The sequence below is a fragment of the Cellulosimicrobium sp. SL-1 genome, assembly GCF_011033075.1.
GTDB classification, from domain to species: Bacteria; Actinomycetota; Actinomycetes; order Actinomycetales; family Cellulomonadaceae; genus Cellulosimicrobium; species Cellulosimicrobium funkei.
In genome coordinates this window covers 283088-374337 of the sequence record NZ_JAACJC010000006.1, presented here as the reverse complement: position 1 = coordinate 374337, position 91250 = coordinate 283088, and the positions used below count along the sequence as shown (strand labels likewise).

Genomic DNA, 91250 nt, shown 5'->3' with positions numbered 1-91250 from the left:
GGTCGCCGGTCCGGCCGTCCGGGGCGCCGGAGCGGCGTCGCGCGCGTAGCGTCGAGAGGGAAGGGAGGACGCTACACCCCCCTGCAAGCCCTCGTCCTCGGCGTCGACGAGCAGGAGTCCCCCCACCACGACACCCTGCGCGACGCCGACGACCTCGCCCACACCCCCGTCGTCGTCGCCGACCTCCACTCCGCCCTGCCCGCCATCGTCGCCGGCGCCCGCCACGCCGCGGCGCTCGCAGGCCGCCCCACCCCCCGCATCGCCTACGTCATGACCGACGGCGGCGCCCTGCCCGCCGCGTTCTCCCGCACCATCGCCACCCTGCGCGACACCGGCTGGATCGACACCTGCATCACCGTCGGCCAAGCCTTCGGCGGCGACCTCGAAGCCGTCACCGTCCACACCGGCCTCCTCGCCGCCCACCACGTCACCGGCGCCGACCTCGTCGTCGTCGCCCAAGGACCCGGCAACCTCGGCACCGGCACCCGCTGGGGCTTCTCCGGCGTCGCCGCCGGCGAAGCCCTCAACGCCGTCGCCACCCTCCGCGGCCGACCCGTCGCCTCCCTGCGCGTCTCCGGCGCCGACCCCCGCGACCGCCACCTCGGCATCTCCCACCACTCCCTCACCGCCTACGGCCGCGTCGCCCTCGCCCCCAGCGACCTCCCCCTGCCCGTCCCCACCCCCGACATCGAGAACCTCCCCGGCTGGGGCCCCGACCTCACCGCCCGCATCACCCACCAGACCCACACCCTCGCCGCCCCCACCGGCCGCCACCACCCCGTCCACGTCCCCGCCGGACCCGACCTCCTCCACGCCCTGCACGACACCCCCGTCCGCCTGTCCACCATGGGCCGCGGACTCGACACCGACCCCGCCGCCTTCCTCACCGCCGCCGTCGCCGGCGCCCACGCCGAGTCCCTCAGACCCGCATGACCACGACGCAGGGGGACCACGACCACCGCCGGCCCGGCCCGGCCCGCTTCACCGCCGTCACCGCACTGGCGCTCGCGGCCGTCCTCGCCGCCGCGACCAGCGCCCCCTGGAGCTGGGAGGCACCCACCTGGCTCAGCGACCTCGCCCGCGACCCCACCGGCCCGCCGCCCGAGAACGTGCCCCAGGAAGCACCCACCGCACCGCAAGAGCTCGAGACCCCCCTCGACGCGACCGGCATGTCCTTCGACGCCTACCTCCTGTGGTTCCTCGGCGCCGTCGTCCTCGTGGTCCTCGTCGTCCTCGCCCGCCGCCACCTCCCACGGCTCCTCGCCCGACGACGCCACCGCGACCTCCTCCTCGCCCCACCCGGCGACACCGCGCTCCTTGCGCAGGACCAGGTCGTCCCCGAGCTCCGCGACGCCGTCCACCGCGTCCGCGCCCACCTGCGAACCCCCGACGCCGACCCCCACGACGCCGTCGTCGCCGCCTGGGTCGCCCTCGAGCACGCCGCCGCCCGCGCCGGCACCCGACGCGACCCCGCCCAGACCCCCACCGAGTTCACCACCGCCGTCCTCACCAGCACACCGGCCGACCCCCACGCCGTCGCCACCCTGCGCCGCCTCTACCACCGCGCACGCTTCGGCGAGAACCCCCTCGGCACCACCGACCTCGACGCCGCCCGCCACGCCCTCACCCGCATCGCGACCGACCTCGGCGCCCCACCCGACACCGCCGCCCCCACCGACCACCGAGCACGACCGTGAACCCCCGCGCCCGCCGGGCCCGCCTCCGCCCCACCGACCGGACCACCCTGCGCACCGCCGCCACCGTCGTCGGGCTCGGCATCCTCCTCACCACCCTCGGCGCCTCCCCCGCCCACACCCTCACCCTCACCGCCCTCGGGATCGCCGCCACCCTGCTCCGACACCGCACCGGCTACGCCGGCGACACCGTCTGGCCCCACCTCCCCACCCTCCGACGCGACGGCAACCGACGCGACGTCTCCGACCTCGGCTGGTCCGTCCTCGGACGCGACGGACGCGTCACCCCCTCCGCAGCACGCCGCATGCGCCACCTCACCGACCAGACCCTCGACCGGCACGGCACCGGACCCCTCCACGACCCCACGGCAGCACCCGACATCGCCCGCCTCCTCGGCCCCCGCGTCGCCCGCACCACCCACGACCTCACCACCACCGGACGCCTCCCCACCCCCGCCGAGCTGCGCGCCTGGCTCACCGCCCTCGACCGCCTGCCCACCACCCCGGACCGCCCCGACGAAGGGACACCCCGATGACCACCCACCCCGGTACCACGCCGCCCGCGACCCTCGACGTCCCCACCGTCGCCGCGCACGGCCACGCCGTCCTCGACGAGGTCGCCACCGCCGTCGTCGGAGCCCGCGAACCCCTCACCCTGGCGCTCGCGGCCGTCCTCGCCGGGGGCCACGTCCTGTTCGAGGACGTGCCGGGGCTCGGCAAGACCCTCGCAGCGCGCAGCCTCGCGCGCGCCCTCGGTCTCGACTTCACGCGCCTGCAGTGCACGCCCGACCTGCTGCCCTCGGACGTCACCGGCTCCTCCGTGTACGACCCCGCGACCCGGACCTTCGAGTTCCGGCCCGGGCCCGTGTTCACCGGGCTCCTGCTCGCCGACGAGATCAACCGCACCGCGCCCAAGACCCAGTCCGCGCTGCTCGAGTCCATGGCCGAGCATCAGGTCACCGTCGAGGGCACCACGTACCCGCTGCCCCGGCCCTTCCACGTCGTCGCGACGTCGAACCCCGTCGAGCACGAGGGCACCTACCCGCTCCCGGAGGCCCAGCTCGACCGCTTCATGGTCCGGCTGTCCGTCGGGTACCCGGACCGCGACGAGGAGCGCGAGGTCCTCGCCCGCCGCATCGCGCGCCGGCACGACGACCCCGTCGTGCGCCAGGTCGTCGACCGCGGCACCGTCCTCGCCATGCAGGCCGCCGTCGAGCAGGTCGACGTCCACCCCGACGTCCTCGCCTACTGCGTCGACCTCGCCGCCGCGACCCGCACCCACCGCGACCTCGAGGTCGGCGCGTCGCCCCGCGGGTCCCAGAACCTCGCGCTCCTCGCGCGCGGCGTCGCCGTGCTCGACGGGCGCGACGTCGTGCTCCCCGAGGACGTCAAGCGCGTCGCCGTCCCCGTCCTCGCGCACCGCCTCACCCTCACGCCCGGCGCCTGGGCCGCCGACCTGCGCCCCGAGGCGCTCGTCGACGACCTCCTGCGCACCGTCCCCGGACCCGCCACCGTCGGCCGGGCCGCATGACCGGCCCCGGGACGCCGGACCCCGACGCGCCGCCGCCGTGGCGCACCACCGTCCACCTCGGTGCCGGCCTCCTCCTCGGCACCACGCTCCTCGCGCTCGGCGTCCTCGTGCGCCGACCCGACGTGGCGCTCCTCGGCGTCGCGCCCCTCCTCGCCGCGGTCTGGGGCTGGATCCACCGGCCGCGGGGGCCCGTCACGCTCCGCGTCGTCCTCGACCCCGCGGCGGCTCCCGGCACCGTCACCGCGCGCACGCACGCCCACGTCCCTCCGGGCGTCGAGCTGCTGCGCCTGCGCGGCGTCGCCCCGGGCGGCCTCGTCACCGAACGCCTCGTCGACGTCACGCGCGGCTCGCGCGACCTCGCCTGGCACGCCCCGTCGGTCCGCACCGGCCCGACCGACACCCTGCGCGTCGACCTCGCCGCCTACGGGCCCGACGGCGTCGAGGAGCAGCCCCCGCACGTCGCCGCCGGGCCGCGGCGCCTCGTCCTGCCCCGCGCCACGCCGCTCGGCCGCACGCCCCTGTCCTCCCGCCTGCGCGGGCTCTCCGGTCCGCGCACCTCCCGCCGGCCCGGGGACGGCACCGAGCTTCGCGACGTCGACGCGTACCGCCCCGGCGACCGCCTGCGCCGCATCGACTGGCGCGCCACGGCCCGCCGCGCACCCGACCTCGACACCCTGTACGTCCGCCGCACCTACGGCACCGCCGAGGCCACCGTCGTCCTCGTCGTCGACTCCCGGGACGACGTCGCCCCCGACCTCGCCACCTGGAACGGCGTCGGCGAGCAGCGCCCCGACGAGCCCACGTCCCTCGACCTCGCGCGGCACGCCGCCGCGTCCGTCGCGCACGCCGTCCTCGCCGACGGCGACCGCGTCGCCCTGGACGACCTGGGTCGCCTCGCCCGGCCCGTCCGCCCCGGCGGTGGACGGCGCCACCTGCGCCGCATCCTCCACGGGCTCGCCCTGGCCCGGCCCGTCGGCGACCCCACCGCGCGCCACCGACCGCCCCAGGTCCCGGCCGGCGCCGCCGTCTACCTCTTCTCCACCCTCCTCGACGACGAGGCGCCCCGCCTCGCCCACCAGTGGCACGACACGGGCCACGTGGTCGTCGTCGTCGACGTCCTCCCGCCCGTCAGCGTCGCCGACGTCGACGAGCACGTCGCCGTCGCCTGGCGCATCACCCGCCACGAGCGCGACGCCCGCATCCACGAGCTGCGCCGCAGGGGCGTCACCGTCGTCCGCTGGTACGACGGCACCCCTGACGCCGACGGCGCCCGCGGCGCGCTCGAGCTCGCGGCACGACGCCTCGACCGGCACCCCGCGGGCGCGACCCCGGGCGGTCGACCATGAGGATGCCCGCACGTCGCGAGACCGTCACCGCCGGGCCGCCGCCCCTGCTCGTCGTCGAGACGGGCCCCACGTTCCCCGCGTGGGCGGCGCGCGCCGCCCTGCTCCTCCTCGCGACCGGGTTCGCGGCCGCCGCCCTCCAGACGACCGGGCTCGCGCCGTCCTTCGTGTGGGGCGTCGCCGTCGGCCTCGGTGTCCTCACCGCGTACCTCCCCGCCCCGCCCGTGCCCCACCTCCTCGTCCTCGTCGGTGGCGTCGTGCTCCTCGTGGACGGCACCGCGCCCTTCGACCCCGCCGTCCTCGCCCTCCTCCCGCTCGGGCACCTCGTGCTCCGCACCGCGTGGTGGAGCGACCACGTGCCGCCCGGAGCGCGCGCCGAGCTGCGCGCCCTCGCGCCCGACCTGCGCCGTGTCGTCGTGCTCCAGGCCGCGCTGCTCGTCGTCGCGCTCGCCGTGCGGTCGGTCGCGCTGGCCGACGTCTCGTCCGCGGTCGCGGCGGCGCTCGGTGGCCTCGCCGTGCTCGGCGTCGTCCTGCTCGTGCGGCCGCGCGACTGAGCACTCGTCCTGCGAGGACCGCGCCCCGGCACCACGATGGACGCAGACGGCACCCGCGCCGTCGTCCCGCCGCCGTCCCGGCGCGCGTCACCGACCCCGAGGAGGCAACCCATGGCTGCTCGTTCCGACCTGCCGAAGTACACGGTCCCGTCGCTCACCCCTGAGGAAGGGGCCCAGGTCGCCGGGATCCTCCAGGAGCGGCTGCACGCGCTCAACGACCTGCAGCTCACGCTCAAGCACATCCACTGGAACGTCGTCGGCCCGCACTTCATCGCGGTCCACGAGATGATCGACCCCCAGGTCGACGCCGTCCGCGCGATGGTCGACGCGACCGCCGAGCGCATCGCGACCCTCGGCGTCTCCCCGCAGGGCACGCCCGGCGCGCTCGTCGCCGCCCGCACCTGGGAGGACTACTCCCTGGGCCGCGCCTCGACGATCGCGCACCTCGGCGCCCTCGACGAGGTGTACGTCGGCGTCATCACGGCCCACCGCGAGGCGGCGGCCGCGACCGAGGAGCTCGACGACGTCACCAACGACCTGCTCATCGGGCACCTGCACGACCTCGAGCTCTTCCACTGGTTCGTCCGCGCGCACCTCGAGTCGACGGGCGGCGACCTGTCCACCGAGGGTGCGCGCACCGAGGCCGGCGCCGCGCGCAAGGCCGAGGAGGCGGCGGCCGGTCAGCCCTGACCCCGCTCCCCTCCACGGCCGTCGTCCCGACGGCGACCGGGCCCCGTCACGCGAGTCGTGGCGGGGCCCTCGCTTTTCGGGGCTGGTTGGCGAGGTTCCCGCTCGGGGTGCGGGATGCATGGGTGCGCTTGGCACACTATTTATTTCGGGAGGAGCGTAGGGTCTCGGCATGACCGATCCGCACGCCGCACCGCCGCCCGTCCGCCAGCTCCGGCTCGTCGTCGAGGCAGAGGACTACGACGCCGCCCTCGCGTTCTACCGCGACGTCCTGGGCCTCCCCCAGCAGATCGCCTACGGGGACGGCGAGGACGACCGGGTGGCGATCCTCGACGTCGGGCGGGCGACGCTCGAGATCGCCTCCCCCGGGCACGTGCGGGCGATCGACGACCTGGAGGTCGGGCGTCGCGTCGCGGGGCACCTCCGGGTCGCGCTCGAGGTGGACGACGCCGAGGGTGCGACCGACCGGGCCGTCGGCGGCGGGGCGTCGCTCGTCGCCCCGCCGACGCGCACCCCCTGGGGCTCGCTCAACTCACGCCTCGACGCCCCCGCGGGCCTCCACCTCACGCTGTTCCAGGAGCTCGGCGGCGAGGAGGGCGTCCCGTCCGGCGTCGTCGCCGAGACCGGGCCCCGCGACGATCCCGCTCCCCACCGGGGCTGACGCCTCGACCCAGGCCCGCCGGACCTGCTCGAAGCGCGTCGGGAGCGGCGCCCGCACGGCCCCGTAGCGCGCGTTCGTGCGGTGCACGAACCGCCGCCACGACAGCACGAGGCCTTGCTTCGTGATGGGCAGGCCGCTGGACACCGTGACGCCGTTGTCGTGCGTGTGGTGGACCGTGAGCAGCAGCGCGCGCGGCACCGACCCCTCGAGGTCCGCCGCGAGCACCTCCCGCACCGCCATCCAGCGACGCAGCACGACGACGACGCTCGCGCTCAGCACGTGCTCGCGCACCGTGCGGTGCTTGCCGTGCGTGAGCACGACCCTCCCCTCCCCCGCGCGCTCCGTCGCCGGGCCGAGGTCGATCGCGTCGACCGTGCAGCGCAGCAGGTCGCCATAGCGCGCGCCCGTCGCGCGCGTGAGGCCGGCGATCACCGCGAGGCGCACGGTCTCCGGCTTCGCGGCCTCGACCATCGCCTCCGTCGCCAGCAGGCGCCACACCCACTCGGCCTCGTCGAGCGTGACGGTGGGGCGCGGGTAGCGGGACGCGGCACTGGTGCTGGTGCTGGTGCTGGTGGTCGCGCGGCCGGCCGTGTCCGGGCTGGTGGGTGAGGTCGCGTCGTCGGGCATGGGTGGACCCTACCGCTTGGCACACTTTTTGTGCCGAAGTGACTGGCGGGCGTGTCGCCGCCAGGAGCGTCGCGACCCCTGACCGCCGAATTGAATACGTATGCAGAATGCTGCATACTCGTGCCCATGTCCAAGGTTCTCACCTCCCTGCCCGTGGGAGAGCGCGTCGGGATCGCGTTCTCCGGGGGCCTCGACACGTCCGTCGCCGTCGCGTGGATGCGCGACAAGGGCGCGGTGCCGTGCACCTACACCGCCGACATCGGCCAGTACGACGAGCCCGACATCGGCTCCGTGCCCGGTCGCGCGACCGCCTACGGCGCCGAGATCGCGCGCCTCGTGGACTGCCGCGCCGCGCTCGTCGAGGAGGGCTTGGCCGCGCTCGCGTGCGGCGCGTTCCACATCCGCTCCGGCGGCCGCGCGTACTTCAACACCACTCCCCTGGGCCGCGCGGTCACGGGCACGCTCCTCGTCCGCGCGATGCAGGAGGACGACGTCCAGATCTGGGGCGACGGGTCGACCTTCAAGGGCAACGACATCGAGCGGTTCTACCGCTACGGGCTGCTCGCCAACCCGCACCTGCGCATCTACAAGCCCTGGCTCGACGCGGACTTCGTCGCAGAGCTCGGCGGCCGCAAGGAGATGTCCGAGTGGCTGCTCGCGCACGACCTGCCGTACCGGGACAGCACCGAGAAGGCGTACTCCACGGACGCGAACATCTGGGGCGCGACGCACGAGGCGAAGACGCTCGAGCACCTCGACACGGGCATCGAGACCGTCGACCCGATCATGGGCGTGCGGTTCTGGGACCCCGCGGTCGAGATCGCGACCGAGGACGTGACGATCGGCTTCGTCCAGGGCCGTCCGGTGACGATCAACGGGGAGGAGTTCGAGTCGGCCGTCGCGCTGGTCCAGGAGGCCAACGCGATCGGCGGCCGCCACGGGCTCGGCATGTCCGACCAGATCGAGAACCGCATCATCGAGGCCAAGAGCCGCGGCATCTACGAGGCCCCCGGCATGGCGCTCCTGCACGCCGCGTACGAGCGCCTCGTCAACGCGATCCACAACGAGGACACCCTCGCGCAGTACCACGCGGAGGGCCGCCGCCTCGGCCGCCTCATGTACGAGGGCCGGTGGCTCGACCCGCAGGCGCTCATGATCCGCGAGTCGCTCCAGCGCTGGGTCAGCACGGCCGTCACCGGTGAGGTCACGCTGCGCCTGCGCCGCGGCGAGGACTACTCGATCCTCGACACCACCGGGCCCGCGTTCAGCTACCACCCGGACAAGCTGTCGATGGAGCGCACCGAGGACTCCGCGTTCGGCCCGATGGACCGGATCGGTCAGCTCACCATGCGCAACCTCGACATCGCCGACTCGCGGGCCAAGCTCGAGCAGTACGCCGGCATCGGGATCGTCGGCACCACGCACGCGGCGCTCATCGGCGCCGTGCAGGCCTCCACCGAGCTCATCGGCGCGATGCCCGAGGGCGGCGCCGAGGTCATCGCGTCGCGCGGCATGGCCGAGGGCGACGACGCGCTCCTCGACCGCGCCGCGATGGAGTCCGGCACGGACTGACCGCCACGACGCCCGTCGGCGGCGCCCGGGTCGACGACCGACCCGGGCGCCGTCGCGGCTAGGCTCGCAGGGTGAGCGCGGGCACCGGGGAGCTGTGGGGGACGATCGCCGGCCCCGTCGACCACGAGCTGGTCGTCAAGAAGTCCCGCTTCCTCGCGCACCTCTCCCCCGTCCCGTCCGTCGCCGCAGCCGACGCCGTCGTCGCGCGCGTGCGCAAGGAGCACTGGGACGCGCGCCACCACTGCGTCGCGCTCGTCGTCGGCCCGCACGCCGACCAGCAGCGCTCCACCGACGACGGCGAGCCCTCCGGCACCGCGGGCATCCCCATGCTCGAGGTGCTGCGGCACCGGCACGTGACCGACGTCGTCGCCGTCGTCACGCGGTACTTCGGCGGCGTCCTGCTCGGCGCGGGCGGCCTCGTGCGCGCCTACTCGAGCGCGGTGAGCGAGGCGCTCGACCTCGCGCGACCCGTGCGCCGCGCCGTGCTCACCGCGGTGCACGTCGACGTCCCGCACGCCGACGCCGGGCGGCTCCACGGCGTCCTGCGCGACTGGTGCGACCACCACGACGGCACGCTCGAGGGCGTCGACTACGGCACGACGGCCGCGTTCACCGTCCTCGTCCCCCCGGCCGAGCTCGACCGGTTCGACGCCGACCTCGCCGCCGCGTCGTCCGGCGCCCTCGTCGCGCGCCGGGGCGACAACCGCGTCGTCGACGTCCCCGCCTGACCGCGCCCGCACAAGAACCCCGCACACCGCGAGGTAGAGCCGTGGTCGCGCGAGGTAGACCCGTGGTCGCGCGAGGTAGAGCCGTGGTCGCGCGACGTAGAGGCCCGGTCACGCGAAGTAGAGCCGTCGTCGCGTGACGCAGAGCTGCTCGCAGGTCGATGCTTGCTCGCTCGACCCGTCGGTGCAGGCGACCACGACAAGCCGGGCCGCCACCGCCGTCGGGCCGAGAGGCGAGGCGAGGGCAGCGCACCCGCCCGGCGCCTGCAGTGCCCGGCCGACCACGCCTCTACCCGGCGGACCAGGCCTCTACCTCGGCCGACCGGGGCTCTGCCCCGGCGGACCACGCCTCTACCTCGGCCGACCGGGGCTCTGCCCCGGCGGACCACGCCTCTACCTCGGCCGACCGGGGCTCTACCTCGGCCGACCCGGGCTCTGCCTCCGCGTCAGGCGCTGAGGCCGTCCGGGCCGACGACGGCGCCGTCGGGGACGCGAGCGGAGCCGCCCGGGTCGGCGAGCTCGGCCTCGCCGGTGACGGTCACGCCGGAGCCGAAGCTCCAGTCCCCGCGCACCGTGAGCGAGCGGGCTGCGCGCAGGGACGGGGTGCCGTCGTCGAACCGGGCGTCGAACGCGGCGATGGTCTTGTAGTGAGCCGGGTCGAGGTCCACGAACGGCGCGTCGGTGCGCGCGACGAACCGGTATGCGTCGTCGAGGTCGTAGACGTCGGAGCGGAGCACGAGGAGGTCGTTCGTCGTCTTCACCGGCAGGAACCGGTCGCGGCCGACCTCGATCGCGACGGCGCCGTCGAACACCTCGACCGCGGCCCCCATGGCGGACTCGATCTGCACGACCTCGGGCGACGACGGGTCGGTCGGGTCGACCGTCTTGGTGTTCTTGATGAGCGGGAGCTCGAGCACCCCGCCGGTGCGGTCGAGCTCGGCCGACAGCGCCTCGAGGTCGAACCACAGGTTGTTGGTGTTGAAGTACCGGTGCCGGCCGATGTCGGCGGCGGCGTCCTGGTCCTCGGCCGGGGTCTGCGCCGTCTCACGCAGGACGAGGCGCCCGTCGCTGCGGCGCACGACGAGGTGGCCGCCCTTGCGGTCCGCGGGCGTGCGGCGTGCGACCTCGGCGGCGAACGGCGCCCCGCTCGCGGCGAACCAGCCGGCCATCGCGGCGTCGGGCGCGGCGCCGAGGTTGTCGGAGTTCGAGACGCTCGCGTAGCGGTACCCGGCGTCGAGCAAGGCGCGCAGCGCGCCGGACGCGTAGAGGGCGGTGTACAGGTCGCCGTGGCCGGGCGGGCACCACTCCAGCTCCGGGTCGGCGGGCCAGTCGACGGGCGTGAGGTCGCTCGCGAGGAGCTTGGGCTCGCGGTTCTGCAGGAAGTCGAGCGGGAGGTCGCCGACGGCGAGGTCGTCGTGCGGGGCGAGCGCGGCGAGCGTGTCGGCCTGCGTGCGGAACGAGTTCATGAGCAGCAGCGGCAGGGGCGCCCCGGTCGCGCGCCGGGCGGCGCGGACCTGCGCGACGATGACGTCGAGGAAGGTCAGCGGTCCGCCGTCGGGGCGCCGCGGGTCGGCGTCACGCACCGTGAGGAGCGACTTGGCGCGGTCCATGCCCATCGAGGTCCCGAGGCCGCCGTTGAGCTTGATGACCGCGGTGCGGTGCAGCGCCTGGCGGGCGGCGTCCTCGGGCACCTCGAGCTCGTCGCGGTGCGTGACGTCGGTGAGCGGCCCGACGTCGGCCTCGGGGATCATGCCGGTCGCGCCGGACTCGAGGAGCCGGTAGAACCGGGCGAAGACGTCGACGGCGGCGGGCGCGACGCCCGCGTCGCGCATGCGGTCGGTGGACTGGCTCAGGCCCTGGCTGCTCATGCCCCGATGGTAGGGGCGCGACGCGGTCGTGGCCCGGCGCGGGGACGGCCGGACCGCGGGTGAGACAGGGCTCACAGCCCTACCGTGGGCAGATGGCGGACGTCCTGCCCGACGACGTGGCGACCTGGCTCGGGTCGTGGTTCTGGGCGCCCGGCTACGACGTCGCGCGCGAGGTGCTGCAGCGCGGCACGGCAGCGGTCCTCGTCGTCGCGTTCCTCGTCGTCGTGCGGCAGTGGCGCCCGCTGCTGGGCGAGCGCGGGCTGCTGCCCGCCGCGACGTTCGTGGCGCGCACGACGTGGCGCGACGCCCCGAGCCTGCTCCGGTGGCGGTGCTCGGACCGGTTCGTCGGCGCGCTCGCGTGGGGCGGGGCGGGGCTGGCGGCGCTCCTCGTCGTGGGGGTCCCGCAGCGCGGGCCGTGGTGGCTGACGACGCTCGCGTACCTCGTGCTGTGGGCCGTCTACCTGTCGGTGGTGAACGTCGGGCAGCGGTTCTACGGGTTCGGCTGGGAGTCGCTCCTGTGCGAGGTGACGTTCCTCGTGGGGTGGCTGGGCTCGTCCGGCGAGGGCGCCCCTCCCCCGCTGCTCGTCCTGCTCCTCGCCCGCTGGTGCCTGTTCCGGGTCGAGCTCGGCGCGGGACTCATCAAGCTCCGCGGGGACCGCGCGTGGCGCGACCTCACGGCCCTGGAATACCACCACGAGACGCAGCCCCTCCCCGGCCCGTTCTCGTGGCACGCGCACCACCTGCCGCGGTGGTGGCACCGCGTCGAGGTGGCGGGCAACCACGTGACGCAGCTCGTCGTGCCGTTCGCGCTCTTCGCGCCGCAGCCGGTCGCGAGCGTCGCGGGCGGGGTCGTGGTGCTCACGCAGGCGTGGCTGCTCGTGACCGGGAACTTCGCGTGGCTGAACTGGCTGACGATCGTGCTCGGGCTCGGCGTCGTGAGCGACGGCGCGTGGGCCGCCGTCGGGTCGTGGCTCGTACCCGCGCTCGGTCGCGGCGAGGAGCCGATGCCCGACGGCGGGGCCGCCCTGGGCGGCCCGGTCGCCCTCGTCGTGGCGGTGGTCGCGGTGTCGGCGCTCCTGCTCGTCCTCGGCGTGCGCCCGGCGCGCAACCTCGTCGCGCGTCGGCAGCTCATGAACGCGAGCTTCGAGCCGTTCCGGCTCGTCAACGCGTACGGCGCGTTCGGCTCGGTCTCGCGGCGCCGCGACGAGGTCGTCGTGGAGGGGACGACGGCCCGTTCCCCCGGTCCCGACGACTGGGTCGAGTACGCGTTCCGCGGCAAGCCGGGCGACGTGGGCCGCCGCCCGCCGCAGGTCGCGCCCTACCACCTGCGGCTGGACTGGCAGATGTGGTTCCTCGCGCTCGGGTCGCCCGGCACGCGGTGGTTCGAGGTGCTGCTGCTCCGGCTCCTGGAGGCCGACCGCCCGACCCTGCGCCTGCTCGCGACGGACCCGTTCGCCGACGACCCCGACGGCCCCGCCCCGCGGTGGGTGCGGGCCCGCGTCTTCCGTTACCGGTACACGACGCGCGCCGAGCGGCGACGCACCGGCGACTGGTGGGTGCGCGAGGAGCGCGGGGCGCTCGTCGACCCGGTGGACCGCGAGCGGCTGCGGCTGCTCCTGGGCCCGCGGGCCTGAGCGGCCGGCGGGCGCGGCCGATCCCGTCCGGGGTGGCCGCGACGACGGCCCGGCAGTGTCCTACTCGAAGCGGGACGGGTCGCCCGCGCCGACGCGCACGACCTCGGGGGCGCCGTCGGAGAAGTCGACGACCGTCGTCGGCGCGCTGCCCCGCTCGCCGCCGTCGACGACGGCGTCGACGACGTGGTCGAGCTCCTCCTTGATCGCCCAGCCGTCGGTGAGCGCCTCGGTCGAGCCGGGGAGGATGAGCGAGCTCGACAGGATCGGCTCCCCGAGCGCGGCGACGATGGCCTGGGCGACGGTGTCCTCGGGGATGCGGACGCCCACGGTCTTCTTCTTCGGGTGCGCGAGGCGGCGCGGGACCTCCGACGTCGCGCGCAGGATGAACGTGTACGGGCCCGGGGTGGCGGCCTTGATCGACCGGAACGCCGCGTTGTCGACCATGACGAAGTGGCCGAGCTGGGCGAAGTCGGCGCACACGAGCGTGAAGTGGTGCCGGTCGTCGAGGTGGCGGATGCGGCGGATGCGGTCGGCGCCCTCGCGGTCGTCCATGCGGCAGCCGAGCGCGTAGCCGGAGTCGGTCGGGTAGGCCACGAGGCCGCCGTCCTCGAGGAGGGCGACGACCTGCGCGATCGCGCGCGGCTGCGGGTTGTCGGGGTGCACGTCGAGGTAGCGGGCCATGGGGCGAGCCTAGGCCCGGGGCCGCGGTCCGGCCGCCGGGGCCGCCGTCGTCACCCGCCCCGGCTCCGAGGCGGCTACCGGGGCAGGTGCGCGGAGACGCGGCGCAGCTCCGCCGGGCTCGCGTTCCCGCCCGAGCAGACGACGCCGACGCGACGCCCGGCGAACCGGTCGGGGTCGGCGAGGACGGCGGCGAGGGCGCCCGCGCCCGCGCCCTCGGCGACGGTCCGCGCCGCGGTGAGGTAGAGCGCGGCGGCGCGGTCGATCGTGTCGTCGTCGACGAGCACGAAGTCGTCGAGGTGCTCGCGCAGGACGGCCTGGGTGAGCGCGAAGCCGGTGCCGGTGGCGAGGCCCTCGGCGCGCGAGGTGTTGGGCCGGGCGACGAGGTCGCGCGCGCGCCACGAGTCGTGCGCGGCGGGCGAGGCGGCCGACTGGACGGCGACCACCTCGAGCCCGGGGGCGAGCGCCTGGGCGACGAGGCACGCCGCGGCAGCGCCGCTCCCCCCGCCCACGGGGACCACGAGCACGTCGAGGTCCGGCGCGTCGGCGAGGAGCTCGAGGTACGCCGTCGCGACCCCGGCGACGAGGAGCGGCTCGTTCGCCGCGCTGACGAGCCGGGACCCGTCCTCGCCCGCGAGCGCCGTGGCGTGCTCGCGGGCGTCGTCGAAGGTGGTGCCGGTGAGGACGAGGCGGGCGCCGAGGTCGCGGACGGCGTCGGCCTTGGTGGGGTTGGGGTGGGTGGGCATGACGATGGTGCAGGGGGTGGCGGTGGTGCGGGCTGCGTGGGCGACGGCCTGGGCGTGGTTGCCGGTGGAGAAGGCGGTGACGCCGTGGGTGCGCTCGTCGGGGGTGAGGCGCAGGAGGAGGTTGAGGGCGCCGCGAACCTTGAAGGCTCCGGTGGGCTGGTGGTTCTCGTGCTTGACGACGACGTGGGTGCCGGTGGCGCGGTCGAGCGCGGGGTAGCTGCGGGTGGGGGTGGGCTGGAGGTGGGTGGCGAGGAGGCGGCGGGCGTCGAGGACGTCGCGCATCGTGGGCGGGGCGAGGTCTGCGGGGGGCACGGGTCCACGGTGCCGCGAGGCGTCTCATCGGTCCAATGCCTGTTCTGTGGCGACTGATCGACGGGATCTATGCTTCGCGCAGGAGGGTGTGGACGTGGACCTGACGCGGTTGCGGGTGCTGGCGGCGGTGGCGCGCGAGGGCTCGGTGACGGGGGCGGCGCGTGCGCTGCACTATGCGCAGCCGTCGGTGAGCCATCATCTGGCGCGCCTGGAGGCGGAGGTGGGGGTGCCGCTGACGGAGCGGCACGGCCGGGGCGTGCGGCTGACGGCGGCGGGTCGGCTGCTCGCGGCGCGGGCGGAGGAGATCCTGGGGCGCGTGGGCGCGGCGCGCGAGGAGCTGGACGCCCTGGTGTCGTTGTCGGCGGGTCGGGTGCGTCTGGCCGCGTTCCCGTCGGCGCTGGCGACGCTGGTGCCCGACGTCGTGGGTCGCCTGGCGCGCGAGCACCCGGGTCTGGGCGTGGGGCTGGTGGAGGCGGAGCCGCCGGAGGCGCTGGACGCGCTGCGGCGCGGTGCGGTGGACGTGGCGCTGGTGTTCGAGCACGACCGGTCGCCGCTGGACGTGGAGGGGCTGCGCGCGGTGCCGGTGCTCGCGGAGGAGCTGTTCCTCGTGCGGGCGGGGTCCGGTCCGCAGCCGGGGACGGACCCCGGGAGGGACTCCGCCACGGACGAGGCCGCGGCGTCGTCAGGGGAGGTGGACCTCGCGCCGCTCGCGGACGCGGCGTGGATCGCGGGCTGCGAGCGGTGCCGGGCGGACCTGGTGGGCCGGTGCGAGCGGGCGGGGTTCACGCCGCGCGTCGCGTTCGAGACGGACGACTACGTCGCGGTGCAGGCGCTCGTGGCGTCGGGTGTGGGGGTGTCGCTGCTGCCCGCGCTGGCGCTGCGGGCGCACCGGGACCCGCGGGTGACGGTGCGGGCGCTGCCGGGGGCGGCGCGGCGCGTGCTCGTGGTCACGTACGGGGAGCGTCGGTCCCCGGGTGCGGCGGCCGTGGTCGAGGGTCTGGTGCGCGCGGCCGGCTGACCGTCATGCGGGCTGACCGTCAGCCGGGCACGACGACGGCGGGCGCCGCGAGGACGAGCAGCACGACGCACACGCCCGCGACGGCCATGGAGAGCGCGAACGGGGCGCGGCTGCGCGGGCGCACGACCCCGACGGCGCCGGCGGCGAGCGCGAGCACGACGGCGACGGCGCCCAGGGCCCACGTCACGGGGCCGGGGGCCGTGGGCGGTGCGGTCACGACGAGCGCGGACGCCGCGGCGAGCAGCACGGGCGCGAGCACGGAGCTCGCGCGGCGCCCGAGCCGGTGCGGCAGGCCGCGCACGCCCGTGGCGGCGTCGTCCTCGAGGTCGGGCAGCGTGTTCGCGACGTGCGCGCCGACGCCGAGCAGCGCGGCGGCCGCGACGGCCCACGGGGCGGGGCGGCCCTCCCCGGGGGCGGCGAGCACGACGAACACGGCGAGCAGCCCGAAGGAGACGGCGTACGGGGCCCAGGACCACCACGTGGCCTTGAGCAGCGCGTTGTACGACCACGCGACCCCGACGGCGACGACGTGCACCACCCCGGGCAGCGGCCCGGTCGCGAGGGACAGCACGACGCACGCGCCGAGCGCCACGAGCGCCGCGGCACGCAGGGTGGCCGCCGTGACGAGGCCCGTGACCACGGGCTTGTCGGCGCGACCGACGGCGACGTCGCGGCGCGCGTCGAGCCAGTCGTTCGACCAGCCGACGGAGAGCTGGCCGGTGAGGACGGCGAGCGCGACGAGCGTCGTCGTGCGGGCGCCGGCGCCGATGCCCGCGGAGAGCGCGAGGGCGAACGCGGTGACCATCACGGTGGGCGGGAAGTGGCTCGCGACCACGAGGCCGCGCACGAGCCCTCGCGAGCGACCGGTCACCATGGCGGCAACCTAGCCCGCCGCCGGGTCGCGCGCCCGGCGCCCGGGCTCGTCGCCGCGGCGCACCCCTCCCCCCCGCGCGGGCGGACCGGGCCGGTGGGACGATGCGGGCATGTCGCGCGTCGTCGCCGTCGGGACCTCGCTTCCCGCGCATGCGTACCGCCAGGACGAGATCTCCCGGGTCACGAGCGAGCTGCTCACCGACGACCCGGTGCGCCGTGCGCTCACGCGCCGGCTGCACGCCCACGCGGGCGTCGAGACCCGTCATCTCGCGCTGCCCCTGGAGGACTACGGCGGGCTGTCGTTCGGCTCCGCCAACGACGCCTTCCTCGCGCTCGGGACCGACCTCGCGGAGCAGGCGTGCCGCGCGGCCCTCGACGACGCGGGCCTGCGCCCGGACGAGGTCGACCACGTGGTCCTCACCACCGTCACGGGCGTGGGCGCGCCGACGCTCGACGTGCTCGTCGCGGCCCGGCTCGGCCTGCGACCGGACGTGCGCCGCACGCCGTCGTTCGGGTGGGGCTGCGCCGGGGGCGCGGCGGGCCTGGCGCGGGCGGACGACCTGCTGCGAGGGCGCCCGCGGGACGTCGCGCTCCTCGTCGCCGTCGAGCTGTGCTCCCTGACGCTGCAGCGCACCGACCCGTCGACGGCGAACATCGTGGCGTCGGGCCTGTTCGGCGACGGCGCGGGGGCGGCCGTCCTCGTCGGGGACGAGCACCGCCTCGCCCGCCGCCCGGGCCCGTACGGACGGGCGGGCGCGGGCGTGCACGCCCGGGGCGTGCGCGTCGTCGACTCGCGCTCGCACCTGCACGCGGGCACGACGGGCGACCTGGGGTGGCGCGTCGGCGACACAGGGTTCGAGATCGTGCTGTCGGCGCGTCTGCCCGAGCTCATCGGGGCGCACCTGCTGGGCGACGTCAAGGCCCTGCTCGCCGAGCACGACCTCGAGCCGGGCGACGTCGGGGCGTGGGTCGTGCACGCGGGCGGCCCGCGCGTCCTGGACGCGGTGCGCGAGACCCTGGGACTCGCCGAGGAGGAGCTCGCGCTCAGCCGGGCGTCCCTGCGCGACGTGGGGAACCTGTCGTCGGCGTCGGTGCTGCACGTGCTCGGCGCGACCCTGGCCCGCACGGACGTGCCGCCCGGCGCGCCGGCCGTCCTCATGGCGTTCGGGCCCGGGGTGAGCACCGAGCTCGTCCTGCTGCGGCTCGACGGCCGCGGCCCCCGCCGGGCGCACGGGCCCGGTCACGCGGGCGGGCACGCGGTCGCGCGAGCCGAGGAGGTCCAGGGATGAGCCTCGCCTGGTACGTGGTGCTCGTGGGCGCCACCGCCGTCGAGCGGCTCGCCGAGCTCGTCGTCTCCACCCGCAACGCCCGCTGGTCGTTCGCCCGGGGCGGCGTCGAGTCGGGCCGCGGCCACTTCCCCGCGATGGTCGCCCTGCACACGGGTCTGCTGCTCGCGTGCGTGGCCGAGGCGTGGCTCGCCGACCGCCCGTTCCTGCCGTGGCTCGGCTGGCCCATGCTCGTCCTCGTGCTCGCGAGCCAGGGCCTGCGCTGGTGGTGCATCGCGACCCTCGGGCCGCGGTGGAACACGCGCGTCATCGTCGTGCCGGGCCTGCCGCTCGTCGCACGCGGCCCCTACCGGTGGCTGCGCCACCCCAACTACGTCGCCGTCGTGGTCGAGGGCGTCGCGCTGCCGCTCGTGCACTCGTGCTGGATCACGGCCGTCGCGTTCACGCTGCTCAACGCCGTGCTGCTCGCCCGCTTCCGCATCCCCGCCGAGGAGCGCGCCCTCGCCCGCGCGACCGCGGGCGGCGCCGCCGCGCACCCGGCCGTGCCGTGACCCCTCCCCGGTCGACCGACCGCCGCACGACCGACCGCGACGTCGACGTGCTGGTCGTCGGCGGCGGGCCCGTCGGGCTCGCCGCCGCCCTGCACGCCCGCCGCGCCGGGCACGACGTCCTCGTGGTCGACCGCCGCCCGGGCGTCATCGACAAGGCGTGCGGCGAGGGGCTGCTCCCCGGCGCGCTCGCCGCGGTCCTCGCCCTCGGCGTCGACCCGCCAGGCCACCCGCTCGCCGGCATCAGCTACCGCGACGCCACCCGCCACGCCGACCACCCGTTCGCCGCCGGCCCGGGCCGCGGCGTCCGGCGCACCGCGCTGCACGCCGCCCTGCGCGAGCGCGCGCTCGCCGAGGGCGTCACGATCGAGCACGCCACGCTCCGGGCGCTGCGCCAGGACGCCCGCGGGGTCGACGTCGTGCTCGGCGCGGCGCGAGCACCCGCCGAGGAGGGACCCGGGCCGGACGGCGGCGCGGACGAGGTCGTGCGGGCCGCCCACGTGCTCGGCTGCGACGGGCTGCACTCCACCGTGCGCCGTCTGACCGGCCTCGACGCCCCGCCGCACGGGCGCGCCCGGTTCGGCCTGCGCACCCACTACCGGCTCGCCCCGTGGAGCGACCTCGTCGAGGTGCACTGGGCACCGGACGCCGAGGCGTACGTCACCCCGGTCGCGCCCGACGTCGTCGGCGTCGCCGTCCTCACCCACCGCGACGGCGCCCGCGGCACACCGCAGGACGCGCACCACGGGCTCGACGCGTTCGGCGAGCTCGCGGACCGCGTGCGCGACGCCCCCGTGCTCGGGCGCGTCCGCGGCGCGGGGCCGCTGCGCCAGCGCGCCCGACGCCGCACCGCCGGGCACGTGCGCCTCGTGGGCGACGCGTCCGGGTACGTCGACGCGCTCACCGGCGAGGGCGTGCGCGTCGGGCTCGCCCAGGCCGAGGCCGCCGTGCGCCACCTCGACGACCCGGCCGCGTACGAGCGCGCCTGGTCCCGCGCCACGCGCGACTACCGCGTCCTCACCTCCGGCCTGCTCGCCTGGGCGGGCAGCCCCGCCCGCCGCGCGATCGTGCCCGCCGCGAGCGCCGCGCCGTGGCTGTACGGGGCGGTCGTGGAGCGCCTGGCCCGCTGACGGGCAGCTCCGTGCCGGTCGCGGTACCCGCCCGCCGCCCTCGTCCGCCGAGCAGCCCGTCGTCTCGCCACGCCCCGGTGTGGGCGCCCACCGCTACCGTGCGGCCATGACCTCGCTCGACCTGCACGTCGTCCCCGACCGCTTCCTGCTCGGCCACGTCCCGGGCGCCACGTTCCCCGAGGACGACGAGTGGGTCGCGCTCGTGCGCGCCCCCGAAGGGCTCACGGTCGTACGGCACGCCTCGCCGTTCGACGACGCTGAGCGGTGGGCGGGCTTCTACGGCTCGGCGCACGGGCTGGAGACGTCGGGCGTGCTCGCGTCCGTCGTCGGGCCGCTGGGCGAGGCGGGCGTGCCGGTGTTCGTCGCGTCCACGTTCCACGCGGACCTCGTGCTGGTCCCGGAGGTGCGGCTCGAGCAGGCCACCCGGGTGCTGCGCGACGCCGGTCACGCGGTCGCCGCTCCGCGGTGACCCCGGGTCGCCGCCCGTCGTCGTGCGCGGTCCCCGCACCGGTAGCATGCGCGGATGCGAGCGCGAGGGTGGGTGGCGGCAGCGGCCGTGGTGCTGAGCACGGCGGTCCTGGTCGGGTGCGGGTCCGGCGGTGCGGGCCCGGCGGACGGGACCGAGGAACCGGAGGCGGCGAGCAGCGCTGCGCCGTCGCCCGCCACGGATGCCCCGGCGCAGGACGACGCCCCGGACGACGCCGCGACCTGCGTCGCCTTCAGCGACGTCATGACGATCGTGGAGAACGCCGACCTCGGCCTCGCCGACGGCCGCATGGCGGAGCAGGAGCGGGACGGCTGGTACGAGCTCGCTACCCGCGTGCTCGGCCGCCTGCCGTCCGGCGGGGACAGCGCCGTGCAGACGGCGGTCGGCGACCTCCAGGCGGCCGCGCCGGCCGTCGCGGTCGGGACGTTCGCCGAGTCGACCGGCGTGGGCTCCCCGGAGTGGTCGCAGGCCCAGGCAGACCTCGGCGACGCGTGCGAGGCGCTCAGTGCTCCGCTGACGATCGCCCCGTTCACCGGCGGCTGACCCGACGCCCGGCCCCCGCGCCACCGCGCTCGGGGCCCGCGCCACCGCGCTCGGCGGCGCAGCCGGTCACCCCCGCGCCGCCGCCTTCTCCGCCCGGTCGAGCAGGTCGCGCGCGCGGTCGCGCGGCAGGAACGCGAGGAGCGCGTCCTTCTCCCCCACGCGCACCCGCTCCGCCACCTCGAAGCCGAGGGCCCGCATCCGGGCGTGCGCCCGCTCGTTCGCCGCGTCCGGCTCGACGACGATCCGGTCCACCCGCGGGTCGGCGAGGCAGAACGCGACGACCAGCGGACCGACGGCGGCCCACAGGTCCGCCCCGCGCGGACCGCGCCCGCCGAGCAGGAAGTGCAGCCCGACGTCGCCCGGTGCCACCGCGTACGCCTCGCCCACGGGGTCGTGCTCCGGCTCGTAGGTCTGCAGGAGCGCGACCGGGGCGTCGTCCCACCGCACGAGGAACGCGTGGTGCGTCGGCAACGAGCCGACGTAGGCGTACAGGTCGCGCAGCTCCGTCCGGGACAGGTCCCCGAGTCCCCAGAACCGTGCCCATGGCCGGGTCACCCAGGCGTGCAGGACGTCGAGGTCGGCGTCCGGGTCGAGGGCGCGGAGCGTCAGGCGCCCTCCGCCCGGCGCGCGGTGCGTGAGGAGCAGCTCCCCGGGCGCGCCGGTGCGCAGGCGGCCGGGGGCGGGCGGGTCGGTCGTGGTCATCGGGTCTCCTCGTGGCGCAGCAGGGCCCAGTCGGTCACGACGGGCACGGTCTCGGCGTCGGCCCAGGCGGCGAGCCGGTCGGCGAAGTGGGGCGAGCGCGGGTCGCCGCTCGCGCCGAACGGCACGCCCCAGCGGCTCGCGTCCCGGTCGGCGAGGTCCCACACCCAGCGCGCGACCGACCCGCGCACGCACACGTCGCTGACCCCCGGCACGCTCGCGGTGCAGCGTACGGTGTCCGTGTCGCCCCCGAGCGGAACGCCCGGCACGCGCGGGACCGGCGAGCCCGGCACGTCGAGGAGCACGTGCAGCCCGAGCACGCGGTGGGCGTCGCCCCACACCGGCGCCGGGCCCGGCTCGTCGTCCCGCGCCCGCACGACGTCGGCGAGCGCGGCCCACGCGAGCGCGGCGCCGTCGATCCCGAGCCACGCGGCGCCGAGCAGCGCGGGCAGCGCGTCGGCGACGCGCGCGGTGACCGACAGCCACGGCGCGAAGACCGGGTCGAGGCCGTGGGGCGCGTGCAGCGGCGAGAGCGCGGGGTGCGCCGCGACCCGGCCGACGAGCGCACCGCGCCAGGCCGCGAAGAGCGCCGCGTCGGCGCTGTCCGCGTCCATGCGGCGGTCCCACGCGCGCAGCCGTGCCGCCGCGCGGACCGTCACGGGGTCGGGACGCGCGGTCGTGCTGTCGTCGGCCCCGGCCGCGCCCGGGGCGCGAGTGTCGCGGTCGAGCCACCCGAGCAGGTCGTCCGCGCCGCCGAGCAGCGTGTCCGCGTGGACGCGCGACTGGTCCGCCGCGGTCGCGTCGTCGCCCGCGGCCGCGAGGAGCGCCCGGATCCGGCGAGCGCGGTGCGGCGGGGCGTACGTGCGGCCCAGGTCGAGGTCGGGCCGCGCGGGCCGCTCGTTCGCGTCGACCGCGACGTCGTCGACGACCACGGGCGGGGGCGGCACGACCCACGGGCGGGCGCGTCCGGCGTCGGCCCACCCCGGCAGGGGCAGCGCGCGCTCGGCCGGGTCATGGCGGGGCGCGCGCCCCGCCGTCACCGACAGCACGGTCGCGCGGTCCGCCGCCAGCACGCGGTCGACCGGGTCGACCCACGTCGCGAACGCGTCCGTGACGTCGCGCGCCGACCCGGCCCGCAGGAGCCGTCGCCACGCGGCGACCCCGAGGTCGGCGTCCACGCGAGCGGGCAGACGCACCGCGAACGTCCGGCCCGGGTCGTCGGGGCCGCCCGTGACGACCACCCCACGCGCCGTCTCGATCGTCTCCACGCGGTGCTCGACCGGGCCGCCGGCCGCGCGCACGCGGACCGTGGCGTGGACGACGTCCGCCGGCTCCGGACCGTCCGGCCCTTCCGCGACGACACCGCCGTCCGCGGTGCGGTGCAGCCGCTCCGCGACGACGTCCACGTGGTGCGCCATCGCGTTCGTCACGCCCCACGCCGCCCCGCCCGCGTGCCCGAAGTGCGGGGCACCCGGGACACCGGGGAAGGCGAGGCCGACGACGTCGTACGCGTCGCACGCCAGGCGCACCTGCTGGTAGACGCCCGGCAGCTCCAGGAGGCGGTGCGGGTCGCCCGCGAGCAGCGGCGCCCCGCCGCGCGTGCGGGCGCCCGCGAGCGCCCACGCGTTCGACCCCGAGCCGGGGCCGCCGTCGACGGCGAGCAGGTCGAGCACCGCGGTGGGGGGAACGTCGGGCCGGGACCGCGCGACGGCGGCCCCGAGCGTGCGCGCGACGTGGTCGCGCCACAGCACGTGCGGGAAGCCGGAGAACAGGACGTGGGCGACGAGGAAGACGCCGAGCGGCGCCCACGCGGGCCACGGCTCGTGCGGCGGCAGGTCGCCCCCGCCGGGCCAGGCCGGGTCGGCGAGGGCGTGCATCTCGGGCACGTCGCGCCCGCGCTCGAGACCGTCGTTCACGCCCGCGGTGTACGCGTCGACCCAGGCGCGGTCGTCGTCCGCGAGCGCCGCGTAGGCGCGGCGTGCGGTGTCGGCGAGGCGGACGCGGTGGGCGAACCGGTCCCACGCGAGGCCCGGCTCGCCCAGGCGCTCGGCGAGCCGTCCCTCGGCGCGCCACCGGTCGACCTCGATCTGCCAGCCGCGGTCGAGCGCGGTGACGTACCCCTGGCCGCGCGCGAGCGCGAGCTCGTCGGCGGCCCGCACGTGCGGGACTCCCCACGCGTCGCGGTGCACGGAGAACCCGCCGGGGTTCGCCGTCACGTCAGCCCTCCCGCGCGGCGGGGTTGGCGAGCGTGCCCGCGTACAGCAGGGACGCGGACTGGTCGGCGAGGTCGACCATCTGGAGCGTGTTGCGCAGCTGGAGGCGGTTGAGGCACGAGTGCGCGAACCGCGGGGTGCGCAGGTCGACGCCGCCGCGCAGGTCGGGGTGGTCGGCGCGGTGGGCGTCGAGGCACTCCGCGACGAGGCGCCAGAACCGGTCCTCGGGCAGCACGCCGTCGCCGTGGAGGATCGCGGCGAGGTGGCGCAGGACGCCGTCGAACACGTCGGTGAAGATCGCGAGCGCCTTCTCCTCGTCGTCGACGACGGCGCGCACGCGCTCGACGCCGGGCGGGAGCGGCGCGTCACCGAGGACGGCGATCTCCTCGCCGACGTCCTTCATGACCGCACGGACCACGACGTGGTCGCGGAGCACGAGGATGAGGTTCTCGCCGTGCGGCATGAACGCGAGGTCGTGCGCGAGGAGCGCGTGGGCCAGCGGGCGCAGGTAGGCGTCGAGGTAGGCGCGCACCCAGTCGGCGGGGTCGAGCCCGGAGGCGCGCACGAGCGCGGTCGCGTGCGCGGCGCCGTCGGGGTCGCGGTGCAGGAGCGCGGCCATGGTGGCGAGGCGCTCCCCGGGCGCGGTGCGCGGCACGGGGCTCTCGCGCCACAGGGCGGCGAGCATCTTGCGGTGCGGGGACGGCGTGGCGGTGCGGTGGTAGACGTCGCCGGTGTACCCGATCGAGGCGAGCTCGCGCAGCACGGTGAAGCCGCGGCCGCCGAGCTCCGGGTCGGCGGCGACGAGGTGCGCGACCCAGTCGTTGATCGCGGGGGTGTCACGCATGTACGCGGGCGACAGCCCGCGCAGGAACCCCATGTTCTGGATCGCGAGCGCGACCTTGACGTAGTGGCGGGCGGGCCGCGTGAGGTTGAACAGGGTGCGGATCGACTGCTGCGGCTGGTACTCGTCGGCGCCCGGCCCGAGCGGGACGAGGTCGCCGCGCGCGACGTCGGCCGCGAACGTGATGGGCACGCGGTGCTCCCACTGCCACGGGTGCACGGGCAGGTAGAGGTAGTCGGCCGGGTCGAGGCCGCGCGCGGCGAGCCGCTCGGCGAACGCGGCGCGCTCGTCGGGCGTGAGCTCGGCCCCGTAGTGCGTCTCCTCGTCGAGCCCGGCGCCGAGCGCGAGGTGGGTGTGCTCGCGCCGCGCGGCGAGCCACAGCAGCCGCACGCGACCCCCGTTCTCGGGCGCGTATGCGCGGTACTCCGCGAGGCCGAACCCGATGCGCCCGTTGTTCGCGACGAACCCCGGGTGCCCCTCCGTCATGGCCGCCTCGACCTCCTGGAACGACGCGCCGAGGAGGTCGGTGGCGCTCGGCCCGCCGGTGCGCTCGTACCGCTCGAGCTTCGCCGTCGCGCTCGCGAGCGTGGACGACACCTCCTCGAGGTAGGTGGCGAGCAGGTCGTCCGGGATACGTAGGTCGGGCTGGAGCTCGACGACGAGGTCGAGCGCGTCGACCGGCAGCTCACGCCGCGCGAACGTGCCGCCCGCACCCGCGGGGTCGCCCACGTCGCCGCGCCGGCCCGCCGTGCCGTGCCCGGCCGTCGCGGTGCGCCGGATCGACGCCTCGTCGAGCACCCAGTGCTCGAGCGCGTACCGCCGCGCGACGAACCGGTACTCCACCGAGCCGTCCGCGACGGGCAGCACGTACCGCCCCGGCCCGTCGGCCTCGACCGGCCAGACCTCCGCGCGCGGCGCGAGCAGCCGCTCGTGGGTGAGCTCGGCGATCGTCTTCGCGACGAGGTGTCGGTGCGCGCGCTCGGCGAGGTCGGGGCGCAGGTGCGGCGCGTGGTCGACGCCATCGCCCAGCGGGCTCGCGTCGAGGTCGGCGCGCGTCGCGACGGCGAGGTGCGCCGTCTTGCCGGGCAGCTCCACCTCGCGCAGCACGCGGAACCCGGCCGCGGCGTTCTTCGCCGCGATCGCGGCGTTGCGCACGTCCGGCTCGACGACGACACGGCGGGCGCCACGCCCCGCAGGGTCGAGACAGAACCGCACGACGGCGCCCATCACCGCCGAGGTGAACCCGCCGCGCGCGGGCCCGGCCGGGGGCGCGACGAGCAGGTGCATCCCGACGTCGCCCGGCTCCAGCAGGGCGACGGCCGCGGGGACGTCGGCGAGCGTGACGCGCGCCGGGTCGTACGTCTCCACGAGGAACGCCGGCACGCCGTCGACCCGGCCGAGCCACGCGTCCTGGTGCGGGTCGGCGCGGACCCCCGCGAGGTAGTCCCGCACGCCGTCGACGTCGAGGTGGCCCAGCTGCCAGAACGCCGAGCGGGGGTGCGCGAGCCAGCCCTGCACGAGCGCGGCGTCGCGCACCGGGTCGGCGGGCTCGAACGAGACGTCCGCGCGGCCGTCGCCGAGCCGGACCCGCACCGCGAAGGCGGCGCCCGGGCTCGCGCTCGGCGCCGCGTCGTCCGACGCCGCAGCACCTGACGCCGTCGGGCCCGGCGACGGCACGGCCGACGCCGCCGTCGCCGTGGTGGTGGCGCTCATCGAGCCTCACCTCCCGTGCGCTCGCCCGCCGCGACGCGCGCCGCGGCGTCCGACGTGGCGGGGGTCGTCGCGGGAGTGGTGGCCGGGGACGGGGAAGCCGAAGGAGCCTCGTCGTCGGGCAGGCCGAACGTCTGGAACGCGATGCGCTCCTCCACCGGGTACACCTCGCGGCCCGTGACGGTGCGCAGCACGACGGCGTTGCGCCACGCGGCGAACCCGAGGTCCGGCGCGGTGATGCCGTGCGTGTGCTCCTCGCCGTTGAGCACGTGGACGCGGCGCGCGTCGTCGACCGTGTAGTCGCGCGCGACGTCGAACCGCCCGAGCTCGTCGAACCGGAGCAGGTGGCGAACCGGGTCGAGGAACGCCGGGACCGAGGCGGCGTAGCCCGTCGCGACGACGAGCGCGCGCGTGCGGCGCTCGACCTCCCGCCCGAGCTGCGCGTGCCGCAGCCGCAGCACGTACTCCCCTGCCGACCCCGCCGCGTCGGGCTGCCCGGCAGCGCTCGCCCCGGCACCCCCGCGGGCGGCCGGCTCGTACCGCGCCGCGACGACCTCGGTGTCGGTGAGCAGCGTCGTCGGCACCGGACGGTCGAGGCTCAGGCGGTACAGCGCGTCGTAGATCTCGTCCACGAGGTCGCCGCTGATCCCCTTGTACAAGCCCCGCTGCTCGCGGCCGAGGAGCTGGCGCAGCTCGAGCGGCAGCGCGTGGAAGTGGTCGGTGTACTCCGGCGACGTCATCTCGAGCGTGAGCTTCGTGTACTCCATGGGGAAGAAGCGCGGCGAGCGCGTCACCCAGTCGAGCCGGTAGCCGGGGCGCCGCGCGTCGCCGTGCACGCCGTCGAGCAGGTCGCGGTAGACCTCGGCGGCCGACTGGCCGCTGCCCACGACCGTGACCGAGCCCGCGTCCGCGAGCGCGTCGCGGTGCGGCAGGTACTGCGCGCTGTGCACGAGCGGCCCGGCACCCGGGTGCTCGCCGCGCGCGACCTCGTCCGCGAGCGCCCGCAGCGCGGGCGGCAGCACCGGCGAGGTGCCGACGCCGAGCACGAGGTGGCGACCCCGGTGCTCCTCGGTGCCGGTGACGCTCCCGTCGGGCGCGAGCGTCTCGGCGCGCACGACGAACGCGTCGGCGGCCGGGTCGTGCTCGACGGCGACGACGCGCCGCGACCAGCGCAGCGAGCCCAGGCGGGCCGCGACCCAGCGGCAGTACGCGTCGTACTCGGCGCGCAGCGGGTAGAACGACTCCCGGATGTAGAACGGGTAGAGCCGACCCGTGGCCTTGAGGAACGCGAGGAACGAGTACGGCGACGTCGGGTCCGCCATCGTGACGAGGTCGGCGAGGAACGGGACCTGGATCGTCGCGCCCTCGATCATCATGCCGGGGTGCCAGCGGAACTCGGGGGCAGCGTCGAGGAACACGGCATCGACGTCGTCGAGGGGCGCGGACAGCGCCGCGAGGCCGAGGTTGAACGGCCCGATCCCCACGCCGACGACGTCGCGCACGCGCGCCGGGTCGTGGGGCGCTCGGGCGGGGCCGCTCACCGTGGGAGCAGTCGTGGTCATCGGGTCACCGCCCCGGCGGTCGCGAGGGACGCCACGAGGTCCGCGGCGTGCGTCGCGACGTCGTCGTCGTGCAGCAGCTCGTCGCGCTCGACGAGCGCCTGGGCCGTCGTGCGGACGAGGTCGAGCACGTGGCGCACGTCCGCGAGCGTCACGGTCGGGTTGAGCAGCGTGAGCTTGAGGCACGGGACGCCGTCGAGCACGGTCTTGGCGACCACCGCGCGACCGGACTCGAACAGCACGCGCCGCACGAGCGGCACGAGGCGGTCCGCGTGCGCCGCGGACAGCCCCGGCGGCTCGTAGCGGAACAGGACCGTGGACAGGTCCGTGCGGCCGAGCACGCGCAGCTCGGGGTCGTCCGCGAGGTCGGCGTGCACCTGCGCGGCGAGGTCGCACACGGCGTCGACCATCGCGCCGACCCCGCCGGGCCCGAGCGCGCGCAGCGTCGTCCAGAGCTTGAGCGCGTCGAAGCGGCGCGTCGTCTGGAGCGACACGTCGACCTGGTTCGGCTCGGCGTTCTCGCGCGGGTTGAGGTAGTCCGCGTGGTGCGCGACGCGCTCCAGGTCGGCGCGCTCGCGCACGAGCAGCGCGCTCGCCGACACGGGCTGGAAGAACGCCTTGTGGTAGTCGACGGTCACCGACCGCGAGCGCTCGATGCCGTCGAGCAGGTGCCGGCGCGTCGGGGACACGAGGAGGCCGCACCCGTAGGCGGCGTCGACGTGCAGCCACACGTCGGCCGCGTCGCACACGTCCGCGACCGCGGCGAGCGGGTCGACGCAGCCGCGGTCGGTCGTGCCGGCGGTCGCGACGACCGCCATGACGACCTCGCCCGCGGCGTGCACCGCGGCGACGGCGGCCACGAGCGCCGCGGGCACGACGCGCCCGTCGGCGTCGGCCTCGACCCGCACGACCGCGTCGTCGGCGAGGCCGAGCAGCAGGGCCGAGCGCGTGACGCTGAAGTGGCTGGACCCCGCGGCCAGGACGCGCAGGCGCGGCAGGACGGCCGAGCGTCCGAGCCCGTCGCGGGCCGCGCGCTCGACGGCGCGCTCGCGGGCGAGGAAGAGCGCGTGGAGGTTGGACTGGGTGCCACCCGACGTGAGGACGCCGTCGCCGGCGACGTACCCGACGCGGCCGGCGGTCCAGGCGACGAGGCGGCGCTCCATGAGGGTCGCGACGGTCGACTGGTCGTAGGTGTCGACGGACGTGTTGATCGCGGCGAGCAGCGCTTCGGCGCCGACGGCGGGCAGCGCGACCGGGCAGTTGAGGTGCGCGGCGTAGGCGGGGTGGTGGAACCACACGGCGTGGGTCGCGTAGAGGTCGGCGGCCTCGCGCAGCGCGGCGTCGGTCCCGACGCCGGGGCCGTCGAGGTCGGCGGCGTCGACGAGCGCGGCCAGATACGTGCGGCTCGCGCCGGACCAGGGCTGGTCGACGGCGGCCACGCGCGCGGCGACGTCGTCCACCACGGCGTGCAGGGTGCTCGCGTAGGCGCCCGCGGTCGCGCCGGTGAGCAACGCGGGGGCGGTCGGGGTACCGTGCGCGGGCGCGCCGGATCGTGCTGAGAGCATGCGAGGCTCCAGGACGGGGAGAGGACCGCCGCGGATCGCGGCGGGGCAACCTGAGGTTTGCCTTGCCTAACCTAGCGCAGCGCGGTCCCGCGTCAAGAGTGACCTGCGCCACGTCGCCGTGGACGCGCGGCCACGGCGGGGAGAGGATGGCAGTCGCCCGTCCTGGTGCCCGAGGAGGCCGTGTGGAACCCACCGTCGCGACGACCCGCCCCGCCATCGTCACCGTGGACGACGACCCCGGGGTCTCGCGCGCGGTCGCGCGCGACCTGCGCCGCCGCTACGGCGACCGGTACCGGATCGTGCGCGCCGAGTCCGGTGCCGAGACGCTCGCCGCGCTGCGCGAGCTCGCGCTGCGCGGTGAGGACGTGGCCGTCGTCCTCGCCGACCACCGCATGCCCGGCATGACGGGCGTCGAGCTGCTCGAGCAGGCGATGGACCTCTTCCCCGCGGCGCGCCGCGTCCTGCTCACCGCCTACGCGGACACCGAGGCGGCGATCGAGGCGATCAACGTCGTCGACCTCGACTACTACCTGCTCAAGCCGTGGGACCCGCCCGAGGAGAAGCTCTACCCCGTCGTGGACGCCCAGCTCGAGGCGTGGTCCGCGACCGACCGGCGCCGGCCCGCCGAGACCGTCGTCGTCGGGCACCGGTGGTCGGCACGCTCGTCGCAGGTGCGCGAGTTCCTCGCGCGCAACCGCGTCCCCTACCGGTGGTACCCGTCCGAGTCCGCCGAGGGAGCGCGCCTGCTCACCGCCGCGCAAGCCGACGGCGAGACCCTCCCCCTCGTCGTCACGCCCGAGGGCGAGCCCCTCGTCGCGCCCGACGACGCGACGCTCGCCGAGCGGGTCGGGCTCGCCACGCGCCCCGCGGCCGACTTCTACGACCTCGTCGTCGTGGGCGGCGGGCCCGCGGGGCTCAGCGCGGCGCTGTACGGGGCGTCGGAGGGGCTGCGCACGGTGCTCGTCGAGCGCACCGCGACCGGCGGCCAGGCCGGCCAGAGCTCGCGCATCGACAACTACCTCGGCTTCCCCGACGGGATCTCGGGCGCCCAGCTCGCCGAGCGCGCGCGCCGCCAGGCCGTGCGGTTCGGCGCCGAGATCGTCACGACGCGCGACGCCGTCGAGCTCGACGTCGACGGCCCGGCCCGCTCGGTGCGGTTCCCCGACGGCACGTCGATCGACGCGCACACCGTCATCCTCGCCTCAGGCGTCTCCTACCGGCTGCTCGACGGCCCGGGCCTCGCCGACCTCGTGGGCCGCGGCGTCTTCTACGGCTCGGCGCTCACCGAGGCGTCCGCGTGCCAGGACCAGGAGGTGTACGTCGTCGGGGGCGCGAACTCCGCCGGGCAGGCGGCGCTCTACCTCGCGCGCGAGGCCAAGCAGGTGACGCTCGTCGTGCGCGGCGACTCGCTCGCCCGGTCCATGTCGTCCTACCTCGTCGAGCAGGTCGAGGCCCACCCGCGCGTGCGGGTCCTCACCCGCACGGAGGTGGTCGCGGCGTCGGGCGACGACCACCTGGAGCACCTCGAGCTGCGCGACCTCGACGCCGGCGCGACGTCGCGCGTCGAGTGCGGGTGGGCGTTCGTGTTCATCGGCGCCGCGCCCCGCACCGACTGGCTCGACGGCGTCGTCGCGCGCGACCCCCGGGGGTTCGTGCTCGCGGGACCCGACCTCCTGCACGACGGCGCCCCGCCCGCCGGGTGGACGCTCGACCGCCCGCCCTACCACCTGGAGACGTCCGTGCCCGGCGTGTTCGCCGCCGGGGACGTGCGCGCGGAGTCGGCCAAGCGGGTCGCGTCCGCCGTCGGGGAGGGGGCCATGGCCGTCATGCTCGTCCACCGCTACCTCGAACAGCTCTGACCGCGTCCCGCCACGCTCCCGCCGACACCACCGACACAGCACCACCGACACAGCACCGACGACACAGCCCCGACCGACCCGGAGGCGACACCGTGACCAGCACCGAGGACCCCACCACGACCCCGCCCCCCGCGGGCGTCAGCACCGCGCCCGGCACCGCCGCGGCCGCCGCCGCGCGCGGCTGGCTGCCGTGCGACGTCGACGAGCTGCGCGCCACGTTCCTGTTCGAGCACCTCACCGACGACCAGCTCGCCTGGCTGTGCGCGACCGGCCACGTCGAGCGGCACGACGCGGGCTGGCTGCTGCACGAGGGCGCGCCCGCCGAGGCGTTCTACGTCCTGCTCGACGGCGGCGTCGCGCTCTACCGCCGCGTCGGCGAGGACGAGGTCGAGGTCTCGCGCACCCGTCAGGTCGGGGTCTACCTCGGCGCCTGGAACGCCTACCTCGGCGACCGGCTGCCCCAGACCTACCTGCACTCGGCGCGCGCGCTCGAGCCCTCGCGCTTCTTCGTGCTCGCGGCCCACGACTTCGCCAAGCTCATGACCGAGTGGTTCCCCATGGCGGTGCACCTGCTCGAGGGAGTGTTCTGGGGCACGCGCGACGCGCAGCAGCTCGTCGGGCAGCGCGAGCGGCTGCTCGCGCTCGGGTCCCTGTCCGCGGGCCTCACCCACGAGCTCAACAACCCCGCCGCGGCCGCCGTGCGCGCCACCGGGACCCTGCGCGAGCGCGTCGCGGCCATGCGGCACAAGCTCGCGCTCATCGCCGACGGCCCCTACGACCGCGCCACGCTCGCCGAGCTGATCCGGCTCCAGGAGGAGGCGCTCGAGCGGTACGCGGACACGCGCACCGCGGACGCCGTGGGCGCCCTGGAGACCTCCGACCTCGAGGACCGCCTCACCGACTGGCTCGACGACCACGGCCTGCCCGAGGGGTGGCGGGTCTCCCCCGCGCTCGTCCAGGCCGGCATCGACGAGCCGTGGCTCGACCGCGTCGCCGGACGGGTCGACGCCGGCGCGCTCACCGGCGCGGTGAGCTGGCTCGCGTACACCATCGAGACCGAGCAGCTCATGGCCGAGATCGAGGACGCCACCGTGCGCATCTCCTCCCTCGTCGGCGCCGCCCGCCAGTACTCCCAGCTCGACCGGGCGCCCTTCCGGCCCGTGGACCTGCGGGAGCTGCTCGACTCCACCCTGACGATGCTCGACCACACCCTCGACGGCGTCGACGTCGTGCGCCGCTACGACCCCGACCTGCCCCCCGTGCCCGTGTACGCCGCCGAGCTCAACCAGGTGTGGACCAACCTCGTCGAGAACGCCGCCCAGGCCATGGCTGGCACCGGCACCCTCACCGTGACCACCCGGCGCGTCGACGACCACGCCGAGGTCGAGGTCGCCGACACCGGCCCCGGGATCCCCGACGCCGTGCGCCCGCGCATCTTCGAGCCGTTCTTCACGACGAAGCCCGTCGGGCAGGGCACCGGGCTCGGCCTCGACATCTCGTGGCGCATCGTCGTCAACAAGCACCACGGCGACCTCGCCGTGACGTCCGTGCCGGGCGACACGCGGTTCGTCGTGCGGCTCCCGCTCGAACCCGCGCCCGTCCCCACCTCGCCCACCTCACCCACCTCGACCGACGCGCCCGACGCGCCCGACGGCCGCCCGTGACGGCCGCCCCCGCGGCGGGGACCTCGCCCGTCGGCGAGGAGCGCCACGCCTCCTGGCTCGAGCTGTTCTTCGACCTCGTCGTCGTCGCGGGCATCGGCATGCTCGCCCACCTCCTCCAGGAGGACCACGACGGCGGCGGGCTCGCGCTGTACGTCGTGGCGTACACGGCCTTCTGGCTCGTGTGGGCGTGCTTCACGACGTACGGCAACGTCGCGGGAGAGGGCGCGCGGTCCCTGCCGATCCTCGCCGGGATGGCCGCGCTCGCCGTGATGATCGCCGCCGTCCCCGGCATCCACGACGAGCACGCCCGGGCGTTCGCCGTCGCCTACGTCGTGGGCCGCCTCGTGGCCGCACGCCCGTGGCGGCGCACGACCGTCGTCGTCGACCTGCCCGTCGTGCAGGCGCTCGCCGGCGTCGTGCCGTGGGTCGTGTCGTGGTGGGCCGACGGCCAGACCCGCTACGTGCTGTGGGGCGTCGGCCTCGCGATCGACCTGGTGCTGCTCCTCACGCTCTCGGGCGAGCGGCTCGTGCGGCGCGCGCAGGAACGCCTCGACGAGGTCCGCGAGCGCCGGGGCCGGGGTCGTGCGCTCGGCGGCCGTCGTGCACGACCCGGCGCGCCGGACCGCGGGCGGCGGCGCGACCTGGAGGTCCCGACGACGGTCGACGCCGCCGCGAGCGACGTGCCCCACCTCGGCGAGCGGCTCGGGCTGTTCGTCATCATCGTGCTCGGCGAGGGCCTCATCCAGGCGATCGACGCCGCGAGCGAGGCCGAGTGGGACCGCACCCTGCTCGTGGCGGGCGCGGGGGCGTTCACCCTGCTGGTCGGGCTGTGGGCGCTCACGGTGCGCTCCGGGTACGCGGGCGTGGCGCTCCTGCGCCCGGCCGGCGTGCCGCCCCGGGTCGCGTGGTTCCTGCACCTCGTGACGACGGGGGCCCTCGCCACGCTCGCGGGCGCGCTCGGCGGCGTGCTGGACCGCCCGGCGCGCGCCCTCGAGCCGGCCGAGCTCGCGCTGCTCGTCGGGGCGTTCGCCGTCCACGGCCTGGTGTCCGCGGGCGTGCACGCCGTGCTGCGCGACGTCCGCACCGCGCTGGTCCTCGCCGTGCCCGTCGTGGCGGCGGGGGCGGTCGCCGCGCTCGCGGGCGGGTCGGTCTCGGCCGCCGGGCTCGTCTGGGTCCTGTCGGGCGCGCTGCTCGTCCAGCTCTCCGGTGCCGGGCGCGCGCACCGGCCGGCGTCGGGCGACGCGGCGTCGGGCACGGAGCGCGACCCGGGGCCGGGCGCCGAGCCCGGTGCGACGGCGGCGGGGACGGACGCGGGGGACGACGCCTGACGCCGCCCGGGCGCAAAACCGTGGACGTCGCGCGCTCGCGGGCATAGCCTCGTGGCGTCCGGTCGAGACCCGCCCGGACGCTCGACCATGACGACCGGTGAAGGGCAGGTGGACCCGCGTGACGCACGAGTGGTCCGTCGACCCGTCCCGAAGGGCGCTCCTCAGGTAGACGACGTGCGTCGTCCACCTGCAGAGCCGTCCTGGGGCACCGTCCTGGGGCGGCTCTCGTCGTCCCGGGGCACGGCACGCGAACGCACGACAGGAGGAGCGACGATGAGCGAGGTGGTCATCTACAACCTCGGCGGCAGCCAGGTGCTCGGCCGCGTGTCGTTGCGCCACGCGATCCGCATGCTGCACCGGCAGGTCGCCGAGGTGCTGGAGGCCGTCGAGGGCGAGACGTTCGGGCCCTACCAGCGGCCCCGGTCGGTCGCGCTCGTGCGGTACGTGCACGCGCGCTGGGTGTACGAGCGGCAGGGCCGCGTGCCGTACTCGCGCGCCGCGCTCCTGCGCCGCGACCGCTACCGGTGCGCGTACTGCGGCGGCACCGCGACGACGATGGACCACGTCGTCCCGCGGTGCCAGGGCGGCACGACGACGTGGCTCAACGCCGTCGCCGCGTGCGAGCCGTGCAACGCGGCCAAGGGCGGGCGCACCCCCGAGCAGGCGGGTCTGTCGCTCCTGTCCAGACCGTTCGAGCCCGCGTTCCGCGACATCTACCCGTCGGCGCCCGCCCCGCGCAGACGCTGACGGGTCTCCGGCCGGCGCGCCCGGCCGGTCACGGGCGGCCCGGCCGGTGGCGGTGACACCGGCCGGGCCGGCCGCGTGGTGCGATCCCGCGACCGCGGCGGCGTCCGGGACACCGGCCGCGCCCCTCCCTCCAGGTGGAGCCGGTCCGCGCCGCGCACCCATCTCGGGTCCCGGGCCGCGCGAGGGAGCCCACGATGGCGACGGTCCGGATCGGGACGTTCAACGTCGAGAACCTGTTCGAGCGGCCGCGCGCGATGGCGGGCCCGCTGACCGCGGGCAACGCGGTCCTGGCGGCGCACGCGCGGGTCAACGCCCTGATCGCCGAGGAGCGGTACGACCCCGACGTCCGGGCCGAGATCCTGGAGCACCTGGAGACGCTCGGCCTGCTGCGCGCCGACACCGCCGCGCTCGCGGTGCTGCGCCAGGTGCGCGGGCGGCTCGTGCGCCGCACCGGGTCGCAGGCCGCCGGGACGGCCCGCACCGAGGTGGTCGCGACCGGGCGGGGCGACTGGGTCGGCTGGGTCGACCTCGTCAAGGACCGGGTCGACGAGCTCGCGATGGTGCACACGGCGCGCGTCGTGGCCGACGTCGGCGCCGACGTCCTCGCCGTCGTCGAGGCGGAGAGCCGCGTCGCGCTCAAGCGGTTCACCGACGCGGGCGTCACCCGCTCCGGGCGCACGCTCTACCCGCACGTCATGGTCATCGACGGCAACGACGACCGCGGGATCGACGTCGGGCTGCTCACGCGGCGGCCCTACGAGATCGGGACGGTGCGCTCCCACGTCGACGACCGGGACTCGCGCGGACGCCTCGTCTTCGGTCGTGACTGCCCCGAGTACGTCGTCGCGCTGCCGGGCGGCGGCACGCTCACCGTGCTCGTCAACCACTTCAAGTCCAAGGGGTACGGGACGCAGGCCGAGTCGGACGCGACCCGGCGCCGCCAGGCGACCCGCACCGCGGCGATCTACGCGGGTCTGCGCGCCCGCGGCGAGGAGCACGTCGTGGTCGTCGGCGACCTCAACGACACACCGGGGTCGGTGCCGCTGCGCCCGCTCCTCGAGGGGACCGACCTGCGCGACGTGAGCGTGCACCCGGACTTCCGGGGCGACGGGCGTCCCGGGACGTACGGCAACGGGACCGCGAGCCAGAAGATCGACTACGTCCTGCTCTCCCCCGCGCTGTTCGAGCGCACCGTCGGCGGGTCGGTCTTCCGCCGGGGCGTGTGGGGCGGGAAGGACGGGACCCTGTTCCCGCACTACGACACGATGACCTCGCCCGTGCACGCGGCGTCCGACCACGCCGCCCTGTGGGCCGACGTCGACCTCGCGTGACGGGCCCGACCGGGCGCCCGGGGCGGTGGGCGCCCGGCCGGGGCGTCAGTCCGCGCGGGCGAGGGCGATCGTCGTGGAGCCGCGCTGGCCGGCCTCGTAGAACATGTGCAGGCGGCCGTCGACCTCCACGAACGACGGCGCCGCGGCGCGCCCGTGGTCCGGCGCGGCGGACCCCGAGTCGTACAGGACCCCGAGGTGGTCCTCGCGGTCGAAGCCCGTCCCCACGCGCGCGACGTGGATGTTGCCCGAGCCCGCGTGGTAGACGACGTGGCCCCCGCCGTTGCGCGACCAGTAGTGCGCCCCGGAGACCTGCCCGCCCTCCCCGGCGGCCGGCGTGATGAGCGGCTCCGGCTTGACCTGCCAGCCGGACGTCAGCGACTGCGACCAGCCGACGTAGATCTTCCGCGTCCCGCCGTGGTTGCCCATCAGCAGCATGACGTAGACCCCCGACTGCGTCGGGTGCGGGAAGACGCGCGCGTACGACGTCTCGCTCACGCCCGGGAGCATGTACGTGCCCACGACCCGGTTGTGGTACGTGAAGCTGCGGCCGTCGGCGGAGCTCGCGACCCGGGTCGTGTGGTTCTCGCCGTGGAAGAACAGGTAGATCCGGCGGTCCGCCGGGTTCCAGAACGCGTCGGGGCTCGACACGTGGCTCACGTCGAAGCCCGCCCACGTGCGCGGGATGATCGGGTTGGCGGGGTGCTCGCGCCACGGGCCGGTGACGGAGTCCGCATAGGCCAGGCAGATGCCGCCCGGGGCGTCGTGCGGGGCGTAGTACATGTACCAGCGGCCGAGCGGGTTCTCGACGCGCCCGGCGACGTACCGGACCGAGGGAAAGATCAGCTCGTTCGTCGGGTTGTACCGCAACGTGCTCCGGTCGAGCGGCTGCCCGAGGTAGCGGAAGGTCGGGAAGCCGGGCACCGCCGCGTGCGCGGGCGCCGGGGCGGCGATGCCGCCCACGGTGCCGGCGAGCGTGCCGGTCGCGGTCGCCGCGCCGAGCACGACGGCACCGCGCAGGAGCGCGCGACGGGTCAGGGGACGAGGGACGGGTGGGCGAGGGTCGTCCGGCATGCTGCCTCCACGGTGAGAGAGCGGGTGGGACGGCAGCCACTCTCACGACGGCCCGTGACCAGGGTCAACACGATAATGAGAACTGCCGAACGGCCCGACGGCGGGCGCCGCCCGGGAGCGGGCCGACCCGGAGGCCGCCCGCCGACCGATGAGTCCGCGCACCGCCCCGGGTCTCCCCTTCGACCGCGCAACAGGGACGAGGAGGATCCATGGCCAAGGTGATCGCCGGGGCGACGGTGTCGCTCGACGGGTTCGTGCAGGACGCCGCCGGGAGCAGCGCCGCGCTCTACGCGGACTTCGACACGCTCGTGGGCAGCGACTACATGCGCCGGCTCCAGGACGAGACCGGCGCCGTGCTCATGGGGCGACGCACGTTCGACGGCGCCGAGGACCCCGACAGCTACGCGGAGGACTACGAGTTCCAGGCACCGATCTTCGTCGTGACGCACCACCCGCTGCCCGTCGCGCCGCGCCGCAACGAGCGGCTCTGGATCGAGTTCGTCACCGACGGTGTCGAGGAGGCGGTGCGCCGCGCCGTCGAGGCCGCTGGCGACCGTGACGTGACGTTCGTGGGCGGCGCGGACCTCTTCCGCCAGCTCCTGGCGGCGGACCTCGTCGACGAGCTCGCCGTCGACGTCATGCCGGTGCTGCTCGGCGGCGGCGTCCGGCTGTTCGACGGCGGCGTCCCCGCCACCCTGGAGAAGGTGAGCGTCGACGAGGTGGGCGTCCGCACCGCGCTGCGCTACCGGGTCGTGCGCGACCGCTGATCCGGCTCAGGCGCTCAGCCGCTCGGCGGGGCGAGCCGCCCGGGTCCCGCTTCCCGCGTCCCGCGGCGCGCGGTCGAGGACCGCCAGGGGATCCCGCGCGAGGTCGGCGACCGGCTGCCCGGTCTCCCGGCTGAGGGCGCGCAGCAGGCCGGCCCGCGTGGCGTAGCCGGCGGCGCGCGCCGCCGCGTCCAGCTGCGAGCCGCCCCGCAGCCGCGCGATCGCGACGTTGAGGTGGGCGCGCGTTCGCCAGCGCCCGAACGGGAGCCCCGTCTCCTCGACGAAGAGCCGCTGGACGTGGCGCGCGCTCGCGTGCCGTCGGTCGGCGAGCTCCTCGAGCGTCGCACCCCCGCGCCGGGCGTCCTCGGCCACGGCGCGCGCGACCGGGTGCGACGGGAGCGTCAGCACGAAGTGGTCGCCCGTGACCCCGCGGAGCACCTCCTCGAGGGCCGCGCGGAACGGCGCGACCTGCTCCGGGGTCACCGGGCCCGCGCAGAGCACGGCGGTCAGGACGTCCGTGACGGCCGGCACGACGCCGAGCCGGTGCACCCGGACGGGGGGCTCGACGCCCGGCGAGAGCACCGGCCCCAGGGCCATCGCCCCGCCCGGCAGGCGCACGGAGTGCGGCACGCCGGGGGCGAGCCACACGCTCTCGTGCGTGCGCAGGGTCAGGGGCGCGCCGTCGGCCACGAGCTCCGCGGTGCCCGCGACGACGTGGACCAGGTGCGGCTCGTCGTGCGCGTGGGTGTCGTGGCCGAGGAAGCGGACGGCGTTCTCGGGGACGACGGCGCCCAGCGCGGTCGGGGTCATGCGGCGCTCCTCTCCTCGGCCGGACCCCTCCGGTCCGGCCGTCCTGCGGGACGACTTCGGACGCGTCCCGCGGCGCACGTGCAGACGTATCGTGCCCGGTCGTGTCGCGTCCGGGAGCGTCCGTGTCATGTCCGGACAGGGCACGGCGCGTAGGTGTGGTTAGCCTAACCTCGCGAGGTGCGCCCCGGTCACGCCGTGCGGCCCCCGCGTCCCTGCTCCCGAGTGCGAGGTCCCATGCTGCCGTCCCGCCGTCCCACCCGCCGCCCCCTCACCGCGCTGGCCGCGCTCGTCGCCGCCGCGACGCTCGCGCTCTCCGCGTGCTCGGGCGGCACCACCACGTCCGACGCCGGGGCGGAGGGCTCCGGAGAGCCCACCGGCTCGTCCGCAGCGGAGCGCGTCGTCGCCACGGACCAGGGCGACGTCACCGTCCCGACGGAGCCGCAGTGCGTCGTCGTGCTCAACCACGCGCTCGCCGGCTACCTCTACGCGCTCGACGTCCCGGTCCTCGCCACCGTGCCCGAGGTGACCGACGACCCCGAGCCGGCCTTCTCCCCGCTCTGGGCGCAGGAGGCCGAGGCCGACGGCACGGAGCTCCTGGAGTGGAGCGCCGACGGCTTCAACCTCGAGGCGATCCTCGCGCTCGAGCCCGACCTCATCGTCGGTGGCGGGTGGGGCTTCCCGCTCAAGCAGGCGACGGACGTCTACGACGGCCTGAGCCAGATCGCCCCGACCGTCCTCGTGAGCGGCACGTACACGACCTGGCAGGAGCAGCTCGCGTTCCTCGCGGAGGACGTGTTCGACGACGCGACGACGTCCGAGGAGCTCGCCGCCGGGTACGAGGACCGGCTCGCGGAGGTGCGCGACGCGATCACCGTGCCCGCGGGCGAGACGGCGTTCCTCGCCCGCACGGCGGAGGGCACCACGTACGCCCTCCAGGAGGGCGAGGGGCTGCCCGCGATCTTCGAGCGGCTCGGGTTCGCGGTCCAGCCGATCCAGGAGCAGACCGGCGCCGAGCCGTACACGCCGGGCGGTGACATGTTCGAGGTGTCGGCCGAGCAGGTGACGTCGGTGGTCACGGCGCCGAACGTGTTCGTCATCGGCTTCAACGGCGCGGAGGTCGACCTCGACGCGCTCGCCGCCGACCCGGTGTTCGCCGCGCTGCCGTCGTTCGCTGCCGGGACCGCGCACGAGCTGCCCACGTGGACGATCCGCAGTGACTACCACGAGGCGATGGCCCTGCTCGACGTCGTCGAGGAGCAGTTCTCCTGATGGCCCAGCACCGCCTGCGCACCCACCCCCTCGTCCTGCGGCGCGTCGAGGTCGCGCGCGTCGTCGACGTCACGCCCCGCATGCGCCGCGTGACGCTCGTCGGGCCGGAGCTCGGCGCGTTCGAGCGCGACGGCCTGCCGATGCCGGCGTTCGACGCCCCGGGGTTCGACGATCACGTGAAGCTCGTCCTCGCGTCCGACGGCGACGTCGCGTCCGCGCTGCCCGTGCAGCGCGCGCACGGCATCGACTGGCCGCCCGCGCCGAACCGGCAGGGTCGGGACTACACGCCGCGCCGCTGGGACCCGGTGGCGGGCGAGCTCGACCTCGACCTCGTGCTGCACGGCGACGGGCCCGCCGCCGCGTGGGCCGGGGCGGCGCGCCCCGGCGACGCTCTGTGGTTCGTCGGCCCCAAGGCCTCCACCGTGTGGCCCGACGACGTCGACTGGGCCCTGCTCGCGGGCGACGAGACGGCGCTGCCCGCGATCGGCCGCTTCCTCGACGAGCGTCCTGTCGACGCGCCCGTGCAGGTCGTCGTGACGGTCGGCGACGCGTCGGCGCGCCAGGACCTCGCGCTGCGCGACGGCGACACCGTCCGCTGGGTCGTCGCGCCCGAGGGCGACCGCGGCGCGCTCGGCGAGGCGGTGCGCGCGATCACGTGGTGGCCCGGGCGCGTCTACGCGTGGGCTGCGAGCGAGAGCCGGGCCCTGCTGCCGGTGCGCCGCCACCTCACGCGCGAGCGCGGCGTGCTCCGCACGCACGTCGACGTCACCGGGTACTGGCACGCGCAGCCGGCGCCCTCGGGCGCGAGGCCGGGCGACTCCGCGAGCACCGTCGGCGACACCTCGGGCGGCGTCCCGGGCAGCACCGCGAGCGACGCGCCCGGCAGCATCGCGACCGGCACCGCCCCCGCGGCGCAGCCCGCGGGCGTGCCGTCCCCCGTGCCGTGGTTCGCGACGCGCGCCGCACTCCAGCTCGGGCTGCTCGACGCGCTCGGCGACGGCCCGCGCGACGTCGCGGCGCTCGCCGAGGCGGCCCGCGTCGCGCCCGCGGCGGTCCGGGCCCTGGTGGACGTCCTCACGGCGTCGGAGGTCGTGACCTCGGACGGTGACAAGGTGGCCCTGGCCGACGCCGGCGAGGACCTCCTCGACGACGAGCACGCGCGCGAGGAGTACGAGGGCCTGGAGGCCGACGCGGTCCTCGCGCTCGCCGCGCTCGCCCCGGCGCTGCGCGAGGACGCCCCGGCGTGGGCGCGCTCGCGCGGCCGGACCCTGCGCGCAGAGGTCGAGGCCGACGTCGACTTCGCCGCGGAGGTCGTCGAGGGCGCCGACGTCCTGCCCTACGTGCTCACCGGCCTCCCGACGTGGCCCGTGTGGTCGGGCGCGCGGTCGGTGGCCGTCGGAGGGCCGGGGGCGCTCGTCGTGGCCGACCTGCTCGCGGACGTGCCCGGTGACCGCACGACGACGCTCGTCGAGGACCCCGTGCCGCTCGCCGTCCTGCGCGAGCAGGCCGGCACGGGGTCGCCCCACGCCACGTCCGGCTCCTGGCCCGGCACCGACCTCGCCGTGTGCGCGCTCGGGACCGGGCACCGCACCGACGACGAGGTGGTCGCGCTTCTCGCCGCGATGGGGGCGGCCGCGCGTCGGGCCGTGCTCGTCGAGGACCTCACGCCCGACGGCCTGAGCCCGCACGCGCACGAGCACGCGCTGCTGTCCCTCGCGACGACGGGGTCCGGACCGCGCACGCCCGACGACGTGGCGCGGCTCGCGGCGCGCGCCGGGTGGCGCGTCGTCGGGCACGACGCCCTCGGCTGGGGCGTCGCGCGGGTCGAGCTCGCCCGCTGACCCACGGCACGGCGGGGCGGACCGCGGTCCGCCCCGCCCTCTCAGGACCGGCGTGCCAGGCCCGGCGCGGCCGCCGCGACGAGCAGCGCGGTGGCCGCCGCGAAGACGACGACCATGAGGCGCAGCGGCTCGACCGTGAGCGAGACCCCCAGGAGCAGCACAGGGACGGCGAGCCCCAGGTACGCGACGAGGAAGACCCCCGCGAGGACCTCGCCCCGGCGGCCGGGCTCCGCCAGAGCCCCCGCCGTCGCGAGCGCGCCCCGGAAGAGGATGCCGACGCCCGCGCCCGCGACCACGGCGCTCGCCACGAACCCGGGCAGGCTCGCGGTGCCGACGGAGACGGCGAGCACGGCGAGCCCCGTGAGCGTCAGCGCGACGGCGAGCACGACCTGGCGCCGGCGGGCGAGCCGGCCCGTCGCGAGCTGCGCGACGGCGGCCGCGGCGAAGACCGCGGCCGAGACGAGCCCGGCGACGAGGCGCGACTCCTCGTGCATCACGGTCGCGAGCACGCTCGGGGTGAGGGACGTGAAGAGGCCGAAGACCGCGAACCCCGCGAACGCGGCGGCCGCCGCGGCGACGAAGGTGCCGCGCCCGGCGCGCGGCACGGCGACGCGCTGCGGGCGGTAGCGGTACGGGGCGGCGGCGGGCGGCACGGTCTCGGGCACGAGCGCCGCGGCGAGGACCGCCGCGGCGAGCAGGACGGCGAAGGCGACGTACGGGGTCGTGAGCGGCGCGGGCGCGGCCTGGGCGAGCAGCCCGCCGACGAGCGGTCCGAGCGCGAGGCCGCCGATGTTCGCCAGGCCCGCGACGGCGCTCGTGTCCGCCGGGCCGCCGGGCCGGGCTGCCGCGCGGAGCTCGGCGAGGTGCGCGGTCGCCGTCGCGGTGACGGCCCCGATCCCCACGCCCGAGACGAGCCGCGCGACGACGAGGCCGCCCAGACCGTCCAGCAGCAGGAACAGCACGGCCGCGACGAGCTCGGCCACGAGGCCGAGGACCAGGACGCGGCGGCGCCCGAACCGGTCGCTGAGGTGCCCGACGAGGTAGAGGCTCGCGGCGACCCCGACGGCGTACGCGGCGAAGACGACGGTCACGGCGACGGTCGGCAGGCCGTCGCGCGCCTGGTACAGCGGGTAGAGCGGCGTCGGGACCGTCGAGAACGCCATGGCCGTCGCGAACGCGAGCGCCACCACGAGGAACCCGGACCCGTGCGAGACGAGCGGCCGCGTGCGCCGCGCACGCGGCGGCCGGGAGGGCCGCTGCGCGTCGTCCGGTCGCGCGGGTGCGGGGCGGGTCGGAGGTGCCGAGGTCGTCGTCATGCGTCCACCGTGCGCCTGTGCTCCTGATCGTGTCCAACGACTTGTACCGATCCTCTTGATCGATGTCAGCGATAGGACGTCGTAGGGTGAGCGGCATGGAGACGCGCCAGCTCGAGTACTTCGTCGCGGTGGCCGAGGAGCTGAGCTTCACGCGCGCCGCCGCGCGCGTCTTCGCCGTGCAGTCGAGCGTCTCGGCGGGCGTGCGCGCCCTGGAGGCCGAGCTCGGCGCCCGCCTGTTCGAGCGCACGCGGCGCTCGGTCGCGCTGACCTCGCAGGGCGAGGCGCTGCTCCCCCGGGCCCGGGCGGTGCTCGACGCCGTCGACCAGGCCCGTGCCGCCGTCGCGCCCGGGCCGCACCACGTGCGCGGCACGGTGCGGCTCGGGGTGTTCACGAACCTCGGGTACCTCGGCCTGCCGCGCACCCTCGCCGCGTTCCGGGACCGCCACCCCGGCGTGGTGCTGCGCCTCACCCCGTCGCCCGCCGGGTCGACGGGCCTCGGGGAGGACGTGCGGCGCGGTGTCGTGGACGTCGCGTTCACCGGGCTCGGGCCCGAGGACCACCCCGGTCTGCGGTACACGCGCCTCACGTCGTCGACGTTCGTCGCGGTGCTGCCCGCGGGCCACCCGCTCGCCGGGGCGCGGTCGGTGGCGCCCGGCGACCTGGCCGACGAGCACGTCGTGACGACGCCGCGCGGGTTCGGCAACCGGGTGGTCGCCGAGCGCGCGTTCGCGCACGCGGGCGTCGCGCCGCGCGCGGACACGGAGGTGGCCGACGTCGGCGACCTGCCCGCGTTCGTCGCCGCCGGTTTCGGCGTCGCGGTGGTCCCCGCGGACATGTACGAGCCCGCGCCGGGCGCGGTCGCCGTGCCGCTCGACGCACCGGAGGCGTGGTCCCTCGGGCTCGTGACGCGGCCGCACCCGGGCGCGGCCGCCGCGGCGCTCGTCGCCTCGCTCGTCGCCTCGCTCGCCACGGGTCGGGAGCAGGCTCCGGCGGGGTGACGGGCCCCCGCGCCCGCGGACCCTGCGCCCGCAGACCCCGCCGGGCCGCGCTGCTAGCATCGGCACGTGCTCATCGAGGTCGACAGACTCTAGCCGCCGAGCCGTCGGCGGCCCGTCCCAGCGCACCCCTCGCCCCGCTCCGCCCCGTCGGAGCCCTCGTCGGCGACCCCTGCCCGGCTCGTGCCGCGGCCTCGGCGTGCCTGGGCGACGCCCCACCGCTCCCGCCACCGGCGGCCCGTCCGCGCGCCCGCGCGACGACAGCCGCCCGACCTTCCCGGCACGACCACGCCCGCGGCACCGCGGGCCGAGGAGCACACCCATGTCCACCCTGCACCGGTCCGCGGTGACGCTGACCGACCTCACGTTCGAGTGGCCCGACGGCACCGTCGCGCTCTCCCACCTCTCCGGCACGTTCGGCACCGGCCGCACGGGCCTCGTCGGCGACAACGGCGCCGGCAAGTCGACGCTCCTGCGCCTCGTCGCCGGCCTGCTCACGCCCACCTCCGGGCGCGTGACGACCACCGGCGACGTCGCCTACCTCCCCCAGACGCTCACGCTCGGCCGCGACGCGAGCGTCGCGCGCCTGCTCGGCATCGACGCGACGCTCGACGCCCTGCGCGCGATCGAGTCCGGCGACGTCGACGAGCGGCACTTCGACGCCGTCGGCGACGACTGGGACGTCGAGGCGCGCGCCGCCCAGGCGCTCGCCGAGATCGGGCTCGACGGCGTCGGCCTCGACCGGCGCGTCGGCGAGCTGTCCGGCGGCGAGGCGATGCTCGTCGCGATCAGCGGCCTGCGCGTGCGGCGCAGCGCGATCACGCTGCTCGACGAGCCGACGAACAACCTCGACCGCGCCACCCGGGCCCGGCTCGCCGCGCTCGTCGACGACTGGCCCGGGGCTCTCGTCGTCGTGAGCCACGACCTGGAGCTGCTCGAGCACGTCGACGAGACCGCCGAGCTGCACGCGGGCACGCTGACCACGTTCGGCGGCCCGTACAGCGCGTGGCGCGCGCAGCTGGAGGTCGACCAGGCCGCGGCGGCGCAGGCCGCGCGGAGCGCCGAGCAGACCCTGCGCGCCGAGAAGCGCCAGCGCGTCGAGGCCGAGACCAAGCTCGCGCGCCGCGAGCGGACGGCGCGGACCGCCCAGGCGAACCGCACCGGGTCGCGCATCTCCATGGGGCTGCGCGCGTCCGCGGCCCAGGTCTCGGCGGGCTCGATGCGCCAGGGCCTGGACGCCAAGGTCCAGGCCGCGCAGCAGGCGCTCGACGCGGCGGCGGCCCGGGTGCGCGACGACGAGCACGTGCACCTCGTGCTGCCGGACCCGGACGTCCCGCGCGGGCGTCGGCTCGCCGAGCTGCACGGGACGAACCGCACGGTCGTCGTCCAGGGGCCCGAGCGCGTCGCGCTCGTCGGGGCCAACGGCACCGGCAAGACGACGCTCCTGGAGAACCTGCTCGCCGCGCGCGCGCCCGAGCCAGGACGCGCCGGCGGGACGCTCCTCACCGACCGCGTCGGCTACCTCCCGCAGCGGCGCGACGGCCTCGACGACGCACGCAGCGCGCTCGACACCGTCCGCGACGGCGCCCCGGGCGTGGCGCCGGGCACGGTCCGCAACCACCTCGCGCGCCTGCTCCTGCGCGGGTCGGCCGTCGACCGCCCGGTGGGCACCCTGTCGGGCGGCGAGCGGTTCCGCGTCGCGCTCGCGCGGCTCCTGCTCGCCGACCCGCCCGCGCAGCTCCTCGTGCTCGACGAGCCGACGAACGACCTCGACGTGCGCAGCGTCGAACGGCTCGTCGAGGCGCTGTCGGGCTACGCGGGCGCGCTGCTCGTGGTGAGCCACGACGACGGGTTCCTCGCCCGCCTCGGGGTCGACGTGCGGCTCGAGCTCGACCGGGACGGCGGGCTCCACGAGGTGGCGCCGGGCGCGGAGCAACCCGCCCGCTGAGCGCCGGTCCGGGGCGGCCCGCTCGACGGGTCGCCCCGGACCTCGGACGATGGACCCAGGACCACCGGCCGGGAGGGGACCGTGGGCTGGTACACCGAGCACGTCGTCGACACGGGCCGCGCCCCGGCGCTGTTCGCGCTCGTCGGGTTCGTCGTGACGTTCGTCGTCGTGCGGTCGATCACGCGCCGCATCCGCGCCCGCGCCGAGGCCGCCGCGGCGACGACCACGGGGGCGCCCGGGCACGAGCCCGCGGACGACGGCCCGCCGCCCTCGCGGCGGTCCCTCCTCGGGGACGTGTCGATCGGGGGCGTCCACGTGCACCACCAGGTGTGGGGCATCCTGCTCGTGCTGCTGACCGGCACGCTCGAGTTCCGCTACTCCCCCGGGCACCCGTGGTCGGAGGTGCTCGCGCTGCTGTTCGGCGCGGGCGCCGCGCTCGCACTCGACGAGTTCGCGCTGTGGCTCTACGTCGACGACGTCTACTGGTCCGAGGAGGGCCAGCGCTCGATCGACGCGATCCTCGTCGGCGGGGCCCTCGGCGGAGCGCTGCTCCTGTCCGCGTCACCCATCGGTGTCACGTCGGACGACGCGTCCGGCGGCTGGCTCGCCTACACCGTGACGGTCGTCGTGCACCTCGCGCTCGCGTTCGTGTGCGTCCTCAAGGGCAAGCTCGCGACGGGCCTGGTCGGCGTTGTGGTCCCGGTCGTCGCGCTCGTGGGCGCGGTGCGGCTGGCAAAGCCGTCGTCGTTCTGGGCCCGACGTCGGTACGGTCGCCGGCCGCACCGGCTCGCCCGCGCGCAGGAGCGCTTCGGGGCGCGCTACCGAGCGCGCAGGGAGCGCGTGCGGAACCTCGTCGGCGGCCGCGCCGACGACGACCCGCCGCCGCCGGCGTAGGCCGCGGTCGTCAGGGCAGGTCCGGCGCGGCCCGCACGACGGCGGCCATCGCGGCGGTCGCCGCGGCGTCGGCGTCGGCGTGCCGCCAGCCCGGGCTCACGACCCGCGCGTGGTCGTTGAGGGCGGCGAGCACGTCGAGCACCGCGACGCCCAGGGCCCGCGCATGAGGGGTGAGGCCGCCGCGGATCTTCAGCTGGCCGAGCACGATCGCGATCTGCGCGCGGGCCTCGGCCGCGAGCGCCGCCTCGTCGACGTCGCCGCCGCGGAGCCGGTCCGCGACACCCTGCCGCCCGGACGCCCAGACGTCCTCGGGGACGCCGAGGTCCCACGCCGCCAGGAGGCCGTCGACGAAGGCGGGAAGCGCGTCGTCGCGCCCGTCGGCGGCGTACCACTCCTCAAGGTCGCGCAGCGCGTCGTGCCCGGCGTCGTTGCCGAACGGCGCAAGGTCCTCGCCCTCGTCGTAGAACGGCTCCGGCGCGAGGGACACGAAGGCGGGGTGGCTCGTCGCGGGCGACAGACCCTCGTCGGGGTCGTCGAGGAACAGCGTCATGGGGGCGACCCTAGACCGGCGCGGGGCGTGCCGTCGCACGCGCCCGTCCTCGGGGCCGCCGCGCCGGCCGGCGGTACCGCGCCGCCGGAATCTCCTCGATGCGCAGGCCATCCACGTGCCAGGGTGGGCGCATGACCGACGCCACCGACGTGCGCCCCGACGTCCTGGAGCGGGTCGCGTGGCCCGTGCGGACCGCACGCCTGACGCTGCGCCGCGCCCGGCCGGACGACGCCGACGCGTTGTTCGCCTACCGCAGCCTGCCCGAGGTGGACCGGTGGCTCACGCAGCGGTTCACCGCGGTCGAGGAGTGGCGCGAGCACCACGTCGAGCCGGGGCGGCTCGCGACGACCCTCGTCGTGGAGCGCGAGGGTGCCGTGGTCGGGGACCTCTACCTCGCGGTCCGCGACGGCTGGGCGCAGCGCGACGTCGTCGACCGTCCGCACGACGACGAGGCCGAGATCGGCTGGGTGCTCGACCCGGTGCACCAGGGGCAGGGCTACGCGACCGAGGCCGTGCGGGCGCTGCTGCGGGTCTGCTTCGAGGACCTCGGCCTGCGGCGCGTCGTGGCGAGCGCGTTCCTCGCGAACGAGCCGTCGTGGCGGCTCATGGAGCGCGTGGGGATGCGGCGCGAGGGCGTGGGGGTGCGCGACTCCCTGCACCGGGACCTGGGCTGGGTCGACGGCGTCGTGTACGCGCTGCTGGCCGACGAGACGCGCGCGGGCGCTTGACCCTGACGCGACGTCAGGGCGCAGGCTGCCCGCATGACCGACACGTTCCCCGCCTTCGACCTCTCCCCCGTCCCCGTCCCGGGGCCCGACGCCGTCGCCCCGGAGCCGTTCCGCGGCATCTACGGGATGCCGCAGTTCGTGACCGTCCCGACGGACGACCTCGCGGCGTCCGTCGAGCTCTGGACGCACGGGCTCGGGTTCTTCGACCTGTTCTCCGTGCCGGGCGGCCTGGTGCACCTGCGCCGCTGGGCGTTCCAGGACGTGCTCCTCGTCCCGGGCACCCCCGCGCCTGACCTGCCCGCCCTGACCGTGAGCTTCTCGTGCGTGCTGTCGCAGGTCGACGCGATCGTCGCCGCGTGCGAGGCGGTGACGCCCGGCTGCACGACGGGCCCGCGCGAAATGCCGTGGGGGTCGGTGGAGGTCGAGGTGCGCACGCCGGAGAACGCGCGCGTCGTCATGACGGCGGCACGCCCGTTCGTCGCCGGGAGCGACCCCGCCCGGTTCCTGGAGGGCATCGGGATCGAGGCGCCCGCCCCGTGAGCACCGCGGCTCCGCGATGGACACTGGGTCACGTGACCACCGACCCGATGCCCGGCCGCGGCGCCGACCCGCTGACGGTCGGCGACGCAGCCGCGGCGGCGGGCGTCACCGTCCGGACGCTGCACCACTGGGACGCGGTCGGGCTCGTGCGCCCCTCGGCACGGACGCCGGCGGGCTACCGGCTCTACGCGGCGGCCGACGTCGCACGGCTGCGGCGGGTGGTGGCGTACCGGGAGCTGGGCGTGGCGATCGAGGACGTCGCGGCGCTCCTCGACGCGACCGGCGACGAGGCGGTGGACGCGCTGCGCAGGCACCGGGCGCTGCTCGGGGAGCGGATCGCCCGGATGGAGCGCACCGCCCGCGCGCTGGACCGCCTCGTCACGGCGCGCGAGCGCGGGCTCCTGCTCACGCGCACCGAGCAGGTGGCGCTGTTCGGCGAGGGCTGGGACCCGGCGTGGCCCGGGCAGGCGCGCGCGCTCTGGGGCGACACCGCGCAGTGGGCGCAGTACGCCGAGCGGTCGGCGGAGCGCACGCCCGAGGACTGGCAGCGCCTGGCCGACGACGTCGCGGCCCTGGAGGCCGACCTCGCGGCGGCGTGCCGCGCGGGCGTCGACCCCGCGTCGGCGCGGGCGGCCGCCCTCGCCGAGCGGCACCGGGCCTCGATGGGCGCGCACTTCGACTGCCCGCCGGCGCGGCACGTGTGCCTCGCGCGGCGGTTCGTCGACGACGCCGGGTTCCGTGCCCACTACGACGGCCTCGCCCCGGGCCTGGCCGCGTGGCTGCGCGCCGCGGTCGAGGCGAACGCGCGCTCGCACGGCGTGGACCCGGCGACCGCCACCTGGGACTGACCCCCTGCGCCGTGCCGCACGGGACACGGCGGACGGGGAACCGCGGACGGGCGCGCGACGGGCGCCTCGGGAGGCGCGACGAGCGCTCCCGGCGGACGGGCGTGCGAACGCGGCGCCGGGGTGTGAGGCTGAGATCCCCGCCGCCGCACCACCCTCCCAGGAGCCCCGCATGCCCGCCACCCCCGCCCCCACGGCGGGCCCCTCCCTCGCCGCCCCGGCACGCGGCGCGATCCTCGCGGGCGACGCGGTCCGGGCCGGGGCCGCGCTCAGCGTCGTCGTGGCCGGCGCGACGCTCGACGGCGTCGGCGTCGCGCTGTTCCTGCTCGTGCTCGGCGGGACGATGGTGCCGCGCGCCCTCGGGGTGACCGGCGTGCTCGACGTCGGCTACGGGGCCGCGCTGCTCGCCTCCGCCTGGGCCGCCCAGCTCGAGTGGTACCGCGCGGTGCCCTGGCTCGACCTGCCCGTGCACGCCGTGTGCACCGGTCTGATCGCGGCGCTTGCGACGGTGACGCTCGTCCGCGTCGGGGCGCTGCCCGCCCCGCACGCCGACGACCGACCGTGGCGCACGGGCGTCGCCGTGGTGACCACAGGTCTCGGGGCGGTCCTCGCGATCCTGTGGGAGCTGGGCGAGTGGGCCGGGCACACGTTCCTCGACGACCGGATCGGCGTCGGCTACGGCGACACCGTCACCGACCTCGCGACGGGGCTCCTCGGCTCGGTCGTCGCCGGGGTCCTCCTCGCGCGCGGCACCGCGGTCCGGGAGCACCGGCCGTGACGCCCCGCACCGCCCCGACCGTGTCGGTGGTCGTCCCGGTCCGCGACGACGCCGCCGCGCTCGACCGCTGCCTGGCGCGCATCGCGCGGCAGACCGTCGCGCCGCTCGAGGTCGTGGTCGTCGACAACGCGTCGCGCGACGACTCCGCGCTCGTCGCGCGCCGCTGGGGCGCCGTCGTCGTGCGCGAGGAGCGCGTCGGCATCCCGGCGGCCGCCGCGACCGGGTACGACGCCGCGCGCGGCGACGTCATCGCGCGACTCGACGCCGACTCGCTCCCCGACCCGGGGTGGGTGCAGCGCGTCGTCGACCGCATGGCCGCCGACCCGACGCTCGACGCGATGACCGGCACGGGCACGTTCGACGACCTGCCGCGCGGGGCGCGCGCCGCCGTGGCGATCGCCTACCTCGGCGCGTACTACGTGCTGTGCCACCTCGCGCTCGGCCACACCGCGCTCTGGGGCTCGTGCATGGCCCTGCGCCGCTCGGCGTGGACCGCCGTGCGCGACGCCGTCGTGCGCGACGACCCGGAGGTGCACGACGACCTCGACCTGTCGTTCCGCCTCGGCCCGGGCCGGCGCACGGTGCTCGACCGGTCGTGGCGCGTCGGGGTGTCGGCGCGCTCGCTGCGCGGGCGGCGCCAGCGCCGTCGCCGCATGGACCGCGCGTGGCGCACGCTGCGCCTCAACTGGACGGTCGCGCCACCGTGGGAGCGGTGGCGCGACCGCTGGCGCTGACGCGCACGGACACCGCCCCGCCTGTGCCAGGCGGCGACGGCCCGGCGACGGGCCGACGACGGGCCGGCGACCGGCCCAGCGCTCAGTCCGCGCTGCCGCGCCAGGTGCGCCGCCGCGTCGCGCCCGGTGCCTCCTCGCGGTCGAGACGGGCCAGCAGCGCCGCGAGCGCCGCGGCGATCGGCTGCCCGGTCGCGTACTCGACGAACAGCCACTGCCCGGCCGGGTTGATCTCGAGGAACACGTAGTCGCCCTCGGGCGTGCGGCGCAGGTCGACCGCGCCGTACCAGAGGCCGAGCACCTCCATGAGCCGCAGGAGCGCGGTGGCGACGTGCTCGGGGAGGTCGTGCACGGACGTCGGGCAGTGGTGGGTGTCGACGCGGAAGTCGTACGCGTACGCCGACTCCTCGGTGCGCAGCTCGGCCGCGAACAGCTGCGTGCCGACGATCGTCACGCGCACGTCCGACCCCGCGACGGCCTCCTGGAAGATGACCGGCGCGTACCGCACGCTCTCGATGAGCGCGAGGTCCGAGTCCCGCACGGGGCGGGTCTCGCGCCACGTCGCGGGCGTGCCGCTGAACGGCTTGAAGATCACGCGACCCGGTTCCCGGTGCAGGAACTCCCGGGCGCGGGCCGGGTCGTTCGTCATGCACGTGCGCGGCACGCGCAGCCCGAGCCGCGCGGCGACCTGGAGCTGCCACATCTTGCGGGAGCCGGCCTCGTCGCGGTCCGGGTCGTTGACCCAGGTGGCGGGCAGGCACGACCACAGCCCGGAGACCGCCGCGGCGACCTCCCCGTGGGCGAAGCCGCGGTCCTGGGCGGAGCGCAGGTCGTCGTGCAGCGCGAACGGCTGCGGTCGGCGCCACCACACGGCGCGCAGCGTGGTGGTGTCCACCGCGCTCACGCCCTCGGCGCTCGTGTCGACCCAGTCGGCGCGCCACCCGGCGGCGTCCTGGGTCGAGGTCAGCGCCACGTCGCGGGGCGCGTGCCCCGTGTCGAGGAGCGCGTGGGGCGCGCCGAGCGCGTCCAGGTGGCGGACGACCTCCGTGGTGTGGAGGTCGTCCGCGTGCGACACGATGCCGATCATCGCGGGCTCCCGGTCCGGTCCGTGGGCGAGGTCGCCCGGGTCACTGCCCGGCCTGGAGGGCGGCGAGCGTCGCCTCGACGGCCTCGAGGGTCGCGCGCGCCTCGGCGACGGCCTCGACGAGGGCGCCGACGACGTCGACCGCCTCGCCCGGACCGTCCTCGTCCACGAGCGACTCCGCGCCCTGGACGAACGGCCGCGCCCCGGCGAGCACGCCGGCCTGCACGAGCCGCCCGATCGCGGGGTTGACCACGGGGTCGAAGACGTCGCCGGGGTCGAAGATCCCCTCCTGGAGCGTGTCGCCGGGTCCGGAGCCGACGTCGCCCGCGATCCCGGTGCCGACGGGGTTGTCCGCGGCGAAGCGGGTGTCGCCCTGGAAGACGGAGTCGAGGGCGCGCGGCGTGCCACCCTGGTCCCGGAGGAACGACGTCCCGATCTGGTCGGCGGCCGTGTGCGAGTCGGCCTGCCGGATCGTCAGCACGTCGACGGCGCGCGCGGTGTCGGCGCCCAGGAGCGTGCCGACCTGGTCGGCGGCCTTGACGGTCGCGATGACGTCCTGCGCGAGGGACGTGAAACCGTCGTCGGCGGTCGCGGTGCGCGCCCCGTGCGGCAGGGCCTGGAGCGTCGGCGACACGGCACGGATGCCCGCGATCGCCGTGCCGAAGTTCGACCCGGTCCCGGCCGCGTTGCAGCCGCCGTTCGTGTGGACGCCGACGAGCTCGCCCGCGGGCCCGAGGATCCCGGACCCGGAGTTGCCGCCGAGCGTGTCGATGTCGTCGTACCGGATCTGGTTCGTCGTGACGACCGTCGCCGGGCCCGCTTCGACGCGCTTGGGCATCCCGGCGGGGTGGCCGATGATCGCGAGCATGTCGCCCACCGTCGGGTTGGCCGTGGCGACGGCCGTGAACCCGTAGGTGTTCCCCGGGTTGCCGCCCACGCGCACGACGGCCATGTCGAGGCCGCCGAGCCGGTACTCGACGAGCGCGACGATCGGGAAGCTCTGCTCGGTGCGCAGGACACCGGACGGGTCCACCTGGAAGAGCACGTTGATGTGCATGCTCGTCGCGATCTGCTGCGGCGTGAGGACCTGCATCGACCCGTTCTGCCGGGGCAGGACCCAGCCGTCGGCGCTCTGGTCGAACAGGTGGCCGCACGTGAGGACGAGGTCGGGAGCGATCAGGGTCCCGCTCCCCCAGCGCACGCCGTCGACGTTGCCGGGGTTGGTGAAGACGCCGCCGAGCCCCGCGTTCCACTGGACCTGCACGGCCTGCTTCTGGTGGGCGTCCACGTACGCGCGCGTGACGCCGAGCGTGCCGTCGTACTGCTCGACGGGCTGGGAGTCGTCGGTCGCGCCGCAGATGGACTCGAGCATCTCCGCGTACGTGGGCTCCTCGCCCGCGATGGACTCGAGCGTCAACGGGATGCGTTCGGGCAGCGGCGGGTACAGCGCGTCGACGGTGTCGGGCGTCTGCGGCACCTCGCGCCGGCTCGGCTTCCGCGGTGCCGACTTCTTGCTTCCGGGCATGGGTTCCCCCTCGGTTCGGTCCCCCTGCACCTGGAGAGAGGAGCGCACCTCGCGGCTCGTACAACCGACACGCCGAGGCGCACATCCGCCCACGCGAAGCCCGACCCCGACGGGGTCGGCGCCGGGCCGCGGGGTCCTTTCACGGAGATCTCGATCACCGGGTTCGGCGCGGGACAGGCCGTCACGGGCTTCACCGCACCCGCCGGGTTCGACCCGCTCGCCGGGTATCCCGCGGACGTGCCCGCCGGATCGACCGCCAACGACGCGGAGTTCGCCGGGGCGATCCAGGTCACGGACACGGCGTCCGGCCAGACGACGTTCACCTACTGCATCGACCTGCTCACCGACACGCGGACCGGGGTCAACTACGAGATCGGCACCTGGGACGAGGCGAACGTGCCCAACCTGGGGTACGTCGGCTACATCCTCCACAACTATTACCCCGTCACGAATGAGCCCGCGGCCGCCCCTTCGGCGAACGCCCGCGCCGCCGCGGTCCAGGCCGCGATCTGGTTCTTCTCCGACGAGTACGTGCTCGCGACGACCGACCCCGTGCGGCAGTACACCGCGCAGATCGTCGCGGACGCCATCGCGAACGGGCCCTCGCCCGAGCCCACGCCCCCGCTGCTCGAGGTGACGCCCGAGAACCTCGCCGCACCGACGACGGGCGACATCGTCGGGCCCTTCACCGTCGAGGCCGACGGGCCCGCGACGATCCGGTCGTTCGGCGCCGAGGTGTTCACCGACCCCGAGGGCACGGACCTCCTCGCCGACGGCGCCACGGTCCCACCCGGCGCGACCCTCTGGGCGCGGCTCGCCGGGGACACCCCGCCGTACGGCTTCGTCCTGGAGAGACAGGTGACCGTTCTCGAGAGCACCGTCTATCTCTACGACGGCACGAACACGGGCCGCGACGAGGCGCAGAAGCTCGTCCTGGCACAGCCGACGGAGCTGACCCGACGAGCCGGCGCGCTGCTCGAGCCGTTCGCCGCGGGCAGCCTCGAGGTGACCAAGGTCGTGACCGGCGACGGCGCCGGGCTGCAGTCCGACGTCGTGCTCGACGTCGTGTGCACGGCGCCGGGCGGTGGCGAGACCGTCGAGCGGACGGTCACCGTCCCGGCCGGAGCCGCCGCGGGCGAGCACACGGAGGTCGTGAGCGGTCTGCCCGCCGAGTGGACGTGCGTCGTCACCGAGAGCGACGACGGTGACAACGGCCGCGTCGTCGTCACGGGGACGGACATCACCCCGGAGTCCGTCATCATCAGCAACGGCGACACCACCACGGTGACGGTGACGAACACGTACGGGGTCGCCACGGGCGGGCTGCTCGTCCGCAAGGCCGTCGACGGACCTGCCGCCGGCTCCCAGGGGCCCATCACCCTCGCCCTGACGTGCGACGACCCGGACGGCGCGTTCGACCAGGAGGTCGAGCTCCCGGGCGGGCTGACGGGCGCGGACAACGTGGCCCTGGAGCTCGACGGCATCCCCGCAGGCACGACCTGCACGGTCACCGAGACCGTCGACGGCAGCACCGCGACCACGCTCCTCACCCGGACCGTCGTGGCACCCGAGAGCGTGACGGTCGCGGAGGACGAGACGGCGGAGCTCGTCGTGGCGAACACCTACGACCGGGCCCCGACGCCCACCTCGGCCCCGACACAGCCGGCGACGGCGGGCCCCGGCGGGCTCGCGTCCACCGGCACGGACGCGGCCTCCCTCCTCGTCCTCGCGCTCCTGCTGGTCCTGGGCGGCACCGCGACGGTCGTCCTCCTGCGCCGTCGGGCGTGACGTCGCCGACTCCTGGTGCGCGAGCACGGGACCGGCGACCGGATCGGGGCAGATCCGGTCGCCGGTCCCGTGCTCGCCGGCGGGTTCTCCCGGTGCAGGAGGGGCCAGGGTCCGGGGTCAGCGGGGCGCTGCGACGTCCAGCACCCAGGTCACGCCGAAGCGGTCGGTGAGCATGCCGTACGCCGGCGCCCAGTCGGACGACGCGAGCGGGGCGACGACGGTCGAGCCCTCGGCGAGCGCGTCCCAGTAGCCGCGGACCTCCTCGACGTCGTCGCCGCGCACGGACACGAAGAACGGCGCCTCGCCCGGGCTCCACGGCCGGTCGGCAGGGACGTCGTAGGCCATGACGCGGAACCCGCTCGGCGCGCTGACCTGGCCCCAGACGACGAGGTCGGCGGTCGCCGGGTCGGCCGTCTGGGCGAGGTCGCCGTACGTCGTGACGACGAGCTCGCCACCGAACACGGACCGGTAGAGCTCGAGCGCGGCACGGGCGTCGCCGCGGAAGTTGAGGTGCGGGGTCGTCTGGACGGACATGGGCTCTCCTCGGGAGGCTCGTGACCCGCGACGGTCGCCGGGGGCCGTGCGCCGGGCCGTCGGCCCGTGCGCACCCCACGACTCTCGCGCTCCATCAGGACGGATCGTGTCCGCATTCTGCGGGAGCATGGAGCCATGACCGAGACCTCGCGCCGCACCCTCCTGCTGCTCGCGCTGCTCCAGGCACGCCCGGACCGCACGGGCCCCGAGCTCGCCGCGCGCCTCGGCGTCGACGCCCGCACGGTGCGGCGCGACGTCGACCGGCTGCGCGAGCTCGGCTACCACGTCGTCGCGACGCGGGGACGCGTGGGCGGCTACCGCCTCGACGCGGGCGCCGAGCTCCCGCCGCTCCTGTTCGACGACGAGCAGGTCGTCGCCCTCACGGTCGCGCTGCGCACGATCACCGCGAGCGGCGTCGGCGACGACCTCGCAGAGGCCGCCGTCCGCGCGCTCACGACCGTGCGGCAGGTGCTGCCCGCCCGGCTGCGGCACCGCGTCGACGCGGTCGACGTCACGACCGTCGCTCCGACACCTGGGCGCCCGGCCGTCCGGCTCGACCTCGACGTACTGCTCGCCGTGAGCGCGGCGGCGCGCCGCCGCGAAATGCTGCGCTTCGACTACGCGGCCGTGGCGCTCGACGCGCCACCGGAGGCGACCCCCGACGTGAGCCCCGGCGCGACATCCGGGACGGTGCGACCCGACGACCCGCGCGCCGGCGTCCGGCCGCCGCGCCGTGCCGAGGTGCACCACGTCGTCGTGCACGACGGGCGCTGGTACGCCGTGGCGTGGGACCTCGACCGCGACGACTGGCGCACGTTCCGGCTCGACCGGATGACACCGCGCACACCGACGGGACCACGGTTCGTCGCGCGCGACGTGCCCGGCGGGGACGTCGGCGCGTTCGTCGCGGCGCGCTTCGCAGGCACCGCCCCGGGCCCCGTGGCGGCGGCCAGCAGCGCGGCGACGAGCGGCGCGGCGCCCCGGGCGGTGAGAGCGGCGGCGACGCCCAGGACCCCGGTGGCCCCGGAGACCCCCGCCGCGAGGTGGTCCTGCCAGGGCTGGGTCGAGCTCGCCGCCCCGGCGCGCGCGGTCGCGCCGTTCGTCGAGGACGGCACGGTCGAGGCCATGGACGCGGAGCGCTGCCGGGTCACGCTCGGGTCGTGGTCGTGGGTGGCGCTCGCGGCGCGTGTCACGGCCTTCGATACCGACGTGCTCGCCGCGGGCCCGGCCGAGCTCGTCGCCGCGTGCGACGCCGTCGCCCGGCGCCTCGGCGCGGTCGCCGGGACGTGACGACGGTCAGTCGGGCACCGCGCCGCCCGTGAGGTTGACGATCGTCCCCGTCATCGCCGCGGCGCGGTCGGACGCGAGGTAGGCGGCGGCCTCGGCCACCTCCTGGACCGTCGGGAGGCGTCCCCGCAGCGTCCCCGCGACCAGGGAGCCGTCGTCGAGCAGCTCCTGGACGGTCTGCCCGGCGGCGGCCGCGGCGGGCGCGAACAGCTCGCGCGTGTACGAGCCGTGCGCGGGCCCGTCGACGACCGCGTGGGGCCGCAGCCCGACGACCCGCACCCCGGCCGGGGCGAGCTCCGCCGCGAGGAGCCGGGTGAGCGTCTCCTTGCCAGCCGCGCTCACGCCGTGCCCGAGGATGCCCGGCACGACGAGCCGCGCGCCCGGCTCGGACAGCGTGAGGAGCACTCCGGGCCGGTAGCGCGCGAGGTAGGGCGCCACCGCCCGGCTCGTGAGGAACAGGCCGCGCAGGAACCCCTCGACCGGGCGCCAGAACTCCTCGAACGAGAGGTCCCCGAGCAGGGTGCCCTGGCCGTGGGGGACGCTCACCGCGTCGAGCACGACGTCGATCCCGCCCGCGGCCGCGGCGACGGCCGCGGCGTGGGCCTCGACCGCCCGCTCGTCGAGCACGTCCAGTCGAGCCGTCTCGGCGCGGCCGCCCGCCGCGGCGATGTCGCGCGCGACGGCGTCGAGACGGTCCTGCGTGCGGCCCGCGAGGAAGACCCGAGCCCCCTCCCGCGCGAAGGTCCGGGCCACGGCCCCGCCGATCGCGCCTCCGCCGCCGTAGACCACGGCGACCCTGTCCTGCAGCAGTCCGGTCATGTCGCCCTCCCGGTGCGTCCCGTCGAACGGGTCTCGACCCCGCCGACGCGACCCGCGATCGGCGCTCATGATGCAACCGCAGGGTTGCACGTCATCCTGGCACTGTGCAACCCCTTGGTTGCATGCAGTTGGCAGGGCGTGCGGGCTCACCCGGCCGTAGCGTGGAGCGCCCCACCCCCGGCAGATCGGACCCGCCATGAACGCACCGGCACGCCACGACGTGCTCGTCCTCGGCGGCGGCAACGCCGGGCTCTCGCTCGCCGGGCGCCTGCGCCGCGACGGCTGCCCCGACGTCGCCGTCGTCGACCCGCGGACCACGCACCAGTACCGGCCGCTGCTCTCCTACGTCGCGTCGGGCATGGCGACCCTCGACGACCTCACCCGGCCGCAGGAGGACGTCGTGCCCGACGGCGTGCGCGTCTACCCCGACCGCGTCGTCGGCGTCGACCCCGAGCGCTCGCTCGTGCACCTCGCGGGCGGGCGCGCCCTCGGCTACGGGGACCTCGCGGTGTGCCCCGGGTCGGAGGTCGACTGGGACGCCGTGCCCGGCGCCGAGCAGGCGATGGGCACGCCGTTCGCCGCGACGAGCTACCTGCCCGACCTCGCACCGAAGACGTGGGAGATGGTGTCGTCGCTCACCTCCGGCACGGTGGTGTTCGCGATCTCGGCACGGCACGTGCCGTGCTTCCCCGTGGGCCTCAAGCCGCTGTTCGTCGCCGCCGACCACTGGCGCCGCACCGGCGTCCTCGACGCGATCCGGATCGAGCTCGCGGTCGAGTCGCCGCGCCTCGTCGACGACCCGCGCGCGGAGCCCGCGCTGCGTGCCGCCGCGCGGCGCTACGGCGTGCGGGTGCGTACCGCGACGACGCTCGTGTCCGTCGACGCGACCCACCGCACCGTCCGGCTCCGCGGGCCGCACGGGACCGACGAGGTCTCCTACGACGCGCTCTACGTCGCGCCGCCGCACCGCGCCCCGGCATGGGCCGCCGCGAGCGGGCTCGCGACCCCCGAGAGCGACGGGTTCGTCGCGGTCGACCCCGAGACCCTCCAGCACGTCGCGCACCCGCGCGTCTGGGGGCTCGGAGACGCCGCGGCGGTCGACGCGATGCCGTCGGGCGGCGCCCTGCGCCGGCAGGTGCCCGTCGTGGCGCGCAACATCCAGGCCCGACGGCGCGGCACCCCGATGCAGCGCTACGACGGCTACTCGGTCGCGCCCGTCACGACGTCGCGCGACCGCCTCCTCCTCGCGGAGTTCGACCGGGACCGTCGGCCCGACCCGGGGTTCGGCGTCGTCGACCTCGCGCGCCCGCGCCGCAGCCTGCTGCTGTTCGACCGCTACCTGCAGCCCACGATCTACTGGCGGCGGCTGCTCCAGGGCAAGGTGTCCTGACCCGCGGCACGCCGCAGCACGAAGAAGAACGGGCGGCCCATGCCGCGCGCCTCCATGCACCCGACGAGCGTGTCGTCGTCGACGGTGCGCAGCGCGTCCTCGACCGGGAGCGCGTCGTAGGTCATCGCCGCGGTCACCACGCCCCGGTGCACGACGGCGCGCACCCGCGCCCGGGGCGACCGCGTCCGGGTGAGCGGCAGCAACGCCCGCACGACCCGGGCGGCCGGCGGTCGGCGCAGCGCCGGCGCCGCCCGCAGCACGAGCGAGAGCGGGACGAGCGCGGGGTTGACGTCCACGAGGCCGCCGCCCGCGCCGTCGAACAGGAGGGGGTGCGCGTCGCCGCCGCGCTCGAACCGCTTGCCCGCCCAGCCCAGCGCCTCGAGCGCGCCGTCGAGCACGTGCCCCGTCGGCAGCCCGGACCCCCACCAGAACCCCGGGAGCGACTCGCCGTCGACGGGCGCGAGGCCGTCGAAGAACGCGAGCGCCCCGGCCGTCGTCGTGCCGCGCGCGAGGTCGTCGAGCGTGCCGGACGGCGTGCGCTCCTGCTGCGGGGCGTCAGGGTCGGCCATGCGTCGCTCCTCGGTCGTCCGGGCGGGACCGTCGTCCCGATCCTCGCGCGGGGCGCGGGGCGACGCCCGTCGTACCGCCCCCCGCGGTGACACACTGGTCCCCGTGCAGCGCGGCGACATCGAGACCGACCAGGACGCCGCGGCGCACGCGCTCGCCCGGAGCGTCGCGACGCTCCGTCGTGCGGCCGACCACGCGGACCGCTGGTGGTACCTCGCGAGCGGGCGCGAGCTCGACGGGCGGGCCTACGCGTGGGCGTGCGTGCCGCTCGCGGGCGAGGTGGTCGCCGTCCGACAGGTCGTGGGACTGGAGGACGGGTCCTGGCGCCGGTACGCGTACGACGAGGTCGTCGAGGACGACGCGGGGTTCCTCACGGACCAGCCGTTCGGTGACGACGACCTCGCCGGGACCGGCGACGTCCACCCGATCGACCCGACGGAGTTCGCCGCCCTCTGGGCGCGCGCGGGGACTGCCAGGGCGTGAGCCCGCCCAGCGCCCGCCGTCAGGACGACGACGACGGCGCGCCGTCGACGGTCTCGTGCCGCTTCTGGCGCGCGAACCGCGCGGGGAGGTCGGGGCCGTCCCAGACCTGGATCGCGCGCCAGATCGACGCCGCGATGGGCACGGCGAGCACGGCGCCCGTGAGGCCCGCCAGCACGGTGCCCGCGGTGAGGGCGATGAGGATCACGAGCGGGTGCAGGCGCAGCGTGCGGCCCATGACGACGGGCTGGAGCAGGTCGCCCTCGAGCTGGTTCACCGCGATGACGATCGCGACCACGATGAGCGCCTCGACCGGCCCGACGGCGACGAGCGCGACGAGCGCGCACAGGACGCCCGCGAGCGTGGCCCCCACGAGCGGGATGAACGCCAGCAGGAACACGAGCACGGACAGCGGGAGGACGAGCGGCACCCCGACGATCGCGAGGCCGATGCCGATCGCGACGGCGTCGACCGCGGCGACGATCGCCGTCCCGCGCACGTAGCCGCCGAGCGTGCGGACCGTCGTCTCGCCGATGCGCTGCCCGCGCGCGTACCGGGCGCCCTCGAACGGACGCAGCAGGAACTCCCAGATCGCCGGGCCGTCCTTGAGGAAGAAGAACAGCACGACGATCATCACGAAGAACCCGGCGACGAAGTCGACCGTCTGGGAGGCGCCCGCGAGCGCCCCGGCGCCGACCGCGTCGGACTGGAGCAGGCCGACGAGCGAGTCGCGCACCGACGCGATCTGCTCCTCCGTGATGTCGAATGGCAGGTTCTGCACGTAGGTCTGGAGCTCGTCGAAGCCCTCGACGGCCTGGTCGCGCAGCTCCGGCCACTGCTTGACGACCGCCGCCGCGACGAGCCACACCACCACGCCGAGCACGACGACGAGCGCGAGCAGCGCGACGACCGTCGCGAGGAACGACGGCACGCCCTTGCGCCGGAGCAGCCCGACGAGCGGCGAGATCGCCGCGGCGAGCACGAGCGCGATGAGGACCGGGATGACGATGAGCGTCAGCCGCGTCACCGCGAACACCGCGACGGCGACGAGCGCGACCAGGGCGAGCACCTGCACCGAGCGCGTGCCTGCGCGACCGAGGCCGTCCGACCAGAGCGCGGACGCTCCCGCCGGGCGCGCGGGCTCGACGGCGTCGGCCCGGTCCGCGGCGGCATCCGTCTCCCCGCCAGGGCCACGTTCCGCGACGGCGACCCGCTCCGCGGCGGGAGCCTCCTCGGCGCGCTCGTCCGCCCGCTTGCCCGACCGCCGTCTGCCCAGACCCATCCCGCTCCCTCTCTCGCCGCACGTGTGACGGCCAGGGTGACACGATCGGGCGTCACCCGCCGGGTGCCGGGACCGGGCGCCCCGTAGGCTGCGAGGTATGGCGTCCCGCATCAGCGAGCTGGTCCTCGACTGCGCCGACCCCGAGCTGCTCGCTCGGTTCTGGTGCGACGTGCTCGGCTACGTCGAGCTCGACCGCGAGGAGGACGGCTCGATCGAGATCGGCCCGCCCGACGTCGGGTTCGGCGGCCCACAGCCGACGCTGATCCTCAGCCCGAGCACCGACCTGCGCACTGGCAAGCTCCCGCTGCACCTCGACGTCAACCCCACCGACCGCGACCAGGACGCCGAGCTCGAGCGGCTCCTCGCCCTCGGCGCGCGGCCCGCCGACGTCGGCCAGACGGGCGACGAGCCGTGGCACGTCCTCGCCGACCCCGAGGGGAACGTGTTCTGCCTGCTGCGCCGGCGCCTCGACCCCTGAGCCGTCAGGACGGCTGCGGGGGTGACGGCACGGCGAGGTCCTGCGTGCCCACGACCCCGAGCAGCCGGATCCGGTCCGCCGCCTCCGTGCCCGGCGCCGCCGTGAGCACGAGGAGCACCTGGAGCTGGTCCTCCGTGGTGAGCGCCTGGCAGTCCACCTCGATCTCCCCCACCACCGGGTGCACGAGCGTCTTGTGGTCCACGAACCGGCGCGCCACCTCCTGCCGGTCCCACAGCGCGACGAACTCCGGGCTCGTGCGCGACAGCACGCGCACGAGCTCCCCCGCGCGGGACGACGCGCCCAGCACCGCCACGGCCGAGCGCAGGCTCGCGACGAGGGCGCGGCCCTGCCGGTCCCGGTCGTGCGCCGGGTAGATCGCCCGCGCCGTCGCCGGGTGGGCGAACCATCGGTAGATCTCGCTGCGGTCCCACCCCGCGTACGCCGACGCGTCGCCGTAGAGCGCGCGCGCCAGGTCGTTCTGCGCGAGCGTCTGCGCGAGCGGGTCGAGGATCAGCGCGGGGGTGTCGTCCAGGCGGTCGAGCACGCGCTGCAGCGCGGGAGCCACGTGCCCGGGATCGGTCGCCCGGTCGGGCACCCCGTGCCCGGCGACCCGGTAGAGGTAGTCGCGCTCGTCGTCGGACAGGCGCAGGGCCCGCGCGATCGACGCGAGCATCTGCGTGCTCGGCTGCGGCCCGCGCTGCTGCTCGAGGCGCGTGTAGTAGTCCGTCGACATGAGCGCGAGCTGCGCCACCTCCTCGCGGCGCAGGCCCGGTGCCCGACGGCGCAGCCCGGCCGGGAGCCCCACGTCGCCCGGCTGCAGCGCCTCCCGGCGACGGCGGAGGAAGTCGGCGAGCGCGGCGCGGTCCATGCGCCCATCGTCCGGGGTGCGCGACGCCCGTGCCAGGGATCGCCGGTCCCCCGTCCACCGGACTCTGCCGCGCCGCGCGCACGACGTTCAGGATCGAGGCATGGACATCACGCGCAGCACCGTCTTCATCCCCGGCGCGACGAGCGGCATCGGGCTGGCGCTCGCCGTCGCGCTGCACGAGCAGGGCAGCACCGTCGTCGTCGGCGGGCGCCGCACCGAGCTCCTGGAGCGGATCGCCGTCGAGCACCCCGGTCTCGACACCGTGCGCATCGACACCACCGACCCCGAGAGCATCGCCACGGCCGCGAAGGAGGTCCTCGACCGCCACCCCGACCTCGACACGCTCGTCACCATGGCCGGGATCATGCGCACCGAGGACTGGCACCACCCCGAGGGCTTCCTCGACACCGCCGAGCAGATCGTCACGACCAACGTGCTCGGCCCGATCCGGCTCGTCGGCGCGTTCGTCGAGCACCTGCAGACCCGGCCGCGCGCGACGATCGTCACCGTGTCGTCCGGGCTGGCGTTCGCTCCGCTCGCGGCCACGCCGACGTACGACGCGTCGAAGGCCGCGATCCACATGCTCAGCGAGGCGCTGCGGCTCCAGCTCGCCGACACGAGCGTCGACGTCGTCGAGCTCGTCCCGCCGTCGGTGGCGACGGATCTCATGCCGGGTCAGCGCGAGAGCGCGATCGCCATGCCGCTCGACGAGTTCGTCACCGAGGTCGTCGACCTGCTGCGCGCGCAGCCCGACGCGCACGAGATCCTCGTGGAGCGCGTGAAGTTCCTCCGGTTCGGCGAGGCGCGGGGCGACTACGACGACGTCGTGCGCACCCTCAACGCGTCCGACCCGCACGGCCGCTGAGCCGGCTGGGCCGCCGGGCCGGTGCAGCCGCCGCGGTCCGAGCGGGCTCGGCGCGAGCGGCTCGGTCAGGCGGGCCCGGCCGGGCGAGCCCGGTCAGACGGGCTCCGGGGCCGGGGCGAGGGTCGCGGCCAGGACCTGCCACGCGCCGTCCGCGCGCACCCACAGGCGCGTGTAGACCAGCCGCGCGGACAGCGCGGTCCCGTCCTGGACCGCGTCCACGGCGGCGACGAGCCGGGTCGTCCCGCTCGGGCCGTCCTCCTGGACGACGAGCGACTCCTCCTCGAGCCGCGTGATCCGCAGCGCGCCCGAGCGGTGGCTCGCGAGGTCGTCCTCCTTGGAGAAGACCGACCCGTCCGGACCGGCGCCGACGCACCGCGGGTGCAGCAGCGCGTCGAGCGCGGCGACGTCGCCCGCGCGCTGGGCTGCCTGGAGAGCGTGCTCGGCGGCAAGAAGGCTCATCGCGCGAGTCTACGCACGGGGTCGGGACCGGCGGACGTCGGGCGCGGCGCCGTCGACGGGTCAGCCGCGGCGACGCGTCAGAACAGCGGCCACGGGACGGCGGGCATGTCGCCCTCCGGGGCGGGGAACCGTGCCGTGCGCAGCAGCCGGTCGCAGCGATCCGCGAGGGCGGCCACCTCGTCGGGCGCGAGGAGACCGCGCAGGCGGTGGGGGAGGTCGCCGTCGAGGCCCGCGCGCACCCGCTCGACGCCCGCGAGCTCGTCGTCGGCGAGGGGCTCGCCGAGCCAGCCCCAGAGGACGGTGCGCAGCTTGGGCTCGACGTGGAAGGTGACGCCGTGGTCGACGCCGAGGCGCCGCCCGTCCGCCAGCGGCAGCACGTGCCCGCCCTTGCGGTCGGCGTTGTTCACGACGGCGTCGAGCACCGCCATGCGCCGCAGCGCCGGCGAGTCCTCGTGCACGACGCTCACCGGGCGGTCGTCCTCGTCGACGCCCTCCAGCACCGTCCGCACGCCGTCACGCGGCACCTCGTCGGTGGGCACGACGTCGACCGGCGACTGCGCCGCGTCGACGTCCTGCCAGAGCTGCACCATGCCCGGGCCGAGCGGCCCGTCGCGCAGCCACGTGCGCGGCACGACTCCCCCGCCGAACACCTCCGAGACGAGGTACGCGGCGACCTCGCGGCCCGCGAGCGTGCCGTCCGGGAAGTCCCACAGCGGCTTCTCGCCCGCGACCGGCTTGTACACGACCGAGACGTCGCCCAGCCGCGCGAGGAACGTCGCGTTCGACGCAACGCGGATCCGCCCGACGACATCGAGCGGCGCCTCGGTCAGGGCGGCGTCGAGCGGGGTGTCGGCGGGGTCGAGACCGGATGGCGGGATCGCAGGGCCGAGGCCGGGCGGCGGGCCGGCGGGGTCGACGTCGGACGGCGCGGCGGCGTCGTCGCGCGGGGTCGTCACGCCTCGCCGGGCAGCGCGCACTCGTGCCCGTCGGGGTCGACCGGCCGGCCGCACAGCGGGCACGGGGGGCGGCCCGCGCTCACGACGGCGCGCGTGCGCTGCGCGAACGCGCGGGCCGTCCCCACGGGCATCTTGACGAGGAGCGACTCGGCGGGCTCCGGCTCGTCCGCCTCGGGATCGAGGTCGTCGTCGTCCACGAGCGGGAACGCCTCGACGATGACCTGTGCCGTGCGCGGGTCCCAGGTCAGGCGCATCGCGCCCGTGCGGAACTCCTCCTCGACCGGGAGGTCCAGGGGGTCGTCGTCGACGAGCTCGGCCGGGACGTCGGCGGGGACGCTGTACCGGTTGTCGGGCTCCTCCATGAGCTCGTCCAGCAGGCGCTGGATCGTGTCCGCCAGGACCGCGGACTGCTCCTTCTCGAGCGCCACGCTCGTCGTCCGCGTGCCTTCGCGCGCCTGCAGGTAGAACGTGCGGGAGCCGGGCGACCCGACGGTCCCCACGACGACGCGGTCCGGCCAGTCGTACTCGTGGACGAGAGTGGGCATGACCTCACTCTACGAGCGCACGGCCCGTCCGCACGGGACGGCCACGGGTCGGACGTCGGCCCGGCTACCGCGCGGCGTCGGCCTGGCCCGGCCCGGCGCCCCCGCCCACCGGCGCGTCACCGGCAGGCGCGGCGCTGCGCAGCCAGGAAAGGTCGCCCGCGTCGGTGTTCACCGCCACGACCTCCGGGCGGTGCGGCCCGTACCGGACGACGGAGATCGACGCCGGGCCGACGACGATGCGCTGGAAGAGGTCCAGGTGCACCCCCAGCGCGTCGGCGAGCACGGACTTGATGACGTCGCCGTGCGAGACCGCCGCCCACACCGCGTCCGCACCGTGGCGGGCGGCGACCTCCGCGTCGTGCCGCCGGACCGCCTCGACGCCCCGGGCCTGCATCGCGGCCAGCGACTCGCCGCCCGGGAAGACGGCCGCCGACGGCTGCGCCTGCACGACCGACCACAGCGGCTCCTGGGCGAGGTCCTTCAGCGCACGCCCCTGCCACTGCCCGTAGTCGCACTCGGTGATCCCGTGCTCGGTCACGGAGTCCGGCGCACCCGCCTGGTGGTCGAGCAGGGCTCGCGCAGTCTGCCGGCACCGCTCCAGCGGGCTGGTGACGACCCGCGCGAGCGGCACGCCCGCGACGCGCTCGGCCGCCCGGGCCGCCTGGTCGCGCCCGACGGCGTCCAGCGCGACGCCGTCGGCCCGCCCGGCGAGGATGCCGCTCGCGTTCGCGGTGGTGCGGCCATGACGGACGAGCAGGACGGTCGGCATGCCCCGAGCGTAGGTGACGGACCCTCACCCTGTGGTGGCGACGTCCGGGGGCGGTGGTACCTCGGCCTGGGCCGAGATCACTCGCGGGGCCAGCTTGTCGGGCAGGGGCGCCAGGCCCGGCCCGCCCGCGCGGATCCACGAGTGCAGGGCGGCGGTGAGCTCGTCGCCCGCCAGCTGCTCGAACCAGGCGGGGCCGGCGGCACGCGCGGCGGGCACCGGCCGCACTACGACGACGTCCCCGCGCTCGCACGCGTCGAGGCAGTCCACGACCGTCAGGCGCGCGTCCCCGCTCTCGGCGATCCGGCGCAGACGCTCGAGCTGCCCGCCCGGACGGGTGTCGGTGGCGGCCAGCGTCTCCCCCGCGCACAGCCCGCACGCCGTGATGCCAGGCACCGTGCGCGCGGGGCGGGGACGACGTCCCCGCTCGTCGGTGGGGGTCGTCGCCGTCACGCGTCGATGCCCTGGTGCCGCACCTGGTGGCGGGCCTGGTGGCGGACCGCCGTCGGCCCGTGCTCGCCGCGATGTCCCCGGGACGCCATGCCTGTCCTTCTTCCTGTCGTGCCGACGGGACCGGCGCCCGCAAGCGATACCCCGCAAGGGTATATCGGTCGAGGGAGGGCCCCACCCTCCGGGTGGGGCCCTCCTGCGGTCAGCCCACCCGGATGAAGGTGGGGTTGGACTGCCAGATCTCCCCGTACCGGACGGTCTTGCCCGGCGACGGAGCCTCGATCTGCTGGTTGTCCCCGACGTAGATGCCGATGTGCCCCGGGCTCCAGATCAGGTCACCAGGTTGTGCCTGGTCTCGGGAGATCACCGTCCCCGCGTACCGCTGCTGGGACGAGGTCCGGGGCAGGTCGATGCCGACCTGGGCGTAGACGTAGGACGTGAAGCCGGAGCAGTCGAACCCGTCCGGGGTCGTCCCGCCCCAGAGGTACGGCACGCCGAGGTAGCGCGCCGCGATGCTGACCACGGCCGAGCCCGCCGCCGACGACGGCACCGCGACGGGAGCCGAGGCTTCCTCCGTGGCGCCCTGCTCCGCCGAGGTGCTCGTCCGTTCCTCGCTCCGGGACGGACGCTCCTGACGCTCCGGCTCCGGCTCGGGTTCCGGCTCCGGTTCCGGGGCGGGGGTGACGGTCACCGGTGCCTGCTCGATCGCGAACGACGCGTCGGCGGAGACGGTCACCGCCGGTGCGGCGCTGAGCGCCTGGCGGGCCTGCTCGGTCAGCGCGCTGAGATCGACCCCGGACACGGCCTGGGGCTCCGTGCTCGGCGCGGCGCTGGCAGGCGCCGCGAACCCCGAGACCAGCAGCCCCGACCCGGCGGCCAGGAGGACACCCTTGCGGGCGGCGTTCGCCGTCCCCTCCTGCGCCGTGCGGGCTATCGAGGTCAGCGGCGTGATCGGTCGGTGGGACGCACGGTGGCGTCCCGGGTTTCTTGCGTTCATGGTGGTCTCCTTCGTGCCTACGGGGTGAGCTGTCGGGTTCGGGTCGGAGAGTGACCCGGCCGGGCCAGTGGTTGCGGCCCGGCTTCACCCCGAGAGCACCGCGGTGCTCGCCTGAGTGGTTCCCCCGCCCCTGTCGTGGTGGTCGATGGTGTGCTCCCGGAGCTGACAGGGCTCGGCACCCTCCGGGATCCCTCGCGGACCGTTCCGCGAGGAGCATGAGGCTGCGGGCGACGTCTCACCCGCGGTCGGCGCCGAGCGCCGCGTCCCAGCTCGCACCGAGGTCGCGGCTGGTGAACAGGCCGGTCTCCGTGGCGACGAGGATCCACGGCTGGTTGCCGGGGCTGTCGTCGGGCACGTAGGTCATGGCCTGCACGCCCTCGGGCGCGGTGCCGTGGTTGTCCCAGCTCTCGGTGCCGGGAGTGCCGGTCCAGACGACGCCCCGGGCGTCGATCCCGATCAGCGCTCCGCCCCGCTCGTCGTCGACGAGCACGAGGGCGGGCGCCCCCCGGTCGGGAGCGAAGCTCCGGCCGCCGTCGCGGCTGAGCTGCAGGCCGGTGGGCGTGGTCGCGACGACCGTGTCCGGGTCCGCGTCCAGGAGGTGCAGGTCCCGGGCCTCCACGGTCGCGCCCCGCGACCACGTCTCGCCCGAGTCGTCGCTGACGAGCACGGTCGAGGTCCCCGAGTCCAGCCCGACGACGCGGACGGTGCCGTCGCCGGTGCTCGCGGTGCTCAGGGCGTGGAAGTCGACCTCCCCGGTGAGGGAGACGGGATCCCACGTCGCAGCGCCGTCGGTGCTGCGGATCAATCCGAGGTTGGGCTTCTCGAGCTCCGGCTGCTCCCCGGGCGCAGGGTGGCCCGAGGCGTACACGATGCCGTCGACGGCGAGGGTCATGCCCATCGTGTCCTGGCGGCCCGTGCCGACCCGCTCGACCGGCCCGGGGTCGTCCTCGAACGGGTCGCCGAGGGTCCAGACCCCGGTGTGGGTGGCGATGAGGAGGGAGTGGTCGTCGCGCACGACCTGGACGTCGTGCACGTGCCCGAAGTCGGGCAGGTCCTGGGACGCGAGCGTCGTCGCGTCGGGTGTCGGTGGTGGAGTCGGGGTGCAGGCGGCCAGCAGCAGCACGGATCCCGCTGCGGCCCACCCGGTCACCCGCCTCGTGAGGGCAGGGTTGAGCACGGTGTGGGGTCCTTCGGCCTGGGCCCGCGGGGCGCGCGCACGTCAGACGCGTGCGACAGCGCGCACGCCCCGCGGGGCGAGATCAGCTCGAGGCGAGCAGGTCTTCCATGGTGGAGATCTCGGCCTGCTGGGTCTCGACGATCTCCTGCGCCATTGCGACCGCGTCCGCGTTCTCGCCCTCGTCGACCTGGGTCTGCGCCATCTCGACGGCACCCTCGTGGTGGACGATCATCTGCTCGAGGAACAGCTGCCCCGCCTCCGCGCCCTGCGCGGCGTCCAGGGCCTGCATGTCCTCCTCGCTCATCATCCCGTCCATGGACCCGTGGCCCATCGCCTCGTGGTCCATGGCGCCGGACTCCTCCATCGGGGAGCCCCACTCCTCGAGCCACGTGGTCAGCTGCTCGATCTCCGGACCCTGGGCGTCCTTGATCTGGTTCGCCAGGTCCGTGACCTCAGGGTCGACGCCGTCCTTGGCCAGGATGACGTCGGACATCTCGATCGCCTGCTCGTGGTGCGGGATCATCATCTGGGCGAACATCACGTCCTGGTCGTTGAACGTGCCGCCCTCCGCCGTGCCGTCCTGCTCCTCGGCCCCGGTCGTGGCGGACGACGGCGCCGTCCCGCTCCCGGGCTCGTCGTCGGTCGAGCACGCCGCCAGGCTCGCGACGGTCACCAGCGCGATCGCCGGCACCAGCACACTCTTGAACTTCATGGGAAGGACCTCTCGTCTCGGTACTCAGGAACCACACGCGCCCCGGTGCGGGGCGTATCGGTCGACGCAGGGCGCGTCGACGGCGTGCGGCTCCTACGTCCGAGAGATGCCGAGGAGGTGCAGCGACGGCGCGAGGCCGACGAAGGGCTGAGCGCGCCCCGGTTCGACGAGGCGGGACCAGACGGGGGTGAGGCGTGCCAGGAGGCCGCGCCCGGGGCGCACGAGAGCGAGCAGCACGACCAGCACCATGAGGCACATGGCCGACGCCATCTCGTGCCCGCCGCAGTCGAGGCAGCCGCCCTGCTCGTGGTGCCCGGGGCCGTCGTCGGCCACCGGTGCACCCGCAGGGTGGCCCGTCTCCGCGATGACCGCCGCAGGCCCGACGTGGGCCGTCGACGACCCGCTCATCGCGTGCATCGTCACGACGCCCAGGAGCAGCGCAGCGATCAGCAGGGCACCCGAAAGCCCTCGCCGGCGCCCGGCGAGCAGCGAACGGAGTGCGGCCATGAGGTGCATGTCGCCGCCACCCTAGCAAGCGGCCATCGGGTCCGGTCCACAGCGCAGTCAGAAGAGAGACCGGCGCTCGCAGGACCCTCTTCGTGTGTCGATTGCCCTGCGCGCTCCTGGGTCGCAGGCCGAACTACGCGGATCCAGTGGGTATCGCCGCCAGCCTGAAGCGCTCATAGGCGCTCAGGTGGATGGCATGCAGCCCTCCCACCGCGGCGAGAGGGATGAAGTAGTAGTTGAGCGCACCGTCGATCACGAAGAAGTCGTCGATCTCATCGACGTCGTACACCGTCCGGCCCTGCCGCGACGTCGACAGGTAGACCTTCCACGACTCGCTCGTCCTCACGGTCGTCGTCTTGACCTGGACACGACGCAAACCGGTAGGCGCATCGACGACCAAGTCGTAGCGCGCGGGCTCGAGGGGCCACGAGATGCTCATACCGCACAGCAGGAACCATCCGGCCGCGAGCACTGACCCGGCACGGTCAAGATGGGCGACGTCCGGAGTCGGCGCACTCTCCGGTTCCCGCGCGGAGGACCGTCGCAGATGTTGGACGCCAAGACCGAGTCGGACCGCATGGCCCCTGACGGTCGCGATCGCTGACGTGCTGCCGAGCCCTAGCGCCTCGGTCACCTCCGACCACGTCGACGCCGAGGCGACCGCCGCACGCAGCTCGGACTCGGTCCAACGGCGTTGTCCGGTGAAGTGCCCGTAGTCGTATCCCCTCAGGTCGGCACGTGTCCGGACGGACCGGAGTGCGCCAGACGATGTGCCGACGAGGCCAAGTGTCCGGAGGACACCCCGCCACGACGTCGAGATCGCGACGGCTTCAGCCAGCTGATCGTCCGTGTAAGTCCGCGCTCGCGCCATGCCGCCAATCTACGATTACCCACCCGCCGACCGGTTCGCGACGCAGGTACTGCGGTGGGTCGAGAGGCGATGCAGCCCCTGGCCGAGCAGAGCCGAACTGGGTCAGCGGACCGAACGGACCCACGCCACGTCGTGACGCTCTCCCTCGAAAGCGGATCTTTAATCGCCCGCCCGGAGAAGTCGTCGACATCTGACCCCTGACTTAACCGCTCCTCTTCAGGACTGGGACACACCTGCCGCGGACTCGCCCGGGCGTAACGGCTTGCGAGATGGCCTGGAGCCGGTTCGCTCTACGGGGATCGAGCGGACCCTACGCCAGCCGCTCGAAGACCATCGTCGCCTGAATCCTGTCGCCTCCGCCCATACCTTTGCTTCCGGACGCGGCCGTCGTAATGGTGTGGAGTCGATAGCCCAGCGCGGCTTGCGCGTTGATTGCTCGTTCCAACTCAGTGAGGTTGCCTGAGCCCGTCCCCCACATCTTCTCCTTAAGGATCACCTGGAGGACCACGTAGTTCATCCCGGTCGGCGCGGGTCGCGGTCGGCCACCGGCTGTCGCCTCGCTACGCGCTCGTTCGATCGCACCGTGGATTCCATGGCTCGGCGAAGGCTGCAGCCGATCCGTCCATCCCTGACCGTCCCACCACCTCATTCGACCCGTTCCGTCGTCATACCATCCTGCTGCGGTACCGGTCATCGGTCCCCCTCGCTTCATGGGCTACTTATCGTTCGTGAGCCTGTGGACGAGATCCGCAGCGCAGTCCGCGGCGCACGCTCGGACGATTCCGGCCATTGCCAGGAGATCACTCACATCCGACGCCGTCGTTGTCTCGGTCGAACTTCGGCTGGAACCCGGGATCGCCCGGTCGGATCGGGGCGGCCCCGGCCGCGCGCACGGCGTCACAGTTCTTGTAGAACACCGGTGCCGGTTCGGGCTCGGGCTGCGGTGCGGGTGCCGGCGGTGGTGCCGGGGCCGGGTCCGGCACGGCGACAGGCTCCGGCGCCGGTTCAGGCACGACGACCGGGTCCGGCACGGGTTCGGGTGAGGGCGGTTCGGCGGTGACCTCGACCTGCACGTGCGAGCCGACTGCACCGTCCGCGGCGGGCAGGAGCTGGTCGGGACACGTGGTCAGGACGCGGGCGATGGCGTCACGCTCGGCCTGGGTGACCCACAGCTTGTAGGTGGCCTTGACCGCGACCTGGCGGGCGACGTACTCGCACCGGAACGCCTTGTTCGGGGGCAGCCAGGTCGCGGCGTCCCCGTCGCCCTTGCCCTGGTTCGTCGGCCCGTCGACTGCGAGCAGGTTCAGCGGGTCGTTCGCGAACGCCTGGCGCGTGTCGCGGTCGAGCTGTTGGGCGCCCTTCTGCCACGCGTCCGACAGGGCGACCACGTGGTCGATCTGCACGGCGCTGGACGTGGCGTTGCCTCGCTCGAACGCGATCGTGGTCGCCGTGTACGGGTCGTCCAGGGTCCCGGTGAGGACCACGCAGTCGCGGGTGCCCGGTTTGAACGTCTCGCCCTCTAGGTCGCGGGCGAGGATGTCGTTGCGGGTGTCGCAGCCGTTGCGGTCCACGTCCGCCCACGCCGGGCCGAACGCCTCCCGGTCGTACCCGGTCTTGGGGGCCCGGCCCTTGACCTCGAGCGTGCCCAGCGCCGCCAGAGCAGTGCTCTGCCCCGCCGTGCTGATCGCCGTGCTCAGTTCGGCCGCCTCCACGGGTTCCGCGGTCGCGGCATCCCAGGCCGGGACCTGCGTCTCGTCGGTGTCGACCAGGGCGGCATCGGCCTGCTCGCCGGTGTCCTCGGCGACGTTGTTGCCCAGGTTCACACCCACCACGCCAGAGGGGGAAGGCGGGGCGCTACTGATCCCGACCGCGACCGCGCCCGTCGACACCAGCGCGGTCGCCGCGACCGCGGCAACGGCCGTGCCCAGCACGCGGCGCGGCAGAGGCTTCGGACCCGCCGGCTGGGCCTGGGCCCGCGCCTTCACGGCGGCCCCGGTGGTGCGAAGGCTCTGGGCGATCTGACCCAGCTCGTCCGGGCCAGCGCCCTGCGCGGTGCGGGTGGACCACACCAGTGCTGCGTGACCGGCTGCGTCCTGGCCTGCGGGGAACGACACACCGCAGTCCTTCATCCGCGTGGACACCGGCATGTTCACGAACCCGGCCTCGGACTCGATGCGGTTGACCGCAGTCCACTTCCATACACAGGTGCGACCGTCCGTCCCGGCGAACCTGGCTGCCTTGTCCGTGAGGAGCAACGTCCCCGTGGACACCACGGTCGGGGTCTTCGCTCCGACACGTCCGCGCGGTTCGATCAGGCGCACGTCGGAGAACCCGCCGCGGACCTTCTCCGACCCGGGCACGCGCGGGTCGGTGAACGGGGTGGTGCGGCCCTCCATCATCGCCAGGACCTGACCGGTCGTCTCGTGGTCGAAAGGCGGCAAGGCGTCCGGGGTGCGGTGTCGCACCCACAACCAGCGCACGCCCACCCCGGCTAGCACGCCCAGGTACAGGATCTCGAAGATCCACGCCAGGACCGAGCGCTGCGTCGAGGGCAGCCCGGCACCCATCTCGACCGCGATCCACGCCCCCAGCTGGTAGGGCCACGCAACCGCGAAGTACGCCACCGCCACACCGATCACGACGGCGAGGATCACGCCTAGCCCGCCCCCACCGCTCGACCGCTTCGCCACGCCGCGTTCCTTCTGCTGCCAACTGCGAAGCGCGAGGCTTCGGCACACTCGTCATCGATGTGCGCGCTCACACTAATGGACACGCGCCGAGGAAAACGATGGGACCTGGTCCCTCGACGCGGGCGGCGGCGGCAATCCGGCGGTTTGCGAGCGAGTACTGACCTGATTTCACCCGCTGCCAGAATCGCTGTCGCGCGTCGAACTCTCGACCGCGCGACATTGAGGGTTCACGCCTGGAGGCGACGGACGTCGGCGTAAAGCACGCGTCGAAAGCAAAAAATCAGGCCAGAGGCGCGTTCCTCTGGCCTGATTCTCTGTCGGGCTGACAGGATTTGAACCTGCGACCCCCTGACCCCCAGTCAGGTGCGCTACCAAGCTGCGCCACAGCCCGTGGCTGGATCACCGAGCCAGATCCGACCGGATCGGACCCCGTGAAGCCTCGGATACTCTACCCCATCCGTGACGCCTCCAGCGCACCGTTTGCCCCGGTCGGGGCTGTGCGGTCGGTCTCGCCGGAGGTCGCCGCGGCGTCCGGCTCCCCCGTCGGCAGGTGCGCGCGCCACGCGCTCGCGACGATCACCAGGCAGACCGCGGCGATGACCAGGCCGCCGAGGAACATCTGCGCGTACGTCCACCGCACGGACAGCGCCGCGAGCGCCACGGGCACGCAGAAACCGATGTACGTGAGCGAGTAGTAGACGGCCGTCAGGCCGGCGAGGTCGTCGGGCGTCGCGATGCGTTGGACCTCGCTGAGCCCGGCGACGAGCGCGAGCCCGTAGCCGGCTCCGAGCACCATGGCGGCGACGAGCGCCGTCGGAAGGTCGAGCCGCGCCGAGGCGTAGGCGCCGAAGCCCATGCCGACGACGACGATGGACATCGCCACGACCGACGCCCGCGCGCTGTGCCGGGTGTCGATGAGGCGGCCGAGCACCTGGATGCCCACCCCGCAGCCCAGGCCGAGCACGGTCATGAGCCCGGAGAACGCGATGGGCGCGCTGCCCGCGCTGGCGGACACGAGGCCGGGCAGCACGGCGTAGGCGCTGCCGGCGCACCCGAACACCCACGGCGCCACGGGTACGACGACGCGCAGGAACCGCCGGTGCGCGACCGCCGGCACGCGCAGGTCGTCGCGCAGCCGGCCCCGGGTCCCGCCGTCGGGCACGACGCGCGTCTCCGGGACGCCCAGCAGCCAGACGCCGGTCGCGACGGCGAGCGCCGCGTGCAGCAGGTAGGCGGTGTGCGTGGGCCACGGCGCCCACTGCGCGAGCACCGCCGCGACGCCGGCCCCGACGAGGAAGCCCAGCGTGAGGGCGAGGCCGGCGCGGCGGGCGCCGGAGCCGCCGTCGGGCACGCCGGACGCACGGGCGGCCGCGTCGCTGAGCTCCTTGACCCAGGTGGTGCCGACGGCCATGACGAGGCCCAGCGCGACGCCGCACAGGACGCGGCCCGTCGCGAGCAGCGCGGCGGACGACTCCCCCGCCGCGAGCACGAGCGACCCCGCCAGCGCGATCGGCGCGGCGGGCAGGAGCAGCGGGCGGCGCCCGTACCGGTCGGAGAGCGGTCCGCCGAGCAGGAGCGCGGGGACGATCCCGAGCACGTACGCGGCGAGCAGCGCGTCGACGGTCACCGCGGAGAAGTGCCCGACCTCCCGGTACATGACGAGCAGGGGCGTGAACTCGTTACCTCCCCACGCGACCGCGAACATCACCGCCGCGACGGCGAGCCATGCCCGCGGTCCGACGGCGGCACTCGCCCCCGGCGCGGCGGCCTCGCTCGTGGGGTTCGAGGCAGCCGCGCTCACAGGCCGGCCCTCGCATCCTCGAGGTGGCGCTGGACGCGCCGCTTGTAGGTGCGGGTGTCGCGCACCTCGAGCGCGTCGACGAGCGCGCGGTGCCCGGCGACGAACGTCGTCGCACGGCCCGGGTCCCACCGGACGCTGTGCGCGACCATCCGCTGCTGGCGCTCGCGCAGGCTCACGAAGAACGTGGTGAGCAGCGCGTTGCCCCCGGCCGCGACGATCTCCTGGTGGAACCGCGCGTCGAGCGTCGCGTACTCCGCGACGTCCCCGTCGGCGACGGCGGCCTCCTGGGCGGTGACGAGGTCGCGCAGGAGCGCGACGAGGGTGGCGAGCTCGGTGTCGGGCAGGCGGACGACGGACTGGGCGGCGTGCGTCTCGACGAGCAGGCGTGCGTCGAGGACGTCGTCGGCCTCGCCGGGCGCGACCGGTACGACGAGCGCACCGCGCTTCGGGTAGAGCCGCAGCAGGCCCTCGGCCTCCAGGCGCAGGAACGCTTCCCGGACCGGCGTGCGGCTCACGCCGAGCTGTTCGGCGATCTCGCCCTCGCTCGTCATGGACCCGCCGGGCAGGCTCCCGTCGAGGACGCGGGACTTCACGTGCCGGTACGCCTGCTCGGTGGCAGAAGCGCTGGTGGTGCGTGGCATAGATACATGATGCATCTATCGTGTGCACGACATCGACCGCAACCGCTCTGCAGGGCCGTGCGGTTCGACACACCGAGCATGGAACCCTCAAGTGATAGTTGACGCCGGCCCTTACTTACAGTTTCGGCGAAACTGTAAGTAAGGCCCGGCCTCGACGAACAGCTCGTCGGCCTGCGAGGGCCGAGCGTCTCGCGCGGGCCGCTGGCCAACCCCCGTCCACGTCCGGCTACGTGGAGACAAGCGGTACGCCCTCCGACGGCCCTGTGCCGTCCCTCAGCGCCGCGTCGAGCCGTCGGACCAGCTCGCCGACGCGACCGCCGCCGCCCGGCGCGGGCGGGTAGCGACGCAGCACCGCGACGACCTCGGGCGTCGCGAGCGCCCGCGCGGTGTCGAGCCACCTGCTCGCGACGTTCTCGCCCGACCCGTCCCCGCCCGCGGCGAGCGCGGCGGCGTGCGCCGCGTGGGCGGCGGAGCCGAGGACGTGCTTGACCTGGTGGGCGTCGGCGATCGGGTGCAGGTACGCGGCGCCGGCCGCCGCCATCGCGGCCCGGGCGGCCTCGGCGGCTGCGGGGTCGCCCGCCTCCTTCGCCGCGCGCAGGGCCGCCCAGGCGGTGTCGCGCAGCGCCTTGCCGCGCGCGCCGCCGTCGGCGAACGCGCGGGCCGCGTCGACCGCCTCGCGGGGGCGTGCGTCGTCGGGCCGGACCGCCTCGACGAGCACCAGGGCCGGCTCCGCGCACCGGGCCGCGTACCCCGTGACCGCCCGCAGGTCCTCGATGCTCAGCTCGACCGCTGCCGCCGTCGTCGTCACCGCTCGCTCCTCGCTCTCGCGCGCTCCCGTCCCTGCCAGGACGCGGAACGCCCTGCGAGCACCGTACCGAGCCGTGCGCCGTCACGTCTCGACCCACGACCCGGCCCGCGGCGCACACGACGGCTCACACGACCGGCCCGGCGCCCCGCGCGACCTGGAGCACCCGCGCGACGCCGGGCTCGTCGGGGTCGTCGGTGATGTCGCGCCCGTCGAGCCAGCACCCGACGACGTGCGCGAGCTCGCCGGGGTGGCTGAAGTTCATGGCGTGCGGAGCGCCCTCGATCGCCGCGACGGTCACGTGCGGGGGCGCGAGCGCTCCGACCTCCCGCACGCGCCACGGCGGCGGCATGAGCGGGTCGCGCGTGCCGAGGACGGCGAGCGTCGGCACGGGGACGCGCAGCACGCGTTCGAGCGAGGGGAACCGGGCGAGCTCGGCGAAGAGCTGGAGCGCGTTGACCGGCCCGAACCGCACGTAGTCGGGCACCGCGACGCGCGCCATGCGCGGGCTCTCGCGCACGGCGTCGCGCGCGAGCTGGGTGAGGGCGCGCCCGAACGGCTGGTTGTGCACGCCCCCGGCGGGCGAGGCGAGCACGACGCCGGCGACCCGGTCGGGGGCGGCGTGCGCGACCTCGAGGCTGACGGGCCCGCCCATGGAGTTGCCCAGCAGGACGACCCGGTCGAGCCCGAGGGCGTCGAGCGTCGACAGGAGCGCCCACGCGAGGGCGGGGATGCCGAGCGGGTGGCCCCACTCCTCGCTGCGCCCGTACCCGGGCAGGTCCGGCACGACGGCGGTCGCGCGGTGGGCGAGACGCTCGGCCGTCGGGAGGAGGTAGGTGCCGGAGATGGCGAAGCCGTGCACGTGCACGATCGGCACGGCGCCCGCGACCTTGGGTCCGGAGCGCACGAAGACCTCGCGGCCCTCGACGGTGACGTGGCGCGACGTCCACCCCTCTGCGGCCATACCGCGATCCTCCCAGTCCCCCGCGCCGACCTCGGCGGCGCGGGCGGCGGAGCACCCGCGACGGGTGAGGCGCCGGGACGACCCGGGCGGCGAGCATGGACGCCGGACGGGGGTCGACGTGGAGCAGAGCACGGGTCGCACCGCGGGTCGGCCGACGGCGGCCGACCGGCGCCTCGCGCTGCTCCTGGCCGCCGCGATGTTCGTGCTCGTGGTCGACACGTCGTTCATGAACGTGTCGATCTCGGCCGTCGTGCGCGACCTGGGCACGACCGTGAGCGGCGTCCAGACCGCGATCGCGCTCGAGGCGCTCGTGTCGGCGTCGTTCATCCTCGTGGGCAGCAAGGTCGGCGACCTCGTGGGCCGGCGGCGCGCGTACGTCGTCGGGCTGCTCGCGTACGGGGCGGGCGCCGTGGCGATGACGCTCGCGCAGAGCCTCGTGGCGGTCGTGGTCTTCTGGTCGGTCATCGGCGGGCTCGGGGCCGCGCTGCTGCTGCCGGCGATGCAGTCGCTCGTGCACGGCAACTTCGAGGGGACCGCGCGCAAGGCGGCGTACGCGCTCGTGGGCGCGGCGGCGTCGATCGCGGCGGCGGTCGGGCCGCTGCTCGGCGGCGTCATCACGACGACGCTGTCGTGGCGCGTGGCGTTCGGGCTCGAGGCGGTGGTGATCGTCGTCGTCCTCGTGGGCGTGCGCCTCGTGCGCGACGTCCCGTACACGGGCGACCGCGCGGTGGACGTCGTCGGGACGGTCCTGTCCGTCGTCGGCATGGGCGGGGTCGTGCTGGGCGTGCTCGTGTGGCAGGAGGGCGGCGAGGCGGTCGGGGCGCTCGTCCTCGTCGGTGCGCTGGGCCTGGTGGGCCTCGCGTGGTGGCTCGTGCGGCGGGCGCGGGCCGGGCGGACGACGCTCGTCGACCCCGGGCTGTTCCGCTCGCCCGCGTTCCGGATCGGGGTGTCGCAGCAGCTCCTGCAGCAGGTCGCGCTGGGCGGGGCGATGATCGCGCTGCCGATCTTCCTGCAGATGGCGCTCGGGTACGACGCGCTGCTCGCGGGCCTCTCACTCGCACCGCTGTCGCTGACGATGTTCGCCGCCGCCCTCGTCGCGGGCAAGCGCCCCGGCCGACGGCGGGCGGCCTCCCGCGTGCTCGCGGGCTTCCTCCTGCTCGTCGTGGGCGTGGTGGCGCTCGTCGCGGTGGTGCCGCGGGCGTCGTCGGGCTGGTGGCTCGCGCTGCCGCTCGTCGTGGCGGGCGCCGGGCTGGGGCTCCTGGTCTCCCAGCTCAACGCGTACACGCTCTCCCCCGTGCCGGAGGAGCGCGCGAGCGAGGCCGCGGGGGTGAGCTCGGCCGCCGGGTCGTTCGGCCTCTCGCTCGGCCTCGCCGTCGCGGGCGCGGTCATGCTGGCGTCGCTCGCGGCGGGGTTCACGGCGCGGGCGGAGGCGAGCGACGTGCTGCCCCCGGACGACAAGGAGCAGGTCGCCCGGGTGCTCGAGGACGACGCCGAGATCATGAGCGACGCCCAGCTCGTCGAGCTCCTCGCCGACGAGCCACCCGCGGTGCGGGCGGAGGTCGTGGCCATCAACGACGACGTGCGGGCGCGGGCGCTGCAGGTCGCGCTCCTCGTGCCGCTCGTCGCGGGGCTCCTCGGCGTCGTCGCGGCGCTGCGCATGCGCCGCCTGCCGGACCCCGAGGTGCGCGAGGGCGAGCCGCCGGTCCTCGGCTGACCCGCGTCGTCGGGATCGTGACCGGACCGAGACCCTGTTCGTTGCTCGTGCTAACCGTCGCGAAACGCCCGGGAAACAGCGACTTGTGAGCATCGCTGACGGCAGGGGGCCCCACCACACGACCGCCGGTCGCGCCGTACCTCCGCGCGCCCGGAGGAAGGACCGCTCGCCCATGACCCGTCCCGTCCCCCGCAGACGGCTCCGCGCCCGCGCCGCCCTCGTCGGCGGTCTCGCGGTCGCCGCGGCGGCCCTCGCCGCCCCCGCGCACGCCGCACCGTCCGTCGCCCAGGTCTCCCTCACGGCGCCCGCGTCGGTCGAGGTCGGCGCGGAGATCACCGTCTCGGTCGCCGCGACCGGCGCCGTCGACCTCTACGCCTACGACCTCGCCGTCACCTACGACCCCGACCTCGTCGAGCTCGTGGACGACTCCGTCGTGACCCCGGACGGCGGGTTCGCCGACGCGACCGACGACGCGGCCGGGACGGTCGTCGTCACGCACACGCGGCTCGGCACCTCGCCCGGCCTCGGGGGCGACGTCACCCTCGCGACCCTGACGTTCACCGCCGTGTCCGACGGCGCGGCGGCCTTCGCCGTCCCGACCGCCACGCTCGTGGGCGCCGACGCCGGGACGGCGACGCTCACCGACGCCGCGAGCGCCACGACGACCGTCACCGCGGCCGACGTCCCGCCCACGGCGCAGCCGACGGACGGGACCACCACGCCGCCCGTCGACGACGGCGGCACCACACCCCCCGGGGACGACGGCGCGTCCGACTCGTCGTCGTCCCCGTCCGGGTCGGCCTCCGGCGGTGCGCTCGCGTCGACCGGGGCGAGCGTCGCGTGGTTCGTCGGCACCGCGCTCCTCGCGGTCGCCGTCGGCACGGGCATCCTGCTCGCGCGGCGCCGGGCGGCCACGCGATGACCGGCCCGCTGCCCCGCCCCGACCTCTCGCCCGCGCACCGCGCGCCCGTCCCCTCGAAGGAGCCGTCCGTGACCACGACCCACCGGCGCGCCGCCACCGGCGGGCTCGCCGCCCTGACGATCGGCGGCCTCGTCCTCGGCGTCACGACGGCGCCCGCCGCGACCGGTGCGCCCAGCGCCGAGCCCGCGCCGCTCCTCGCCCCCTACTGGACCGCGCTCGACCTCACGGGCGACCGGCAGGTCACGACGGACGACCTCGCGGTCGTCGCCGCGGCCCTCGGCGCGACGTCGGCCGACGCGGTGTGGGACGACGTCGCGCCCGCCGACACGGACGGGGACGGCACGATCACCGTGACCGACCTCGCCGCCGTCTCGCAGCGCATCGTGTACGACGACGGCCCGTTCGAGCTCGTCGAGGCGTCCGTGCTCGACATGCAGGCCGCGATGAACGCGGGCACCACGACGTCGGTCGCGATCACCCAGGAGTATCTCGACCGGATCGCGGCGTACGACACGACGCTCGTCGACACGGGCGCCGGCGGGCGGCCGCTGCACTCGATCATCAGCACGAGCGACGTCGCGCTGGAGGCCGCCGCGCGCGCCGACGCGGTCCGCGCGACGGACGGCATGACGAGCCTGCTGCTCGGCGTACCCGTCGCGGTGAAGGACAACTACGACACGAAGGACATGCCCACCACGGGCGGCTGCGGCTGCTGGGACGACAACCGGACGACGACCGACGCGACGATGGTCGAGGGTCTGCGCGCCGACGGCGCGGTGATCCTCGCGAAGGCCAGCCTGGACGAGTTCGCGTTCGGGTTCGCGTCGGAGTTCTCGTCGTTCCAGGACGCGGGCACGAGCACGCTCGTCGCGAGCCCGTACGTCACGAGCCGCACCGCCGGCGGGTCCAGCGGCGGCACGGGGGCGGCCGTCGCGGCGAACCTCGCCGGGCTAGGCCTCGGCACGGACACGGGCGGGTCGATCCGCGTCCCGTCGTCGTACAACCAGCTCGTCGGCGTGCGCCCGACGGTCGGCCTCGCGAGCCGCGACGGCATCATCCCGCTCGCGCTGAGCCAGGACACGGGCGGGCCGATGGCGCGCACCGTCCTCGACGCGGCCGTCGCGCTCGACGCCGTCGCCGGGGTCGACGCCGCCGACCCGGTGACGTCGCGCCAGGAGGGCGAGGTCCCGGCGTCGTACACGCAGTACCTGGACGAGGGCGCGCTCGACGGCGCCCGCATCGGCTACGTGCCGTCGATGCTCGGCAGCAACGCGGCGACGCTCCGCCTGTGGGCGCAGACCCGCGCGACGCTCGAGTCGCTCGGCGCGACCGTCGTCGAGGTCACGCCGCCCACCACGTGGTCGCCGGTCCTGCCCAACGGCTTCGCGAGCGTCCTCTCCGAGGGGTCGGGCTCGACGAACGAGTTCAAGCACGACCTCGACGCGTACGTCGCGACCCACCTCGCGCCGCAGGTGGAGGCCCGCACGCTCCAGGGGATCGTGGACTCGGGCCGCTACGTGCCGTCCCGCCGCAGCACGTACGTCTCGCGCGACGCGGTCACGGAGGAGACGTACCAGGCGTGGGCCGGTCCCGAGGGGTCGCACACGAAGGTCCTCGCCGAGGGCAAGGTGCTCGTCACCGCGATGCTCGACGACGCCGACCTCGACGCGCTCGTCTACCCGAGCGCCAACCCGTACGGGACGATCGGCACCAACCTGCGGCTCAGCCCGAACACCGGGCTGCCCGCGGTGACCGTCCCGGTCGGCCAGGCGGTCGCGACCGACGGCACCGTCACCGGCGGCGGCGTCAACCTCGAGCTGCTCGGCCGCGACTTCGACGAGGGCCCGCTGCTCGGCCTCGCGTACGCGCTCGAGCAGGCCACGCAGGCCCGCACCTCCCCCGCGCTGTACGGCCCGCTCGGCTGAGCGGCCCACCACCAGCGCCGACGGCGGCCGTCTCCTCCCGGGGCGGCCGCCGTCGTCGGTCAGGAGAGGTCGCCCACCACGGCGACGACGCGTCAGCGGCGCGGTGTCCGACGGCGCTCGTCGTCGCCGCCGAGCGCGGCACCGAGCGCCGCGAGCACGAGCAGGTCCACCACGAGACCCGCGACGCCGACCCACTGCAGAGCGCGGAACACGAGGAGCTGGGTGAGCAGGAGCGAGACGAGCACGCCGCGCCGGACCCACACGGCGCCGGCCCGGCGGTCCTCGGGCCGCCCGCGGCGGGACACCACCACGCCCACGACGACGCACGCGACCGTCGCGGCGACGCCCGCAGCGATGCCGGCCCCGACCCAGGTGGGCACGTCGACGTCGCCGACCAGCACGCGCAGCCCCGCGAGCAGCGAGCCCAGCGCCGTCCCGAGCACGAGCACGACCACGACGACGGCGGCCCAGCGGCGCTGGAGCGTCTGCGCGAACCAGGCCGACGAGCGCCGTACGAGGGCGCGCACCGGGTCGGGCACGTCCTCGTCGTCGGGCGGAACGGCCTCGACGAGCGCCGCGACCTCGTCGGCCGTCGGCTCGCCGCGGCCCAGCGCGACGAGCGCGCGGGCCTCGTCGCGCGCGTCGTCGGTGAACCCGCCGGCGACGCCCGCGACGGCGCGGTCGGTCGCGACGGCGAGGTACTCGGCCGGGTGGTGGCGCCGCCACCCGTGCAGCGCCTCGACGACGAGGACGAGAACGACGACCGTCGCGTAGATGAGCGCCGCCGTCGGCTCGTAGAAGTAGTCGTAGTCCGCGGTGACGAACTTGCCGATCTCGTCGACGAACAGCCCGAACCCGATCCCGCCCACGAACGCGCCGAGCGAGCGCGGCGCCGGGCCCACGAACGACAGCAGCAGCACGAGGGCGAGCGCCATGCCGAGCCCGCCCCACAGCACGTGCGCGACGTGCAGGTCTCCCCCGCCGACCTGCGGGTACCCGGACGCCGCGAGGAAGAACCGCGTCACGAGCACCGTCGCGACGGCGACCACGAGGAACGTCACGACGTGCCGCACGGCCGCGGTGTCCCGGGCCGCGCCGAGGCGCAGGGCGCGGCTCCGCCGGGAGGCCCCGGCGGAGGCGCGCCCCGTGCCCGTGCTCACCGCTTGCGCTTCTCCCGCACGCGGACGCTGATCTCGACGGGCGAGCCCTCGAACCCGAACGTCTCGCGCAGACGTCGCTCGATGAACCGGCGGTAGCCCGCCTCGAGGAACCCGGTCGCGAACACCACGAACCGCGGCGGGCGCGTCGAGGCCTGCGTCGCGAAGAGGATGCGGGGCTGCTTGCCGCCGCGCAGCGGGTGCGGGTGGGCGGCGACGAGCTCGCCGAGGAACGCGTTGAGGCGGCCCGTCGGGATGCGCGTGTCCCAGGAGTCGAGCGCGCGCTCCATCGCCGGGGCGAGGCGGTCGGTGTGCCAGCCGGTGCGGGCCGACACGTTCACGCGCGGCGCCCACTGCACCTGGACGAGGTCCTTCTCGATCTCGCGCTCGAGGTACGGGCGACGGTCGTCGTCCATGAGGTCCCACTTGTTGTACGCGATGACGAGCGCGCGGCCCGCGTCCACGACCTGGGAGATGACGCGCGTGTCCTGCTCGGTGAGCGGCACGGACGCGTCCACGAGCACGACGGCGAGCTCCGCCTTCTCGATCGCGGCCTGCGTGCGCAGGGACGCGTAGAAGTCGGCGCCCTTCGTCTGGTGCACGCGGCGACGGATGCCGGCGGTGTCGACGAGGACGTAGGGCACGTCCTTGATCGTCACGAGCTCGTCGACGGGGTCGCGCGTCGTGCCCGCGATCTCGTCGACGACGACGCGGTCGGCGCCCGCGAGCTTGTTCAACAGGGAGGACTTGCCGACGTTCGGGCGCCCGACGAGCGCGACGCGACGCGGCCCGGTCGGCCGCACCTCGCCGTGCTCGGACTCCGTGGGCAGCGCCGCCATCGCGGCGTCGAGCAGGTCGCCCGTCCCGCGGCCGTGCAGCGCGGACACGGGGTGCGGCTCGCCGAGGCCGAGGCTCCACAGGTACGCGGCGTCCGCCTCGCCCGACTGCCCGTCGACCTTGTTGGCGCACAGCACGACGGGCTTGCCCGACTCGCGCAGGAGGCGCACGACGCGCTCGTCCGTCGCGGTCGCGCCGACGGTCGCGTCGACGACGAAGAGCACCGCGTCGGCGAGGGAGATCGCGACCTCGGCCTGCTCGGCGACCTTGGACTCGATGCCCGCGACGTCGACCTCCCAGCCGCCGGTGTCGACGAGCGTGAAGCGGCGCCCGGCCCAGTCGGCGGGGTAGCTCACGCGGTCGCGCGTGACGCCCGGCTTGTCCTCGACGACGGCCTCGCGGCGGCCGAGGATGCGATTGACGAGCGTCGACTTGCCGACGTTCGGGCGCCCGACCACGGCGAGCACGGGCAGGGGCGCCTCGGGCGCCGCGCCGTCGAGCGCGTCCTCGTCGGCGTCGAGCAGCGCGAGGTCGGCGTCCTCGAGCTCGTAGTCGTCGAGTCCGGCGCGCAGCGCGCGCTCGCGCGCCTCGTCGTCCGCGGCGTCCGCGGGCGCCAGGGGCTCCTCGGCCTGACCGACGGCGTCGGTCCGTCCGGGCGTGCCGGGCTGGGCGGGGTCGGGTGTGGTCATGGGGTCCATTCTCCCAGGCCGCGGGCCAGGCTCCGAACCGGGCCGCGGGCGCGTCGTGCGGGTGCCCGTCCGGCGCGCCCGGCGTCAGCCCGCGGCACCGTCCCGGCGGGCGGCGAGCCGTGCGACGACGGCCCGCACGACGTCGTCGGGCACGGGCTCCGCCAGCGGGAACCGCAGCGTGCCCTTGCCGTCCTGGTAGCGCGCGATGCGGCGCGCGAGCGCGTCGTCGACCTCGGGCACGGGGTAGAGCGAGACGTGGTGGGCCCAGCCCGCGAGGTAGACGACGTACCGGCCGTCGCGGGTGAAGGTCGGGATGCCGTAGCTGATGCGCTCGCCCAGGCCGGGCACCGTGTCGTGCACCACGGCGCGCAGGTGCGCGACGACCTCGCGCGCGTCCGGGGCGAGCGTCGCGAGGTACTCGTCGACGGTCGTGGGCTTGCCGGGCGGCTCGGCCATGCGTGCTCCCTCCCCCGCGGGCGGCGCCTGCCCGGCCCTGCGACGGGGCGTCGGCGCCTGAGCGCGAACCTACCGCGCGGCGGGCGTGCCCGCGAGGCGCACGAGCACGACCCCGGCGACGACGAGCACGCCGCCCGCGGCCTGCACGAGGCTCGGCACCTCGCCGAGCAGGAGCCACGCGATGGCGACGGCGAACAGCACCTCGGACAGCCCGACGAACGACGCGAGGCGCTCGCCCATGCGCACGGTCGCGGCGACGCCCGAGACGTAGGCGAACGCCGTCGCGACGAGCACGACGACCGCGAGCGGGACGTACCAGGGCGCGGGCGAGCCGAGGAGCGTGACGTCGACGAGCGGGGCGGCGAAGGGCAGCACGCCCGCGAGCGCCGCCGCGCCGAGCGCGAGCGCCCCGACACCGAGCCCGCTCGCGGCGAGCGCGACGGGCGGCAGGCGCGTCGGGCGCGCGGACAGCACGAAGTAGGCGCCCAGCCCTACTGCAGCACCGAGCGCGAGGAGGACGCCGAGGAGGTCGGGGCGGGCGCCGCCCGGGTCGACGACGAGCACGAGCCCGAGGACCGCGACGGCGCAGCCCGCGAGCGTGAGCCGGGGCGGCACGTGGCGCGTGCGGGCCCAGGCGAGGCCGACGAGCAGCACGGGCGCGAGGTACTCGACGAGCAGCGCGATGCCGACGGGCATGCGCGCGACGGCCGCGAAGTAGCACAGCTGGGTCGCCGCGACGGCGACGAGGCCGAACCCGAGGACGAGCCGCCACTCCTCGCGCAGGAGGCGGTGGCTGCCGCGCAGGGCGACGGCCGCGACCGGGGCGAGGACGAGCGCCGAGCACAGGGCGCGCGCGAGGACGGCGGCGCCGGGCGTCCAGCCCGCCTCGAGGAGCGGCTTGACGAACGGGCCGCTCGCGCCGAACGCGAGGGCGGACGCGAGCCCGACGAGCAGACCCGTGCCCGGGCGGTCGCCCACGACGTGCGCCACCGGGCGGTCCGCCCTCACGGCGTCGGCCGGTCCCGGCGCGGGTCGTCCAGCGGCAGCGCCACGCCGGTCAGCGCGACGGTGTCGGCGACCAGCTCGGCGAGCGCGGTGCGGATGCGCTCGTTCGCGTCCTCGAGCGCCTGCTTGCCGCTCACCCCGGGCGCGCGCTCGACGGTGAGCGGCTCCCCGAAGCAGACGACGAGCCGACGGCGCAGCCCGGGGATCCGGTTGACGCCCTCGCCCGCGCGGCGCGTGCCGAGGACGGCGACCGGCACCACGCGGGCGTGGCCGTTGAGCGCGAGCCACGCGGCCCCGGCACGCGCGGACGTCGCGTCGCCGCGCCCGCGGGCGCCCTCGGGGAAGACGCCGACCGCGCCACCGCGCCGCAGCACGCCGAGCCCGGCCGCGAGCGCGGGGCGCCCGCCGGTGCGGTCCACGGGGATCTGCCCGGCCGCGCGCAGCACCCAGCCGACCGGCCCGGTGAACATCTCCTCCTTGACGAGGACGTGCAGCGGGCGCGGCGCGACCCCGAGGACGAGCGGCCCGTCGACGACGCCGGTGTGGTTCGCGGCGAGCACGACGGGGCCGTCGGCCGGGACGTGCTCCGCGCCGACGACCTCGGTCGCCCACGCGACGCGCGCGAGGAAGCGACCCACCCAGCGCGACCACGCCGGCCCGGCGGGCGACGGGACGCCGCCTCCCGTGCCGCGGCTCACGAGCCCTGGCGCGGGCCGACCACCCGCCCGGTGACCTGCTCGACCACGGAGAGCACCGCGTCGATCGTCTGCTCCAGGTCGAGGTCCGACGAGTCGACGGTCACGACGCCGTCGGCCGCGACCTGGAACTGCGAGACCGTCGCGTCGTCGCGGTCGCGCCGCAGCACCTGGTCCTTCGTCGCCTCGACGGCGGCCGCGTCGGCCGTCCCGTGCACGTCGAGCGAGCGGCGCGCGAGGCGGGCCTCCTCGCTCGCGGTGAGGAGCACGCGCACGTCGGCGTCGGGGGCGACGACCGTCGTGATGTCCCGGCCCTCCGCCACGACACCGCGACCGCCGGCGAAGCCCGCGGGCGTGCGCTCGGCCTCGATGACCCCGCGCTGGAGACGCCGCAGCTCCGCACGCACCGCGAGGTTGGTCGCGACGGCGCTCACGGCCGTCGAGATCTCGGTCGAGCGGATCGCCTCGCCGACATCGGTCCCGTCCACGTGGACGGTCGGACCGGACGGGTCGAGGCCCATGACGAGCGGCATGACGCGCACGGCGTGCGCGACGGCGTCCTGGTCGGCGAGGTCCTCTCCGCGGTGCAGGCACCACCAGGTGGCGGCGCGGTACATCGCGCCCGTGTCGAGGTAGGCGAGGCCGAGGCGGCGCGCGACGCCCTTCGACACGCTCGACTTGCCCGAACCCGACGGCCCGTCGATCGCGACCGTCAGCGCGCCGTCGGCGCGACCCTCCCCCGCGCCCGACGTCCCCGCGCTCACTGGGCCAGGTCCTTGCGCAGCGCCGTCGCCCCGTGCAGGTACACGTGCTGGACCGCCGCGCGGTCGACGTCGAGCTCCGCGTGCGCCATGAGGCGCACCACGCGCGGCAGCGCGCCGGGCACCGCGATCTCCGTCGCGCACATGAGCGGCACGTCGCCGAGGCCCATCTCGCGCGCCGCGGCGGCCGGGAAGTCGGCCACCAGGTCGGGGGTGCACGTGAAGAGGATCGAGATGAGCGCGCCGGTGTCGACGGCGTTCGCGTCGAGCACCTCCTGGACGAGCTCGCGCGTGCGCGCGAACAGGTGCTCGCGCTCGTCGGCGTCGAGCTGGGTCGCGCCCCGGATCGCCCGGACCGGCATGGATGGTGCTCCTTCGTGCGGGACGGCCCGCCTCGCGGCGGTCCGTCGGGGTGGTGGTGCGGGACGCGCGGGCCGGGCCTAGAGCCCGACGCCCGCCATGAGCGTGCCGAGCTCGGTGCGCCCGAGGACACGCGTCGTGCCGGGGCGCAGGTTGCCGAGCGCGATCGGCCCGATGCGCGTGCGCACGAGGCGCGTCACGGGGTAGCCGACCTCCTCGAACATGCGCCGCACGACCCGGTTGCGGCCCGAGTGGAGCACGACCTCGATCATCGTCTGGTCCGCGACCTGGTCGACGACGCGGTACGCGTCCGCCCGCACGACCCCGTCCTCGAGCTCGATCCCGTGCAGGAACTTGTTCGCGACGTTGCCCGCGACCTTGCCGCGCACCGTGACGAGGTAGGTCTTGGCGACCTCGTGCGAGGGGTGCGCGAGGTGGTTCGCGAGCTCGCCGTCGTTCGTGAGCAGCAGCAGGCCCTCGCTGTCCGCGTCGAGGCGGCCCACGTGGAACAGGCGCTCGGGCCGGTCGGCGACGAGCTCGGCGATGGACGGGCGACCGTCCGGGTCGTGCATCGTCGACACGACGCCGCGCGGCTTGTTGAGGGCGAGCGTCACGCGCGAGGAGTCGAGCTGCAGGCGCATCCCGTCCACGTGCACGACGGCGCGCGCCGGGTCGACCCGCACGCCCAGCTCGGTGACCCGCACGCCGTCCACCTCGACGCGGCCCTGCGCGATGAGGTCCTCGCACGCGCGGCGCGACCCGAGCCCGGCCGACGCGAGCACCTTCTGGAGGCGCACGCCGTCCTCGACGTGGACGTCGCGCTGGGGCTCGCTGGGCTTCCCGCGCACGGGACGGCGCGGCCGGGCCGCCGCCTGACCGGCGCGGGGTGCCGACGTGCCGCGACCCGCGGCAGGGCGACCCCGACCGGCGCCCTGGCCACGACCGGCGCCCTGCTCCCGCCCGTCGCCCGCGCCGCGGCCCGCGGACGAGCCCTGCGCGGACGAGCCGCCGCGCCGGGGCGCGCCGCCCGCGCGTGCGCCGTCGCCGCCCCGCGGGCCGCCACGACGCGCGTCGCCGTTCCCGCCGCGGCGTGCGTCGCCCGCCCCGTCGCGGGGCGTGCGCCCGCGCCCTCCGTCGCCGGAGCGGCGTCCGTCCTTCGAGCTCATGCGTGTCCTTCGTCCGTCGGTTCCTGCGTGACGTCGTGCGTCACGCGGGGTGTCGTGGCGGTCGGCGCCGGTGCGCCGTCCGCGTCGTCAGCCGCGACGTCGGGAGCGTCCGTCGGCGCCGCGACGCCCGTCGGCCGCGCGGGAGCGCGCAGGTCGGCGAGACCGTCGAGGCCCTCGAGGTCGTCCATGTCCGGCAGGTGCGGCGCGAGCGGGGGGAGCTCGTCGAGCGACGTGAAACCCATGCGCTCGAGGAAGTACCCCGTGGTGCCGAAGAGGCCGGCGCCGGTGTGCGGGTCCTGGCCGACCTCGGCCACGAGCCCGCGCGCCACGAGCGTGCGCACCACGCCGTCCACGTTGACCCCTCGCACCGCCGACACCTGGCCGCGGCTGACCGGTTGACGGTACGCGATCACGGCCAGAGTCTCCAACGCCGCCTGCGTGAGCCGAGCCGTCTGGCCGCCCTGGACGAACCGGCCCACGACCTCGGCGTGCGCGGGCGCGGAGTACACGCGCCACCCGCCGCCCGCCGCGCGCAGCTCGAACCCGCGGGGCCGACCGCCGTCGTCGCCGCGGTACTCGGCCGCGAGGTCGTGCAGCGCGTCCAGCACCTCGTCGACCGGGACCGCGAGCGCCGCCGCGAGCTCGACCGGCGGGATCGGCTCGTCCGCGACCATGAGCACGGCCTCGAGCGCGGACGGCAGACCGCCCGGGAGGTCGTGCACGGCGGGCGGGCGGGTGTCGTCGGGGGCCGGGCCGTCGTCGGGCTGCGTCACGCGGGGACCTCCTGGTCGGTGGCGGCGAGGGCGGCCGCCGGGTCGGGCTCGTCGCCCTCGTCGAACTCGCTGCCGACGTCGGCGAGCGGCGGCTCGGCCGCGTCGTCGTCGCCCGACCACCGCACGGTGAGCTCGCCGAGCGGCGTCACCTGGTCGAACGCGACGAGCGCCTGGCGGAACAGCTCGAGCAGCGCGAGGAACCGCGCGACGACCACGGCGGTCTCCCCCGCGTCGGCGACGAGGGCGCGGAACGTCGTCGTGCCGTGGGTGCGCACGCGGTCGACGACGATCCCCGCCTGCTCGCGCACGCTCACGGCGGGGGCGTGCAGGTGGTCGAGCGAGACGCCGGGCGGCGGCGCCTTGGGAGCG

88 protein-coding genes, 1 tRNA gene, 1 pseudogene and 1 riboswitch (1 of these 91 cut by a window edge) are annotated in these 91250 nt (G+C 75.9%); of the genes and pseudogenes, 42 read left to right on the top strand and 48 right to left on the bottom strand.

Going from position 1 to position 91250, the window contains the following annotated elements:
- From GWJ10_RS11995 to GWJ10_RS11960, 8 genes are all read left to right on the top strand, one after another.
- A partial coding sequence (locus tag GWJ10_RS11995) for a DUF3866 family protein (RefSeq protein ID WP_163187645.1) occupies positions 1-933 on the top strand: 933 nt, incomplete at its 5' end.
- Positions 930-1697: a DUF4129 domain-containing protein gene (locus GWJ10_RS11990; RefSeq protein WP_163187643.1), complete on the top strand. Its 768-nt coding sequence runs from the start codon at positions 930-932 to the stop codon at positions 1695-1697. The genes GWJ10_RS11995 and GWJ10_RS11990, both read left to right, overlap by 4 nt.
- Positions 1694-2230, top strand: a complete 537-nt coding sequence (locus GWJ10_RS11985; RefSeq protein WP_163187641.1) for a hypothetical protein — start codon at positions 1694-1696, stop codon at positions 2228-2230. The genes GWJ10_RS11990 and GWJ10_RS11985 overlap by 4 nt, the downstream gene beginning before the upstream one ends.
- Positions 2227-3225 (top strand): MoxR family ATPase, encoded by a 999-nt coding sequence (locus tag GWJ10_RS11980; RefSeq protein WP_163187639.1) that lies wholly within the window; start codon positions 2227-2229, stop codon positions 3223-3225. The genes GWJ10_RS11985 and GWJ10_RS11980 overlap by 4 nt, the downstream gene beginning before the upstream one ends.
- The gene (locus tag GWJ10_RS11975) at positions 3222-4571 is read left to right on the top strand and encodes a DUF58 domain-containing protein (RefSeq protein ID WP_163187637.1); all 1350 of its coding nucleotides are present in this window, start codon (positions 3222-3224) and stop codon (positions 4569-4571) included. Before GWJ10_RS11980 ends, GWJ10_RS11975 begins: the two co-directional genes overlap by 4 nt.
- Before the next feature lie 2 nt (positions 4572-4573).
- Positions 4574-5122 (top strand): hypothetical protein, encoded by a 549-nt coding sequence (locus GWJ10_RS11970; RefSeq protein WP_163187635.1) that lies wholly within the window; start codon positions 4574-4576, stop codon positions 5120-5122.
- A 111-nt stretch (positions 5123-5233) separates the two neighbouring features.
- Entirely contained in the window at positions 5234-5812 is a 579-nt protein-coding gene (locus GWJ10_RS11965; RefSeq protein ID WP_021483850.1) for a DNA starvation/stationary phase protection protein, read from the top strand.
- A gap of 169 nt (positions 5813-5981) precedes the next feature.
- Complete coding sequence (locus GWJ10_RS11960) at positions 5982-6470, top strand: VOC family protein (protein WP_163187633.1); 489 nt, start codon at positions 5982-5984, stop codon at positions 6468-6470.
- 30 nt (positions 6471-6500) lie between these two features.
- On the opposite strand, the pseudogene GWJ10_RS20080 reads toward GWJ10_RS11960, so the two are convergent.
- A pseudogene (locus GWJ10_RS20080) lies at positions 6501-6941 on the bottom strand (hypothetical protein); the annotation flags it as partial.
- Positions 6942-7223: 282 nt separating this feature from the next.
- Between GWJ10_RS20080 and argG the strand changes: the two are divergent.
- A complete protein-coding gene (gene argG / locus GWJ10_RS11950; protein WP_086150413.1) occupies positions 7224-8669 on the top strand; it encodes an argininosuccinate synthase in 1446 nt (481 codons plus the stop codon).
- A gap of 71 nt (positions 8670-8740) precedes the next feature.
- Entirely contained in the window at positions 8741-9397 is a 657-nt protein-coding gene (locus GWJ10_RS11945) for a YigZ family protein (RefSeq protein WP_163187631.1), read from the top strand.
- A 443-nt stretch (positions 9398-9840) separates the two neighbouring features.
- On the opposite strand, the gene GWJ10_RS11940 is transcribed toward GWJ10_RS11945, so the two are convergent.
- Complete coding sequence (locus GWJ10_RS11940; protein WP_163187629.1) at positions 9841-11262, bottom strand: UTP--glucose-1-phosphate uridylyltransferase; 1422 nt, start codon at positions 11260-11262, stop codon at positions 9841-9843.
- 92 nt (positions 11263-11354) lie between these two features.
- On the opposite strand from GWJ10_RS11940, the gene GWJ10_RS11935 reads away from it, so the two are divergent.
- Positions 11355-12896, top strand: a complete 1542-nt coding sequence (locus GWJ10_RS11935) for a lipase maturation factor family protein (protein WP_163187627.1) — start codon at positions 11355-11357, stop codon at positions 12894-12896.
- 60 nt (positions 12897-12956) lie between these two features.
- Here the strand turns inward: GWJ10_RS11935 and GWJ10_RS11930 are convergent, their stop codons facing one another.
- Both GWJ10_RS11930 and GWJ10_RS11925 read right to left on the bottom strand, forming a co-directional pair.
- Positions 12957-13577 carry an L-threonylcarbamoyladenylate synthase gene (locus GWJ10_RS11930; RefSeq protein WP_061268434.1) on the bottom strand — a complete coding sequence of 207 codons (621 nt, stop codon included), beginning with the start codon at positions 13575-13577 and terminating at the stop codon, positions 12957-12959.
- A 74-nt stretch (positions 13578-13651) separates the two neighbouring features.
- Positions 13652-14632 carry a pyridoxal-phosphate dependent enzyme gene (locus GWJ10_RS11925; RefSeq protein ID WP_241005774.1) on the bottom strand — a complete coding sequence of 327 codons (981 nt, stop codon included), beginning with the start codon at positions 14630-14632 and terminating at the stop codon, positions 13652-13654.
- Between the two features lie 94 nt (positions 14633-14726).
- Here GWJ10_RS11925 and GWJ10_RS11920 point away from each other — a divergent pair, with 94 nt between their 5' ends.
- Positions 14727-15650: a LysR substrate-binding domain-containing protein gene (locus GWJ10_RS11920; RefSeq protein ID WP_163187625.1), complete on the top strand. Its 924-nt coding sequence runs from the start codon at positions 14727-14729 to the stop codon at positions 15648-15650.
- Positions 15651-15669: 19 nt separating this feature from the next.
- On the opposite strand, the gene GWJ10_RS11915 is transcribed toward GWJ10_RS11920, so the two are convergent.
- On the bottom strand, positions 15670-16524 hold the full coding sequence (locus GWJ10_RS11915; RefSeq protein ID WP_163187623.1) for a UbiA family prenyltransferase: 855 nt from the start codon (positions 16522-16524) through the stop codon (positions 15670-15672).
- Positions 16525-16633: 109 nt separating this feature from the next.
- Between GWJ10_RS11915 and GWJ10_RS11910 the strand changes: the two genes are divergently transcribed.
- The 5 genes from GWJ10_RS11910 (at position 16634) to GWJ10_RS11890 (ending at position 20517) form a co-directional block, all read left to right on the top strand.
- Positions 16634-17812 carry a 3-oxoacyl-[acyl-carrier-protein] synthase III C-terminal domain-containing protein gene (locus tag GWJ10_RS11910; RefSeq protein ID WP_163187621.1) on the top strand — a complete coding sequence of 393 codons (1179 nt, stop codon included), beginning with the start codon at positions 16634-16636 and terminating at the stop codon, positions 17810-17812.
- On the top strand, positions 17809-18360 hold the full coding sequence (locus tag GWJ10_RS11905; protein WP_163187619.1) for an isoprenylcysteine carboxyl methyltransferase family protein: 552 nt from the start codon (positions 17809-17811) through the stop codon (positions 18358-18360). Before GWJ10_RS11910 ends, GWJ10_RS11905 begins: the two co-directional genes overlap by 4 nt.
- On the top strand, positions 18357-19487 hold the full coding sequence (locus tag GWJ10_RS11900; protein ID WP_163187617.1) for an FAD-dependent oxidoreductase: 1131 nt from the start codon (positions 18357-18359) through the stop codon (positions 19485-19487). Before GWJ10_RS11905 ends, GWJ10_RS11900 begins: the two co-directional genes overlap by 4 nt.
- A gap of 106 nt (positions 19488-19593) precedes the next feature.
- Complete coding sequence (locus GWJ10_RS11895; RefSeq protein WP_034652603.1) at positions 19594-19956, top strand: ACT domain-containing protein; 363 nt, start codon at positions 19594-19596, stop codon at positions 19954-19956.
- Positions 19957-20010: 54 nt separating this feature from the next.
- Positions 20011-20517 (top strand): hypothetical protein, encoded by a 507-nt coding sequence (locus GWJ10_RS11890; RefSeq protein ID WP_163187615.1) that lies wholly within the window; start codon positions 20011-20013, stop codon positions 20515-20517.
- Between the two features lie 66 nt (positions 20518-20583).
- Here GWJ10_RS11890 and GWJ10_RS11885 read toward each other — a convergent pair whose 3' ends face one another.
- From GWJ10_RS11885 to GWJ10_RS11865, 5 genes are read right to left on the bottom strand one after another with little or no spacing between them, the layout of a single operon-like run.
- Positions 20584-21219 carry a GNAT family N-acetyltransferase gene (locus GWJ10_RS11885; protein WP_163187613.1) on the bottom strand — a complete coding sequence of 212 codons (636 nt, stop codon included), beginning with the start codon at positions 21217-21219 and terminating at the stop codon, positions 20584-20586.
- Positions 21216-23432, bottom strand: a complete 2217-nt coding sequence (locus tag GWJ10_RS11880) for a penicillin acylase family protein (protein ID WP_241005773.1) — start codon at positions 23430-23432, stop codon at positions 21216-21218. The genes GWJ10_RS11885 and GWJ10_RS11880 overlap by 4 nt, the downstream gene beginning before the upstream one ends.
- Before the next feature lies 1 nt (position 23433).
- A complete protein-coding gene (locus tag GWJ10_RS11875) occupies positions 23434-25983 on the bottom strand; it encodes a GNAT family N-acetyltransferase (RefSeq protein ID WP_163187611.1) in 2550 nt (849 codons plus the stop codon).
- Positions 25980-27542, bottom strand: coding sequence for a SidA/IucD/PvdA family monooxygenase (locus GWJ10_RS11870; protein WP_163187609.1), 1563 nt, complete (start codon positions 27540-27542; stop codon positions 25980-25982). The genes GWJ10_RS11875 and GWJ10_RS11870 overlap by 4 nt, the downstream gene beginning before the upstream one ends.
- Complete coding sequence (locus tag GWJ10_RS11865) at positions 27539-29104, bottom strand: pyridoxal-dependent decarboxylase (protein ID WP_163187607.1); 1566 nt, start codon at positions 29102-29104, stop codon at positions 27539-27541. The genes GWJ10_RS11870 and GWJ10_RS11865 overlap by 4 nt, the downstream gene beginning before the upstream one ends.
- Positions 29105-29286: 182 nt before the next feature.
- Here GWJ10_RS11865 and GWJ10_RS11860 point away from each other — a divergent pair, with 182 nt between their 5' ends.
- From GWJ10_RS11860 to GWJ10_RS11840, 5 genes are all read left to right on the top strand, one after another.
- Positions 29287-30963, top strand: coding sequence for an FAD-dependent oxidoreductase (locus GWJ10_RS11860; protein WP_241005772.1), 1677 nt, complete (start codon positions 29287-29289; stop codon positions 30961-30963).
- A gap of 92 nt (positions 30964-31055) precedes the next feature.
- Positions 31056-32627, top strand: a complete 1572-nt coding sequence (locus GWJ10_RS11855) for an ATP-binding protein (protein ID WP_241005771.1) — start codon at positions 31056-31058, stop codon at positions 32625-32627.
- Positions 32624-33955: a low temperature requirement protein A gene (locus tag GWJ10_RS11850; RefSeq protein WP_061268443.1), complete on the top strand. Its 1332-nt coding sequence runs from the start codon at positions 32624-32626 to the stop codon at positions 33953-33955. The genes GWJ10_RS11855 and GWJ10_RS11850 overlap by 4 nt, the downstream gene beginning before the upstream one ends.
- 273 nt (positions 33956-34228) lie before the next feature.
- Positions 34229-34702 (top strand): HNH endonuclease, encoded by a 474-nt coding sequence (locus GWJ10_RS11845; protein WP_009863577.1) that lies wholly within the window; start codon positions 34229-34231, stop codon positions 34700-34702.
- A gap of 194 nt (positions 34703-34896) precedes the next feature.
- Positions 34897-36033, top strand: coding sequence for an endonuclease/exonuclease/phosphatase family protein (locus GWJ10_RS11840; protein WP_163187603.1), 1137 nt, complete (start codon positions 34897-34899; stop codon positions 36031-36033).
- A gap of 45 nt (positions 36034-36078) precedes the next feature.
- On the opposite strand, the gene GWJ10_RS11835 is transcribed toward GWJ10_RS11840, so the two are convergent.
- Positions 36079-37104, bottom strand: coding sequence for a hypothetical protein (locus tag GWJ10_RS11835; protein WP_144682815.1), 1026 nt, complete (start codon positions 37102-37104; stop codon positions 36079-36081).
- Between the two features lie 209 nt (positions 37105-37313).
- On the opposite strand from GWJ10_RS11835, the gene GWJ10_RS11830 reads away from it, so the two are divergent.
- Positions 37314-37871: a dihydrofolate reductase family protein gene (locus GWJ10_RS11830; RefSeq protein WP_043659185.1), complete on the top strand. Its 558-nt coding sequence runs from the start codon at positions 37314-37316 to the stop codon at positions 37869-37871.
- Between the two features lie 6 nt (positions 37872-37877).
- On the opposite strand, the gene GWJ10_RS11825 is transcribed toward GWJ10_RS11830, so the two are convergent.
- Positions 37878-38678 (bottom strand): AraC family transcriptional regulator, encoded by an 801-nt coding sequence (locus GWJ10_RS11825; protein WP_061268446.1) that lies wholly within the window; start codon positions 38676-38678, stop codon positions 37878-37880.
- A 234-nt stretch (positions 38679-38912) separates the two neighbouring features.
- Here GWJ10_RS11825 and GWJ10_RS11820 point away from each other — a divergent pair, with 234 nt between their 5' ends.
- A complete protein-coding gene (locus GWJ10_RS11820) occupies positions 38913-39947 on the top strand; it encodes an ABC transporter substrate-binding protein (protein WP_163187601.1) in 1035 nt (344 codons plus the stop codon).
- Complete coding sequence (locus GWJ10_RS11815) at positions 39947-41788, top strand: siderophore-interacting protein (protein WP_163187599.1); 1842 nt, start codon at positions 39947-39949, stop codon at positions 41786-41788. Before GWJ10_RS11820 ends, GWJ10_RS11815 begins: the two co-directional genes overlap by 1 nt.
- A gap of 41 nt (positions 41789-41829) precedes the next feature.
- On the opposite strand, the gene GWJ10_RS11810 is transcribed toward GWJ10_RS11815, so the two are convergent.
- Positions 41830-43104 carry an MFS transporter gene (locus GWJ10_RS11810; protein WP_163187597.1) on the bottom strand — a complete coding sequence of 425 codons (1275 nt, stop codon included), beginning with the start codon at positions 43102-43104 and terminating at the stop codon, positions 41830-41832.
- A 95-nt stretch (positions 43105-43199) separates the two neighbouring features.
- Here GWJ10_RS11810 and GWJ10_RS11805 point away from each other — a divergent pair, with 95 nt between their 5' ends.
- From GWJ10_RS11805 to GWJ10_RS11795, 3 genes are all read left to right on the top strand, one after another.
- Positions 43200-44102: a LysR family transcriptional regulator gene (locus tag GWJ10_RS11805; RefSeq protein ID WP_076404835.1), complete on the top strand. Its 903-nt coding sequence runs from the start codon at positions 43200-43202 to the stop codon at positions 44100-44102.
- Between the two features lie 319 nt (positions 44103-44421).
- The gene (locus GWJ10_RS11800) at positions 44422-46047 is read left to right on the top strand and encodes an ABC-F family ATP-binding cassette domain-containing protein (protein WP_206158398.1); all 1626 of its coding nucleotides are present in this window, start codon (positions 44422-44424) and stop codon (positions 46045-46047) included.
- 81 nt (positions 46048-46128) lie between these two features.
- A complete protein-coding gene (locus GWJ10_RS11795) occupies positions 46129-46941 on the top strand; it encodes a hypothetical protein (protein WP_163187595.1) in 813 nt (270 codons plus the stop codon).
- A 10-nt stretch (positions 46942-46951) separates the two neighbouring features.
- On the opposite strand, the gene GWJ10_RS11790 is transcribed toward GWJ10_RS11795, so the two are convergent.
- Positions 46952-47491: a hypothetical protein gene (locus GWJ10_RS11790; protein ID WP_163187593.1), complete on the bottom strand. Its 540-nt coding sequence runs from the start codon at positions 47489-47491 to the stop codon at positions 46952-46954.
- Positions 47492-47622: 131 nt separating this feature from the next.
- On the opposite strand from GWJ10_RS11790, the gene GWJ10_RS11785 reads away from it, so the two are divergent.
- The 5 genes from GWJ10_RS11785 to GWJ10_RS11765 all read left to right on the top strand — a co-directional run bounded on the left by GWJ10_RS11785 (position 47623) and on the right by GWJ10_RS11765 (position 51116).
- On the top strand, positions 47623-48219 hold the full coding sequence (locus GWJ10_RS11785; protein WP_163187591.1) for a GNAT family protein: 597 nt from the start codon (positions 47623-47625) through the stop codon (positions 48217-48219).
- Between the two features lie 33 nt (positions 48220-48252).
- Positions 48253-48759, top strand: coding sequence for a VOC family protein (locus GWJ10_RS11780; RefSeq protein WP_163187589.1), 507 nt, complete (start codon positions 48253-48255; stop codon positions 48757-48759).
- 32 nt (positions 48760-48791) lie between these two features.
- Positions 48792-49607 (top strand): MerR family transcriptional regulator, encoded by an 816-nt coding sequence (locus GWJ10_RS11775; RefSeq protein WP_241005770.1) that lies wholly within the window; start codon positions 48792-48794, stop codon positions 49605-49607.
- A 169-nt stretch (positions 49608-49776) separates the two neighbouring features.
- Complete coding sequence (locus GWJ10_RS11770; RefSeq protein ID WP_241005769.1) at positions 49777-50382, top strand: hypothetical protein; 606 nt, start codon at positions 49777-49779, stop codon at positions 50380-50382.
- Positions 50379-51116, top strand: coding sequence for a glycosyltransferase family 2 protein (locus tag GWJ10_RS11765; protein ID WP_076404831.1), 738 nt, complete (start codon positions 50379-50381; stop codon positions 51114-51116). The genes GWJ10_RS11770 and GWJ10_RS11765 overlap by 4 nt, the downstream gene beginning before the upstream one ends.
- A gap of 82 nt (positions 51117-51198) precedes the next feature.
- On the opposite strand, the gene GWJ10_RS11760 is transcribed toward GWJ10_RS11765, so the two are convergent.
- Complete coding sequence (locus tag GWJ10_RS11760) at positions 51199-52200, bottom strand: MvdC/MvdD family ATP grasp protein (RefSeq protein WP_061268456.1); 1002 nt, start codon at positions 52198-52200, stop codon at positions 51199-51201.
- Between the two features lie 40 nt (positions 52201-52240).
- A complete protein-coding gene (locus GWJ10_RS11755; RefSeq protein ID WP_163187587.1) occupies positions 52241-53722 on the bottom strand; it encodes a serine protease in 1482 nt (493 codons plus the stop codon).
- Positions 53723-53959: 237 nt separating this feature from the next.
- Here GWJ10_RS11755 and GWJ10_RS11750 point away from each other — a divergent pair, with 237 nt between their 5' ends.
- A complete protein-coding gene (locus tag GWJ10_RS11750) occupies positions 53960-55510 on the top strand; it encodes a DUF5979 domain-containing protein (protein WP_163187585.1) in 1551 nt (516 codons plus the stop codon).
- Positions 55511-55627: 117 nt separating this feature from the next.
- Here GWJ10_RS11750 and GWJ10_RS11745 read toward each other — a convergent pair whose 3' ends face one another.
- Positions 55628-56044, bottom strand: coding sequence for a VOC family protein (locus tag GWJ10_RS11745; RefSeq protein WP_163187583.1), 417 nt, complete (start codon positions 56042-56044; stop codon positions 55628-55630).
- 135 nt (positions 56045-56179) lie between these two features.
- Between GWJ10_RS11745 and GWJ10_RS11740 the strand changes: the two genes are divergently transcribed.
- Positions 56180-57334 (top strand): WYL domain-containing protein, encoded by a 1155-nt coding sequence (locus GWJ10_RS11740; RefSeq protein ID WP_163187581.1) that lies wholly within the window; start codon positions 56180-56182, stop codon positions 57332-57334.
- A 6-nt stretch (positions 57335-57340) separates the two neighbouring features.
- Here the strand turns inward: GWJ10_RS11740 and GWJ10_RS11735 are convergent, their stop codons facing one another.
- On the bottom strand, positions 57341-58150 hold the full coding sequence (locus tag GWJ10_RS11735; RefSeq protein ID WP_163187579.1) for an SDR family oxidoreductase: 810 nt from the start codon (positions 58148-58150) through the stop codon (positions 57341-57343).
- 196 nt (positions 58151-58346) lie between these two features.
- Between GWJ10_RS11735 and GWJ10_RS11730 the strand changes: the two genes are divergently transcribed.
- Positions 58347-59540, top strand: a complete 1194-nt coding sequence (locus tag GWJ10_RS11730; RefSeq protein ID WP_163187577.1) for an FAD-dependent oxidoreductase — start codon at positions 58347-58349, stop codon at positions 59538-59540.
- On the opposite strand, the gene GWJ10_RS11725 is transcribed toward GWJ10_RS11730, so the two are convergent.
- Positions 59504-60109, bottom strand: coding sequence for a DUF4334 domain-containing protein (locus GWJ10_RS11725; protein WP_163187575.1), 606 nt, complete (start codon positions 60107-60109; stop codon positions 59504-59506). The two genes, GWJ10_RS11730 and GWJ10_RS11725, sit on opposite strands and share 37 nt — an antisense overlap.
- Before the next feature lie 103 nt (positions 60110-60212).
- On the opposite strand from GWJ10_RS11725, the gene GWJ10_RS11720 reads away from it, so the two are divergent.
- Positions 60213-60590 carry a hypothetical protein gene (locus GWJ10_RS11720; protein WP_163187573.1) on the top strand — a complete coding sequence of 126 codons (378 nt, stop codon included), beginning with the start codon at positions 60213-60215 and terminating at the stop codon, positions 60588-60590.
- A 19-nt stretch (positions 60591-60609) separates the two neighbouring features.
- Here GWJ10_RS11720 and GWJ10_RS11715 read toward each other — a convergent pair whose 3' ends face one another.
- Positions 60610-61869, bottom strand: coding sequence for an AI-2E family transporter (locus GWJ10_RS11715; RefSeq protein WP_163187571.1), 1260 nt, complete (start codon positions 61867-61869; stop codon positions 60610-60612).
- A 97-nt stretch (positions 61870-61966) separates the two neighbouring features.
- On the opposite strand from GWJ10_RS11715, the gene GWJ10_RS11710 reads away from it, so the two are divergent.
- Positions 61967-62347, top strand: coding sequence for a VOC family protein (locus tag GWJ10_RS11710; RefSeq protein WP_163187569.1), 381 nt, complete (start codon positions 61967-61969; stop codon positions 62345-62347).
- Between the two features lie 4 nt (positions 62348-62351).
- On the opposite strand, the gene GWJ10_RS11705 is transcribed toward GWJ10_RS11710, so the two are convergent.
- The gene (locus GWJ10_RS11705; RefSeq protein WP_163187567.1) at positions 62352-63215 is read right to left on the bottom strand and encodes a helix-turn-helix transcriptional regulator; all 864 of its coding nucleotides are present in this window, start codon (positions 63213-63215) and stop codon (positions 62352-62354) included.
- Between the two features lie 100 nt (positions 63216-63315).
- Between GWJ10_RS11705 and GWJ10_RS11700 the strand changes: the two genes are divergently transcribed.
- Entirely contained in the window at positions 63316-64080 is a 765-nt protein-coding gene (locus GWJ10_RS11700; RefSeq protein ID WP_163187565.1) for an SDR family NAD(P)-dependent oxidoreductase, read from the top strand.
- Between the two features lie 93 nt (positions 64081-64173).
- Here the strand turns inward: GWJ10_RS11700 and GWJ10_RS11695 are convergent, their stop codons facing one another.
- From GWJ10_RS11695 to GWJ10_RS11615, 17 genes are all read right to left on the bottom strand, one after another.
- Entirely contained in the window at positions 64174-64539 is a 366-nt protein-coding gene (locus GWJ10_RS11695; protein ID WP_163187563.1) for a nuclear transport factor 2 family protein, read from the bottom strand.
- A 77-nt stretch (positions 64540-64616) separates the two neighbouring features.
- On the bottom strand, positions 64617-65369 hold the full coding sequence (locus GWJ10_RS11690; RefSeq protein WP_163187692.1) for an SCO1664 family protein: 753 nt from the start codon (positions 65367-65369) through the stop codon (positions 64617-64619).
- Between the two features lie 122 nt (positions 65370-65491).
- Positions 65492-66040 (bottom strand): DUF3090 domain-containing protein, encoded by a 549-nt coding sequence (locus tag GWJ10_RS11685; RefSeq protein ID WP_163187561.1) that lies wholly within the window; start codon positions 66038-66040, stop codon positions 65492-65494.
- A 64-nt stretch (positions 66041-66104) separates the two neighbouring features.
- Positions 66105-66809, bottom strand: a complete 705-nt coding sequence (locus tag GWJ10_RS11680; RefSeq protein ID WP_163187559.1) for a histidine phosphatase family protein — start codon at positions 66807-66809, stop codon at positions 66105-66107.
- A 24-nt stretch (positions 66810-66833) separates the two neighbouring features.
- A complete protein-coding gene (locus GWJ10_RS11675; RefSeq protein WP_241005768.1) occupies positions 66834-67259 on the bottom strand; it encodes a hypothetical protein in 426 nt (141 codons plus the stop codon).
- A 199-nt stretch (positions 67260-67458) separates the two neighbouring features.
- The gene (locus GWJ10_RS11670; RefSeq protein ID WP_163187557.1) at positions 67459-68253 is read right to left on the bottom strand and encodes a C40 family peptidase; all 795 of its coding nucleotides are present in this window, start codon (positions 68251-68253) and stop codon (positions 67459-67461) included.
- Positions 68253-68441: riboswitch (cyclic di-AMP (ydaO/yuaA leader) on the bottom strand. It overlaps the preceding gene by 1 nt.
- A gap of 47 nt (positions 68442-68488) precedes the next feature.
- Entirely contained in the window at positions 68489-69430 is a 942-nt protein-coding gene (locus GWJ10_RS11665) for a F510_1955 family glycosylhydrolase (protein WP_163187555.1), read from the bottom strand.
- Positions 69431-69512: 82 nt separating this feature from the next.
- Positions 69513-70142 carry a DUF305 domain-containing protein gene (locus GWJ10_RS11660; RefSeq protein WP_163187553.1) on the bottom strand — a complete coding sequence of 210 codons (630 nt, stop codon included), beginning with the start codon at positions 70140-70142 and terminating at the stop codon, positions 69513-69515.
- A 93-nt stretch (positions 70143-70235) separates the two neighbouring features.
- On the bottom strand, positions 70236-70649 hold the full coding sequence (locus GWJ10_RS11655; RefSeq protein WP_128957506.1) for a DUF6153 family protein: 414 nt from the start codon (positions 70647-70649) through the stop codon (positions 70236-70238).
- Positions 70650-70782: 133 nt separating this feature from the next.
- Positions 70783-71520 (bottom strand): group I intron-associated PD-(D/E)XK endonuclease, encoded by a 738-nt coding sequence (locus GWJ10_RS11650; RefSeq protein ID WP_163187551.1) that lies wholly within the window; start codon positions 71518-71520, stop codon positions 70783-70785.
- 310 nt (positions 71521-71830) lie between these two features.
- Complete coding sequence (locus GWJ10_RS11645; protein WP_081895816.1) at positions 71831-72214, bottom strand: DUF4177 domain-containing protein; 384 nt, start codon at positions 72212-72214, stop codon at positions 71831-71833.
- A 106-nt stretch (positions 72215-72320) separates the two neighbouring features.
- Positions 72321-74258: a DUF1524 domain-containing protein gene (locus tag GWJ10_RS20075; RefSeq protein WP_346773831.1), complete on the bottom strand. Its 1938-nt coding sequence runs from the start codon at positions 74256-74258 to the stop codon at positions 72321-72323.
- Between the two features lie 269 nt (positions 74259-74527).
- Positions 74528-74601, bottom strand: a tRNA-Pro gene (locus GWJ10_RS11635).
- A 57-nt stretch (positions 74602-74658) separates the two neighbouring features.
- Positions 74659-76011, bottom strand: coding sequence for an MFS transporter (locus GWJ10_RS11630; RefSeq protein WP_241005767.1), 1353 nt, complete (start codon positions 76009-76011; stop codon positions 74659-74661).
- Positions 76008-76652: a GntR family transcriptional regulator gene (locus tag GWJ10_RS11625; RefSeq protein WP_163187550.1), complete on the bottom strand. Its 645-nt coding sequence runs from the start codon at positions 76650-76652 to the stop codon at positions 76008-76010. The genes GWJ10_RS11630 and GWJ10_RS11625 overlap by 4 nt, the downstream gene beginning before the upstream one ends.
- A 226-nt stretch (positions 76653-76878) precedes the next feature.
- On the bottom strand, positions 76879-77460 hold the full coding sequence (locus GWJ10_RS11620) for a putative immunity protein (RefSeq protein ID WP_163187548.1): 582 nt from the start codon (positions 77458-77460) through the stop codon (positions 76879-76881).
- 124 nt (positions 77461-77584) lie between these two features.
- Positions 77585-78421 carry an alpha/beta fold hydrolase gene (locus GWJ10_RS11615; protein ID WP_163187546.1) on the bottom strand — a complete coding sequence of 279 codons (837 nt, stop codon included), beginning with the start codon at positions 78419-78421 and terminating at the stop codon, positions 77585-77587.
- Positions 78422-78617: 196 nt separating this feature from the next.
- Here GWJ10_RS11615 and GWJ10_RS11610 point away from each other — a divergent pair, with 196 nt between their 5' ends.
- From GWJ10_RS11610 to GWJ10_RS11600, 3 genes are all read left to right on the top strand, one after another.
- Positions 78618-80135 carry an MFS transporter gene (locus GWJ10_RS11610; protein WP_163187685.1) on the top strand — a complete coding sequence of 506 codons (1518 nt, stop codon included), beginning with the start codon at positions 78618-78620 and terminating at the stop codon, positions 80133-80135.
- A gap of 172 nt (positions 80136-80307) precedes the next feature.
- A complete protein-coding gene (locus GWJ10_RS11605; protein ID WP_163187544.1) occupies positions 80308-81057 on the top strand; it encodes a cohesin domain-containing protein in 750 nt (249 codons plus the stop codon).
- Between the two features lie 68 nt (positions 81058-81125).
- Complete coding sequence (locus GWJ10_RS11600) at positions 81126-82982, top strand: amidase family protein (RefSeq protein ID WP_241005766.1); 1857 nt, start codon at positions 81126-81128, stop codon at positions 82980-82982.
- A gap of 92 nt (positions 82983-83074) precedes the next feature.
- Here GWJ10_RS11600 and GWJ10_RS11595 read toward each other — a convergent pair whose 3' ends face one another.
- From GWJ10_RS11595 to GWJ10_RS11550, 10 genes are all read right to left on the bottom strand, one after another.
- A complete protein-coding gene (locus GWJ10_RS11595; protein WP_163187541.1) occupies positions 83075-84142 on the bottom strand; it encodes a hypothetical protein in 1068 nt (355 codons plus the stop codon).
- Positions 84139-85665 carry a ribosome biogenesis GTPase Der gene (gene der / locus GWJ10_RS11590; protein ID WP_206158397.1) on the bottom strand — a complete coding sequence of 509 codons (1527 nt, stop codon included), beginning with the start codon at positions 85663-85665 and terminating at the stop codon, positions 84139-84141. The genes GWJ10_RS11595 and der overlap by 4 nt, the downstream gene beginning before the upstream one ends.
- Before the next feature lie 84 nt (positions 85666-85749).
- The gene (locus tag GWJ10_RS11585) at positions 85750-86121 is read right to left on the bottom strand and encodes a DUF1801 domain-containing protein (protein ID WP_043656988.1); all 372 of its coding nucleotides are present in this window, start codon (positions 86119-86121) and stop codon (positions 85750-85752) included.
- A 69-nt stretch (positions 86122-86190) separates the two neighbouring features.
- Positions 86191-87111 (bottom strand): DMT family transporter, encoded by a 921-nt coding sequence (locus GWJ10_RS11580; RefSeq protein ID WP_082774640.1) that lies wholly within the window; start codon positions 87109-87111, stop codon positions 86191-86193.
- A gap of 14 nt (positions 87112-87125) precedes the next feature.
- The gene (locus GWJ10_RS11575) at positions 87126-87824 is read right to left on the bottom strand and encodes a lysophospholipid acyltransferase family protein (protein WP_163187537.1); all 699 of its coding nucleotides are present in this window, start codon (positions 87822-87824) and stop codon (positions 87126-87128) included.
- The gene (gene cmk, locus GWJ10_RS11570) at positions 87821-88585 is read right to left on the bottom strand and encodes a (d)CMP kinase (RefSeq protein WP_241005765.1); all 765 of its coding nucleotides are present in this window, start codon (positions 88583-88585) and stop codon (positions 87821-87823) included. The genes GWJ10_RS11575 and cmk overlap by 4 nt, the downstream gene beginning before the upstream one ends.
- The gene (gene aroH / locus GWJ10_RS11565) at positions 88582-88944 is read right to left on the bottom strand and encodes a chorismate mutase (protein ID WP_043660429.1); all 363 of its coding nucleotides are present in this window, start codon (positions 88942-88944) and stop codon (positions 88582-88584) included. The genes cmk and aroH overlap by 4 nt, the downstream gene beginning before the upstream one ends.
- 78 nt (positions 88945-89022) lie before the next feature.
- On the bottom strand, positions 89023-90108 hold the full coding sequence (locus GWJ10_RS11560) for a pseudouridine synthase (RefSeq protein ID WP_163187535.1): 1086 nt from the start codon (positions 90106-90108) through the stop codon (positions 89023-89025).
- Complete coding sequence (locus tag GWJ10_RS11555) at positions 90105-90881, bottom strand: SMC-Scp complex subunit ScpB (protein ID WP_240696590.1); 777 nt, start codon at positions 90879-90881, stop codon at positions 90105-90107. The genes GWJ10_RS11560 and GWJ10_RS11555 overlap by 4 nt, the downstream gene beginning before the upstream one ends.
- Positions 90878-91250, bottom strand: the 3' end of a protein-coding gene (locus GWJ10_RS11550) for a ScpA family protein (protein ID WP_061267771.1). Its footprint extends 557 nt past the window's final position; only the last 373 of its 930 coding nucleotides appear in the window; the start codon falls outside the window, past its right edge; the stop codon is at positions 90878-90880. Before GWJ10_RS11550 ends, GWJ10_RS11555 begins: the two co-directional genes overlap by 4 nt.

Bases quoted from the DNA above. Each gene is read 5' to 3' on its own strand.
- GWJ10_RS11960 (WP_163187633.1), top strand. From the start codon at position 5,982: ATGACCGATCCGCACGCCGCACCGCCGCCCGTCCGCCAGCTCCGGCTC.
- GWJ10_RS11965 (WP_021483850.1), top strand. From the start codon at position 5,234: ATGGCTGCTCGTTCCGACCTGCCGAAGTACACGGTCCCGTCGCTCACC.
- GWJ10_RS11815 (WP_163187599.1), top strand. From the start codon at position 39,947: ATGGCCCAGCACCGCCTGCGCACCCACCCCCTCGTCCTGCGGCGCGTC.
- GWJ10_RS11715 (WP_163187571.1), bottom strand. From the start codon at position 61,869: ATGGGTCTGGGCAGACGGCGGTCGGGCAAGCGGGCGGACGAGCGCGCC.
- der (WP_206158397.1), bottom strand. From the start codon at position 85,665: ATGACCACACCCGACCCCGCCCAGCCCGGCACGCCCGGACGGACCGAC.
- GWJ10_RS11705 (WP_163187567.1), bottom strand. From the start codon at position 63,215: ATGGACCGCGCCGCGCTCGCCGACTTCCTCCGCCGTCGCCGGGAGGCG.
- GWJ10_RS11700 (WP_163187565.1), top strand. From the start codon at position 63,316: ATGGACATCACGCGCAGCACCGTCTTCATCCCCGGCGCGACGAGCGGC.
- GWJ10_RS11825 (WP_061268446.1), bottom strand. From the start codon at position 38,678: ATGACCCCGACCGCGCTGGGCGCCGTCGTCCCCGAGAACGCCGTCCGC.
- GWJ10_RS11905 (WP_163187619.1), top strand. From the start codon at position 17,809: ATGAGCCTCGCCTGGTACGTGGTGCTCGTGGGCGCCACCGCCGTCGAG.
- GWJ10_RS11660 (WP_163187553.1), bottom strand. From the start codon at position 70,142: ATGAAGTTCAAGAGTGTGCTGGTGCCGGCGATCGCGCTGGTGACCGTC.
- GWJ10_RS11870 (WP_163187609.1), bottom strand. From the start codon at position 27,542: ATGACCACGACTGCTCCCACGGTGAGCGGCCCCGCCCGAGCGCCCCAC.
- GWJ10_RS11610 (WP_163187685.1), top strand. From the start codon at position 78,618: ATGTTCGTGCTCGTGGTCGACACGTCGTTCATGAACGTGTCGATCTCG.
- GWJ10_RS11740 (WP_163187581.1), top strand. From the start codon at position 56,180: ATGACCGAGACCTCGCGCCGCACCCTCCTGCTGCTCGCGCTGCTCCAG.
- GWJ10_RS11910 (WP_163187621.1), top strand. From the start codon at position 16,634: ATGTCGCGCGTCGTCGCCGTCGGGACCTCGCTTCCCGCGCATGCGTAC.
- GWJ10_RS11585 (WP_043656988.1), bottom strand. From the start codon at position 86,121: ATGGCCGAGCCGCCCGGCAAGCCCACGACCGTCGACGAGTACCTCGCG.
- GWJ10_RS11770 (WP_241005769.1), top strand. From the start codon at position 49,777: ATGCCCGCCACCCCCGCCCCCACGGCGGGCCCCTCCCTCGCCGCCCCG.
- GWJ10_RS11785 (WP_163187591.1), top strand. From the start codon at position 47,623: ATGACCGACGCCACCGACGTGCGCCCCGACGTCCTGGAGCGGGTCGCG.
- GWJ10_RS11915 (WP_163187623.1), bottom strand. From the start codon at position 16,524: ATGGTGACCGGTCGCTCGCGAGGGCTCGTGCGCGGCCTCGTGGTCGCG.
- GWJ10_RS11840 (WP_163187603.1), top strand. From the start codon at position 34,897: ATGGCGACGGTCCGGATCGGGACGTTCAACGTCGAGAACCTGTTCGAG.
- GWJ10_RS11625 (WP_163187550.1), bottom strand. From the start codon at position 76,652: ATGCCACGCACCACCAGCGCTTCTGCCACCGAGCAGGCGTACCGGCAC.
- GWJ10_RS11725 (WP_163187575.1), bottom strand. From the start codon at position 60,109: ATGGCCGACCCTGACGCCCCGCAGCAGGAGCGCACGCCGTCCGGCACG.
- GWJ10_RS11875 (WP_163187611.1), bottom strand. From the start codon at position 25,983: ATGAGCGCCACCACCACGGCGACGGCGGCGTCGGCCGTGCCGTCGCCG.
- GWJ10_RS11780 (WP_163187589.1), top strand. From the start codon at position 48,253: ATGACCGACACGTTCCCCGCCTTCGACCTCTCCCCCGTCCCCGTCCCG.
- GWJ10_RS11935 (WP_163187627.1), top strand. From the start codon at position 11,355: ATGGCGGACGTCCTGCCCGACGACGTGGCGACCTGGCTCGGGTCGTGG.
- GWJ10_RS11895 (WP_034652603.1), top strand. From the start codon at position 19,594: ATGACCTCGCTCGACCTGCACGTCGTCCCCGACCGCTTCCTGCTCGGC.
- GWJ10_RS11805 (WP_076404835.1), top strand. From the start codon at position 43,200: ATGGAGACGCGCCAGCTCGAGTACTTCGTCGCGGTGGCCGAGGAGCTG.
- GWJ10_RS11755 (WP_163187587.1), bottom strand. From the start codon at position 53,722: ATGCCCGGAAGCAAGAAGTCGGCACCGCGGAAGCCGAGCCGGCGCGAG.
- argG (WP_086150413.1), top strand. From the start codon at position 7,224: ATGTCCAAGGTTCTCACCTCCCTGCCCGTGGGAGAGCGCGTCGGGATC.
- GWJ10_RS11745 (WP_163187583.1), bottom strand. From the start codon at position 56,044: ATGTCCGTCCAGACGACCCCGCACCTCAACTTCCGCGGCGACGCCCGT.
- GWJ10_RS11830 (WP_043659185.1), top strand. From the start codon at position 37,314: ATGGCCAAGGTGATCGCCGGGGCGACGGTGTCGCTCGACGGGTTCGTG.
- GWJ10_RS11655 (WP_128957506.1), bottom strand. From the start codon at position 70,649: ATGGCCGCACTCCGTTCGCTGCTCGCCGGGCGCCGGCGAGGGCTTTCG.
- GWJ10_RS11845 (WP_009863577.1), top strand. From the start codon at position 34,229: ATGAGCGAGGTGGTCATCTACAACCTCGGCGGCAGCCAGGTGCTCGGC.
- GWJ10_RS11885 (WP_163187613.1), bottom strand. From the start codon at position 21,219: ATGACCACGACCGACCCGCCCGCCCCCGGCCGCCTGCGCACCGGCGCG.
- GWJ10_RS11970 (WP_163187635.1), top strand. From the start codon at position 4,574: ATGCCCGCACGTCGCGAGACCGTCACCGCCGGGCCGCCGCCCCTGCTC.
- GWJ10_RS11560 (WP_163187535.1), bottom strand. From the start codon at position 90,108: ATGAGCTCGAAGGACGGACGCCGCTCCGGCGACGGAGGGCGCGGGCGC.
- GWJ10_RS11930 (WP_061268434.1), bottom strand. From the start codon at position 13,577: ATGGCCCGCTACCTCGACGTGCACCCCGACAACCCGCAGCCGCGCGCG.
- GWJ10_RS11790 (WP_163187593.1), bottom strand. From the start codon at position 47,491: ATGACGCTGTTCCTCGACGACCCCGACGAGGGTCTGTCGCCCGCGACG.
- GWJ10_RS11760 (WP_061268456.1), bottom strand. From the start codon at position 52,200: ATGATCGGCATCGTGTCGCACGCGGACGACCTCCACACCACGGAGGTC.
- GWJ10_RS11710 (WP_163187569.1), top strand. From the start codon at position 61,967: ATGGCGTCCCGCATCAGCGAGCTGGTCCTCGACTGCGCCGACCCCGAG.
- GWJ10_RS11645 (WP_081895816.1), bottom strand. From the start codon at position 72,214: ATGACCGGTACCGCAGCAGGATGGTATGACGACGGAACGGGTCGAATG.
- GWJ10_RS11695 (WP_163187563.1), bottom strand. From the start codon at position 64,539: ATGAGCCTTCTTGCCGCCGAGCACGCTCTCCAGGCAGCCCAGCGCGCG.
- GWJ10_RS11835 (WP_144682815.1), bottom strand. From the start codon at position 37,104: ATGCCGGACGACCCTCGCCCACCCGTCCCTCGTCCCCTGACCCGTCGC.
- GWJ10_RS11810 (WP_163187597.1), bottom strand. From the start codon at position 43,104: ATGACGACGACCTCGGCACCTCCGACCCGCCCCGCACCCGCGCGACCG.
- GWJ10_RS11980 (WP_163187639.1), top strand. From the start codon at position 2,227: ATGACCACCCACCCCGGTACCACGCCGCCCGCGACCCTCGACGTCCCC.
- GWJ10_RS11975 (WP_163187637.1), top strand. From the start codon at position 3,222: ATGACCGGCCCCGGGACGCCGGACCCCGACGCGCCGCCGCCGTGGCGC.
- GWJ10_RS11865 (WP_163187607.1), bottom strand. From the start codon at position 29,104: ATGCTCTCAGCACGATCCGGCGCGCCCGCGCACGGTACCCCGACCGCC.
- GWJ10_RS11730 (WP_163187577.1), top strand. From the start codon at position 58,347: ATGAACGCACCGGCACGCCACGACGTGCTCGTCCTCGGCGGCGGCAAC.
- GWJ10_RS11890 (WP_163187615.1), top strand. From the start codon at position 20,011: ATGCGAGCGCGAGGGTGGGTGGCGGCAGCGGCCGTGGTGCTGAGCACG.
- GWJ10_RS11650 (WP_163187551.1), bottom strand. From the start codon at position 71,520: ATGGCGCGAGCGCGGACTTACACGGACGATCAGCTGGCTGAAGCCGTC.
- GWJ10_RS11685 (WP_163187561.1), bottom strand. From the start codon at position 66,040: ATGCCCACTCTCGTCCACGAGTACGACTGGCCGGACCGCGTCGTCGTG.
- GWJ10_RS11990 (WP_163187643.1), top strand. From the start codon at position 930: ATGACCACGACGCAGGGGGACCACGACCACCGCCGGCCCGGCCCGGCC.
- GWJ10_RS11735 (WP_163187579.1), bottom strand. From the start codon at position 58,150: ATGACCGGACTGCTGCAGGACAGGGTCGCCGTGGTCTACGGCGGCGGA.
- GWJ10_RS11820 (WP_163187601.1), top strand. From the start codon at position 38,913: ATGCTGCCGTCCCGCCGTCCCACCCGCCGCCCCCTCACCGCGCTGGCC.
- GWJ10_RS11800 (WP_206158398.1), top strand. From the start codon at position 44,422: ATGTCCACCCTGCACCGGTCCGCGGTGACGCTGACCGACCTCACGTTC.
- GWJ10_RS11670 (WP_163187557.1), bottom strand. From the start codon at position 68,253: ATGAACGCAAGAAACCCGGGACGCCACCGTGCGTCCCACCGACCGATC.
- GWJ10_RS11615 (WP_163187546.1), bottom strand. From the start codon at position 78,421: ATGGCCGCAGAGGGGTGGACGTCGCGCCACGTCACCGTCGAGGGCCGC.
- GWJ10_RS11680 (WP_163187559.1), bottom strand. From the start codon at position 66,809: ATGCCGACCGTCCTGCTCGTCCGTCATGGCCGCACCACCGCGAACGCG.
- GWJ10_RS11605 (WP_163187544.1), top strand. From the start codon at position 80,308: ATGACCCGTCCCGTCCCCCGCAGACGGCTCCGCGCCCGCGCCGCCCTC.
- aroH (WP_043660429.1), bottom strand. From the start codon at position 88,944: ATGCCGGTCCGGGCGATCCGGGGCGCGACCCAGCTCGACGCCGACGAG.
- GWJ10_RS11940 (WP_163187629.1), bottom strand. From the start codon at position 11,262: ATGAGCAGCCAGGGCCTGAGCCAGTCCACCGACCGCATGCGCGACGCG.